Origin of the sequence: Deinococcus sp. KSM4-11 (genome assembly GCF_004801415.1) — a bacterium.
Taxonomy (GTDB): domain Bacteria; phylum Deinococcota; class Deinococci; order Deinococcales; family Deinococcaceae; genus Deinococcus.
The window spans coordinates 113113-227790 of sequence record NZ_SSNX01000007.1; the positions used below are offsets into that span (position 1 = coordinate 113113).

Here is a 114678-nt window from a genome sequence, read left to right on the forward strand (position 1 = left end):
TCTCGAACGCGAAGCGCGGGATCTTCGTGACCACGTAGTCGATGCTCGGCTCGAACGACGCCGGGGTAATGCGGGTGATGTCGTTCTTCAGTTCGTCCAGGTGGTACCCGACTGCCAGCAGCGCGGCGATCTTCGCGATCGGGAAGCCGGTGGCCTTGCTCGCCAGCGCAGAGGAGCGGCTCACGCGGGGGTTCATCTCGATCACGATCACGCGGCCGTCCCGCGGGTTCACGGCGAACTGGATGTTGCTGCCGCCCGTGTCCACCCCGATCTCCCGGATGATGGCCAGGGACTGGTCGCGCAGGCGCTGGTACTCCACGTCGCTCAGCGTCTGCGCGGGAGCCACGGTGATCGAGTCGCCGGTGTGCACGCCCATCGGGTCGAAGTTCTCGATGGAGGTGATGATCACGACCGTGTCGGCCGTGTCACGCATGACCTCCAGCTCGTACTCCTTCCACCCCAGGATGCTTTCTTCCAGCAGCACGCTGGTCACCGGGCTGTCGCGCAGGCCACCCTCTGTGATCGCCAGGAAGTCCTCGTAGGTGTGCGCGATGCCGCCGCCAGTGCCGCCCAGCGTGAAGCTCGGCCGGATCACGATGGGCAGGCCGATCTCCTTCTGGTACTCCACCGCCTCGTCCATGGAGTGCATCATCTTCCCGCGCGCCGTCTCCACGCCGATCTTCTTCATGGCCGCCTGGAACAGCTCGCGGTCCTCTCCCTTCTTGATCGCCTCGACGCCCGCGCCGATCAGTTCCACACCGTACTTCTCCAGCACACCCTGCTCGTGCAGATCCATCGCCAGGTTCAGGGCCGTCTGCCCGCCCAGCGTGGGCAGCAGCGCATCGGGCTTCTCCTTGGCAATTACGCGCTCCACGAACGCCGGCGTCAGCGGCTCCAGGTACGTCGCGTCCGCCAGGTCGGGATCGGTCATGATCGTCGCGGGGTTGGAGTTCACCAGCACCACGCGGTAGCCCTCCTTCTTGAGGGCCTTCAGGGCCTGCGTGCCCGAATAGTCGAACTCGGCCGCCTGCCCGATCTGGATGGGCCCGCTGCCGAGGATAAGGATCGTGTTCAGGTCAGTACGCTTGGGCATTCCAGAAAGGGAGTATGTCACGGATGACGGGCTGGGGCGTGAGCGGTGTATGCATGGTTATGCAATCCGTGCTTTCCCGCGTGTGGTGCTCCCGGCGCTGCGCCATGTGGCCGATGCCGGGCGGCGGTTCCTGGCTTACGCTGGGGGTGTCCTGTCCTCGGGACGTGATCGACCATGTCAATCCTGAACTGACCTCCACTCCTGCCGTCCGCAGCGTGCCCCGGTGGCGCGCCGGGGCCGTGTGCCTGCAGGGTGCGTGGAGGGAAGTCGTCCGGAACTGGTTCCCCTGCCGGGTGTGCCGTGAGTATGGGGCCCGCCCGCTGTCCCGAGGTCACGAATGATGCGTTCCCATCACCCGTTGCAGGTTTTTCTGGTCATGGAGGCCGGTCTGGCCTTCGCCTTCGCCCTGGCGTTCACCTTGCAGGGCGTGTATTTCGTGCAGACGGTGGGCCTGAACCCGCTGGAACTGCTCTTGATCGGCGCGGCGCTGGAGGGCTCGGCGTTCGTGCTGGAGGTTCCCACGGGCGTCCTGGCAGACGTCTACTCGCGGCGGCTGTCGATCGTGGTGGGGTGTGCGCTGCTGGGCGTGGGACTGCTGCTGGTGGGGGCGTTTCCGGTGTTCGGCGTGCTGCTGGCCGCGCAGGTCGTGAGTGCGGCCGGCTACACCTGCCTGAGCGGCGCGCAGGAGGCGTGGCTGGCCGACGAGCTGGGCGAGGAGCATCTGGGCAGCGCGCTGCTGCTGGGCGGCCAGTACGGGCGCGTGGCAGGCATGGTCGGTGTGCTGGGCGCGGCCGGGCTGGCGCGCTGGGGCGGCCCCGCCGCCGCGATCCTGGCGGGTGGCGGGGCCGCGCTGCTGGTGGGAGCCTACCTGGCTCTGCGGATGCCCGAACGCGGGTTCCAACCTGCTCCGCGTAAGGGGCGTCACACCTGGGCGTCGCTGCGGGCTCCGCTGGTGGCCGGGGTTCGGGTGGTGCGGGGCAGCGCCCTGCTGACGGCGTTGATCGTGGCCGCCGCGCTGTACGGCGCGAGTACCGAGGCCGTCGACCGCCTGCACGAGTTCCTGCTGATCCGCGGTACCGGTCTGCCCGGCGGCCTGAGTACCTCCGACTGGTTCGTGGCCCTGAGCCTGATGGGCGCGGTGCTGGGGTGGCTGCTGATCGAGCCCCTGCGGCGGCGGGTGAAGCTCGCGGACGCGCGGCAGGTGGCGCGCACCCTGCGGGCCGTGCTGGCGGGTTCGGTGGTGGCCCTGCTGGCGTTCGCATGGGCGCCGGGTTTCGGCTGGGCTGTCGGGGCGCTGCTGCTTCACGGCGTGCTGCGAGGCCTGTACTCGCCGCTGTACAGCGCGTGGCTGAACCAGGGCCTCCCGCCAGACTCGCGGGCCACAGTGAATTCCTTCGCGGCGCAGGCCGACGCGCTGGGCCAGGTGAGTTTCGGGCCGCTCTTCGGACTGGCCGGGAATGTGTGGGGCGTGCGCGCCGCGCTGGTTCTGGCCGCGCTGGTGCGGCTGCCCACGCTGGGCCTGCTCGCGCGGGCTGGGCGGGCAGAAGACCCCAGCGCCGAGTCCGGTCGCCCCGCCTAGACTGCGGCCGGATGAAGCGGCGCGACCAGGAGTCGGGAGTGCGGAGTCAGCTGGCCGGTGTGGCGCGGCCTTTCCTGACGCTCGGCCCGGCGCACCGGGATCACCTGCCGGCCGGCCGGATCGCGCTGGGCGTGGCCGTGCCGCTGGTGCTGCTGCTCGGGCTGGGCCACCTGAACCTGATCGTGTACGCGGCCTTTGCGGCCTTCACGGGCATCTACGCCCGGCACGAGCCGCTGGGCACGCGGCTGCGGCACCAAGTGGTCAGCGCGGCGCTGCTGCTGGCCTGCCTGAGCGCCGGGTGGGCGCTGGCGCAGGCGGGCACCGGGCCGTGGGGCGTGGCGCTGGCCGGCGCGCTGGCGGCGGGTGTGGGTGCGGTGCTGGCGGCGGCGCTGGGATTGCGTCCGGCCGGATCGCTGTTCTTCGTGTTCGCGGTGACCACGGCGGCGAGCACGCCACCGCCGCCGTTTGCGCTGGCGCTGGGCGTCGCGGCGGGCAGCGCGGCCCTGTCGGTGGGACTGGGTGTGGTGGGCGCGCTGTTCTCCGAGCGGGTGCGGCCGAACGAACTGGCGGCCCCGCCTCCCAACCGCCTGAGCGAGGAGGATCTGGCATGGCACGGCCTGCGGCACCTGATCGCGGCCGGTCTGGGCGGCGTAGCGGGCGTGCTGATCGGCCTGGGGCACACGCCGTGGGCGATGGTGGCGGCGGTCGCGCCGATCTCCGCGCAGGATCAGCGCGGGCGGGTGCAGCGCGCGCTGGAACGCATGGTGGGCACCCTGCTGGGCGTGCTGGTGGCGGCGCCACTGCTTGCGCTGGGCCTGCCTGTCTGGGCGAAGGTGGTCGCGGTGGTGCTGCTGCAATTCCTGGCTGAGCTGTTCGCGGCGCGCAACTACAGCCTGACGCTGCTGTTCGTCACGCCGCTGGCCCTGCTGCTGACCACGCTGGGGCATCCGGCTCCGGCCGGGCCGATCCTGCTGGCCCGCGCGGTCGAGACGGTGCTGGGGGCACTGATCGGCCTGGGCGTGGTGCTGCTGGTGCGCTCGGCGGCCGAGCAGCGCGCAGCCGCTTAACGGCCCAGCACCTCGCTCACCAGCAGCGTGACCCCGCCGGTGGCGAAATTCGGGATGTCCCCGGCCGCGGCCTGCCCCTCGGGGCCACCCATGCCGCTCTGCAACGCGGCCAGATCGTCGAAATACAGTTCCGTGAGCAGGTGGTAGGGGCTGGCGCTGCCGTCTGGAGTGCCGACCACCCGCGCGACCTCCGTGCGTTTCAGGCCGGGGATCTTGTCGACGAGCGGGATGTGCGTGCCGTGGTAGTACGTGTCGAAGGTAACGGCGTCGGTAGGGGTGCCGTACAGAACCGTGAGCTTGAACATGGGCGTTCCTCCAGGCGGGGGTGGCAGGGCTGGGTGGGCGTGTGGTGCCCACGCAGCGTACCTGCGGGTGGTTGGAGGACGGTTCAGGGCGCAGGTCGTCTGACCCGCCCTGGGTGACCGGGCGGGTTCGGGTTCACACTGCGGGGATGCCACAGCTACTGCCGCGCGCCCTTGCCTCACAGGAAAGTGTGTTCGCCCGCATGAGCCGCCTGGCCGCGCAGCACGGCGCGGTGAACCTCGGCCAGGGCTTCCCGGCCGACACGCCGCCTGCCTTCCTGCTGGACGCGGCCCGGCGCGCGGTGGGCACCGTGGATCAGTATTCGGCCCCGGCCGGGCTGCCCGCTCTGCGGGACGCCGTGGGCGCAGACCTGGGCGTGGACGGCGCCGACATCGTCATCACGACCGGCGCAACTGAGGCGCTGAATGTGCTGGCCCTGTCGCTGTACGGGCCGGGCGACGAAGTGCTGATGCTCGAACCCGTGTTCGACGTGTACATCCCGCAGGCGCGGCTGGCGGGCGCAGACGCGGTCACGGTGCCCATGACCCTCGATCCGGTGTCCGGGTGGTCGCTCGACCTGAAGGCGCTGGGAGCCGCCGTCACGCCGCGCACGCGGGCACTGCTGCTGAACAGCCCGTACAACCCGACCGGCACGGTCTTCGGCGCCGCGCAACTCGACCAGATCGTCGTCCTGGCCCGCGAGCACGACCTGTGGATCGTCAGCGACGAGGTGTACGACGAGCTGTACTTCGGCGAGCGGCCCGTGGGCCTGCGAACCCTCGCACCGGAACGGACGTTCACGGTCGGCAGCGCGGGCAAGCGGCTGGAAGCGACCGGCTGGCGGGTCGGCTGGATCGCGTGCCCGCCGGGGCTCTCTGGCATGGTCGCCGGCATCCGCCAGCAGGGCTCGTTCTGCTCGCCCACGCCACTTCAGGCGGCGGTGGCCGCCGCGCTGCCCCAGGCCCGCGCCGAGGACTTCTACGCGGGTCTGCGGGCCGAGTACGGGGCGCGCATGAACCTGCTCGCGGGCGGGCTGCGCGACCTGGGGGCCACGGTCTTCACGCCGCGCGGCACGTACTTCCTGACCGCCCTGCACCCGCAGTGGTCGGCCGAACTGCTGGTCGAGCGGGCGGGCGTGGCCGTGATACCCGGCGAGGCCTTCTACGCGCAGCACGCCGTTCCACCCGGACTGCTGCGCGTGGCCTTCTGCAAGTCCCGCGACGACATCGGGCGGGCGCTCGACCGGCTGGCGTCCAGCGCAGCACTTAGCATTCCTTGAAGTACAAAGGGGGCCAGGAACAAAAGGGTTATGCTCCACATTATGAGAAAGATGCTTATCCTGCTGGCCCTCGCGACCGCCGCCACGACCTCCACCGCTGCCGCTGACAAGTTCGGGGTACACGTCGGCACCAGCAACGGCCTGCAGTACGTGCAGGATCTTTCCAGCGCGTCCTCACTGCGCTACTCCGTGAACCTCGATCTCGTGAACCTGTTCTCCGGTGGCTCGCTGGCGGTTGGGGGCGACGTCGCCTACCTGAACGACTTCGGCGGCGACATGGGCGGCTTCACGCCCTACTACGGGGTGGGCCTGGGGGCCTACGTGTCCCTGGGGGCCTCGACCGGCGTGGCCGTCTACCCGCACGGCATCCTGGGCCTGAACTTCGCGATCAGCGATCCGTTCAGCATCTTCGTGGAAGGCAGCCTCGGCGCGCGCGTGGGTGTGGGCTCGGCCACGACCTTCGGCTTCGGCTACGGTACGCGCCTGGGCCTCAACTACCGCTTCCGCTAAGCCGCGCGTTCCTCTCCGCCCCAGGTTGTTTGGGGCGGTTTTTGATGTCGTGAGCGTTCAGCGGGCTTCAGCCGTACCGATCACACTGTGGGCTTCCGCGGATCAGCGTGAGGTCTGCGCCTGTATTTCTGCAGTCCGTCGAAGCCCTGTGTGTCACACAAGAGCTGATCCGGCGAGCCCCTGTCCGAACCGCTGGCTTGCATAGCTATGCGCTGAAGTGTATACACATACAGAGACGATGTTGACCTTCAACGCCCGACGCTGATCCACCGGCCCTTCCCGTGAGAAGGAGCCGCTCCGGTCGCGCCGGGCGTTGTGCTGCCATAAAGCCGCCTCACACACCATCTGGGAGAATACCGCCATGACGAACACCGAGCCGACCCCAACCGCCAAAGACAAGATCGTCCTCGCGTACAGCGGCGGCCTGGACACCAGCATCATCCTCAAGTGGCTGCAGACCGAGCGCAATTACGACGTGGTGTGCTTCACCGCCGACCTGGGCCAGGGCGACGAGGTCGAGGAGGCCCGCGTGAAGGCGCTGAACACCGGGGCCGTGGCCGCCTACGCGCTGGATCTGCGCGAGGAATTCGTGCGCGACTACGTGTTCCCCATGTTCCGCTCCTCGGCGCTGTACGAGGGCTACTACCTGCTCGGCACCTCCATCGCCCGGCCCCTGATCGCCAGGAAGATGGTCGAGATCGCCGAGAAGGAAGGTGCGGTGGCCGTGTCACACGGCGCGACCGGCAAGGGCAACGATCAGGTGCGTTTCGAGATGACCGCCTACGCCCTGAACCCCGACATCGTGACGGTGGCTCCCTGGCGCGACTGGGAGTTCCAGGGCCGCGCAGATCTGGAAGTCTTTGCCCGCGAGCACGGCATTCCCGTGCCCACCACCAAGAAAGACCCCTGGAGCACCGACGCGAACCTGCTGCACATCAGCTACGAGGGCGGCATTCTCGAAGATCCGTGGGCCGAGCCGCCCGCGCACATGTTCAAACTGACCGTCGATCCGACCGAGGCTCCCAGTGAGCCCGAGTACGTGGAGATCGAGTTCGAGGCCGGGAATCCCATCGCCATTAACGGTGAGAAGCTGAGCCCCGCCGCACTGCTCCAGAGGGCCAATGAGCTGGGCGGGAAGCACGGCGTGGGACGGCTGGATCTGGTCGAGAACCGCTTCGTGGGCATGAAATCCCGTGGTGTGTACGAGACGCCCGGCGGCAGCGTGCTGTACCACGCGCGCCGCGCCGTGGAAAGCCTGACGCTCGACCGCGAGGTGCTGCACCAGCGCGACGCCCTGGGGCCGAAGTACGCGGAACTCGTGTACAACGGCTTCTGGTTCGCTCCCGAACGCGAGGCGCTGCAGGTCTACTTCGACCATGTGGCGTCCAGCGTGACCGGCACGGCCCGCCTGAAGCTGTACCGGGGGAGCGTCACCGTCGTGGGCCGCAAGGCCCCCCAGAGTCTGTACGACAAGGATCTCGTGTCCTTCGAGGCGGGCGGCGACTACAACCAGCACGACGCGGGCGCGTTCATCAAACTCAACGCCCTACGGATGCGCGTCCAGGCCCGCGTGAAGGCCAAGGCCGACGCGCCGACCGACCAGCAACCCGCGAAGGTCTGAGCGTGCCGACGCTCGCCCAGATCATCGCGGATCAGCGTCCTTACCTGCAGGCCCTGACGGACGTCCAGGCGTCCAGCCGGCCCGGGCCCGAAGTCTGGAGCGCCAAGCAGATCCTGGGCCACCTGATCGACAGCGGCGTGAACAACCACCCGCGCTTCGTTCGCGTGGCAGCCGAGGACGGTCTGAGCCTGCCCGGTTACGACCAGAACGCCTGGGTGGCCGCCGGTGGGTATCAGGAGCGCCCGTGGGCGGATGTCCTGGGCCTGTGGGTCGCCTATCAGACGCAGATCGCCCACGTCATCGACGGCTTGCCCGCCGCCAGCCTCGACCATACGCTGAGCCTAGGCGGCGGTGATCCGGTCACCCTGCGCCACGTTGCGGACGACTACGTGCGCCACCAGCTGCATCACCTGGCCCAGATTCCGGCGCGGGTGACCCCGTGAACCGCGCCGACGTGGACGCCATTCACGCATGGCTGGCCGGACTGAGCGAGGCGCAGGTCAGCCGCCGCCCCGCGCCCGGCGTGTGGAGTCCCAAACAGGTGCTCGGCCACCTGATCGACAGCGCCTGCAACAACCACGCCCGCTGGGCACGCATCAGCGGCGAGGACGGCCTGACCTTCCCCACCTGGAACCAGAACGCCTGGATGGCCGCCGAGGACTGGCAGGGTCGGCCCTGGACGGAAGTGCTGTCCCTCTGGCACGCGTACAACCTGCACCTCGCATGGTTCGCCCAGCGGCTCCCGGAGGCCGCCATGACGCATACTGCCACGGTCGGCACGCTGAACGGCGGCCAGCCCATGACCCTGGCGCAGCTCCTCACGCACTACGACACGCACCTGCACAAGCACCTCGAGCAGATCCGCGAACGGGTGGGCCCATGACCCTTTCCGCCGGCTACACCCTGCGCCCCGCTGGCGTGCCGGACGCAGCCCTGATCCAGGCCCAGCGCACGGCGATGTTCACCGAGATGGGCAGTGACGTGGCCGGGCTCGCGCGCGTCCACGAGGCGGGCGTGGCGTGGCACCGCCGGATGCTGGCCAGCGGGGCGTACACCGGCTTCCTGATTGAGTCCGGGGGAGAGGTCGTGGCCGGAGCGGGCCTCCTGTGGAACGACTTCCCTCCGAACGCCGACACGGACTCGCTGGTGCGCGCTTACCTGCTGAACGTATATGTCGACCCCGAGCACCGGGGGCACGCGCTGGCCCGCCGGCTGGTGGAAGCCGCGCTGGACGAGTGCCGCGCGCGGGGCGTGAACATCGTCACCCTCACTGCCTCCGACGCCGGCCGGCCCACGTACGAACGCCTGGGCTTCGTGCCGCAGGCCGAGCTGAAACTCCTCATCCCGGAGGTGACCGCATGACCCTCACTGCGGCGCTGCGCCCCGTGAACCTGGGCGACATCCCCGCCTTCCACGCCGTGATGATGGCCGCCGGCATGGATCCCCGCAGCAGCTGGAGCCGCACCACACCGCTGGATCTGGAGCGTTCGCTGTTCAGTCCCGGCGCGGGCGGCTTCCTGGCGGTCGGCGGTGGTGAGGAGGCCTTCGGCTGCGTCGGCTACCGCCCGGACAGCCAGGACACCCTGACCCTGAACAAGCTCGCCACCCGCCCCGAAGCGCGAGGCACCGGCCTGGGCCGCGCCCTGGTCCGGCAGGTCGAGCACGTGGCCCGGGCAGGCGGCTACGGGCGCGTGCTCCTCGCCGTCTCGCTGTTCAACCTCGACGTGCTGCCCTTCTACGAGAAGCTCGGTTATGTCGTCACGGACGACACCTACGCCCACGCGAATCCGTCCAGCCCGCCGCCCGTGGTGCTGGTCAAACCCATCTCTGGTGCCCCAGTCAGGGCCGAGGGGTCGTCACCACGATCCGAGGACGCCACCCAATGACCAATCAAACGCAGGACAAGAAACTCTGGGGGGGCCGCTTTGCGGAGGCCACCGACGGCCTCGTGGAGCTGTTCAACGCGTCGGTGGGCTTCGATCAGCGGCTGGCCGAGCAGGACATCCGAGGCAGCCTGGCGCACGTGGCGATGCTGGGGCAGGTCGGCATTCTGGACGCGGCCGAGGTCGCGCAGATCACGGCCGGTCTGAAGACCGTGCTGGCGGACATCCGGGCCGGAACCTTCGAGTGGCGGCTGGATCGCGAGGACGTGCACATGAACGTCGAGGCGGCCCTCCGTGACCGGATCGGGCCGGTGGCGGGCAAGTTGCACACGGCCAGGAGCCGGAACGATCAGGTGGCGGTGGACTTCCGGCTGTTCACGAAGGAAGCGGCCCTCGATCTGGCCGACAAGACGCGGGTCCTGCGCGCCGTGATGCTCGCGGAGGCACAGAAGCACCTGGCGGACGAGGTGATCCTGCCGGGGTACACGCACCTTCAGGTGGCGCAGCCGATCCTGCTGAGCCACTGGTTCATGGCCTATGTCGCCATGTTGGAGCGCGACGAGGGCCGCTTCCGGGACGCGGCCGAGCGCATGGATGAATCGCCGCTGGGAAGTTCCGCGTTGGCGGGCACGCCCTGGCCGATCGACCGCCACGCGACGGCTTCGGCGCTGGGCTTCGCGCGCCCGACGGCGAACTCGCTGGACGGCGTGGGCAGCCGCGATTTCGCGCTGGAGTTCCTGAGTGCGTGCGCGATCCTGTCGGCGCACCTGTCGCGCCTGAGCGAGGAACTGATCCTGTACTCGACCTTCGAGTTCGGCTTCCTGACCCTGCCGGACAGCCACACCACGGGCAGCAGCATCATGCCGCAGAAGAAGAACCCGGACGTGTCCGAACTCGCGCGCGGCAAGGCGGGCCGCGTGTTCGGGAACCTGATGGGCCTGCTGACGGTCGTGAAGGGCACGCCCCTGGCCTACAACAAGGACTTGCAGGAGGACAAGGAGGGTGTGTTCGACAGTTACGACACCGTGTCCATCGTGCTGCGCCTGTATGCCGAGATGCTGCCCAAGACCGTGTGGCACGCCCAGGCCACGCAGGCGGCCGCCGCGCGCGGCTACAGCACCGCCACCGATGTCGCGGACTTCCTCGCCCGGCAGGGCGTGCCCTTCCGCGAGGCGCACGAGGTCGTGGGCGGGCTGGTCGGCGTGGCCTCGCGCTCCGGGCGGCAGTTGTGGGAACTCACGGACGAGGAGCTGCGGGCCGCCCACCCGCTGCTGAACGCCCAGGTCGCGCAGGCCCTGACCGTGCAGGCAAGCGTGAAGAACCGCGCCAGCTACGGCGGCACCTCGCCCCAGCGCGTGCGCGAGGCCATCGTGGCCGCGCAGGAGGCCCTGAAGCAATGACTGCCCCTCGCTGGCCCACCCCTGAGCGCGTTCCCTCCACCCGAGGTACTCCCATGACTGAACCCGCCGTCACCCTGACCGACATGCACGTCAAACTCCGCGAGGCGCTGCCCGGCGATTTCGACACCATCCGCGACCTGCTCACGCGCTGCGGACTGACCACCGGGAGCGTCACGCCGGACGGCTGCACGTACTGGATTGCCGACCTGGACGGCGTGCCCGGCGGGTGCATCGGCCTGGAGCACGGGCCGGGCGTGTCGCTGATCCGCTCGACGGCCGTGGTGCCGGAAGCCCGTTCGCAGGGGCTGGGCCGCGCGCTGGTCACGTCGGCGCTCACGCAGGCGTCGCTGCTGGGCAATCACACCGTGTACCTGTTCAGCGAGGAAGCTGGAGAATACTGGCGGCGCTTCGGCTTCGAGCCGACGGCGCCGGGCGAGATCATCGGGGCGTTGCCGGACGCGCCGCAGGTGCGCAGCGGCCTGACCAAGGGCTGGATTCATGCGGAGCAGGCGTGGAAATACGTCCTGCCGTCCGGCACGCTGGCATGAACGACCCCCTCCCCAGCGCGGCGCGGGCGGTGTATTCTGCGCGCACTTTCAAGACGCCTGCACCGGACGCCCCCAGGGACGTCCACCCTGGCGCCTTCCCCGGAGGAACCACCCATGACCGATCAACGCACCAGCACGCAGGAACACATCCGACTGGCACAGAGCAGCGACCGCGACACCGTCACCCGCGTCTTCCACGAGGCCGGACTGGACACCGACGCTACCCTGGCGGAGGGCACCACGTACTGGGTGATGGAGCGCGGCGAGCAGGCGGTCGGGGCGATCGGGCTGGAGCATGGCGACGGCGTGAGCCTGCTGCGCGGCGCGGCCATCATTCCCTCGGCGCGCGGCGGCGGGCTGGGGCGGCGGCTGATCATGAGCGCCATCGAGTACGCGCAGGGGCGCGGCGACCGGGCGATCTACATGTTCAGCAAGGGCGGCGACTGGGGCACCTTCGGCTTCACGCAGGTGCCGCTGGCCGTCGTCATGGGCGACATTCCGGATGCGCCGCAGGTGCAGGCGTACCGCGCGCGCGGCGAGCGGCCGGGCGGCACCACCTGGATGCGCGACCTGTCGGCCAGCTGAGTCGGGTTCACGCCGGGGGCAGGCCATGACGCTCCTCGGACTGGATTCCATTGCCGTGCCGGACGTCCACCCGGACGCGCCGCTCACGGGCCGCAAGGCGAAACTGTCGGACATCGAGGCGATCCACGAGCTGATCGGCTACTGGGCCGCGCGCGGGCAGATGCTGGTGCGCTCCCGCGCGCTGCTGGCCGAGACCATCCGGGATTTCCACCTGATCTTCGCGGAACCCCACGCGGGCAGGCCCGGCGGGCTGGCGGGCGTGTGCGGCCTGCACCTGCTCGCGCCGGATCTGGCGGAGGTGCGCGGGCTGGCCATCCACCCGAACCTCCAGGGGCGAGGCCTGGGCAAGCAGCTCGTGGCCGCCTGCGAGGTCGAGGCCCGCGCCATCGACCTCCCGGCGCTGTTCGCGTGGACGTACCAGCAGACGTTCTTCGAGCGCTGCGGCTTTACCCGCATCGACAAGACTAACCTGCACCCGAAAGTCTGGAGCGAGTGCCAGCGCTGCGCGTTCTTCGAGAACTGCAACGAGATCGCCATGCACAAAGACCTCACCGCCGGGTAAATCGGCCACGCGAAGGGGCAGGCACCGGGAGTCCGGGCCTGCCCCTTCGCGTGCGCTTACTTGCTGGGCGCCGTGGTCGTGATGGCCTCCGCCGCCTGCACCAGGGCGCGGGCGGCGCGGTCGTTTCCGGCGGCAGCCAGGGCTTTGGCATCCAGCAGATACGTGCGGGCCTTGGCGTTCGTGGTGGTGGCCAGCAGGGCGTCAATGCGGGCGCCGAGGGTCGGACGGGCCTGACCTCCAAGGGCCGTCACGCCGGGCTGGGCCGGAGCAGGACGCGCGGCGCCGGGCTGTGCGGGACCACGCTGGGCGGCGCCGGGCTGACCAGTCCCGGGTCGGGCCGGGCTGCAGCCGTCTTTGGCCCGGTCGGCATGCCGGTGGCCGTGCGGCCGGGCCGGGCCGGGTGCGCCGGGTGTTCCCGCCGGGGGCTGCGCCGGGCCGGGCTGGGCTGCCCTGTCGGTACCGGGGAGCGGTGGTGTGGGCGCTGCCGGCGGGGTGGGAGCGCCCGGCAGGGCCGTGGTGGGAGCCGGGGGTGGGGTGGTGCCGGCGGGAGCAGGTCTCATGGTGTCCGGCTGGGGAGCCGCGGGGTCGCCGGCGCGGGGCAGGTGATGGCCACCCGGCGCGCATACCGCGGGCGCGGCTGGGCGGGCACGCTCCGGCTGGGCGGGCGCGGCCGCCGGGGACGGAGGGGTGGGCGCGGTGGTGCCCCCGGCGGCCAGGGCAGGCGCGGCGCTCAGGGTCAGCAGGCTGGTCAACATCAGGGTGCGGAGGGTCATGTCAGGCTCCTGTGGAGTGGGTGCGGAGGGCGGCGGGCGGCCGTTCACGACAGGGCAGGTCGGGGCCAGGCCGGCTGACCTGGACGGACTTGGTGCGGGAACACGCGGAGTCTGGCCGGCGCACCTGAACGTGCGGGCGGCACGGGCTGAGCGAACGCTGAACGCCGCGCGCCGGGGCTATCCGGCGGGGTGCCGTGGGAGCGTGAACCCCACCTCCAGGGAGTCGCCGTGCTGGGCTGCGCTGGCGTCGCCGCCGTGGGCGCGGGCGGTCGCCTGCACGATCGCCAGCCCCAGGCCCACGCCGCCCGGCTGGGCGTCCGGGCCGCGCGCGAAGCGGTCGAACATCCGGGCGCGGAAGTCCTCGGGGAGGCGGGCGGGATTGCGGACTGAGATCCGGAGGTGGTCGCCCTGCGCCTCCAGTGCCACATCCACCGTGCCGCCGGCCGGGGTGGCGGTCATGGCGTTGCGCAGAAGGTTCCACACGGCCCCCTCCAGGCGGGTGCGGTCGGCGTTCACCAGGGCGCGGCGCAGCTCGGACGGCCCGGTGACCGCCAGGGTCAGGTGCGGCGCGAGGTGACGGGCGGCCTCCACCGTCTCCAGCAGCAGCGGCCAGGGTTCCAGCGGTTCCACGCGCAGGCCGGCGCCTGCGTCCAGGCGGGTCAGGGTCAGCAGATCCTCGACGAGGCGCGTGGCCCGGCGCGTCTCGCGGCGCAGCGTGGCGTGCAGGCGCTCACGCACGGCCGGATCGTCGCCAGCGCGCTCCAGCACCTCCAGACTGCCGGTGATGGCGGCCAGGGGCGTGCGCAGCTCGTGGCTGGCGTCAGCCGCGAAGGCGCGCGTGCGGGCCTCCTCTGTTCGCAGGCGGGCAATGGTGTCTTCCAGGCGTGAGAGCAGGCGGTTGAGGCTCTCGGCCAGTGAGCGCACCTCGTCGGGCGGGGCGGGCAGGGGCAGGCGGGCGCTCGGGTCGGCCGGGCCGCTGGCCGGGTGGAGTTCCTCGGCGCGGCGGGCCATGCTGCCCAGGGGGCGCAGGCCCAGGCGCAGCAGCGACCATGCGGCGGTGGCGGCCAGGGTGACGGTCACCGCCGCGACCCCCGCGAAGAGCAGGGCGGTGCGGCGCGTCAGGGCGTCCACCTCGTCGTGCGGCACGTTCAGCGTGAGCACCGTGCCGCCGGGCGTGGCGAGCAGGCGCAGGTCACCCTGGGCGGCCTGTCCGTCCTGCCGGGCGCGGGCCAGGATCGCCGTGTTCACGCTGGCGGGTAAGAGGGCGGTGGGTGCGGAGTCCGTGCGGTACGCGCGGCCGTCCGGTGTGACCAGCGCCCCGCTGGTTCGCAGGCCCAGCGCCTCCTGTGACAGGCGGCTGTACCACACGCCCAGCCGGGCGTCCTGGCCGTCCACGCCGCTGCCCGCGAGGCTCACGCCGGACAGCGATCGCGTGACCGCGCGCTGCGCCTGCGCCCACGCCGAGGCGCGCACGCCCAGCGTGACGGCCGTGCCCGCCAGGGCGAAGGCCACGAGCAGCACGCCGGTCAGCAGCGTCAGCAGCCGGACGCGCAGGGTCATGCCGGCTGGCCGGGCCACGACCGTGGGTCGCCGGTGCGCGGGAGGATCGCCGGCGTCCGCGTGGATCATGCGGCTTTCAGGCGCAGGGCGTAGCCCACGCCGCGCACCGTATGGATCAGGTCGGGGTCGCCCAGCGCGCGCCGAAGCTGCCGCACGTACACCTCGACGATGTTATCGTCGCCCAGGAACGCCGGCCCCCACACGGTATCGAGCAGCAGCGATTTCGACAGGGCGCGTTCCGGGTGGCGCAGCAGCGCCTCCAGCAGGCTCAGGGCGCGCGGACTCAGGTCGAGGGCCCGGCCCGCGCGGGTCGCCTCGCGCAGATCGGTGTCGAGCGTCACGTCCGCGTAGCTCAGCACCCGGCCCCGTTCCGGCTGGGCGCGGCGCAGCAGCGCGTGCACCCGCGCCACCAGCTCGCCGAAATGAAAGGGTTTCACGAGGTAATCGTCCGCGCCGCCCGTCAGGCCCGCGATCCGGTCGTCCACGCCGTCGCGCGCGGTCAGCATCAGCACCGGCACCTGGCTGCGTTCCCGCAGGGCGCGCAGCACCGCGAAGCCGTCCAGGCCCGGCAGCATGACGTCCAGCAGCACCACGTCCGGTTCCTCTCTCGCCGCCTCGGCCAGCGCTTCGGAACCCGTGGCCGCCGTCCGCACGCGGAAGCCCTCGTAGTGGAAGCCCAGGCTCAGGTAGTCCCGGATCCCCTGGTCGTCCTCCACGACCAGCAGCGACGGTGCGGCGGTGGGGGCGTCTGCAAGCGTCATGCGCTCAGGCTAGGACGGCAGCGGCAGAGGAACGTTAACGTCCAGCCCATGATCGGCGAGTTCGGGCGCTACCCTGTGCGGTATGTCTGAGCCCCTGATCACGCTGGAAATCGAGAAACTCGTCGCGGGAGGGCTGGGTCTCGCGCGGGACGACTCCGGCGTGGTGCTGGTGCGCGGCGCGCTGCCCGGCGAGCGCGTGTCGGTCACGCTGCGCACCGGCAAGGGCGTCCGGCAGGGCCGCGTCGTCGAGATCCTGCGCCGCAGCCCGGATCGGGTGGACGGCCCGGATCTGCCCACGGCGGACCTCGCGCACGCCACCTACGCCGCGCAACTCGCGTACAAGCGCAGTTTTGTCGAGGAGGCCCTGACCCGCATCGCCAAATTGCGTCACGACGTCGCCGAGACGGTGCCCAGCCCGGAGCAGTGGCATTACCGCAACACCGCGCAGTACCTGATTACACCGCAGGGCCTCGGGTACCGCGAGCGGCGTGGCAGCGGCGCGCAGGTCTTCACCGACGACCCGCTGGTCATGGCGCAGATCACGGCCATCGTGGACAAGCTCGATCCCCTGCACCTCGATCCGGCCACCGAGGTCGCCTTCCGTGCCAGCCATAAGACCGGCGAGGTGGTGGCCGCGCTGATCGGTGCGGGCGAGCCGAAGGTGTACCTGCGGGCCAGCGATCACCTGATGGACGCCGGTGTGGTCGGCGTGTCCCTGGCCGCACCGGCCGGGCGGCGCTTCAGCGCGGGCGTGCAGCTGATCGCCGGGGAAAGTGAGATCCAGGAGGACTTCGGGAACGTGCAGCTCAGTATCTCCGCCACAGGCTTCGCGCAGGTGAACCCGCCGGCGGCCACCCTGGCGTACCGCAGCGCCGCGGCCCTGGCGGGCAGCGGCGACCACGCGGTCGACCTGTACGGCGGCACGGGCGCTATCGGCCGGCATCTCGCCGCGCACTTCCGGCGGGTGACCGTGCTCGACACGGACGCCGAGGCGCTTGATCGTGGCCGCAAGGATCTGGCGACCGTACCCCTGAAGAACCTGAAATTCCGCCAGGGCGACGCGGCGCTGCTCGACGAGATCGGCGCGGACGTCGTGGTGGTCGACCCGCCCCGCGCGGGCCTGGATGACGCGGCGCGGGATCGACTGCACGACAGCACCGCGGACCGCATCGTGTACGTCTCGTGCGATCCGGCCACCTGGGCGCGTGATGTGGGCGACCTCGTCCGGCGCGGCTGGAAGCTCGGGCCTGTCACGCCGCACGATTTCTATCCGCAGACCAGCCACGTGGAGATCGTCACCGTCCTTGACCGCTGAACGCCGCGGCCCAGATGAGCGTGCATGTGAGGACGATGGTGGGGGCTCATCCTGCCCGGACGCTACTCTGCCCCGCGTGACTGCCCGCGCTCTGCTGTTCCTGACGCTGCTGCCGGCCCTGAGTGCGTGCCAGGACACGCAGGCCCGCGCGCAGAACGAGGCGCTGACCCGCCGGGTCGCGGCGCTCGAGGCCCAGGTGCGGGCCCTGAAGACCGCGCAGGCCCAGGACGCGCCGCCTGCCGGGTTCGAGGCGAAGGTCAGCGCGCAGAACTGCGCGAACGACCTGGCCCGCGTGCTGGAAACGTACCGTGAGAACTCCATCGACCGGCGCTATCCCCAGGCCGCGCAGCTGAGCCTGCCGGACACCTGCAACGGTCAGCGCGTGAACTGGGTGGCCCTCAGCGCGCACGCGTTCACCTTCACGGTCAACGACCCGGGCGGCCAGGAACTCGCGCGGCAGAGCGGTGGCGGCTGAATCAGCGACCGGCGAGCACGGTCGGAAGACCGGCCACCTGATCGGTGGAGGTGTCCTCCAGCAGGTTGATCGCGAAGGTGGTCACGCGCAGGCCCGTGAAGCCGATGATCAGGCCCCACACCTGCTTCGGGGCTCCCTCGAACACCGCGCTACGGAGGTAGAAGGCCTCCCCAGCGCGGGTGAAGGTGCGTTCCCCGACCAGCTGCGTTTCCTTGCCGTACTGCTGCACGCCGGTCTCCCGGAAGGCGCGGAACCCTTCCAGGCTGCCCCACTGCTGCTGGAGTTCTGGCGTGAACGCGTTCCACAGGCCGTCGACCTTCACGGCATAGAAGTCCAGCATCAGGGCCCGGCCCCGCGTCAGGGCGAACTGCTCGGCGGGCGTCTGCGGAGCCGGGGCCGCCGCAGGTGGCGCGGCGCTCGGCGTGGTCGTTGTGCCCTGCGCGTATGCTCCCGGCCCGAGCAGAAGCAGGGCCGCCGTCACCACCGTGCGTGTGCTGTTCATGGTTCAGCGTAGGCCGGTCCCCGCCCGGAACCTGTCATCCGGCTGACGATTCTTTCGTCTGCCCGTCGCACGACCGGACGTTGCGGCGCCAGCGGGGATCACAGCAGGTGCTCGAGGATGGCCGCCACGCCGTCCTCGTCGTTGCTGGTGGTGACGTCGTCGGCCGCATCACGGGCCTCGGGGTCGGCGTTCGCCATGGCCACGCCGCGCCCGGCCCACGCGAGCATCTCGGCGTCATTGGGCGCGTCCCCGAAGGCCAGCACCTCCGACCGGGCCACGCCCAGGTGGGCGCACAGGCGTTCCAGTCCCCAGGCCTTGCTCACGCCCTCGGCCAGCACTTCCAGAAAGGGAGCGCCCGAGTGCGTCACCGCGAAGCCCGGCAGGTTCAGGGCATGCAGGTGCGGAAACAGTTCGCGCGGGGTCAGGGTGGGATGGCGCACGATGAACTTCAGGCTGGGCTCGGCGAGCACGTCCTCCAGGGAATGCGCGCCCATATCTGCCGGTTCACGCTTGTGATCCTGGAAGTCCGCGATCTGGGCGTACCCGGCCTGCGCGACGAACACCTCGCCGCCCTGCCGCACGGAGACGAACAGCGTGCCCGGCACCCGCCCGGCCAGGGCCAGCGCTACGGCCCGCTGCACGTCGGCGGCCACGTGCGCCGCGAACAGGGTCTGCCCGGTGCCCAAATGAATGCCGTGCGCACCGTTTCCGCACAGTGCCCACTCCGTGAAGCCCGCCTGCTCCGCAATGAACCTCACGCCGCGCGGTTGCCTGGCGGTGACCGGAACGACGTGGATTCCGGCGGCGCGGGCCGCGTCCAGGGCGGCCCGCGTGCGCGCGCTGACGCTCAGGTCACTGCGGAGCAGGGTGCCGTCGAGGTCGGTGGCGATCAGGCGTGGCCGGGAACCGGCGGCCCGGACGCGCCGTGTGGATTCGGGGAGGGTGGAATCAGCCATGCCTGACCCTATCCCCGGCGTGTGCTGGCGGCGCCGATCCGTCTGGATGGCGGTCGGCCCATCCGGACGTCCGGGGTGTCCGGGGAAGCTGATCGGAAATCCTGCCGGATGAAGCCGCCCCTTCAGCGTCTTGCCAGCGGACCCTCACGCACGCTCATTAACCTGCGGAGCATCCCGGACGTTGAACCGGGTTCAATATTCTTCGAGTTTGTTCCTCCCGGACGCATCAGATCCGTGTCAGACCAGGAGTCCCCATGAGCCCCAGAACCACCACCGCCCTGACCCTCGCCACCCTCACGCTGGCCCTCGCAGCGTGCAGCAACAAGACCCAGTCGAGCGCCGCGACCTCCACGCTGGTCGTGCAGGAAAGCGCCGACATCCCCACCCTCGATCCCGGCACCACCTACGACACCGGCAGCGGTCAGGTCGTCGAGAACCTCTACGAGACCCTGGTGACCTACAAGGGCACCTCCATCCGCGACCTCGCGCCCCTGCTGGCCACCGAGTGGCAGGAAGCCCAGGGCGGCCGTGAATACCGCTTCACGCTGCGCCAGAACGTCAAGTTCCACACCGGCAACCCCTTCGCCTGCGCGGACGCCGAGTACACCTTCCGTCGCAACCTCGTGACCAACACCGCCGACAGCGGCAACTGGTTCCTCTCGGAAAGCCTGCTGGGCACCTCCAGCAACGCGAACGACGACGCCAGCATCACGTGGCAGCGCATCACGGACGCCGTGAAGTGCGACGGCCAGACGCTGGTGTTCACCCTGCCCAAAGCCGACCCGGCGTTCCTCGCCAAGCTCGCGTACACCGGCCAGGGCATCGTGGACAGTCAGCACGCCATCAAGATCGGCGAGTGGGACGGCACCGAGGCCACCTGGAAGGCCGCCGTCGGCAAGGATCTGACGGGCAGTCCCCTCGCGCAGCAGCCCAGCGGCACCGGCGCGTACAAACTCGTCGAGAAGACCGCGACCGCCCTGACCGCCACCGCCTTTGGCGACTACTGGGGCGACAAACCCGCCATCACGAACATTCTGATCCAGAAGGTGCCCGAGCAGGCCGCCCGCCTCCAGGCCTTCGAGAAAGGGGACGCCGACCTGATCGAGACGGGCGGCCGCCCGGTCATCGAGGCGCAGCTGCGCGGCAAGGACGGGATCTCCATCCTCGACAACCTCCCGGACACCAGCGCCTTCGGGATCAGCATGAACGAGGCCATCAAGGGCGCGGCGACCGGCAGCGGCCAGCTGGACGGGCAGGGCATCCCCGCGAACTTCTTCAGCGACGTGAACGTCCGGCGGGGCTTCGTGGCCGCGTTCGACGTGCCCACGTACATCAAGGAAGTGCAGGGCGGCCAGGGTGAGGCCCGTAACTTCCTGCTGCCCGACACCTTCCCCGGCTACGACGCCGAACTCGACGGCGCGAAATTCGACCTGGACGCCGCCCGAACCGCCTTCCAGCAGGCCTGGGGCGGCCAGGTGTGGGACAAGGGCTTCACGGTGAACGTCTCGTACCGCGCCGGGAGCGTGCCGGCCCAGACCGGCATGGAACTGCTCAAGAAGAACATCGAGGCGCTGAACCCCAAGTTCAAGGTGACCATCGTGCCGAAGGAATGGAGCGAGATCATCAAGGGCAGCAACCAGGGCACCGAGGCCATGGTCATGACCGGCTGGTCCCCTGACTACGCCGACCCCGACAACTTCGTGACCACCTTCTACGCGTCCACCGGCTACTACAACCCCCGGATCAACGTGAAAGACTCCCAGATCGACACGTGGATCAGCGAGGCCCGCAGCACCACCGACGCGGCCCGCCGCAGCGAGCTGTACGGGCAGGTCGCCGGGCGCGCCCTGGATCAGGCGTACTACCTGCTGATGCCCAGCAATCCCGGCATCATCGCCTACCGCAGCACGCTCAAGGGAATCGGCACCGATACCTTCAATCCCATGATCGCCTTCCGCACCGGCACGCTCTGGAAGACCCTCAGCAAGAGCTGATCTGGACTCTGAGGCCACCATCCCCAGGTTGTGGGATCACCCTGACAGAAGAGAAATGAATGGACATCCGGTGTGTTTCCGGATGTCCGTTCATGTAACAGAAGCGGTCGAATATGCCGGGCCGGTTTTCCGGCACGACCAGCGTTCAGATCAGCCCGGCTCCGGCGCGTCCTGAATGTCGGGTACCGGGATGCTGGCGACCACGAACTCCGCGAACAGGCTGTTGGCCCACGCGAACCACGGCCGCGTGAAGGTTGCGGGATCGTCCGGATGGAAGCTCTCGTGCATGTAGGCCGTGCCGGCGGTGGTGCGCTCCAGCATGTCCAGCAGCCGGTGGCGCTCGTCCGGATCGGTCGAGGTCAGGCCCTGCATGGCCAGCGCGATCGGCCAGATCAGTCCGCCCGGCGTGTGCGGACTGCCCACGCCCGCCGCGTGGAGACCCTGGAAGTAGTACGGATTGTCGCTGCTGAGCACGAAGCGCCGCGTGTTCAGGTAGGTGGGGTCGTCGGCCGGCCGGTAGCCCAGGTACGGAACCGAGAGCAGGCTGGGCACGTTCGCGTCGTCCATCAGCACGTGGTGGCCCAGGCCGTCGGTCTCGTAGGCGTACATGCGGCCGTGGGTGGGGTGCTCGACCACGCCGTAGGTCTGAATCCCACGTTCGATCTCGGCCTGCATCTTCTCGGCGCGTCCGGCCAGCGCCGGGTCGTTCAGCACGTCGCGCGCCAGTTCGGCCAGCTGCCCCAGCACGACCACCGCGAACATGTTGGCCGGAATCAGGTAGCCGTAGGTGCAGGCGTCGTCGCTGGGGCGGAAACCCGACCAGACCATGCCGGTATAGGCCACGGGGGCGCCTCGGCCGCCGTGGCTGAGCGTGTCGCTGGGCAGCCACGGATCGGGCCGCTCGAACCGGTAGGCGGAGGTCTCGTGGCGCTGCTCGGTGCCCATCACGTCCAGCACGGTGTGCAGCATCTGCACGACCTCCGGAGTGAACACGTCGCGGTCGTCCGTGGCCCGCCAGTAACGGAACAGCAGCGACACCGGGTAGCACAGTGAATCCAGCTCGAACTTGCGCTCCCACACCCACGGCCCCTGCGGCGGTTGGTCGGCCCCGTGGCCGCTGCCGTCGGGCTGGGCGTTGAAGGCGTTGGCATAGGGATCGATGGCCAGGTACATCGCCTGACGCCGGATCAGGCCCGAGATGAGCCGGCGCAGGTCCGGGTCGTGGCGGGCCAGCGGCAGGTAGTGGCTGACCTGCGCCGAGGAATCCCGCAGCCACATGGCGGGGATATCGCCGGTGAACACGAAGCTGGTGCCGTCGTCCAGCAGCTTGACGGTGGTGTCGAGGGTATTGGGAAAGCAGTTGGCGAAGGTCTGGGCCAGCTGCGGCCTGTCCTGTAACTCGCGCTGCATCTGGGCCATCAGGCGGTGAACGGCGGGGTAGGGCATGAAAGGGACTCCTGTGCAGGAACTGGGGGCGTCGGAACAGCGGAGGGCGTGGGGCGGGTGCTCGCCGTCCAGCATGAGCGCCCCGCCGGAGTTCAGGATGAGGGGAGCAAGTCCGGCATGAGCGGATGGTAGGGGAACTGTCGAGCTGGGCGAACGGAGGCACGTCCGGTACGTGCCGCGACACGAGCGCGCGGGCGACCGCTAGGCGCCAGAGACGGCCCGGCAGAGCAGGTGAACGGTGGCCAGGCCAGCCTCACCGTATCCTGTCGGCATGCTCGACAGCGAAACGGACTCGCCCCGCGCCATCAGCCTGCTGCTCGTGGACGACCACCCGGTCGTGCGCAAGGGCACCCGTGAATTGCTGGAGGGCGAGGCCGACCTGCACGTGGTCGGCGAGGCCGCCAGTGGCGAGGAGGCGATCGTGAAGGCCCGCGCCCTGAGCCCCGACGTGATCCTGATGGACGTGTCCATGCCCGGCATGAACGGCATCGAGGCGACCAAGGCCATCAAGAAGGAGCAGCCGGGCGTGGGCGTGCTGGTGCTCACCAGCTACGACGACGATGCCTACGTGTTCGCGCTGCTCGAAGCGGGCGCGGCCGGGTACCTGCTGAAGAACGCCAGCGAGGACGACCTGCTGGGGGCCGTGCGCGCCGTCGCCGCCGGCGAGAGTGCCCTGCACCCCAGCGTGGCGCGCAAGGTGCTGGAACGCTTCAGCGCGAACGCCACGCCCACCCCGCCCGAGGACGACCTGAGCCCCCGCGAACTGGAAGTCCTGCGCGTGGCCGCCACGGGGCGCACCAACAAGGAAATCGCCCGCGACCTGGACATCAGCCCGCGCACGGTGCAGGTGCACCTGGCCAACATCTTCTCCAAGCTGGGTGTCGGCAGCCGCACCGAGGCCGTCCTGTACGGCATCAAGCGCGGCTGGATCGACCCGAAGATGGTGTGAGGATGCCCCTCTGGGCCACTCCTGACCCGATGGCAAGGCCTGAGGCGGCCAGCGGCCGCGACTTCCCCGGACGACCTGACCTTCAGAAACAGGGTTTGCCGCTGGCATCGTGTGTCCAGCACCGGGCTCCGTCCCACACCTTGAGAACATTTCATGTGGCCGCTCTGGAGCGGCAAGGCGGCCTCACCAGTTCCTGTGACTGACTCTATGACCCTGCCACCCTTTCCCCTGGCCCTCACCAACGCCTCGACCGTGCCGCAGTTCGGTGCGGCGCTGGCCGAATTCGCTTGCCGGGTGGCGGGGGCGCACGGCGTGCAGGTCTGGGTGGTGCAGGACGCCCACCTGGAGGTGGTGGCCGAGGAGGGCCGGGGCCTGGGCCTGAGTGACGGCACGCTTGCCGGGCGGGCGCTGGCCGAGAGCGTACTGCTGGAGGAGGGCATGCTGGCGGCCCTGCCGTTCGGCTGCGGCGTGGTTGAGTTCGTGGGGGCGCGGCCGGAGGGCATCGAGGCGCTGCTGACGGTCTCGCCGCTGTTCACGCTGGCGCTGGAGGGCGTGCAGGCGCGAGAGGCGCGGCGCGGGCACGGGCGGATCGCGGAGACGGTGGAGGGCCTGGTACGGCGGCTGGGGGGCAGTCTGGATCTGCCCCAGGTGCTCACGGTAACGGCGCAGAGCGCGGCGCTGGCGCTGGGCTTCTCACGGGCCTTCGTGGGCCTGTTCGACCAGGTGGTGGAGGGCGTGGCGCGCACGGGTGAGGTGTTCACGTACGGCTTCGACGATGCCTTCACCGGGGGAATCGGGGTGGGGCCGGTGACGTTCGAGCGGCTCATGAACCGGGGCGAGGCGATCCGCTACGAGCGCGTGCGCGACGCCGGAACACCCTACGCAGCGAGCCTGGCGGAACTGGGCTCCGAGGCGGCGGTGCTGGCTCCCCTCAGTGCGCGGGGGCGGCCGCTGGGGCTGCTGTACGTGGATTCCCGCACGCCGGGCGCGGGCGCGACCGAGGACGATGCGCGGCTGGTGCTGGCGCTGGCCGAGCAGGCATCCCTGGCCATCGACAACGCGCGGCTGTACGCGCTAGAGACCCGCAAGCGCGAGGCCGCCGAGGCGCTGCGTGAGGCGGGAGCGGCCCTGGCGGGCAGTCTGCACCTCTCGGACACGCTGCCGCGCGTGCTGGAGCGGGCCATGGCGTTGTTCCGCGCCGATGCGGCGGCGGTGTACGAGCAGCAGCCGGACGGCCGGACGCTGAACATCCGCAGCGCGGTGGGGCTGCCCAGCGAATATGTGCTGCGCGTGCGCGCGAAGGTGGGGGCCGGGGTAACAGGCCGGGCGGCCGAGCAGCGCGAGGTGGTGGCGGCGCGCGACCTGACCACCGAACATTACGGCGGCGGCAGCCGGTACACGCGGCAACTGCTGGCCCAGGGCAAGTACCCGTACCGGGGCGTGGTGGGCCTGCCGCTGCTCACGCGCGCGGGGGTGTTCGGCGTCCTGACCCTGTACTGGGAGGCCACGCTCCCGCTCGACGAGGATGACCAGGCGCTGCTGGGCGTGTTCGCCGCGCAGGCCTCTCTGGCCATCGAGAATGCCCGGCTGTACGAGGAGGAACTGCGCCGCGAGCGCGAGTCGGCGGTGCTGCTGAACGTGGGCCGCCTGCTGGGCGAGGACCAGGGCGACGAGACGCTGGCAGAGGCGGCTCGGCTGGCGACCCTGGCCCTCAACGGTGGGCGCGGTCTGCTCGCCCTGACTGACGAGTACGGCGCGGTGACACGCTGCGCGACGTACAACCTGCATCCACCGCGTCCGGAGGAACTGGCGTCCCTGCTGTCGCAACTGGGGCGGGGGCCGCGCCCGCTGGCACGCCGGGCGTGCCTGCCGGTGGCGGGCAGCGGCCTGATCGTGCCCCTGCACGGCGGCGAGGGCGATGGCCGGGGCCTGCTGGGCTTCCTGTACGCGGACGATCCGGGCACCGATCCGCCCAGCGACCGGGTGCTGGCGCTGGCCCGCTCGGTGGCCGACCAGATGGCCCTGACCCTCACGCGCGAGCGGCTGCTGACTGCCCTGGAACGGGAGGAGGCCCGCTACCGGCAGCTCGCGGAGGGCGCGCACGACCTGATCCTCAGCGCGGACGTGCGGGGCATGGTGACGTACGCGAACCCGGCGGCCGGGCGGCTGCTCGAACCCCTGACCGGGCCGCTGGTGGGTTCCCAGGTGCTGGCGCTGCCCACTCCAGCCACGCAGGACGCTCTGCGGATCGCGTGGATGGCCGCCTCGACCAGCCTCGCGGGGGGCCGGGCGGAGATCCAGGTCGGCCCGTACCGCCTGGAGGTACGCCTGAGCGCCGTCGGGGCGGGGGAGGGCGTGCTGCTCGTCGCGCGGGATCTCTCGGAACTCCAGACGCTGGCCGAGGAGATCACGAGGCGCGGGCAGGCGCTTGAAGCCGCGACCAGCCGCCAGACGGAGCTGCGCACGTACCTGACGCTGTTCACGCAGGCACAGGAAGAGGAACGCCGCCGGATCTCGCGCGAACTGCACGACGACACCGCGCAGGTGCTGACCGCCACGACCCGCCGCGTGGCCCGGCTCGCCCGGGATCTGGACGGCGAGAAACGCGAGCGGGCCGACGACATCCTGAGCGACCTGGACGCGGCCATCGAGAGCGTCCGGCGGTTTGCCCGGAACCTGCGGCCCAGCGTGCTGGACGACTTGGGCCTGCTGCCCGCGCTGGAATGGCTGGCCGGTCAGGCCCACACGGAGACGCGTCTGGAAGTCAGCGGCCAGGAACGCCGCCTGGGGCCGGCGACGGAACTCACCGTCTTCCGCCTGTCGCAGGAGGCGCTGAACAACGTCGATAAGCACGCACAGGCCCACACCGCTGCCATCCGCGTTGCCTTCCGCGAGGATCACGTCCGGGTGGCGATCAGCGATGACGGCCGGGGGTTCACGCCCGAGCAGGCCGACGCGCAGGCGCAGGCCGGACACCTGGGACTGATCGGACTGCGCGAGCGGGTGGAACTGGCCGGCGGGGAACTGGAGGTCGTCAGCGCGCCCGGCCAGGGCACCACGCTGGTCTTCAACCTGCCCGGGTGAACGACGTCTGGACCGGTGGCAGCGAGGCCTCTGCGGGGCGTTCTCCGAGGTGCTAGCGTCCCAGGCGTGACCGCTCACCCGCCCCCACTTTCCCTTCGTCTGCTGGGGGCCGGCAGCGCCGCGTTCTTCACGCTGGGCGTGCTGCAACCCATGTACGGCCCGCTGTTCCCGTTCTTCCAGTCGCACTTCGGGGTGAGCACCGCCTCGGTCGGGGTGATTGCCAGCGCGCATTTCGTGGGGTCGGCCATCACGCCCCCGCTGGCGGGCCTGGTTCTCATGCGCCTCAGCACCCGGCGGGTCGTGGTGGGGTGCCTGCTGCTGCTGCTGCTGGCGGCGCTGCTGGTGGGCTTTGCCCCCAGCTGGCCATTGGCGGTCGGGGCGGCGGTGCTCGGCGGCGTCTCACAGGGCGGCCTGGCCAGCGCCATCAACGCCTACCTGGCCAGTGCGGGCACGCGGGCCATCAGTTTCGCGAACGCGGTGTTCGGGCTGGCCAGCATGCTCGCGCCGCTGGTGGCCGTGTGGCTCGCGCCGCAGGGACTGATGTGGCCGTTCGTGGTCGTGGCGGGCCTGGCAGCGCTGTCGCTGCTGGCCGCGCGGGTGTGGGGCGTGCCGGCCATGCCGCTCCCGGCCGCGCAGGCTCCCAGCTGGCGGGTGGGCCGTTCCCTGAGCCTGTTTGTGGTCATGCTGATTCTCTACGTGGGGCTGGAAGTGGGATTTGGGGCGTGGGGCAGCAAGCACATGACGGGCATCGGCTTTCCGCAGGCGGCCCTGATCGTCAGCCTGTACTGGGGTGGCTTCACGCTGGGCCGCGCGCTGGCGAGCGCCTTCGGAGCGCGCTTCCGGCCCGGTTCCCTGGTGCTGGGCTGCGCCGCCCTGGCGACCGGGTTCGCCGTGCTGGGCACCGTGCCCGTGCTCGCTCCCTTCACGTACCCGCTGGCCGGGCTGGCGCTCGGGCCAATCTTCGGCGTCTCGATGGTCTGGGCGGCCCAGCTGCTGCCGGTGCGCCTGATCCCGTTTCTGCTGGTGTCGGGCAGCGTGGGCGGCATCCTGATTCCATGGCTGATCGGGCTGTCCTTCGCGCGGAGTGGCCCGGTCGCGGTGCCGATGATCATGACCGTGCTGGGCGGGCTGCTGTGCGTGCTGGTCGCCGTCACGATGCGCGTGACGCGGCGGCGCGTCGCCGTGGACGTCCGCCCGGCCGCCTGAACGGGGGCGGGTGCGTTGCCAGCGGGGGGGGCGTGTGGCAGAATGCGCGCTGATTCTCACCAACCTACTCACACCCGTCCCTTCGGGGACACCCAAGCTGGTACGGAGGCCGAAGTGGCGCAAGCGAGCAGACAGGTGAAACTCACACGGGAAGGCTTCGAGCGCCTTCAGAAGACGCTGGAGCAGGAACAGGCCCGCCTGGCGGAAGCGACCCGCATCCTGCAGGAGCAGATGGAGACCAGTTCCGATACCGAGGACACGGGACTGGAGGATGCCAAGCGCGAGAAGATGAACATCGAGGCGCGCATCGACGAACTCGAGGACACCCTGGCCCGCGCGACCGTGATCGAGGATCACGAGAACGAGGGCCGCGTGGAACTCGGCGCGATCGTCATGCTGGCGAACGAGACCACCAAGAAGGACATGAAGGTGCAGGTCGTGTCGGCCCCCGAGGCGACTGTCACGGGCGGCAGCCTGCCCCGGGTGAGCGAGGACAGTCCGGTCGGCAAGGAACTGATGGGCCGCAAGAAGGGCGACGCCTTCGTGGTGAACCTCGACAACGGCAAGCAGATGAAGTACAAGGTCAAGAGCATCGAGTACTAGGTTCCAGGCGCGTCCATTCACACAGCGGGGCAGGTGTGCGTAAGCCATCTGCCTCCTGTCTTGTGGAGTCGGCGTCCGTATACTTCCCCCCATGACCGACGTTTCTTCTCCCGCGAGTGCCGGGCCGTCGCCCGCGCGACGTGAGGGTCTGCATGAGCAGACGGTGGCCCGCCTCAACAACCTCGACGCGCAGGTGGCGGCTGGGTTCGAGGCGCATCCCTATTCGTATGCCCGCACGCACCACGCGCGGGACGTGCTGGCGGCGCACCCGGCCGACCGCGAGGGCAAGCTGGACGCGGGGCAGGAGTGGCCGGACGAGGTGTACGCCCTGGCGGGCCGCGTGACGCTGCTGCGGCACATGGGCAAGGCGGCTTTCGCGGACCTGCGCGATGAATTCGGCACGCTGCAACTGTTCTTCAGCAAGCAGGACACGGCGGAGTTCGATCCGACGAAGAAGATCGACCTGGGCGACATTATCGGCGTGAGCGGGCATCCCTTCGTCACGAAGACCGGGCAGCTGACCCTGAAGGTCACGTCGTGGCAGCCGCTGGTCAAGAGCCTGCATCCGCTGCCCAGCAAGTTCCACGGTCTGCAGGACGAGGAACTCCGTGCCCGGCGGCGGTACCTGGACTTGATGGTCACAGAGGGTGCGCGGGAGAAGTTCCAGGCGCGCAGCCGCATGATCCGGTACATCCGTCAGGTGCTGGACGGCCGGGGCTTCATGGAGGTCGAGGGACCGACCCTCCAAGTCACGGCGGGCGGCGCCGAGGCGCGGCCGTTCATGACTCACCACAACGCGCTGTCGCACGACTTCAAGCTGCGGATCAGCCTGGAGCTGTACCTCAAGCGGCTGCTGGTGGGCGGCTTCGAGAAGGTCTACGAGATCGGCCGGGTGTACCGCAACGAGGGCATCGACCGCACGCACAACCCGGAATTCACCATGCTGGAGCTGTACTGGGCCTATGTGGACTACGCCGACATCGCGCGGCTGGTCGAGGAGCTGCTGAGCGGCATGGCCCTGGAGGTACACGGCTCGTACCAATTCGAGTACCAGGGCCGGACGCTGGATTTCACGCTGCCGTTCGCGCGCGTGGACTACGTGGGTGGGCTGCGCGAACACGTGCCGGAGCTGGATTTCGATCCGCTCGATCTGGAGCGGCTGCGCGCGTTCTGCGACGCCCGCTATCCGCAGTGGAAGGGCGTGCCGGCGTACAAGCTGCTGGACAAGCTGTTTGGCGAGTACGTGGAGCCGCTGCTGACCAACCCGACCTTCGTGATGGATCACCCGGCGGTGATTAGTCCGCTGGCCAAGACGCACCGCAGCCGCACGGACGCCGTGACCGAGCGCTTCGAGGTGTTCTGCTCGGGCTTCGAGCTGGCCAACGCCTTCAGTGAACTGAACGACGCCTTCGACCAGCGTGAGCGCTTCGAGGCGCAGAGTGCGCGGCAGGCGGCGGGCGACGACGAGGCCCATCCGCAGGACGAGGACTTCCTACTGGCGCTGGAATACGGCATGCCCCCGGCGGGGGGGTTGGGCATCGGCATCGACCGGCTGGCCATGCTGCTGACCGATTCGGACTCCATCCGGGACGTGCTGCTGTTCCCGCTGCTGCGCCCGGAAGGCGTCGAGGACGCAGCCGCCGAGACCTGAACTCGGGCATGGATGGAAGCTGGCCAGGGCAACCCGGCCAGCTTTCGCCATGGCCGTATCAACATCAACCGCAGGGGCTGGACACCCCTGTGCTGGCCAGCGGTGTATCGATTCAGTTGATTTGTCCATTTGACAAACAAAATTCGCCGGTGCAGCATGACCTCCGCACACCGTCCATCGTCCTCACACGGACTCCACATCTTTTGCTTCCGCCATGACCCGCCCCGGGTTCGCGGTCGCCCCTGTACGCGGGGCCAGGATCTCCTTGACACACTCCCCTCCCCACGACACGCTGGATCTGGCGGCCATCCGGGCACGCCACACCCTGCTGCTGCTGGGACTGCTGTGGGACGGCGACCGGGCCAGGGTGGACATCGCCCGCGATCTGGGCTTGTCGCGTAGCGCGATCAGCAGCATCGTGGCGGAACTCATGGAGGTCGGCCTGGTGCAGGAAGGCGGCACCCGGGACGGCACGGGCGTGGGCCGCCGCGCCACCCTGCTCCACCTGAACGCCCGCGCGGCCGCGCTGCTGGCCATCGACCTGGGGGCCAGTCACGCCCGCGTGGACGTGCTCGACCTGCGCTGCCGCAGCTTGGCCTCTCGCAGCGTGCCGCACGATATCCAGCTCGGCCCGCAGGCCACCTACGCCCTGCTGACCAGCCTGGCCACCCAGGTGCTCCAGGAAGCGGGCGTGCCGCTGACCCAGGTGGCCGTGGCGGGCGTCGGCGTCCCCGGCCCGGTCGACCACGAGTCCGGCCGGGTCGTGCAGCCCCCGAACATGCCCGGCTGGGACGGCGAGCACGTCGGCGAGCATCTGCGCGCGGCGCTGGGCGTGGACGTCCTAGTGGACAACGACGCCAACCTGGGCGCGCTGGCCGAGGCCCGCTTCGGCGCGCACCGGGGCGTCAGCGACCTGATCTACGTCAAGCTGGCCACGGGTATCGGCGCGGGCGTGCTGCTGGGGGGCCGTCTGCATCGGGGTGCCCGCGGCGGTGCGGGCGAGATCGGGCACATCAGCATCAACGAACAGGGTCCGGTCGGGCGCAGCGGAAACCCCGGCAGCCTGGAAAGCTACGCGGCGGCGCAGGTGCTGGTGCCACTCGCCACGCGCCTGCACGCCGAGGGAACGCCCACGACCATGAACGCCCCCCTGACCCTCGACGACCTGCTGCGCCATGCAAACTCCGATCCGCTGGCACAGGCCGTGTGGGAAACGGCCGGGCATCATCTGGGCGTGGCGATCAGCACCACCCTGAACCTCTTCAATCCGCAGGCGGTCGTGATCGGCGGTCGGCTCGCGCAGGCGGGCAACGTGCTGATCGACGCGATCCGGGCCAGTGCGGATCGGCGCACCATGCGCATCAACGCGGATCGCGCCCGCATCGACCTCGGCACGCTGGGCGAGCATGCCGGCGTCCTGGGAGCCGGAGCCATGATGCTCGGCGCCCTGTTCACGCCGCGCGGCCTGCCCCACCTGTACCGCGTGTCGCGGGCCGCGCAGGAGGCCGGCGTGGGCAGTCGCGCGCCACCCCGCGGAGGACTATCATCCGGAACGCCTGACAACCCTGCGTCACCCCCAGCCCGTCCGGGCCTCACGGCGCAGCCTTTTACCCTCGCCCCGCCCCTTCCCTTTCCGTTCGGAGGAACACCATGAAGAAAGCCCTGATGATCGCCACTGCCCTCGCCGTCACGTCCAGCGCCCTCGCCGCTGGCAAGCTGGAAATCTTCTCCTGGTGGTCCGGCGACGAAGCGCCCGCCCTGAACGCCCTGGTCAAGCTGTACCAGTCCAAGTACCCCGGCGTGAACGTCGACAACGCCACCGTCTCGGGCGGCGCCGGCACGAACGCCAAGGCCGTCCTCAAGACCCGCATGTTGGGCGGCACGCCCCCCGATTCCTTCCAGGCGCACGCTGGGCAGGAACTGATCGGCACCTGGGTCGTCGCCAACCGCATGCAGGACCTGACCCCGCTGTTCAAGAGCGAGGGCTGGAGCAAGGTGTTCCCCGCAGACCTGATCAAGCTGATCACGTACAAGGGCGGCATCTGGAGCGTGCCGGTAAACGTGCACCGCAGCAACGTCTTCTGGTACAACCCCGCCAAGCTCAAGGCGTGGGGCGTGACCGTGCCCAAGACCTGGCCCGAGTTCCTGACCACCTGCTCCACCCTGAAGGCCAAGGGCGTGGCCGCGCCGCTGGTCGTCGGCGAGAACTGGACGCAGCAGCAGCTGTGGGAAAACGTCGTGATCGGTACCATCGGCGCTCAGGGCTGGCAGGACCTGTGGAGCGGCAAGCTGAAGTTCACCGATCCCCGCGTCGTCGGAGCGTTCACCACCTTCGGCAAGGTCATGGACTGCGCCAACAAGGACGCCTCGGGCCTCAGCTGGCAGCAGGCCACGGACCGCGTGATCGACGGCACCAGCGCGTTTAACCTGATGGGCGACTGGGCGGCCGGGTACTTCACCACCACCAAGAAACTCGCTCCCGGCACCGGCTTCGGCTGGGCCGCCGCCCCCGGCACCACCAAGGTCTTCGTGATGCTCGCCGACTCCTTCGGGCTGCCCAAGGGCCTGAAGGATCCCACCGAGACCATGAACTGGCTCAAGGTGCTGGGCAGCAAGGAAGGTCAGGACACCTTCAACCCGCTGAAGGGCTCGATCGCGGCCCGCACGGACAGCGACCTGACCAAGTACAGCGCGTACTCCAAGAGCGCCGCGACCGACTGGAAGAGCAGCAAGATCGTGGGCAGCATGGTGCACGGCGCCGTGGCCCCCGAGAGCTTCACCAGCGCCTTCGGCGCCGTGATCGACCAGTTCATGGCCGGCAAGGACAGCGCCGCCGCCGCCGCCGCCTCGCAGCAGCTCGCCCTGCGCGCCGGCATCGGCAAGTAAGCTCCCCGACAGGAGCACGCAACACCCGGTGACGGGGTGTGGACTGTGGGGCCAGCGCGCCTCCGGTTCACACCCTGAGCCATTGAAGGGTGCCTTACCCGCAAGGAGGCCAGAACCATGAAAGGCCTGAGTAAAGACCGGTTGTGGTCGATCGCCGTCCTGACGCCCAGCATCATCCTGATCGCGGTGTTCGTGTACGGTTTTATCGCCCGCAGCGTGTACGTCAGCATGACCGACTGGGGCAACGATCCCGCACAGGCGCTGGCCGAGCATCCCATCATCCGCTGGGTGGGCCTCGCCAACTACGGCGAACTGTTCACGGGCTTCTTGCAGGGCCGGTTCCGGCAGGAACTCGTGAGCACCATCTTCTTCACCGTGCTGTTCATCGCCGGCTGCCTGATCCTGGGCCTGGGCCTCGCGCTGATCCTCGACCGCAACCCGAAAGGCGAGGGGCTGTGGCGCACCATCTTCCTGTTCCCCATGAGCCTGTCATTCATCGTGACCGGTACCATCTGGCGCTGGATGCTGCAACCGCAGGGCGGTGTGAACATGGCCCCCACGCTTGTCGGCGGCCAGCCCAGCACCTTCGGGTGGTTGAGCAGCACGGACGCGGTGCTCAAGTTCGATTGGAACAAACTGCCGCTGCTGACCGCCAGCGTGGTGGGGATCGTGCTGGTCGTGGTGGCGGTGCGCGCCGCGCAGGGCGGTGACCGTCGCCGCACCATCGTCGCCGCCGTGTGCGCTGCCATTCTGCTGCTGTGGGCGCTTTTCGTCGGGCCGAACATCAAGATGCTGCCCGCCCCCGAGTTCCACGGCTTCAACCTCGCCCTGATCGGCATCATCATCGCGGCCGTGTGGCAGATGAGCGGCTACACCATGGCGCTGTACCTCGCGGGCCTGCGCGGCATTCCCGAGGAACTGCGCGAGGCCGCGAAGGTCGACGGCGCGAACGACTACGGCATGTACCGCCACGTGATCTTCCCGCTGCTCTCCCCGATCACGCTCTCGGCCATGATCATCCTGGGGCACATCAGCCTCAAGATCTTCGACCTGGTGTACGCCATGGCCGGCCCGGACAACATCAACACCAGCGTTCCGGCCCTGAACATGTACCTGACCTCCTTCCGGCAGAACCAGTTCTCGCTGGGCGCCGCAATCGGCACGGTGCTGCTGATCCTGGTGGCGTTCATCATCGTGCCGTACCTGGCCTCGCAGTTCCGCACTGAGGAGGGCCACGCATGACCGCCACCCCGGCACAGAACACACCCACCACCCTGCCCCGCGCTGGCGTGAAACCCGGCCGCATCGGCATGTACGCGCTGCTGGTCATCGCCGCGCTGTTCTTCCTGGTGCCCATCTACTTGGTGTTCGCCACGGCCTTCAAGACCCCGGACGCCATCAACCTCGCCACGTCCTGGCACTGGCCCACGGCCCTGAACTGGGCGAGCTTCAGCGACGCGTGGGCGAAGATCGGCGGGAACCTCGGCAACAGCCTTTTCCTGGCCGTGACCGCCACGATCCTGAGCGCCCTGCTCGGCAGCGTGAACGGCTACGCCCTGAGCAAATGGAAGTTCCGGGGGGCCAACACGCTCTTCGCGTTGATGCTGTTCGGGATGTTCATTCCGTACCAGGCCGTGCTGATCCCACTCTTTCAGTTCATCAAGGCGCTGGGCCTGTACGGCTCGATCTGGGGCTTGATCCTGGCGCACGTCGTGTACGGCATTCCCATCACCACCCTGATCTTCCGGAACTTCTACGCCGACGTGCCCGACGCCCTGATCGAGGCGGCGACCATCGACGGCGCGGGCTTCTGGAGCATCTACCAGAAGGTCATCTTCCCGATCTCGATTCCGGGCTTCGTGGTCGTGATCATCTGGCAGTTCACGCAGGTGTGGAACGAGTTCCTGTTTGCCGCCACCCTCACCAACACGTCGTCGCAGCCGGTCACCTACGCCCTGTCGCAGCTTTCGGGCGGGCAGGCCGTATCGTGGAACCTGCCGATGGCCGGCGCCATCCTGGCCGCGCTGCCCACACTGCTGGTGTACATCCTGCTGGGCCGCTACTTCGTGCGGGGCCTGCTGGCCGGGAGCGTCAAGGGCTGACGCTGTCCTGCCCGCGCCCATGTTCCCCGAACGCCGCGGCCTGTGCTGCGGCGTTCGCGTTGAACCCTCACCGCCGCACAGGCCGCGCAATGCGTGGAACGCCACTCCACCGCACCTGCATGGGCGCGTGAATCCTGCCGCCCGCGCGGGGTAGACTGACGCCCTAGGCATGGCGAGCGCTGATTCCCCCACGGTATTCGTTGTCGCGGCCGACCCGGCCCGCGCAGCCACCCTCGTTCATGCCCTGCCCCAGGTGACCGTGATTCCCGTCACGGACGCCGAGACGCTGCTGCGCGAGGCGCACGTCACGCCGCCCGACGTGGTGCTGCTGTACACCGACACGCCCGGCGTGCCGCTGTGGCAGGTGCTGCCCATGCTGCGCCAGCGCGCGGAACTGGCCGGCACGCGCTGGCTGGCGGTGGGCACGCAGGGCCTGGGCGAGATGCTGAGCGCCGGGGCCGACGCCCTGATCAGCGACACCACGCCGACCGCCGCGCTGGTCTTGCAGGTGCGCACCATGCTGGGCCGCGCCACGCAGCACCACGACCTGCAGGGCCGGGTCGCCACACTGCAGCGCCGCATGGACACCTGGGAGCACGAGGAACGCGTGCGCGACCAGCTGGTGCACATGCTGGTGCACGACCTGAAGAACCCCATCGCAGCCGTCATGGGCCTGCTGGAGATCGTGTACGACGATCACCGTGTTCCCGAGGACAACCGCGAGCTGATCAAGGTCGCCCGCGACGAGACCCAGCACCTGCTGCACCTCGCCGTGAACATGCTGGACGTGCGCAAGATACAGGCGGGCAAGATGCACCTCAAGCGCGAGCTGGTGTTCAGCCCGATGTTTGAGGAGATCCTGGAGCAGGCGCGCGGGGACGTCGGCAGCGGCCTGCGGGACCGGCACGTCCGGGTGGACGTCGAGCAGGACCTCTCGCCTGCCAGCGCCGATCCGGAAATCCTGCGCCGCGTGATGGCGAATCTGGTCAGCAACGCCATGAAGCACACCACGACCGGTGGCGTGATCACGCTGCTGGTACGCGCCGTGCCCACCGGCGTGCAGGTGGCCGTGCGCGACGACGGCGAAGGCATTCCCGCCGAGGATATTCCCAACCTGTTCGCCGCCTTCGAGCAGTCCCGCCTGACCCTGCACGGCCGCTTCGACACCGGCATGGGCCTGGCCTTCTGCAAGCTGGCCATCGAGGAACACGGCGGCACCATCTGGGTTGAGTCCGAACGGGGCAAGGGCGCGGCCTTCTACTTCAACCTGCCGCTGGCCGTGGATGGCGACGACGACGATTTCATCGAGATCCTGAACTGACCGGCCTGCACCGGGCTTTCCCGGAGCGGGCCTACAGGTACGCCAGCGTCCAGTCCGCCGCGCCGTGATCGAGTCCCGCACGCAGCAGCGCCAGACCATCCGGCACCGGATCGTGTCGGTGGGGAAGCCCATCCAGCAGGGCCTGGAAGTCCTGAAGGGCGTACTTGGCCGGGGCGTGGCGGACGGCGGTGACCACACCGTCCTGCACGTCATACACCGCGCCGTACACGTTGCCCTTGCGGGCGTCCATCGACACGCCCTGGGGGCCGTCGCCGCTGACCAGGGCCTCCAGCGTGGACACGCCCAGCACCCGCGCTCCCCACACGGATGCCAGCCCCAGGGCGTAGCTGGCACCCACCCGCACGCCCGTGTAGGAACCCGGCCCCGTGCCGATAACGATGGTGTCCGCCAGCAGGGGAAGCACGGCTTCCCCGAACAGTTCCTGCACGCCCTCCGGCAGCTGTTCGGCATGGGCGCGGCCCACCTCGCGCGCCGCTGTCACCACGGTGGTACCCCAGCTCAGGGCCAGCGTCAGGAACGGCGTGGCCGTGTCCAGGGCCAGGGTGACGTGCGGGTGGGCGTCTGGGGCGGTCATCGCGGGGCATTGTAGGGGCCGCCGGGCGCGCTGTCACCTGTACAGGAACGTCGACAGGGCCGGGCGTGGGGGTGGCCGATGGTATCCTCAGGACAACATGACGACCATTGCCAAGGGCCTGGAAGGGGTTCTCTTCACCGAGAGCAAACTGACGTTCATCAACGGCTCAGAGGGCATCCTGACGCACCTGGGTATCCCCATTCAGGAATGGGCGGAGAACAGCACCTTCGAGGAGCTGAGTCTGGCGCTGCTTGACGGCAAGCTGCCCACGGCCGCCGAACTCTCCACCTTCGACGCGCACCTCAAGGCGAACCGCGCCATTCCCGAGAAGCTCAGCGCGGAAATTGCCAGTTTCCCGAAGAACGTGCATCCCATGCAGGCGCTGCGCACCGCCGTGTCGTACCTGGGCCTGTTCGATCCGCAGGCCGAGGAGACCGGCGAGGAGGCCCGCCGCGCCATCAGCATCCGCATGATCGCGCAGTTCGCCACCATCATCGCTGCCATCGCCCGTGCCCGCGAGGGCCAGCCGGTCATCGCGCCCCGCAGTGACCTGACGCACGCCGGAAACTTCCTGTACATGCTGACCGGCAAGGAACCCACGACCGAGCAGGCGAGGCTGTTCGACATCGCGCTGGTGCTGCACGCCGATCACGGCATGAACGCCAGCACCTTCACGGCCATCGCCACGAGCAGCACACTCAGCGACATGTACTCGTGCATCGTGTCGGCCATCGGTGCCCTGAAAGGCCCGCTGCACGGCGGCGCGAATGAAGCCGTGATGGACATGCTCGACGAGGTCGGCACACCCGACAAGGCCGCAGAGTACATCAACGCCAAGCTCGATAACAAAGAGAAGATCATGGGCGTCGGGCACCGCGTGTACAAGTACTTCGACCCCAGAAGCCGGGTGCTGCGCGACTACGCCGAGCATGTCGCCAGCAAGGAAGGCAAGAGCACGTACTACCAGATCCTGGAGACCATCGAGAAGGTCGTCGTCGACCGGATCGGCTCCAAGGGCATCTACCCGAACGTGGACTTCTACAGCGGCACGGTCTATTCCGACCTGGGCATCAAGAAGGAATATTTCACGCCGATCTTCGCGCTGGCCCGCATTTCCGGCTGGTGCGCCAGCGTCATCGAGTACTCCCGCGACAACCGCCTGCTGCGCCCCGACTCCGCGTATACCGGCGCGACCGACCAGCACTACGTGAAGCTGCAAGACCGGCAGTAATTGCCTCAGGCGGGAGGGCAGAGGGCCGGGAACCGGCGCGCTCTGCCCTCCCGGTCTGTGTTCTACGCGCTCAGGCCCTTGCTGCCGTGTAGGGTGCGTTCCACGGCCTCAGTGATCTCGGTCTCGAAGCGGCCCAGGTGCTCGCGCAGGCGATCCAGCTCGCCAGGCCCCAGATCCGGCAGCCACAGTACGCTGCGGCCCAGCACCGCGAAGGTCGTGGGCGCGTCCTCGTCTTCCTCATCCTCGTCGTCGTTCTCGACCGGGTCGAGGTTCAGAGCACCGTAGTCCAGGCCCTGGTTCAGCAGGTTCATGCCCATCAGGATGTCCGGCAGGCTGTCTTCCTCGACGTACAGGTCGAGGTCCAGGTGCAGGCGGACGATCACGCCGCCCTGGTGGTCGCGCTCTGCGAAGAGCGCCACGCGCGTCTCGCCGTGCTGGATCAGCGCGCCGTCCTCCACGGGCTCGACGGTCATGCCGCTGTTCTGCAACGCCGTGACGATGCGCTGCAATTCTGTCTGCGAGGCCGTCATGCCGGGGAGTATAGAGCCCTGCCCGCACGTGGATTGCAGGAAAAGGTGGTGGAAGCTGCACACGGTGGGGGGCGGGGGCGATCCCCACCGCCGGACTCAGGCGTGGTAGATCCAGACCTCCCGCGCTTCATCCCAGGTGCGGTACAGCTGCCCCAGCAGCCGCAGGTGCTCGGCGTGCGCCAGGGTTTCGGCCAGCGCGAAGCGGCGACCAGAGGTGTTCAGTTCCCTGTTGAACATTGCCAGTGACAGGTCGTAGGCGCTGCGCGGCTCACGGCCCGCCTCGGCGGCCACGAAGTCCAGCCGCTCGTGGTGATGCTCACGCAGTTCGCGGGCCCGGGCCTGCACGCCCTCCATGACCGGGCCGTGGTGCCCCACGACCGCCCGGCGGGGGTTCAGGGCCTCTAGCTTGCCGAGCGTCTGGAGGTAATCGCCCAGCGGATCGGGCCGGGTGTACGCGTACAGGCCCACGTTCGGGCTGATGCGCGGCAGGATCGCGTCCCCGGCGATGAGCACGCTCTCGTCCTCGTTCCACAGGCCCAGGTGCCCGTCGGCATGGCCGGGCAACCACAGCACTTCCCACTCGCGACCGGTCAGGGTCACGTGCTGGCCCTCACGCAGCGGGTGGACACGGCTGGCCGGATGCACCCGGTCGCGGCCCCGGCGGGTGTCCGCGCCCATCTCCGAGAGCGACTCGCGCGGCAGGCCGTGGTCGCGCATGTGCTTGAGGTGGCCGGGCAGCCACTCCTCCCACAGGTGCCAGTAGCGTTCCCCGCGCCCGATCTCCACGTCCAGCATGTGCACGGCCGCGCCGCTGCGCTCCTCGACCACGCCCGCCAGCCCGTAATGGTCCGGGTGGTGGTGCGTGATGATGACCTGCTCCACATCGCTCCAGTGCAGGCCCAGCGCGGCCAGGCCGTCCTCGATGGCCGCCTTCGCCTCGGGCGTGTCGAGCGCCGTATCGATCATGGTGACCGGGCCGTGGGCGGGCGCGTCGATCAGCACCGTCACGGTCTTCATCGGGTACGGAATCGGCACCTGGAGGGCGTGTAGCGAGCCCAGCACGGGGGTGAGCAGCGGGGCATCGGTCATGCCCGGAGGCTAGCACCCGCCTCCGTTCCCCTCCTGCTCCCGCGTGCGGAACAGGTCAGGGGTGCAGACGCAGAGGTTCGATGCGGAACGTGCCCTTGTCCACGTGCAGCCACGCGCAGGCGATGGGCAAGCTGAAGCGTCGCGGGCCGACCGACCCTGGATTCAGGTAGGTCACGCCCTCACGGATCTCGACGTGCGGCGTGTGCGTATGGCCGCTCACGACGACTTGGATACCGGCATCCACCGGGCGCAGGTCGAGGTCATGAAGGTCGTGCAGGACGTACACGAACACGGCTCCCAGTTCCAGCAGGAGGGTCGCGGGCAACCCATCCAGAGGGGGTGTGCGATCGACGTTCCCGCGCACGGCGTACACCGGGGCGGGCGTTATGGCCCGCAGATCCTCCAAGAGCTCCGGTCGCCCCACGTCTCCCGCGTGCAGGATCACGTCGGCGTCCGGCCCGAGTGCCAGTACCTCCGGGCGCAGCAGGCCGTGCGTGTCGGAGATCACCAGCACGCGCCGGACGGCCTGGAGGGGGTTCAGGGTGTCCGGCACCCGTAGACTCCGGCGTCCAGCGCGCAGCGGATGGTCGTGACCTGGGTGGCCGTGATCCTCACCAGCAGGTTCTGCGGTTTCAGCGCCCTGTCGAGCGGCAGAACATTCACGCCCACCGTGCCCGGCCGGAGGGCCACGCGCAGCGGTTTGCCCCTGCCCGGCACCTGTCCGGCCGAACTCCCGTCGATCAAGACCTGCGCGGGGATGTCCGACGCGACGCTCAGCGTGCCCGTGATCGGCACGAGCACCGCGCGCACCTCGGCCACGCCATTCTCCGGGACGTTCACCCGCTGAGACCGGCTGGACAGACCGGGGGCCGTGACCGTGACCGCCACACTGCCGACCGGCACGTCTGGAATGGTCAGGGGCGCGTAGCCCGCCAGGTGCCCCTCCACGCGCACCTCCGCGCCCGGCTCGGACGCCACGACCCGCAGCGTGCCGAAGCGGCCCACCGTGTACGTGGTCGTCGCGACCGTATACGCCCCGGCTGGAAGGTTCTGCGCCGCGACCTGCACGTCCCGTCCCGCCTCGTCCAGCGAACGGGCGCCCTGCGCGGTCGACACGTCCAGCGGTTGCAGGCTCGCGACCGTGTACACCTGTGTGAAACCAGAACTGGGAGGCAGGCGCACCGGCACCGCCGTTCCGGCCGCCACCGCCCCCACCGAGACCACCTGCACCGGCTGCCCGGACGTGAGCACCAGCGAGGACACATATGCCGGGCGGTCTGTCGTGACCAGCAGTGCTCCCGGCCCCGGGGGGCGGTACAGTGTCTCGCCGGTGACTGTGCTGATCGCCGTGTCGGACAGCTGCGCCTCAACCCGCAGCAGGGCGCCCGTCTGCGCGCGCAGCGGTGCGGGAACGCACGCCACGAGCGCGGCGGTCAAGGCCGCCACTCCCCAGATCCACCTGAACCGCGTCATCATTCCAGGGTAGGCGTTCGCGTCAGCCCGGCGGTTCAGGGAAGCTGACGGCACGTTTACTCATGTGCGGCCTGGCGGGCACCCCACAACAACAGCCCGGCCGGAACCGGGCTGTCGGTGGGAACGCTGGTTCAGGGAAGGCGCTTCATGTTCAGGGAAGGCGCTTCATGATGGACTGCAGGCTGGCGCTGTCGGCCCAGGCCATGCCCTTGTCCACGTACATGCGGGCCGTCTCGGTGTCGCCGCGCTGCAGGGCCAGATACGCGAGTTTCGCGGCGCTCAGGGAGGCCCACTGCTTCTCGGTATCGTTCAGATCCGTGAGCTTGCTCCAGGCGTTGTACGCGTTGATCCACCACTGGGTCTTGGTGTACAGCTGCGCCAGGTACGCGTTGTAGTCGCGGTTGCCCGCTTCCATGCTGGCGGCGTAGTACGCGTGATCTACCGAGGCCTTCCACAGCGTGCGGTCGTAGAAGGGCACGGGGTAGGCCACGTCGGCCTGCACGGCGAACTCCTGCGCCTTGGCGTAGTTGTCGCTGGCGCTCATGGTGGCGGGGCTGTCCATGGCGGGCGTGGCCGTGTCGGTCGTGGTGGTGGTCGTGGTGGTGTCCTGCGCGGCGGCGAGGCCTGCCAGTGCGAACGCGGTCAGCATGAGAATCTTCTTCATATCAGTTCGCATCTTAGGCCGTACCCTGGCAAGCGTCCATCTCACCCACCCAGCGCCGCCCCTACCGTAAAGGGACTGTAAAGGAGCTCACCTTCACATGAGGATTCCCCCCCGCGCCCTGCTCCTGCTCCTGCTGACCCCGGCCTTCTCGCCCGCCACGGCGGCCCAGGGCACCGCTCCGGCCGTCCCAGCCTCGCCGGTCTACACGGCTCCCAAGATCGACCTCTTCAAGGAATTGCGCGTCATCTCCGGCGTGAGCATCACGAACAGCGGCGACCTGTTCTTCATTGGTTCGGACGCCAGGGTGCACCGCACGGACGCCAGCGGCACCGAGAAGTGGTTCTACCCGCTCGGTGACCTGGGCCGGGCCTACCCGGTCATCACCCCCCAGGGCGGCGTGATCGCCGCCGCCTACGACGACACCGTGTACGCCCTGGACGCCGCCGGGAAGCTCCAGTGGAAGCTCAAGCTGGACGGCGACGTGTTCGCCACGCCCGCCCTGCGCACGGACGGCAGCGTGATCGTCGCCACGGCCGGTGGCAGCGTGACCGCCATCGGGCCTGACGGCAAGGCGCTGTGGACCTTCAAGGTGGGCGCGCCCGTGTTCAGTTCCCCGGCCATCGCGCAGGACGGCACCATCTATTTCGGCGCACAGAACAACCGCCTGTACGCCCTGACGCCAGACGGCAAGACGAAGTGGACGTACACGGCCGGGTCGCTGGTGTTCAGCTCCCCCGCCCTGGACGATGCGGGCAACATCTACTTCGGCTCCAGCGACCGCCGCATCCACTCGCTGGCGCCGGACGGCACCTCCCGCTGGAGCGTCCTGACCGGCCTGTTCGTGAACGCCAGCCCGATCGTGACCAGCAGCGGCCTGATCGTGGTCGGCAGTTACGACGGCAAGGTGTACGCCCTGAATGCCGAAGGCGAGACCGTCTGGACGTACATAGCCGGGCAGCCCGTCGCGGCGTCCGCCGTGGAACTCGTGGGCGGCACCGTGATCGTGCCGGATCTGGGCGGCACCGTCCACGCCATCGGCCCGCAGGGGCAGGCCCTGTGGACGATTCCCACCGGCAAGAAGATCGATCTGTCCCTCAGCGTCAGCGACCAGGGCAACCTGTACTTCGTCACGCAGGGGGGCGCGCTGAACGTGATCGGGCGGCAGCGGCCGCTGGCCGTCGGCCCGTGGACGACCTTCCACGCGCGCTCTGACGCCTGGGGCCGCGCCCTGACGGCCCAGGACACCCAGGCGCTGACCCTGGCGCGTCAGGCCGCCGCCACAGCCCCCCTGGCGCAGCTCAAGCCCTTCGCTCCACCGGTCGCCACCACCCCGAAACCCGGCAGCCCCACGGCCACGACGCCCCCGAAACCCGCTCCTCCGACCACCACGACGCCGGCGCCGCCCACGGCCACCACACCGCCTAAACCCACCACGCCGCCGGTCGCCGTCCAGCCACCCAAACCGGCCACGCCGCCCGCGCCGGTGCTCACGCCCGCACAACTAGCCGCGCGGGCCGTCACCCAGGCACAGGTGCAGGATCAACAGGTGTTCCTGCCGCTCGCGGACGCCGCCGGCGCGCTGCGTCTGCCCATCCGCACGCTCACGGTTCGTACGGCCACGCTGGATCTGAATGCTGAGCGGGTGCCTGTGAACATCCGACTGTTCGGCGGCCAGCCGTACGTGTCGCTGGCGGAACTCGCGGGCCTGCCGAACGTGGCCACCACCCTGGTCACCACGCCGACGCCGGCCATCACCCTGACCCGCGCCGGACAGGTCACGACCTTCGCGCTGAACGTGCCGAAGCTGGTGCCCCTGACGCACGGCAAGGAGTACCCGGACGTGCTGCCCCGCTGACCGATCCGGATCGGTTTCACGCGGGAAGCGAGTGGGCCGCCGACATCCGGCGTCCGGAACGCCGACGGTTCGCCCGGCCATAGCTAAGGTGTGGCCGGGCTGTCGTGCCGGGGCCACTGTGAAGAGTGGAGGCGGCACCGTGCACGAAGTCTGCATGGCACGTGGACGGAACCTGGGTGTGGCCCCGGCATCCTGTGTTCAGGACAGGCGGCGGCCACGAGGCCGCCCCGGACGCCAAGGAGACCCACCATGACCAAGTTCCTGATCACCGCCGTGACCGCCCTGACCCTCGCTGCCTCGACCGCCTTCGCCAGCAGCGCCCAGACCTACGCCATGGACGACACCGGCATGGAGTACACCGCGCTGCAGACCGAGAGCAGCTGGATGGCCGTGGAAGTGCCGCTCGCGGCCCTGGGCGGGAGTGTGCCGAGCAACCTGAACATCGCCGTAACCGGATTGCCGGCGGGGACGACGGTGGCGCTGAACAGTGTGGAGAGGTATGCGGACACGGCGCTGCTGTACGTGACGGTGAGTCGCTCGGACACGTCGACGGTGGTGAATGGCGTGGCGACCATCGCGGTCAAGTCGGGCAGTACGGTGCTGACCAGCGTCTCGATCCCCGTCTACGGCGCCGCGTACGGCCAGTAAGCCCCACGGCCTGACCCGGAACGTACCCATCCACCCCGCCTGACGTAGGCGGGGTTCTGCATATTCACGTCCCGGCGCCCGAGCTGCCTCTTCGATAGATGGCGACGGCCTTCACATCGGACTGGGAACACCGCAGCGGAAGTTGGCGGATCGGTTCGTCCGAGCTGGTGGCAGTCCACAGCCAGCCGCGCGTCCCGTTGAACTGAGGCCCCACCTGAGGATGCCGGGCCGCGAACCGTGCCACGATCGAGGAGATGTCCACTGCCCACCCGGTGCTGTCCACGTCACGTCACATCGTGGTGACGGGCGCGACCGGCTTCCTGGGGGGTGAGATCGTGCGGCAGTTGCTGGCCCGCGGTCACCGGGTCACCGCGAGCGGCCGTGATGCGGCGCGTGGCGCGGAACTCTTCGCCCAGGGCGCGCACTTCGTTCCAGGCGATCTGACCCGCGATCCTCTCCCTCTGGCCGGGGCCGACGTGCTGATCCACTCTGCGGCCCTGAGCACCCTGTGGGGAACAGAGCGTGCGTATCAGCGGCACAACGTGCAGGTCAGTGCCCAGCTGGCCCGTCAGGCCTGGGAGCAGAAACTCCACCTGGTGTTCATCTCCAGTTCCAGCGTCTACAACGGCACGCTGTGGCGACGCCGGAACCTGTTGAAGGCCCCGGTGCCCGAATCGCTGGTTCTTCAGGGCCCACATGACAGTGCCTACGCCCGCAGCAAGGCCCAGGCCGAGGCGGAGGTGCGGATTCACCACCCGCAGGCGATCATCCTGCGGCCGCGCGGGCTGTACGGACGGGGCGATCCCTCGATCCTGCCGCCGCTGATCCGTGCCCTCCGGCGTGGGCGCTTGCCGCACCTGTGGAGCGCTTCGGAAGTCTACACGGATCTCACCCACGTGAAGAACGCGGCCTACGCGGCGGTTCTGGCTGCGGAGGCCCCCATGCCAGAGGTCGGCGCGATCTATAACGTCACCGACACGCAGCCCACGGCCGTGTGGCAGACCATTCGCGCGCTGTGCGAGCGGCTGGGCGTTCCACTCCCGGCCCGCCGGATCGACCCCGCGCTGGTCGAGGCGATGGCGCGGCTCACGCGGCCCCTGGCGGCGCTGCGCGGTGAGGGCCTGCATCCGGCGGCCGTGCGGCTCCTGACCCGCCCGGTGCGGCTCGATACCACCTCGATCGAACGCGAGCTGGATTATCGTCCACTGTTGACCGCGCCCGAGGCCCTGGCCCTCACGCTGGCCCAGGTCGGGAGCGGGGCATGACCCACGTGATCCTCCACCAGCACGTCAGCGGCCACTGCCTGGGTATCGCCGCCACGACCGAACGCGGCGCCCCCTGGCGTGTCCGAACCTACCCGGCGGGCTGGACGTTGATCGAGCACCCCACGGCGGGTCGGCTGCTGTTCGACACCGGGTATGCGCCCCGGGTGCAGCGGGCCATGGCGCGGTGGCCCGGCGCGCTGTACGGCCTGGTGACCCCGGTGCGCCTCCGTCCAGGCCAGGACGCCGTGAATCAGCTCGCCCAGCGCGGTGTGCAGGCCGACGACATCGCCGAGGTGATCGTGTCGCACCTGCACGCGGATCACGTGGGCGGCCTGCTGGACTTCCCGCGTGCCCGGCTGCGCCTCGACCGCCGGGCGTGGCAGCGCACCCGCGCGTGGATTGGCGTGGCCGCCGTGCGCCGGGGTGTGCTGCGCGAGCTGCTGCCGGACGACCTGGAAGCGCGTGCCGGGTGGCTCGACTTCCGCGCGGCGCCCGAGGGACTGACCGACTTCGGGGAGGTGGCGGACGTCTGCGGCGACGGTTCGGTGTGGGCCGTTCCCGTTCCTGGCCACGCTCCGGGCATGATCGCCCTGATCTGCCGCACCGTTCCGGACGCCCCCCTGACCGGCAGCGGCGAGGGCCTGACGGTGCTTGGCGCCGACACCGCCTGGAGTGGGCGTGCCCTGCGGGCGGGCGAGTCTGCCCCGGCCGTGGGGCGCCTGGCCCACTGGAACGCCCGCGAGGAGGCGCGCAGTGCCCGGACGCTGCGCGGATGGCTAGGCCACCACCCACACGCGGCCCTGGTGTTGAGCCACGAGCGCTCCCCGCAGACGGCAGGGCCGGGCACACCATGACGCGCCAGTCCATCTCCTTCACCGGCCGGGTGCTGCGCGCCCACCGGGACGAGCGCCGCCGCATGGGCCGGCCGGGTCAGGGCCGCGCCGACCTGCTGGAGCGGCAGCACCACCTCGCGGCCACCCTGCTGCGGGCCATCTGGCGCCGCAGCCCCTGGACAGCCCGGCGATTCGCTGTGGCGGGGCTGGGGGTAGAGGACTGGGCGGAGCTTCCCGGGGTCGTCAAGGCCGAGGTGCTCGCGCACTTCGATAACCTGAACACCGAGGGGCTGACCCTGGCCGACGTGCTCGCCCACGCCCGGCGTGCCGAGACCGATCGCTCCTTCGCCGGCACCCTGAAGGGCCGCGGCGGCCCCGTGACCACCGGGCTGTCCAGCGGCACCAGCGGCCCGCAGGGCGTGTTCCTGGCCAGCGACCGCGAACGGGCCCTGTGGGCCGGCGTGGCACTCGCCCACACCCTGCCGCCCGGGCCGGGACTGCTGCGCCGGGCGCTGACCCACCGGCCCCTGCGGGTGGCCTTCGCGCTGCGCGCCGACAGCCCGCTCTACCGTTCCGCCCAGAGTGCGGCGGTGCAGTGGTGCTACCTCGACCTGCTGCGCCCGCTGGACGACCTCGCCTCGGCCCTCGGACACTTCGCGCCGGACGTGGTGATCGGCCCCCCCGGCGTCCTCACGGCCCTGAGCGAACGCTGCCCGCTGGCCGGCGTGCAGCGGGTGATCTCGGTGGCCGAGGTGCTGGAGGACGACCACCGCGCGAAGCTGGAGCACCGCTGGGGGCCGGTGGTGCAGGTCTACCAGGCCACCGAGGGCCTGCTGGGTCTGCCCTGCGACCAGGGCACCCTGCACCTCAACGAGGATCACGTGCACTTCCGGCTGCGGCACCCGGACACGGGCATTCCGGTCGGCCAGCCGGTGCCCGGCGACCGGGTCTGCGCCACCGTCACGGATCTGCGGCGACGCTGCCTGCCGGCCATCGCGTGGCAGATGGACGACGTGCTGGTCATCGGGGAACCCTGCGCGTGCGGGCACCCCAGCCTGACCCTGCACGCCATCGCCGGACGCGCCGACGACGCCCTCCTGTTGCACGGCGTGACCGTGTGGCCGGACTTCCTGCGCCGGGCACTGCTCGAACTGCCGGGCGTGCAGGATTTCCGGGTGCTGCAACGCGGCGCGACGCTGGAGGTCTCGCTGCTGGGGCCAGTACCCACGACGCCGGAACTCGCGGGCCACGTCGAGGTGGCCCTGGGAATCGCCCTGCGTCGCAGCGGCGTGCCCGGCCGCGTGCCCGTGGTTCTGCGCCCCTGGAAAGCCCCCCGCCCAGGGGAGAAACTGCGGCGGGTTCGCCGCCTGAGCCCCACTCCACAGGAGACTCCATGATGCTCGGCGTCCGCCTGCTCGCCACCGCCGAGGCGCTGGCCCACACCCGCGTTCCCACCGCCGAGGTCGCCGCGCGCTGCGGCCTGGAGCCCGCCGAGGCCATCCGCCGCAGCGGCGTGGAGGAGCGTCCCTGGATCGACCCGGCCCTCGGCGAGAGTGCGCTGACGCTGGGGGCCGAGGCCGCCCGGCGCTGCTGCGAAGCTGCAGGCGTGCCCTTAGGCGAGATCGACACGCTGATCAACGCCAGCGGCACCCCCATGCAGCCCATTCCCGACGGCAGCGCCCTGTTGGCCCGTGAACTGGGCCTGCGCGGCATCCGCACCCAGAGCGTGCACTCGACGTGCCTGTCGTTCCTGGCGGGCCTCGAACTGGGCGCGCTGCTGGTGCACACCGGCCGGGCCTGCCGGGTGCTGGTGATAGCCAGCGACCACGGTTCGGTCGGGCTGAACTTCGCCCAGCCCGAGAGCGCCCTGCTGATCGGCGACGGTGCGGCGGCCGCGCTGCTCGGCCCCGCCGACCACCCGCAGCAGGGCCTGCGGGCGCACGCGATGCTCACCTGGCCCGAGGGCGTGCACCACACTGAGATCCGCGCGGGCGGCAGCCTGCTCCACCCCTCCCGCGCCGACTGCGCGCCGGAGGACATGCTGTTCGACATGCAGGGCCTGGAGGTGCTCAAACTGGCCCTGCGCACCGTGCCCACCCTGCTGGAGCAGCTCGGCACGCAGCTCGGACATGATCCGCTGGAAGGCGTCGACCGCATCATCCCGCACCAGGCGTCGGCCGCCGCGCTGCACGCGATGAACCGCCTGGGCTGGCAGCCCCGCCTGGAAGTCACGCTGCCCCACACGGGCAACCTGATCGCCGCCTCGCTCCCCGTGGCCCTCCACCGCGCCATCGAGAGCGGCCGCCTGAGAGCGGGCCAGCGGGCCCTGCTGCTCGGCACGGGCGCCGGATTGATCACGGGAGGCGCGATCCTCGACCTGTGACGCCGCGCCCTGTCCTGCCCCTTGCGTGTCTGGCCTTCATCGCCGCGCGGCTGGCGGTGCTGGCGGTCAACGCCTGCACGTTTCCCCGGCTGCGCCCCGCGCCCCCAGGCGCGCCCCCCACCCCGGCCACACTGCTCATTCCCATGCGGAACGAGGCGGCGAACGTGCCGCGCTTTCTGCCAGGGGTGCTCGATCAGCTCGACGAGCACACCACGCTGCTGATCCTCGACGACCACAGCACCGATGGGACGGCCGGCCTCTGCCGGGCGCTGATCGCCTCTCATGGCCAGCACGACCGGGCTCAGGTGCTGGCCGGAGCGGATCTGCCGCCCGGGTGGGGGGGCAAGGCCTGGGCCTGTGCGCAACTCGCGGATCTCGCGCTCCAGCGGGACGCGCTGCTCGTCTTCACCGATGCCGACGTGCTGTGGGCGCCCGGCGCCCTCCGGGCCGTGCTGGCCGAACGTCGCCGCCAGCGGGTGGGCCTGCTGACCGTTCTGCCGCGCCCGCTGCCCCTGCCGCTCGGGGCGGAGGTGCTGACCCCGCTGGTCGACGAGGTGGTGCTGAGCTGGCTGCCCTTTCCGCTGCTGCGCACCCGCCCCTCCCTGCTCACCACCGCCAACGGCCAGCTGCTGCTGCTGACTCCGCACGCCTACCGCGCTGCCGGAGGGCACGCCGGGGTCCGGGCGGCCATGCTGGAAGACACCACGCTGGCCCGCCATGCCAAGGCCGCCGGCCTTCCCGTCGGTCAGGCCCTCGGTGGACACCTGATCGGCGTGCAGATGTACGCCTCGTACTGGGCGTCCGTGCGCGGGTTCGCGAAGAACGCCGTGGCCGTCCACCTGGGTTCGCGGGCGCTGATGCTGGCGCTGGGCGCCGCCTACACCCTGACGCACACCCTGAGTTTCCTGCTGCCGGGGCCGCTGTGGCGACTGGTGGCCGCGTGCTCCCTGCTCGAGCGTCCGCTGGTCGCCCTGCTCACCGGACGTGGCGGGAGGGCCGCCCTGCGGGGGCTCGCACTATCCCCCCTGACCGCGCCGCTCGCGTGGCCCGCGTATGCGCTGGCGCTGCGTGGCCGCGTGCCCTGGAAGGGTCGCCTGCACCCGGAGCAGACCTGAGATCAGAAAGGCCTGTCGATGACGGGCTTTCCGGCGGTCAGCGCGAGCAGGACGTGTTCCCCTGAAGCCATCCAGACGCTCCCGTCGGTTTGCTCTACTGATCATGTTTCGCTCCAACCCTTCACCTCTCACGCGCCTTGCTGGGGGCGGCTCGGCAAGCGGATCACCTGGGCACCCAGCACGCTCGGCGTCAGATTCACGGGCATCAGGCGCAGGAAGGGCAAGGCGACAACACCCGGCGCTCGGTATGATCCTCGATGGGTGTCTGGTCGGGCCAGGACGCGGCCGTCCGCAGAACCCTGTCCAATCGACCCTGATGAAATCCGTTCCGTGAACCTGGAGGAGGAGCAAGCAGGTGCCCCAGACCAAAGATCCCGGCCCGCGTCTGCGCATCGGCATTCTCGGCGCCGGCCCCATCGCCCAGTACGCCCACTTCGAGTCCTGTGCCAAGGCCCGCAACGCCGACCTGTACGCCATCTGCGACGTCGCCGAGGATCTTCTGGCACGTATGGCCGCCACGTGGCAGCCCGAGACGACGTATACCGACTACGCGGCCATGCTGGCCGATCCCAACGTCGACGCCGTCATCATCGCGACCTCCGACGCCTTCCATGTGCCGGCCTCCATCCAGGCCCTCGAGGCCGGCAAACACGTCCTGTGCGAGAAACCCCTGGGCGTGACCGTCGAGGAGGTCGAGCGCCTCGCCGAGGTGGTGCGGCGAACCGGGAAGGTCTTGCAGGTCGGCAACATGAAGCGTTTCGACCCCGGGCTGCAGGCCGCGCACGACTTCATCCGCGACGAGATGGGCGAACCCCTGGCGCTGAAGGCGTGGTACTGCGACAGCACCCACCGCTACACCGTCACCGATGCCGTGCAGCCCCTGCCGATCGTCAGCGCCGCCGCCCGCAAACCCGGCACCAATCCCAAGGCGGATCTGCGGCAGTACTGCATGCTCACGCACGGCTCGCACCTGGTAGATACGGTGCGCTTCATGTTCGGGGACATCACCGCCGTCCGCGCCCGGCTGCTGGAACGCTTCGGCGCGTACAGCTGGTTCGTGGACACCGACTTCGCCAGCGGCGCCCAGGGCCACATGGATCTGACAGTCGCCGTACGCATGGACTGGCACGAGGGGTTGCAGATCTACGGGCAGAACGGCAGCGTCCTGGCCAGAACCTACAACCCCTGGTACTACAGGTCCTCGGACGTCGAGATCTTCCGCGAAAGGGATGCCACCACGTATCGCCCGCTCGGCGCGGACGGGCACTTCTACCGCCGGCAGCTCGAGGCGTTCTCGGACACCATCCTGACCGGTGCCCCGCAGACTGGTGCGGACGTCGAGGACGGCCTGGCCGACACGCGCGCCATCGTGGCCATCGCCCGCTCGGTGCAGACCGGCGAGAAGGTCATGTTGGCGGACGTGACCGGAGGCGTGTGATGCAGCTCGGGATCTTCGCCAAGACCTTCCCCGAGGTCGGGGCTTTGCCGGTGCTGCGGGCCGTACGCGCTGCCGGCTACGACGTCACCCAGTTCAACCTGTCGTGCGTGGGTCTGCCCAGCCTGCCGGATGCGCTCGATTCCACCGTCGTGCAGGAGGTGGCGCAGGCGAGCGCCGAGACCGGCATCAGCATCGCCGCGCTGTCTGGCACGTACAACATGGCCCACCCGGATGCAGCCGTGCGCGATCAGGGCCTGCGGCGTCTGGAAGTGCTGATGCGGCACGCGCCCGCCCTGGGCACGCGCCTGATCACCCTGTGCAGCGGCACCCGCGACCCCGATGACCAGTGGGCCTACCACCCGGACAACGCCACCGCCGAGGCCTGGACGGTCATGAGCCGCGAGATGGCGCGGGCCGCCGAGCTGGCCCAGCGCTACGGGATCGACCTGGGCATCGAGCCGGAGATGACGAACGTGGTCTCCTCGGCCCGCAAGGCCAGAGAACTACTGGATACCCTGGGGTCGCCCCGGCTGAAGATCGTGCTCGACCCGGCCAACCTCTTCGAGTATGGTGACACGGCCCTCAGCCGCGAGCGCACCCGCGAGGCGGTCGACCTGCTGGGAAACGATCTGGCCATGGCACATGCCAAGGACCGCCGTGCCGATGGCAGGTTCACGTTCCCGGGGGACGGCGTGGTAGATTTCCCGGATTTCATCGCCCTGTTGCGCGGAGCGGGCTTCCAGGGGCCGCTCGTCACGCACGGCCTGAGCGCCGCCGAGGCGCCCGGCGTGGCCGAGTTCCTGCGCGGCCTCCTGACATGACCACCTTCCAGCTCGGAGATCTCGCGCTGCGCGGCGTCGATGTCGGAAGCGGCAGTCCTGTCGTCTTTCAGCACGGCCTGGGCGGCGGCGAGGCGCAGGTGGCCGAGAGTTTCCCGTCCACGCCCGGCCTGCGCCGTCTGACGCTGGAATGCCGGGGGCACGGCACCTCGGCGCTCGGCCCCGTGGCCGAACTTTCGGTCGCCCAGTTCGCGCAGGACGTGCTGGCCTTCGTGGACAGCCGGGGCGTGACCCGCTTCGCCGCCGGGGGCATCTCGATGGGCGCGGCCATCGCGCTGAGACTGGCCGCCCTGTACCCGGAGCGCGTCACGGCCCTGGCCCTGGTACGCCCGTCCTGGGTGGACACGCCCGCGCCGCCCAACCTGATGTCCTTTCAGGTCGTGGCGCCCTACCTGCGCATGGACGACCCGGCGCAGGGCTGGGCGGACTTCCAGACCACGGCAGCGGCCCGTGACCTGCGGGAGCGTGGCCCCGACAACCTCGCGTCCCTGGAGGGCTTCTTCCGCTCGCCACGGCGGCTGGACCTGGCCGACTTGGCCGAGCGCATCACGGCGAGTGGCCCGGAGGTGCCCAGGGAGCGGTTCCGGACGCTGACCATGCCCGTCCTGGTGATCGGCAACGGGCAGGACGCCGTGCATCCGCTGGCCACCGCCCAGGAACTCGCTCACCTGATTCCCGGAGCCCGGCTCGAGATCGTGCCGTCCAAGGCCTTGGATAAAGCCGCCTACCTGACGGCCCTGCACGCCGTCCTGGGCGACTTCTTCACGGCACACGCCGGGCCTCGGGGATGAGCCGGCCCCGGCGGTCAGCGCGGCGTGCCATGCTCGGGACACTGTGGAAGCAGCGGTGAGCATCATCGGCCTGGATCTGGGCGGCACGAAGCTCGCGGCGGGCGTGCTGGACGGCCAGCGGATCGCCGGCCGCGTGCAGTACGCCACGCCGGCCGAAAGTGGCGGGGTGGTGCCGTGTCTGGCGCAGGCTGCCCGGGACGCCGCGCAGGCCGCTGGCACGGCTGTGGGGGCGGTCGGGCTGGGCGTTCCCGGCCCCGTGAACTACGCCGCCGGCGAGGTGCGGTTCGCGGGCAACATTCGCGGCTGGATCGACTATCCGGTGCGCCGACTGCTCTCCGAGGCGCTGGACTGCCCCGTGTACCTGGAAAACGACGCCAACGCCGCCACGCTCGCCGAGCACCGCTCCGGGGCCGGGCAGGGCGCCGACAGCACGCTGTACGTCACGGTGTCCACCGGGATCGGCGGGGGCTTCGTGCAGGGCGACCGGGTGCTGCGCGGCCACTTCGGGCAGGGTGCGGAGATCGGTCACGTGACGGTGCTGGCCGGCGGCCCCATGTGTGCCTGCGGTCTGGACGGCTGCCTGGAGGCGGTCGCGTCCGGTTCCGCCCTGGCGAGTCTGGCGCGCGGCGCCTTCGGCCAGCCCATGAGCAACGCGGCCCTCTTCGACCTGGCCCGGCAGGGAGATGAGCGCGCCGCGCGCATCCTCACGCAGGGAGCCGAGTGGCTGGGCATCGGTCTCGCCTCGCTGGTTCGCTGCTACGACCCGGAGGTCATCGTGATCGGAGGCGGGGTCTACCTGAACGCCCCACCGCTCTATCACGACGCCGTCCAGCGGGCCTTCGAGCGCTACACCAGCTGGCACGCCCCGGAGATCCGCACGGCCCGGCTTGGCGGCGACGCCGGGCTGCTGGGAGCGGCGTACACGGCCCAGCTCGGGCTCCAGCAGGACGGGGAGGCGTCCATCCGGACTCACTGAAGCCGCCCGTCGTCCTGCCCTCCACCAGAGCCGATATGGGCCGAGCACCGGGCGGGCGCACGCCCGCTCCACGTCCACAGGAGAAGTACCGTGAGCACGCCCACGCCCGAATTCCCCTCTTCCAGCCCCGCTGAATGGACGGATACGCAGGTTCGAGCCGTTCTGCACGACATCTTCATGGCGGCGGTGCACAGCGCCGATCCGGCGCAGGCCGTCCGCCGGCACCTGCCGGAGCCGCCGCGTGGGCGCTGCGTGGTCGTCGGGGCCGGCAAGGCGTCCGCCGCGATGGCCGCCGCCCTGGACGCCGTGTGGCCGGACACGCCGCTGTCCGGCGTGGTCGTCACGCGCGATGGACACGCCGTTCCCGCCGGGCGCATCGAGGTGCTGGAGGCGTCACATCCGGTGCCGGACGGACGCAGCGAGGGGGCGGCCCACCGCATCCTGGCCGCCGTTCAGGGCCTCACGCCCGACGACCTGGTCATCGCCCTGATGTCCGGGGGCGGCTCCGCGCTGCTGGCGGCGCCGGGAACCGGCCTGTCCCTGGCGGACAAGCAGGACATCAACCGCGCCCTGCTCACTAGTGGGGCCACCATCCGCGAGATGAACGCGGTGCGCAAGCACCTGTCCGCCATCAAGGGTGGACGGCTCGCGCTGGCCGCGCGTCCGGCCCGCGTGGTGACCCTGGTGATCAGCGACGTGCCCGGTGACGATCCGGCCGACATCGCGTCCGGCCCCACCGTACCCGACCCCAGCACCCTGGACGACGTGCGGGAGATCGTGGCGCGGTACGGCCTGACCCTGCCCGCTGCCGCACAGGCCCTGCTGGACGCCGGGGAGGAGACCCCGAAGGCGGCCGACCTCCAGAGTGAGGTGCGGGTGATCGCGGCGCCCGCCCTTGCCCTAGAAGCGGCGGCGCAGGCCGCCCGCCGCGCCGGACTCACGCCGCTGATCCTGGGCGACGCCCTGGAGGGAGAAAGCCGGGAAGTGGGCACGGTGATGGCCGGCGTCGCGCGGTCGGTGCGGCAGCACGGCCAGCCGGTGCGCCCGCCGGCCGTGCTGCTCTCGGGGGGCGAGACGACCGTCACGCTCCGGGGGAGTGCGGCCGGGCGAGGCGGCCGGAACACCGAGTTCCTGCTCGCCCTGGCGGTGGCCCTGGCCGGAGCGAGCGGCATCTGGGCGGTGGCAGGTGACAGCGACGGCATCGACGGCACCGAAGAGGCTGCTGGGGCGGTGGTGACGCCCGATACGCTGCGGCGTGGACAGGCGGCCGGGCACTCGGCGCGCTCCGATCTCGTCGCCCACGACAGCCACACGTTCTTCGCGGCGGTCGGTGACCTGATCGTGACCGGCCCGACCCTGACGAACGTGAATGACATCCGGGCCGTGCTCATCACGGAGGGTGTGGAGCGTGATTGATAGCTGGGAATGAATCATCACTGGACGCGTCGAGAACCCTCCCTTGCCTGTACGCCGGTTGCAGGCCGCGACACCGGACTTCAGGTGTGGTCAGGGCGTGCAGGTTGACCTGAGGAAATCCGCCTGGAGTCACGGCAAGCCTCTCACTCCATCGACAGGGGAGACCCTCCCTCGCCCGATTCGCTGCGGTGGCCGCCTGGGGAGGACCAGACGCCTTTGCCCCAGTCTGCCTAAGAGCGGCGTACTGCGGGTCGCACTTGCAAAAGCTTCTGCATTGGAATACAGTCCTGCAAAACCCACTACAACCTCCCTCTCACAGCCCGGCGGTGATTCCTTGCGTTGCTCTCCGAACAAGCGGTGCTCCCTGACGCCTTTCCCGTACTTCTCACCGACGGCCGACCACGAGGGTTCGTATGCGGCTTGAGCGGGCCGAACTGCGCGTGGTCTCGCTGCCACTGTTGAAGCCCTTTCGAACCAGTTTCGGGGTGGTGGCTGACAAGACCTTCGTGCTTTTGCGCGTGTTCAGCGAGGGGCTGGAGGGCGTCGCCGAAGGCGTCATGGACGCCCGCCCGCAGTACCGGGAGGAGACCATCGCCGGAGCCCTTGCGCTGCTCCAGGACGCCGTGCTGCCCGAGGTGCTGGGCCTTGAGTGGGCCAACGCCGAATCGCTGATGCGCCACCTGGCGGGGCTGCGCGGCAACCGCATGGCGCTGGGGCTCATCGAGATGGCCTTCTGGGACCTGCACGCCCGCAGCCTGGGCGTGCCGCTCTCCACGCTGCTGGGCGGCGTGCGGAACGCGGTGGAGGTGGGCGTGTCGCTGGGCATCCAGGCCTCGGTCGAGGCCACGGTGGACACGGCCGTACGCCACGCCGAGCAGGGCTACCGGCGCATCAAGCTCAAGATCGAGCCCGGCTGGGACGTGAAGGTGGTGCGGGCGGTACGGGCGGCGCTGCCGGAGACGCCCGTCACGGTGGACGCCAACGCTGCGTACACGCTGGCGCACCTGAACGTTCTGCGCGAGCTGGACACGCTGGGTCTGGACTACATCGAGCAGCCGCTGGCGTGGAACGACCTGCGCGACCACGCCAAGCTTCAGGCGCTGATGCACACGCCGCTGTGCCTGGACGAGTGCATCACCACGGCGCAGGACGCCCGTACGGCGCTGGAGACGGCGGCCTGCCGCCTGGTGAACATCAAGGTCGGGCGGGTGGGCGGCCACCTCGAGGCGCGGCGGGTGCACGACGTCGCGGCCTCGTTCAATGCCCCAGTGTGGTGCGGCGGCATGCTCGAGAGCGGCGTAGGCCGGGCGCACAACATCCACCTCGCCACGCTGGAGAACTTCACCAAGCCCGGCGACACCAGCAGTTCCTCGCGCTACTGGGCGCGCGACATCGTGCACGAGCCGCTGGAGACCGTGAACGGGGTCATGCCCGTTCCACCGGGGCCAGGCACCGGCGTCACGCTGGATCTGCCCTTCCTGGACAGCGTGACGCGCTGGCGTACGGAGATCGCGGCGCCGGCGCGGAGTGCCGTCAGCTCCCCATGACGGAGGCCGCCGCACACCCCACCACCGCCCTGACGCTGCGGGAACTGAGCGGGCTGGACGAACTGGCGCGCACGCCGCCCCTGGCCCGCGCCATCTGGGGCGAGGACGATGCGCCGGAAGACCCGGCGCTGCTGCACGTCCTGCACCACGTAGGTGGTCTGGTCGCCGGAGCGCTGGACGCGGACGGGCAGCTGTGGGCCTACCTCGTGGGTCTCCCCACCCGCAACGCCACGGTTCAGCACTCGCACCGCCTGGGCGTGCACCCGCAGTGGCGGCGCCACGGTCTGGGCGAGGGGCTCAAGCGCTTCCAGCAGGAATGGTGCCTGGCACGCGGCATCACCCGCGTGGAGTGGACCTTCGATCCGCTGCTGCTCGCCAACGCGCACCTGAACGTGCACCGTCTGGGCGCCACCGTGGGCACCTACCTGCCGGACTACTACGGCGAGATGACCGGCATCAACGCCGGCGTGTCCTCCGACCGCTTCGAGGCGGTGTGGCTGCTGGACGGAGCACGGGCGAGGGAGGGCGTCCGCGAGGTCTGGCCGGTGGGCGAGGCGCTGCATCCGCTGCATGACGCGCTGCCAGCAGACCTTCCGAATGCCGTGACTGTGCGCATTCCTGCCGACCACTACCGCCTGCGGCGCGAGGATCTTGCCCTGGCACGGGCGTGGCGGGCGGCCAGCGGCCCGCTCTTCGCCCGGCTGTTCGCGCAGGGGTACCGGCTGGTGGACGTGGATCTGGCGGGGCAGCGCTACCTGCTGCGCCGGGAGGAGCCGTGCTGAGCTACGTGGCCCGGCGGCTGCTGGCCCTGCCGCTGATCCTGCTGGCGGTGACGTTCCTGATCGTGCTGGTGATGCAGCTCATTCCGCCCGAGCAGCGCGCCGCCGCGTACGCGGTGAACCTGGAGCAGCTCTCGCGGGTGCCCGAGATCATCCGCACCAACCACTTGGACGGCAGCGTCTTCGTGCAGTACGGGCTGTGGCTCAAGGAGGCGGTGAGTGGGAACCTGGGCTTCTCGCGCACCAGTGGGCTGCCGGTGCTGGAGACCCTGCGCACCTACTTTCCGGCCACGCTGGAACTGGCCCTGTTCACGCTGGTGCCGCTGGTGGCGCTGGGCGTGTGGCTGGGCGGCCAGGCAGCGGTTCACCGGAACCGCGCCCCGGACACGGTCATCCGGATCTTCGCGGTGCTGGGCTACAGCATTCCCAGCTTCGTGCTGGGGGTGTGGCTGCTGGTCATCTTCTACGGGGCGCTGGGCATCCTGCCCGGCAACGGCAACCAGAGCAACGACATCTCGCTGCAACTGGCCATCACGCCCATGCACCGCTACACGCACCTGCTCACCCTCGACGCCCTGCTGAACGGCCGGCTCAGCGTGTTCTGGGACGCCCTGCTGCACCTGGTGCTGCCGGTGGTGACCCTGCTGGTGGTCAGCAGCGCGGGCCTGGTCAAGGGCACCCGCGCCAGCATGATCGAGGCGCTGAACAGCGATTACATCCGCACGGCGCGGGCCAAGGGCGTCGCCGAGCGTCAGGTGGTCCGCAAGCACGCCCGCCGCAACGCCCTGCTCACGGTGATCACCCTGGTGGCGCTGAGCGTCTCGGGGCTACTCCAGGGCGCGGTGCTGGCCGAGACGCTGTTCGGCTACCCCGGCGTGGCCGGCTGGGCGGCGAAGGCGGCGGCCCAGGGCGACCTGCCGGGCGTGCTGGGCTTCGCGCTGCTGACCGCCACCGTCGTCGTGCTGGTGAACCTGCTGGCCGATCTGGCCTATACGCTGGTCGATCCGCGCGTGAGGTACACGTGAGCGCCGTTCAGCATGCCGCCGCGCCGGCCGCACGCGCACGCCCCCGACCCGCCCTGGGGCGGCTGGGCCGCAACGTGCCCGCACGTGTCGGGGCCGTCATCGTGGGACTGTACGTGCTGGTGGCGCTGCTGGCCCCGCTGCTGGCGCCACCCCAGGGCAACTGCCGGCGCGACCTGGCACTAGCAGCGGGGCAGACGTACCCCGGCCCGCTGGCCTACCTGCGCGAGGTCATCAGCCCGCCGGACAGCTGCCTGCAGATGCCCCGGGTGGGCTTCGCCGCGCAGCCCCGCGACCCGGCCCCGGACGCGCCGCTGGGCCGGGTGGGCGGGTACGACATCCGCTACGGCCTGGTGTGGGGCACCCGCACGGCCCTGTTCCTGGGCTTCACGGTGGTGTGCCTCAGCGTGCTGCTGGGCGGCGCCGTGGGCCTGATGGCGGGCTTTTTCGGCGGCATCGTGGACAACCTGCTGATGCGCGTGACCGACGTGACCTTCGCCTTTCCGGGGCTGGTGCTCGTGCTGGTGCTCGTGGCGGCGCTGGGGCCAGGGCTGGGCAACATCATCCTGGCGCTGAGCCTGGTGTCGTGGACGGCGCTGGCGCGGGTGGTCAGATCCGAGGTGCTGCGGGTGCGCGAGCAGGAGTACGTCGCAGCGGCGCAGAGCCTGGGCGCCAGCCCGCTGCGCGTCGCCCTGCGGCACGTGCTGCCCGGCTCGCTGGGGCCGCTGTCCAGCATCGTCGTGCTGGAGATGGGCGGCCTGCCCATCGTGGCCGGGGCCCTGAGCTTCCTGGGGCTGGGCACGCCAGCGGGTTTCGCCGACTGGGGCCAGCTCATCGCCCTGGCGCAACCCTGGATTCAGGGCCCGGCGGGGCAGCCGTTCGCGTACTGGTACGTCACCCTCTTTCCCGGCGTGTGCATCGCCGTGTACAGCCTCGGCTGGAACCTCGTCGGCGACGCCCTCAGTGAGGGCCTGGATCCCCGAAACCGCTAACCCCGTCTCCCTATTTTCTGGAGGTCATGCCATGAACCGACGCATTATTCCCCTCACCCTGGCCCTGTGCAGCCCCGCGGCCCTCGCCACTCCTAAGGACACGCTGGTGTACCAGATTCCCTCGGCCATCGCCGCCCTGGAACCCGCGCAGGCAGTCACCGGCTACGACGTGCTGGTGGTGCAGCAGATGTACGAGGCGCTGTACCGCAACGAGTTCGGCACGTACAAGCCCCAGCTCGCCACGGGCTACACCCAGAGCAAGGACGGCAAGACCACGACCTTCACCCTGCGCCGCGGCGTGAAGTTCCACGACGGCTCGGCCATGACCTGCATGGACGCCGAATACTCGCTGCGCCGCACGCTGCTGGTGGGCAATGAGACTTCGCAGGCGGCGCAGATCCGCGCGAGCGTGCTCGGGATCGGCAGCTTCACCCCCGACATCAAGAAGACCTTCACCTTCAACAAGCTCGCCAGCGCCGTGAAGTGCACCGCAGCCGGGCAGCTCGTGCTGACCCTCGACCGCAACGTGCCCAGCCTGATCGACTCGGTGACGCAGGCCTACGTCGTGCCGATGAGGGCGCTGGTGGCGGCAGGTGACTGGAGCGGCACCGCGAAGGACTTCGACGCCTGGGTCGGCAAGGACGTGTCGAACTCGGCGCTGGCGCAGAAACCCGACGGTACCGGGGCCTACACCCTGGTGTCGCGCGATCCCAGCCGCCTGATCTTCCGGGCCTTCGACGGCTACTGGGGCGGGGTGCCGGCCCTCAAGAACGTGATCCTCCAGAAGGTGGACAGCGACACCGCCCGCGTGCTGGCCGTTCAGAAGGGCGACGCCGACATCATCGCCGTACCGGACCGCGACACGCTGGCCAAGCTGCGCGGCGCGGCGGGCGTGAAGGTGTACGAGACCCTGCCGCAGCAGCTCCAGTCGCAGATCGTCACGATGGTGATGTTCAACCAGAACATCCAGGACGGCGGCCGTCTGCCGGCTGGACAGCTGGCCGAGAACAACGTGCCCGTCAACTTCTTCTCGGACATCCACGTCCGCAAGGCCTTCGCGGCGGCCTTCGACACCCAGACCTTCGTGCGCGACGCGCTCCAGGGCAAGGGCCTGGCGCTGAACTCCTCGCTGCCGTACAACAGCTGGGCCAACGACACGACCCTGCGGCCCGGCGCCTTCAACCTGAAGACTGCCGAGGCGGAATTCAAGCTGGCCTTCGGCGGCAAGCTGTGGACCACCGGCTTCACGCTGCCCGCCATCACCATCGCCGGCCAGGGCCTGAGCGAGGTGGTCTCTGGGATCATCAAGCAGAACATCGAGGCGCTCAACCCCAGGTTCCACGTGCAGGTCAGCAACGGCGAACTCAGCTCGCTGAACGCCTCGCTGCTGGGCGGCAAACTCACGGTCGTGCCGCTGACCTGGGGCGGCGCCGACCCGGACACCGTGCTGCGCGGCCTGTACGGCAGCGACGGCATCCTGTCCACCGCCCTGGGCATCAGGGACACCAAACTCCAGACCCTGCTCGACCAGGGCCGCGACACGGTGGGCCAGACCGCCCGCAAGCCGATCTACCGCACCATCCTGAGCTACGTCGGCCAGCAGGCCTACGGGTTCCCGCTCCAGGTCTCGCAGGGCTTTGGCGCCACCGCCGCCGACCTCAAGGGCTTCGAGGAGTTCAACAAGTCCAACCTCTTCAGCAAGCTGTCGAAGTAGGCCGGCCGCTACGTCACGCCCCGCCCGTTCCCGCCTCTCTCCAAGGAGCCCCGTCATGACTGCACCCACCGCGACCCCCTCCAGCGCTCAGCTTGCCGCCGCCTTCGAGGCCGAGGCGAGGCGCCTGCACCGCGAGTTCCGGACGCCCGGCGTGAGCCTGGCCCTGCTGCTCCCCGGCGGCGACTACTTCGTCAATCTGGGCGTGGCCAGTCTGGAGACGAACCAGCCCGTCACCGAGGACACCATCTTCCAGATCGGCAGCACCACCAAGACCCTGACCTCGCTCGTGTGCTCGACCCTGGTGGCCGAGGGCAAGCTCGACCTGGATGGACGCGTGCGCGAGTACCTGCCCGATTTCAAGCTCCGGGACGAGCACGCGGCCGAGCACGCCACGGTGCGTGATCTGCTGACCCACCAGGGCGGCTGGCTGGGCGACCTCTTCGAGGACACCGGCGACGGCGACGACGCGCTGGCGCGCGGGCTCGACAAGCTGGCCGACTCCCCGCAGATGGTGCCGCTGCGGGGGCACTGGAGCTACAACAACGCGGGCTTCTTCGTCGCCGGGCGGATCATCGAGGTGCTCACCGGACAGACGTGGGAGCAGACCGTGACCGAGCGCGTCTTCACGCCGCTGGGCATGGACCACAGCTTCTTCTTCGCCAACCAGATCATGACGTGGCGCTTCGCCGTCGGCTACAACAAGATCGGCGAGGAGTTCAAGCCGCAGCGCCCGTGGATGATGATGCGCTCGGCGGCCCCGGCGGGCAGCACGTGCTCCTCGACCGCCGTCGACATGGCGAAATACGCCCACTACATCATGGAGGGCACCATGAACCCGCGGCCCGCGCCGGACGTCAAGGCCGAGGGAGGTAAGGCGGATCAGGACGCCGCGCCGGCCGAGGCGGCGCCGCCCACAGCCCCCGCCGCGCCGATCCTGGCATCCGTGGATCGCCACAGCCTGTGGGCCACGCGCATCCCCATCGGCAACGCCTTCAACGGCTTTCCCGGCGAGCGAGGGCAGATGGGCCAGAGCTGGTTCGTGGACGACTACGGCCATACCACGATCCTGAGCCACGGAGGCACGACGGTAGGCCACCAGTCGGACTTCTGGGTGTCGCCGGACCGGCAGGTGGGCTTCATCTCGCTGACCAACGGCAGCAACGGCCACGCCCTGAACCGCCAGCTCAGCGAGTGGGTCAAGCGCGAGGTGCTGGGCCTCATGGCCCCCGAGCTCGGCTCGCACGAGCACGACGAGGCTGGCCTGGCCGACTTCACAGGCGTGTACGACGTGGTCGGCCAGACCTACACGCTGGAGGTCAGTGCGCAGAATGGAGCGCTGGTCGTCCGCATGCCGGATCCGGCCTCGGGCGGCACCCTCGACCTGGGCCTGACCTTCATCGAACCCGAGCGGGCCGTGATCGCGGACGGGAATTATGCCGGTCTGGGCGTCGAGTTCCTGCGGAATGGCAGCGGCGCCGTGGACTTCATGCGCTTCGGCGGGCGTATCTACCCACGTCAGGTGCAGGCGCAGGCCACACCCGACAGCGCCCAGCCCACCCCCGAGGTCGTGTCACAGGTATGAGACCCACTTCAGGTGAGTCGCAGACGAACCCGAGTGAAGCGAGAAGAAGTCACATGTTGGACTGGAGCGGTGGAAAGCCATCCCGATCTGTCCACGGGATGGCTTGGAATCGCGGAAGGCCAGCATGAACCGGGTGTGGATCACCGGGGGCACAGTGATCGACGGCAGCAGCGCTCCCGGTCGGCGGGCCGACGTGCTGATCGAGGGCGACCGGATCGCCCGCATCGCGGAATCCGGCGGCCCCGTGCCCGATGGGGCGGAGGTCGTGGACGCTGCCGGGATGGCCGTGGCCCCTGGCTTCATCGACGTGATGAGCCACTCGGTCTCGACCCTGCTGCACGATGGCCTGAGCGTGGGGAAGGTCACGCAGGGGGTGAGCACCGAGATCATGGGGGAGGGCTGGACGCCTGCCCCGGCGGTGCCCGGCCAGCCCCACGGCTTTCCCGTCCACGGCCTGCCCGGCGAGGACGAGGGATGGGCCCAGCGCTCGAAGGGCTGGACGCGCTTCGGCGACTGGCTGTCCGCCCAGGAGACCGTCGGCGCCGCGGTGAACTTCGGCTCGTTCATCGGTGGGGCGACGGTGCGCGAGTACGCGCGCGGCTACGCCGAGGGGGAGAGCAGCCCGGAGCAGCTGGCCGAGATGCGCCGGGTGGTGCGCGAGGCGATGGAGGACGGCGCCTACGGTCTGGCCACCGCGCTGATCTACCCGCCCGGCAGCTACGCGGACACGGATGAACTGGTGGCGCTGTGCGAGGAGGTCGCGGCGTACGGCGGCATCTACATCACGCACATGCGCTCGGAAGGGGAGGCGATCCTGGACGGGCTGGAGGAGGCGCTGGAGATCACCGCCCGATCCGGCGCCCGGCTGCACGTGTACCACCTCAAGGCCGCCGGACGCCCGGCGTGGCCGAAGATGCAGCAGGTGATCGACCGGGTGAACGCCGAACGGGCGGCGGGCCGTGACATCCACGCCGACCTGTACCTGTACACCGCCGGGGGCACCGGCCTGTCGTCGGTCACGCCGCCCTGGGCCAGCGAGGGCAACCGGCTGGTCGAGCGGCTGCGCGACCCTGGCGAGCGCGCGAAGATCCGGGCGGCCATCCTCGACCCGGACGGCACGTGGGAACCGCTCGGCAACCTGGCGGGGCCGCAGGGAGTGATGCCCGTCGGCCTGAGACGCCCGGAGAACCGCCCTTACAAGGGGCTCTCGCTGGCGCAGATCGCTGAGCAGCGCGGCCAGCACTGGATCGACGCGGCCCTTGATCTGCTGGAGACCGAGCAGAACCGGGTGGGCAGCCTGTACCACCTGATGTCCGAGGACAACATCGAGCTCCAGCTGCGCCAGCCGTGGGTGATGCTGGGATCGGACGCCGCCGGCTCCGATCCCACGCAGCTTTCCGAGGACGAGTTGGGCGGCCATCCCCGGTCGTTCGGGAACTTCACCCGCCTGCTGGCCGTGTATGTCCGCGAGCGCGGCGTGCTGAGCCTGGAGGAAGCGGTACACCGCATGACCGGCCTGCCCGCCGAGCATTTCCGCCTGGAGGGGCGCGGCCTGCTGAGGGAAGGCCACTTTGCCGACGTAGTGATCTTCGATCCCCAGACCGTGCGCGACCGGGCGACGTATGCCCACGCCGAACAGCTCTCGGAGGGCGTGCGCGACCTGTGGGTCAACGGCGTGCGCGTGCTCGTGGGCGGCACGCACACGCGGGCGCTGCCGGGCCGCCGCCTGTACGGGCCGGGCGCCGCGCCGCAGCCACAAGCCGCGACGCCGGCCGCTGGTGCCGCCCAGGTGGGTTAGGGTGGGCCGGTGACGTCCGCTCCGCCCGCCACCGCCGCCGACCTGCTGCGCGCCGGCCTGGACAGCTTTGGGCCGCGCGACCGGCAGATCGCCCGCCACTTCATCGACCACCTGGAGGAACTGCCCTTCCTGAGCGCCGGGGAGATCGCCGAGGCCCTGGGAGTGAGCGGCGCGGCGATCACGCGCTTCAGCCAGCGCGTGGGCTTCGAGGGCTACCCGCACCTGCAGCGTTCGGTTCGCCAGGAACTGCGCGCCACCCTGGGCCTCAAGCAGCCGGGACGGCAGGACGCGGTGGTCGCCCGCTACTGGGCCAGCGAACGCGCCAACCTCGACAGCATGGAGGCCATTCCGGAGGATCAGCTGCTGGCCATCGCCCACGCCATTGCCGCCGCGCGGCAGGTGTGGTTGCTGGGCGCGCGGTCGTCGCACGGCCTGGCCCTCACCGCCGAGTACATGCTGTCCTCGTTCCGGCCCCGCGTGCAGGCCTACAGCGCCGACCTGCTGTGCAGCCGCCCCGAGCACCTCTTGGAGATGACCGAGGAGGACGCCGTGCTCGTGTACACGGTGCGGCGCTACAGCCGCGCGACCACGCGGGTGACGACTGCCCTGCGGGAACGCGGCGTGCAGGTGCTGCTGATCACGGATCAGGGGGCCTCGCCCCTGGGCCGGCTCGCCCACCACAGCATCCGCCTGCCCACCCAGGGGTCGGAGGTGATCGCCTCGCTGGCGCCCTTCCTGAGCATCACGTCCCTGATCGCCTCGCTGGTCGCCCGCGCGATGGGCGGAGGCCAACTGGAAGCTGCCGAACGCCTGAAAGCAGAGTTCGGCGTGTACGAATACTGAAGCTGGCGGCCGGTGGCGAGGGCCGCGTTCGGCACCCGCAGGAAACAGGGGATGGTGCCGCCGGTTCGAAGCTTTCGCCTGCGTGTCCGTAAACCGGCACCCAGGACTGCCCCAATGAACAACCCCGCCGGTGAAGGCGGGTGTTCGGTGGTGGAGTCAAGCGGGAACGAACAGCGGAGGCGCGGCTCGGCTTCCCGGTCTTCTGCGGTCTTGCCTCGAGTTCCACGGGAGCGGCATCCCTGCTGTGGGTGCGCGTAAACACATCTGTCGAGCAGAGGCTCTTGGAGCTTCTGGCACCGCGTGAAGGGGCAACCTGCCCCCGGCATCCACGCCGCTCCCAGTCAGCGCCCGGTGTTCGCCTTGGTCTTGCGGAATTTGGGCCACGCGCTGGCGGCCAGGCCGCGCGACACGCTGTAGAAGGCGTACAGGCTGCTGTCGTCGGTGCCCAGGTACAGCGTGCCGTCGGAAGCGATGGCCGGGGAGCTAAAGATGTGCGGGCGGTTGGGGAAGGCGTGCTCCCACTTCACGCTGCCGTCGGCGTTCACGGCCAGCAGCTTGACCGCCTCGGTGGTGTAGTTGGCGTCGGTGGCCACGTACACCGTGCCCTCGGAGCCGATGGCGGCCGTGCTCTGGATCTCGCCGCCGGCCGCGCGGCTCCAGCGGGCACTGCCGTCCGGATTGGTGGCCGTCAGGGTGCCGTCGGTCGAGCCGAAGTACACCGCGCCGTCTGCGCCCAGCACGGGCGACCCACTGAAGCTGCCACTGGCGGGCCTGAGCGTCCAGCGGGTCGTGCCGTCCGGGTTCAGGGCCAGCAGCGTGCTGCCATGCGACACGGCATAGATTTCGCCGCCCTGACCGATGGCCGGTGAACTGTTGATCAGGCCCGCGAAGTTCGCCGACGCCCAGGTCTGGTGCCCGGCCGGATCGAAGGCATACACTTGGCCATCCGCCGCGCCGATGTAGACGGTGCCGTCGGCCGCGCTGGCCGGCGAACTGTTCTGGATGCCCGTGGGCACGGGCATGTCCCAGCGGCGGCTTCCATCCGCATTGACCGCGTGCAGCACGCCGTCCTGCGTGGCGATATAGACGGTGCCGTCGCCGGCCAGCGCGGCCGAATTCCGGCCGAACGCGCCCCCGTAGGTCTCTGTGGCCCACTTCTCGGTTCCGGCCGCGCTGATGGCATACAGCTTCCTGTTTCCGGCGCCCACGTACACGGTGCCGTCCGGGCCGAGGGCCGGCGAGCTGAGCACCGCCCCGCCGACGTTCAGCGCCCACTGCTGGCGGCCCCCTGGAGTCACGGCATAGACCGCGCCGCCGCTCGACCCGATGTAGACGGTGCCGTCCGGAGCCACGGCGGGCGCGCCCTGCAGGTACCCGCTGCCCTTGAAGGCCCACTTCTGTGCGCCGTCCGCATGCACCGTCAGGCGGCCGAGTTCGTGCGCGGTATCGGTGCAGTCGGTGCCCGACACCACCCACACCGAGGCGCTGGCAGCGCTGAAGGCCGTCATGGTCAGCGTGAGGTGTCCAGGGGCGGCGTCGGCCTGCAGGGTCAGCGCCGGATCGCTGGTGCAGCCGGTCACGCTGGCGGGCGCACTGGTCACGCTCAGGGCCAGCGTCCCGCTGCGAAGAATGACGGCGCTTCCGTCGCCCAGGACGTTGAAGCGCTCGGCGTGGCCGTCGCTGATGCCCAGGGCCGAGGACGGCGTGGGTGTGGGCGTCGGCATTGGGGTGGGTATGGGCGTTGGGGTTGGGGTGGGGGCTGGTGTGCCGCCCCCACCGCAGGCGACCAGCGCGGCGGTCAGCAGGAGCAGCAGGGCAGAGGGTGTGCGGGAACGTCGGGTCATGGCTATCACTCCTGGGTCGTCGAGGCGCGGCGGTCAGGGGCCCGTCCATGCGCTGGACGGGCCCCCTGGGGTTCCTACTGGCTGACGGTGACGCGCGTGGCGCGGATGGTCTGTCCGTCCCAGGCGTTCAGCACCTTGCCGTCCAGCGTACTGACCTGCCCGTGCGAGGTGCCCGCGAAGGTCGTGCCGTCGGAGCTGAGTGTCGCGGCGCCCATGATGGTCGCGTAGCCCACTTCCTTCTTCTGGGGGTCATGGGCGAGGCTGGTGAAGGTCACGGTCAGCTGGCCACCCTTGTCTGCCGTCCAGACGCCCAGGCTGACGGAGAGTGCCATCGTCTCGCTGTCCAGCTCGGTTTCGCTGAGGGTGCCGTCGGCGTGCAGCGAGATCATGACCGGGAAGGGGGCGGGGGCGTGGGGATCGGTGACCATCACCTTCCAGGTTCCTACCGCGCTGGGCGTGGCATTGCCCTGGGCGCGGGTCAGGCCCAGACCGGCGGCGGCGATCAGCGAGAGGCTCAGGGCGGCGGTGGTCAGGGTGCGTTTCGCGTTCATGTCGTCCTCCAGGGTTCAGGCGTCACGAACTCCCCCCGCGCCCGTCTTTGACGGCCAGCGCGGCATTTCCGGGTGTTCGTTCTGCCTTGGATCCACAGTACGGACGGACACGAAAACGCACATCGGTGAAATCACGCAGGCCCCCGCCGGGCCATCATGTAGTCGGTGGAGCGCTGCCCCACACGCCGTGTGGCCAGACGTTGTCCTGCGGCCTACACTGACGCCATGCCCGGTGAAATCCAGTGACTGGCACGGCGCTCGGCGCGGCCCGTGTGCCGGTTCCGCTGACGCCGCTGCAGGGACGACAGCACGAACTTCAGGCCCTGCGCGACCTGCTCTCGCGGGCCGACACGCGGCTGGTCAGCGTGATCGGCCCCGGCGGCATCGGCAAGACCCGGCTCGCCCAGGCCGTGGCGCTGGCACTGGGCGACGATTTTCAGGACGGGGTCGTGTGGGTGACCCTGGCCTCCCTGAACGATCCGGCGCTGGTCTGGGCCACGGTCGCCCTGGGGCTGGGCCTGGAGGCCAGCCAGGGGCAGGACGCGGGCACCCTGGGCACCGCCCTGCGCGGCATGGGGCTGCTGCTGGTGCTGGACAACTTCGAGCATCTGGACAGCGCGTCCAGCGGCCTGCCGGAGCTGCTGGGCGCGGCGCCGGGCGTGCGGGTGCTGGTCACCAGCCGCCATCCGCTGCGCCTGCGCGGTGAGCACGAGGTGCGGCTCGACGTGTTCGCCGTTCCGGCCGCCGACGCGGCGCCCGAGGCGCTGGCCCACAACGATGCCGCCCAGCTGTTCGTGACCCGCGCGCAGGACGTGCGGCCGGACTTCCGGCTGGAGGCCACGACCGCTCCCGTGATCCGGGACATCGTGAGGCTGCTGGACGGCTGGCCGCTGGCGCTGGAACTCGCGGCGGCCCGGCTGCGCCTGTTCAGCCCACAGGAGCTGCTGGGCCGGCTGGAACGGCCGCTGGAGGTGCTGCGTGGCGGGCCGCGCGACGCCCTGCCGCACCAGCGCACCCTGCACGACACCCTGCGCTGGAGCGAATCGCTGCTCGGCCCGGAGCTGCGTGGCGTGTTCGCGCGGCTGGCCGTACTCGAGGGCCGTTTTACCGTTGAGGCCGCGCAGGCGGTGGGCGGGGCAACGCTGGACGACCTGGGCGAGCTCGTGGATGAGAGCCTGCTGCGCCGCGTGCCGGACGTTCATCCGGCCGAATTCGTGCTGCTGATCCCGCTGCGCGAGTACGCCCTGGACGTCCTGCGCGGGCAGGGCCTGGAACTGCAGGCGCGGCAGGATCATGCCGAGCACTTCCTGATCCGGGCCGAGCAGACCCCCGCGCGCATGCAGGACGAGGAATCCGAATCCTGGCTGCTCGGCCTGGAACGTGATGTGCCCAATTTCCGCGCGGCCCTTCAGCACTTCTGGGAACGCGACCGCCCGGAACAGGTGGCCCAGCTCGCCTGGGGGCTGTGGAGGCTGTGGGAAAGCCGCGGACGGGTCGAGGAGGGGGCGCAGTGGGCAGAGCGTCTGCTGGATCGGGCCCTGCCCGCTCCGTGGCCCATGCGGCTGGCCGGACTGGCCGGCACGATGCGCTGGCGGCAGGGCCACCTGAGCGCGGCCCGGACGCACTACGGGCGCGCCCTGGAGCTGGCCTGCGAGTCCGGCGACCAGCGGGCCCTCACCGTCAGTCTGAACAACCTGGCGAACGTGGTCGGCGACCTCGGCGATCTCGGCGAATCGCAGCGGCTCTACCGGCAGGCCCTGGATCTCAAACGCCAGCTCGGGGTGGCGCCGAGCAGCCTGGCGATCACCCTCACAAACCTGGGCATCACCCAGCAGCTTGCCGAGGATGCCCGCTCGGCCTGGGAGACCCTTCAGCAGGCGCTGGAGCAGGCCCAGCTCTCGGGGAACGCCAGCCAGGAGGCCCGCGTGATGGGGGCGCTGGGCGCCTGCGCCGTCGATCTGGGCGAGCGCGAGGCGATCCGCGATCTGCGGGTGCGGGCGCTCACCCTGGCGGGCCAGACCGGCAACCGCCTGGCCGCCCTCGGGGTGATCCACGACCTCGGCCTGATGAGCCTGGCGCTCGGGGAACCCCGGCAGGCGCTGGAGTATTTCCAGCAGTCGCTGAGGACGGCCGTGGACGGCGGGTACCTGGAAGACGCCGTGAAGTCGCTGGAGGGCTGCGCGGCGGTCGTCTCTGCGGCCGGGGACGCCCTTCACACCCTGCGGTGGCTCAGCGTGGCCGGACGGCTGCGGGCCGAGCAGGGGCTGACCCTGCACCGGCGTGGGGCCCAGGAGCAGGGGGCCCGGGTGGCGGCGGCCCGCGCCGCGCTGGGGCCGCAGGCCGCCGATCTCGTCGAGCTGCAGGCCCGCTATCCTGGCATCGGTGACCTTCTGGCCGAGGTTCTGAACTGGTCGGCCGCTCCCACACCGGTCTCCGCTCCCGGGTCTCTCACCGGATTGACGTCCCGCGAGACGGACGTGCTGCGCCAACTGGCCAGCGGCCTGAGCGACAAACGCATCGCCTCGGAGCTCGGCATGAGCCCCCGCACGGTGAACTCGCACCTGACGCGCATCTTTTCCAAGCTGAACGTCGGCTCACGGACGGCCGCCGCCCGCTACGCGCTGGATCACGGCCTGGCCTGAGGCCACGCCCGGTTCAGGGGCTCACCCCCCACGCCGGGCTCAGGGCGTCCCGAACCAGGCGGTGCGGCCGGCTGCCGTCGCGGCCCACCAGCCAGATGCCGTCGATGGCCGTTTCGGTGCCGTACTCGAAGGCGATCTGCTGGCCGTCCGGCGACACGCTCAGGGCGTAGGCGAAGTTCTGCGTGAAGTGGGTGAGCTGACGGTCCCTCCCGCTGGCGAGGTCGTGTTCCCAGATGTTGCTGCTCACGGAGGTGAAGCCGTCGGGGCCGAGATCGTCGGTGACGTAGACAAACCCGCTGCCGTCCGGCAGCCACGCCAGCCCCATCAGCTTGGTGACTGTGAGGATGACCCGGCCCGTGGGGGCGCCTTCCCGGCCCAGCCGCACGGAGACGCCATTGGATTCCAGGGCGCTGTACAGGAACTGATCCTGCTTCGCGCGCGTCGTGGCGTATGCCACCATCGGCGGGATGCCGCCCTCGACCAGGGTGTCACCTGTGGCGCCCGCCGGGGGCCGGGCGGCAATCCGGTTCAGGCAGCAGTCCCCGAAGCCGAACAGCAGGGCGCTGCCGTCGGCCTTCCAGCTCAGGTCACGGGCCCCGAACTCGTGCAGGCCGGCGCCGGTCACGTCGATGAAACTCAGGTCGTTCACGCGACCCGGCACCAGCGGGGTTCCGGAACGGATCCAGCGGTGGGTGCCGCTCATGACCACGATGTACGGCGCGTGGCCGGGCACGACCGCCACGTGGTCGAAGCGCACCTTGCCGCTGGCCAGCACGGTCTTGCTGTCTGGCGCCCCCTCCACGTACACGAAAAAAGGGCCGGTGGGATTGGCGGGCTCGGCGGGGCCAGGTGGCGCAATCCGCACGTTCACCGTGACGCTGGCCTGTGGCCCACCCGCCGGGGAAGTCCAGGCGTTCGTGACGCGCCGCAGGTTCTTGCCGTCGCTCTGCACGGTAAACACGTCAGCCTGATACAGGCTGCGGGTCTGGGCGTGGTCACTGACAAAGGCCAGTTCGCGGCCGTCTGGTCTGAAGGCCAGCGTCGGCCAGCCACCCGGACTGGGCAGGGTCAGGATCACGTGGTCGCCGGTGCCGTCCGGGCGGATCACGTGAAGTTGCTTGAGGTGATTCGGCATTTCGGTGGCGTACGCGATCACCCCGCCGGACTCTGCAGGCGCGGCCAGCGCCCCATTCAACACCGCTCCCATGAGCCCCACCGCCGCCCACCGTGTTGCTCCTTTCATCGTCTGTCCTCCTGCCCTTCAGAGTAGACAGGGCGGGGCTCCGACGCATCTGTGAAATCACGGGGGTGCGGCCTGCGGGCCTGGAGCCAGAACACGGTGTCCAGCCGGCGTGCCGTGTTCGGTGCCTGCGCACTTCCCTCCCGTAGCGGAGGGGGATTCGCCTGCTCTATCTTCAGGGCATCCAGTCATGGGAGCAGCGCTCGTCGAGGAACTGAGTCTGAACCTGAGCCGTCTGTCCACGCGGCGGGGCAGTGTGGTGATGGGCCTGTGGGGCGGGGCCGGCGCCGGCAAGAGCTGGATCCTGCGGGAAGCGCGGCGACGTGCTCCCATCCGCAGCCTTGAACTTCCAGCCCACTGGACACCGGCGGCCGTGGTCGCCGCGCTGCCGCAGCCGGCGCGAATGCCCGCGTGGCTTCCCTCTGCGCTGGAACACGTCGCGCGGGGCGAGCTGGACGTGACCTCGACCGCCGACGCGCTGGCCGCCCTGCTGAGCGCCCTCGCGCCGTTCGCCCTGTTCGTCGAGGACCTGCACGAAGCCTCGGAGGACGCCCTGGCCCTCTGGGAAGCCCTCGCCCGGCGGGTCGGCCGCTCCGGGGGAGTAGGCCTCCTGCTGACCTCGCGACGGCCCCTGCCAGACGTGTTCCAGCCCCGGCCCGTTCCACCGCTGACCGAAGAGGACACCGTGGCGCTGCTCGAGGGCGAGCTGGGCACCCGCATGCCCCTGGCGGCCGCCACCTGGGTACACGCGCGCACCCATGGCCATCCGCTGTTCAGCCTGGAATACGTGCGCTTCCTGGTGCAGCAGGGCCACCTGTACAGCGACGGGCGGCGCTGGCACTGGCGCGCGCCGGGCACGGCCCGCCTGCCGTCCAGCGTGGAGGCGCTGATCGCCCACCAACTGGGCGCCGCCCGGCTGAGCGACGCCGCCCGCCGCGTGTGGGAAACGCTCGTCCTGTGTCCACCCGAGGTCTGCGCCGAGGCCGGGCCGACCCTCGCGGACATCCCCCCTGCGCAGTGGGACTGGGCACTGCGCGAGCTGCGGCACGCGGGACTGGTTCGGGAAGATGGGCCCGCCCATCCTCTGTACCGCGAGGTAGCGGCTGGCTTCCTCGGGCTAGCCGAGCGGCGGCGCTGGGCGGCGCGGGCCACGGACGCCCTGGAGGCGTGGGCACCGGTTCTGGCTGCCCAGTTCGTGCCGGACGCGGGCCTGCCGCCGGAGCGCGCCGTGACGCTGCTGCGGCGAGGCGCGTGCGCGGCCGTGCAGGCGGGGCAGCGGCGGGCGGCCGCCACGTTCCTGACCTCGGCCCAGGCTTTGGGGAGTGGCCTGGAGCGCGTGGCGCTGGCACTGGACGCGGCCCGCCTGTGGAGCGCCCTCGATCCGCGGGAGGCGGCCGCCCTCGCGCAGGACATCCTCCGCTCCGAGCCTGAGCATCTGGAGGCGACCTTCCTGCTGGCGGACGCCCTCGTCGCCCAGGGGGACGAGGAGCGGGCCGAGCGGCTGGTGGACGCGCTGGGTGAGGGCGGACGGGAGTGGTTCCTGTCCCGCCTGGCGCTTCACGCCGAGCAGCACCAGTCTCCGGCAGTGCTGGCGCTGTGGCAGGCGTGTCCGCAGTGGCACGACACCGCTCCACCGCACGTCGTGGCGGCGGTCGGTCGGGCCCTGGACTTCACGGGCCGTTCGCACGAGGCCTTGGAGCTGCTGGGCGCCGCACTGCCCGACCCGGGCAGCACAGACGCTGCCGTCCTGTTGATGGCCCGCTGCCGCGCCCACTACGGTGCCGGTCAGCTGCTCAGCGCGGAGGCCGACGCCACGGCCGTGATCGAGCTGGCCACGCCCGACGACTCGCCCATCCTGCTGGCCCGGGCCCTGTCGAGCCGCGCGACCATCCGGGACACGCTCGGCCACTATGCCCTGGCCCTGGCCGACGCCGAGCGCTCGCTGAACCTGTTCGCTGCGCTGGGTGTGGCGCGAGACCACGCGCAGCAGCAGACCCGGCTGGCGTGCCTGCTGCTGGAATACGGCGAGTATGCCCGCGCCGAGGCGCTGCTGCACGAGGGCCGCGAGGTGCTGCGCCGCGCTGAACCCACGCATTTCCTGGCGCTGAGCGAAATGAACCTCGCGTACCTGTACCTGGAACAGAATCCGCCGCACGCGGGCGCGCTGGCCCTGCAGTACGCCCACGCGGGCGTGCACAGTGCCCGCATGGCGGGCAGCCCCCTGATCGTCGCGCAGGCGCTGGGCACCGCCGCGCGCGCCGAGGCGATCCACGGCAGCGCCGCCCGCGCCCTGGCCCTCGCGCACGAGGCGCTGGGTCTGACCGCTCCCGATACACACGACGCCGCGTGGAGCGCCTTCGCCCTGGGCTTCGCCCTGGAGGCCAGCGGCGACGTATCCGGCGCGCTCGACACCTTCCGGGCCGCGGTGCGACACCTCGAGGAGCGGGGCCTGACCGTGTGGGCGGCCCGCTTCGCGCTGGAAGCCGACCGGCTCCGCGGCGACAGCGCGGCGGCGTGTGAGCGCCTCGCCATGTTTCAGGCCCACGACCTGCGCAACTGGGTGAACCTTACCCGGCGCTACTTTCCTGAGCTGGACGCTCCGGCGGCGCTCCCCCAGCCTGCCGCTGGCCTGACCCTCCGCGTGCTCGGCCCGTGGCAGGTGTGGCGTGGGGAACAGCACCTGCCCTTCCGCACGCCGCTGGGCCGCGCCCTGCTGACACAGCTGCTCGGGGCGCGTCTGGAGGGCCGACCGGGTGTCCGGCCGCTCGAATTGCAGCAGGCCCTGTATCCCCACCTGCCCGACGAGCAGGCCGCGCCGGCGCTGCACCAGCTCATCTACCGCACCCGTCAGACGCTCGGATCGGACGCGGTCGTGCTGACCGACGCCGGGTACGCGCTGGGCGATGTGCAGACGGATGCCGAGCTCTTCTTGCAGAGCGGAGACGTGGCGCTGTGGCGCGGGCCGCTCCTGGACAGCGAGGGGCTGGGCACGGCGGCCGACCGCCTCCATCTCCGCCTGCGGGCCAGCGCGCTGGAACGGGCCTCCGCCGGCGACAGCGCAGAGCTGGCACGGATCGGACCCCTGCTGGTGCGCGAGGATCCCTTCGATCTCGCCGTTCTGGAGCTGACCTTGACGGCCCTGGCGGCCAGTGGACAGGGGCGCGCTGCCCACGCGTTGCAGCGCGACGTGAGGGCACGCTTCGCCGAGGTCGGGGAGCCCGTTCCTGCTGCTCTGGACGCCATCCCCTCTGTCCCCCGCAAGTCGTGAGTCTGGTGTGAGCGACCCGCACCGACGATGGGGGAGGAGGTCAGCCCTGCCGCACACCGCTGGTTATGTCCTGTGCCCCCACTGCTGGCGGGCCGTCCCTGCCCGGCTGGACGAGCGCTACTGCGTGAACGACGGCACGCGCCTGCTCAGCGCCTGCGCGACCTGCGGCCGGGCGATCGCCTCGCCGTACGCCCGGTACTGTCCGGGCTGCGGACAACCCTACGGCGCGCTTCATCCGGACGCCTCCCTGTCACCCCAGTCCACCCTCCGGAGACAGCCATGACCCGCGACATGGCCGTCATTGACCCCCACCTGGAGTGGGCACCTCCCGCCCCATCACCGTCTCACGTTCATCACAAGGACCTGCCATGCCACGAACCCTGATTCTCCTGACCGTCCTCCTGTCGTCGGCCGCGCTGGCCGCCGGGCCGAAGTCCACCCTGGTGGACGCCACCTTCATCGACGGGGCGCAGGTGCTGACCGGCTCGGCGGATGTCAAGGATTTCGCGGGGTCAATCGGCAAGGTCGCGCAGGCGGCGGGCGGCCCCTGTGCAAAGAGTGAGTACGTGGCCTGGAACACCGTCGCGGGCTTGGAGGCCACCTTCAAGAAGGTGCTGGGCCAGCTCGGCTACACCTACACCCTGCTGAACAAATCGACCGACAGCGGGTACGCGGCCGCGTTCAAACTGAACCAGGGCAAGACCATCGTGGCCGGGATCTGGGCAGAGGCCCAGGGCACCACCGTGCTGGGCTGGTGCACCGTGAAGGTGACGCAGGCGGCACCCCCACCCGTCAAATCCCCCGCCGTCCTGACCCCCACGGCCGCCGCCAGACCGGCGGCCTCCGCACCGGCTCCACAGGCCACCAGGCCGGCCCCCCCCGCGAAGACACCGGCTGCGAAACGCGGGTATGTCAGCGGAATTGTGCTGGATACGCTGGGTCGCCCGCTGCCCGGCGCGGAGGTGTACGTCTACGGCACCACCTTCGCGCAGGGTCAGCGCACGGACTTCCATGTGCAGACCCGAACCGACGGCACGTACTCGATCCGGGTTCCGGACGGCCGCTACCGTGCCGACGCGAAACTTACGAAGGACTTTGCCGGCGCGACCTTCGAGCTGCCCCTGCATCCCGAGAGCGGCTCGGACAGGACGGAGGTGGATTCCAGCGAGGGCGGAACCCTGAACTTCCGCTGGCGGCTGACCGGCAGCAAACCGGGTGGCGGAAGCGACTGGATGTACTTCTACGGCGCGAGTGTGAACCTGAGTTACTGCGGTCTGCCTGCCGGAGCGTACTGCGACGCGCGCTACACGGACATCCCGCCCGGTGTCGCCCCGGAAGGCAGCACGGTGACGCTGACCTTCACGCCGCAGGGCACGCTGGTAGACGGCACCGCAGGGAAGGCGGTGGTCATGACCTTCAAAGCGTCGCCCCTGCGCCTGGATTATCCCAGCGGGCAGGGCGGCGGTCGGCTGACATTGGGGAAAGACTGGCCTTACCAGAGCCAGAACTTCAATGACCTGCCGCTGGGCGTCTACACCATGAGCGCCAGCGCCCAGACGCCCGACGGCCGCAAGGTGCCCCTGAAACTGGGACTGGAGCAGAACGACGTCGAGCACGGCAGCGTGACCCTGAAGTGGTCGGCGTACGACATCACCAAGGGGTTCAAACAGCTCCGGGTGTACATTCGCGACTGAATTGACTGCACGGAGTGCCCCGCGCAGGATCCGCAGGAGTGGAGGAATTCGGCGGCCACCATCCCACCGTTCGTCACATGCCAGGAGGAATCATGCCCGGGAAACTCACAGGAAAGGTCGCGCTCGTGACCGGAGCCAGCGCCGGCATCGGACAAGCCGTCGCCCGCAGCCTCGCCGCGGAAGGGGCCAGCCTGGTGCTGACCGCCCGACGCCAGGAGCGACTTGACGCGCTGGCCTCCGAGCTCCAGAGCCTGGGCACTGGAACGCAGGTGTGGGTCGTCCCCGGTGACGTCCGCGAAGAGGAGACGGCGCAGCGCGCTGTCGAGACGGCCACCCGGTCGGGCGGCCGGCTGGACATCCTCATCAACAACGCCGGAACCGGGAACTACAAGAACCTGGTCGACACGAGCGCTGCGGACTACGACGACATGATGGACACCAACATGCGCTCCACCTTCGTGTTCACGCGCCACGCCGTCCCGGTGATGCAGGCCCAAGGCGCGGGCACGTTGCTGATGATTTCCTCGATGGCCGGCCTGTACGGCTTTGCTGGGGAAGCGGTCTACTGTGCCACCAAGTTCGCACAGGTGGGGTTCGCTCAGGCGCTCGACCGGGAGTTACGGCCGCAGGGCATCAAGGTGGGGGTGATCTGCCCGGGTGGGGTGAAGACCGAGTTTGCGCTTGGGCGTGGACGAACCGAGGAGGGTGTGGCCGCGTCGGGGATGCTTGAGCCGGAGGACGTCGCGGGGGCGGTGCTGCTGGCCTGCACACAGTCGGCGGGCTCGCGGATCATTGAGATCCAGATGCGGACGATGGCCGAAGCGTTGTAGCAAAAGATCCATCCACTGCGCTCCTCGAACCGCCGCATACCGGTTGGTGGTCGAGATCCGAGCGGTGGTGGCCTCCTGGCCGGATCCCGTGGCCCTCGACCATGGATCTGAGTTCGGCTGGCTCAGGGTCTTTGATGGACAGGTGGACGCCGCCGCGCGAGAACTGACGCCGGCGTGTCCAGGCGAACGTGCTGGGGGAGGGCCGCATGCTGGGCTGGGCGGCGATTGCTTGGCCCTGCGACAGGGCGCGTCGGCACCTGGTAGGCGCGGTCGCTGCGTCTGGCAGGATCGGCCACCTCCCAGGAACTACCGGTGGGCGCCGCCTTGACAACTGGCTGAACGCTTCTGATAATGCGCATAATCAAATTGTTCCCCGGAGGATGTCGTGAACCGTACCGGTCTGCTGATCAGCCTGTCTGCCTTTCTGTTGTCGTCCGCCGCCACCGCGCAGACCACCCTGCGCTTCTCCACCTGGGCTGGTGGAGACGGTCTGGCCCTGCTCCAGCAACTCGCCCAGGAATACGGCGCCCAGAACCCGACCGTGAAGGTCAGCGTGGAGGTCACGCCCTTCGCGGACTATGCGCGCAAGGTCGCGGTTCAGCTCGCGTCCGGCGATGGTCCGGATGTCGGCTGGCTGGCCGAGGCGAGCGTGCCCACCTTCCTCGCCAACCGTTCCCTGCTCGACCTCGCCACCTTCAAGACCGATTCGGCCTTCAACGTCGCGGACTTCCCGACGAGTGCGCTGTCCCTGTGGACGCAGGGCAAATCGCTCTACGGCGTGCCCTTCTCGAACTCCCCGTCGGTGCTCTTCTACAACAAAGACCTCTTCAAGCAGGCGGGCGTGGCCGATCCCATGACGCAGTACGCCAAGGGCACGTGGACGTACACATCATTCCGGACGGCGGCCAAGGCCATCAAGGACAAGACCGGTTCCTACGGCGCGCGCATCATGCGTCTGGACATCAAGGCCTGGAACAGCGGCACCCTGCCCGTGCTGTGGTCGAACGGTGGGAACGCCTTCGACGCAAAGCTGAAATGCGCGCTGAACACGCCTGCGAGCGTGCAGGCCTTCCAGCTCATGCACGACATGACCTTCAAGGATCAGTCCGTGCCCCGGCCTGGTGACCAGACGACCTTCCAGGGCGGCAAGCTCGGCATGTACGTCGACAACGTCAGCTTCAGCGCCCAGCTCAAGGACGCGCCCTTCAAGTGGGGCGTGGCGCCCATGCCCAAGGGCAGCGCGGGCCGGATCACCCAGCTCGGCCAGGCCGGATACGTGGTTTTCGCGAAATCGGCACACGCGGCCGAGGGGCAGGCCTTCCTGAAGTTCCTGGCGTCGCCGGCCGTGATGGCCCGTACCGCGAAGTTCTTCCCACCGCCGCGCAAGAGCGTGCTGAACAGTCCTGCCTATCTGGGCAGCAATCCGGCCATTCCGGCCGCCGACGTGAAGACGGCGCTCGTCAGCCAGCTCGCCAGCGCCCGCGTGTTCAAGACCGGCGACAACTACCTGCGGGCCAACGACGTCATCTCCAGCGGCCTCGAGAGCCTGTGCCAGCCGGGCGCCAACGTGGGCAACGTTCTGAATGACATCTGCCGGCAGGTGGACGGCCTGTGACGCGGGCGGCGCGCCTGGGCCGCCCGGCCCTGCGGCGCGCCCAGCGGGAGGCCCTGATGGGTGTGCTGTTCGCCGCGCCGTTCGCCCTGGGCATGCTGCTCGTCGTCATCCTGCCGCTGCTAGGCGTGATGGGCATTTCCCTGACGCAGTGGTCGCTGCTCGACGCGCCCCGCTGGGTGGGCCTGCACAACTACACCCGCCTGGCGGCCGATCCGGCCTTCGTGCGCAGCGCCGGCGTCACGGGCGCCTTCACAGCGGGCATCCTCGTCCTGAACATCAGTGCCGCGCTGGCCCTGGCGACGCTGCTGAACGCCAGGCTGCGCGGCATCGGGCTGTTCCGCACCATCGTCTTCTCGCCGGTCGTGATGCCCGTCGTCGCGTGGGCGCTCGTGTGGAAGTTCCTGCTGCAGCCCGACGGCGCGCTGAACACCTGGCTCTCCCGGCTGGGCACGGGCGAGGTCAACCTGCTGTTCACGCCCAGCACGGCCCTGTGGACGGTCGTCGTGATCGAGGTCATCAAGTCCGTGGGCCTGAACGCCGTGATCTTCCTCAGCGCCTTACAGGGCGTTCCCCCCGAACTGCACGAGGCGGCCCGGCTCGACGGCGCGGGCGCGTGGCAGGTCTTCCGCCGCATCACGCTCCCGCTGATCTCCCCGACCTTCTTCCTGGTGTTCATCGTCACGCTGATCGGCGCCCTGAAGCTGTTCACGCCGGTGTATGTCCTCACCGGCGGCGGCCCGGCCGACGCGACGACCACCCTGATCGTGTACATGTTCAAGCAGGGGTTCCAGTTCTTCGAGTTCGGCTATGCGAGCGCGGTCGCAACCGTGCTGTTCGTGATCGTGTTGGCCCTGACGGTGGCCCAGTGGTCGCTGCGCCGCCGGCTGGTGTTCTATGAGGGCTGAGCGCCCTCCCCGCTGGTCGTGGGCGCTGTACGGGCTGCTCATTCTCGTCAGCCTCCCGTTCCTGCTGCCGCTGCTGTGGCTGCTGCTGTCCGCCTTCAAGACCAGCGCGGCGATCTTCTCCTCCCCATTCGACCTCAGGCCCGCGCACCTGAGCGCCGTGAACTTCCGGCAGGTGTTCCACGACTACCCGTTCGCACGGCAGTACTTCAACAGCGTGTACATCGCCGCCCTGGTCGTGCCGCTCACCATGGGACTCTCCGCCCTGGCCGGGTATGCCTTCGTGCGCCTGCGTTTCCCTGGCCGGGACGCGGTATTCATCCTCACGCTCGTGGCCATGATGGTGCCCAGCGAGCTCACGGCCGTTCCACAGTTCGTGGCGTTCAGCCGCCTCGGTATCACGAATTCACACCTGCCGGTGATCATCACGCAGATCTTCAGCGCGACCGGCGCACTGGCCGTGTTCCTGATGCGCCAGCACTTCATCACCCTTCCTCCGGAACTCGACGACGCCGGCCGGGTGGACGGGCTGGGCACGCTGGGCGTATTCCGGTACATCATGCTGCCCCTGTCGCGGCCTGCGCTGGCCACCGTCGCGATCTTCGCCGTCCTGAACTCCTGGAACGACTACTTCAACCCGCTGATCTACCTCAGCCGCGAGAACCTGCTGACCCTTCCCCTGGCGCTGCAGCGCTTCACGGATCCGCTCGGCGGCGTGTACTGGAACCTCACGCTCGCGGCCGGCGTGCTCGTCGCGCTGCCGGTGCTCCTCACCTTCCTCCTCGCGCAGCGGCAGTTCATCGAGAGCCTCGCTGCCAGCGGCACCAAAGGCTGACCCCATGCCACACACCCACACGGACATCCTGATCATCGGCGGGGGCACGGGCGGCGTCGCCTCCGCCCTCGCCGCCCTGCGCCTCGGCCGACGCGTCCTCATGACCGAGGAGACCGACTGGATCGGCGGGCAACTCACCTCCCAGGCCGTGCCGCCCGACGAGGGCATCTGGATCGAGCAGGTCGGCTGCACCGCGAGCTACCGCGCGTTCCGTAACGGCGTGCGCGCGTACTACCGCCAGAACTACCTCCTGCGTCCCGAGTCGCGGTCAGAGGTGGAACTCAATCCCGGAGCGGGCACCGTGAGCCGCCTGTGCCATGAACCCCGCGTGGCCCTGGCCGTGCTGGAGGCCATGCTCGCCCCGTACCGCGCCAACCGCCAGCTGGACGTGTGGCTGGACACCCGGCCCGTGGCGGTCGAGATGGACGGCGACCGCGTGGCCGCCGTCACGGTCGAGCATGTCCTCAGCGGCGAGCGCTCGGTTCTGACCGCGCCCTACGTGTTGGACGCCACCGAAACGGGTGAGCTGCTCGACCTCGGGAACATCGAAAGTGTGATCGGGGCCGAGGGGCAGGCCCAGACCGGGGAGCCGCACGCGCTGGCCGAGGCTGATCCCCTGAACCAGCAGGCGATCAGCTGGTGCTTTGCCATGGATCACCTCGAGGGCGAGGATCACACCATCGACAAACCGGCCGGGTACGACTTCTGGCGCAGGTATCAGGCGCCGTTCTGGCCGGACAAGCAGCTGAGCTGGACGCTGTGCCAGCCGATCACGCACCGCGCCGTGTACCGCGACCTGTTCGGCAACCCGGACGAGACCCCGCACGGCGGCGACCTGTGGCACTTCCGGCGCATCTTCGCGAAGCGTCACTACTCCGAGGGCCGCTATGCCAGCGACATCACGCTGGTGAACTGGCCGCAGATCGACTACTGGCTCGGGCCGGTGCTCGGCGTCAGCGAGGAGGAGAAGGCGAAGCACGTGGCCGGTGCCCGCGACCTGAGTCTGAGCCTGATGTACTGGATGCAGACCGAGGCGCCCCGCCACGACGGCCCCGGGCACGGCTACCCGGGCCTGCGCCTGCGTGGCGATGTGACCGGCACGCGCGACGGGCTGGCCAAGGCCATCTATGTGCGTGAATCCCGCCGCATCCAGGCAGAGTTCACCGTGCTCGAGCAGATGGTCGGTGTGGACGCCCGCGCTGGCCTGCAGGGCGCCGAGCAGTTCCCCGATACCGTCGGCATCGGGCAGTACCGCATCGACCTGCATCCCTCGACGCGCGGCCGCAACTACGTGGATGTGGCCTCCTGGCCCTTCCAGATTCCGCTCGGCGCCCTCATTCCGGTGCGCGTGGAGAACCTCCTGCCCGCGGCGAAAAACCTCGGGGTCACGCACATCACCAACGGCTGCTACCGCCTACATCCGGTCGAGTGGAACATCGGCGAGGCGGCCGGCGCGCTCGCCGCACATGCGCTGAACGCCGGCCTCACCCCGGCGCAGGTATACCGCACGCCGGCGCTGCTGTCGGACTTCCAGACCCTGCTGGAACGCGACCTCGGCTTCGAGCTGCACTGGCCCGACGCGCAGCGTCTCACTCCGTCGCCCGGGTTCTAGGATACGAACTGTGGTTCCCCCAGCCCGCAAAGGCCCCACCCAGCGTGAGGTCGCCCGACTCGCCGGCGTGTCGCAGGCCGCCGTGTCTCAGGTGCTCAACGGCGGTGTGGACGGCATCCGCATTCCGGACGCGACCCGTCAGCGCATCCTGCAGGCCATGCAGGAGGTCGGCTACGTCCCGAACGTCGCCGCGCGCCGCCTCGCGGGGGGCCGCAACCGCATCCTGGGCGTGTTCACGTACGAGCCCGTGTTCCCGACCAGCACGCGGGACTTTTTCACGCCGTTCCTCGAGGGGATCGAGGAGGCCGCCGCCGACCTCGACTATGACCTGCTGCTGCACACCCGGCCCGCTCCACAGGGGGGCCGGCGGGCGGTGTATCACGACGGGGCCAGCCGCCTGCGCCTCGCCGACGGCACCGTCATGCTCGGGCAGTTGGACGACGAGCGGCGCAGCGACCTGGCTCAGCTCGTCGGCGGCGGGCACCCAACCGTGTTCATCGGCCGCCGCGAACTCCCTGGGCAGGCATTGCCGTACGTCACGGCGGACTACCCGGCCGCTACCGCGCAGGCGTGCAGGGCCCTGCTGGAGCGGGGCCATGAGCACACCCTGTACCTCGGGACGTCGACCCACCACGAATCCGCCGTCGACCGTGAACTCGGGTACCGGACGGCCATGGGTGGTGGGGGTCACGGCCGGGTGGAGCGCGTCGAGACGGTCACCGCCGATCTGGTGTCCCGCATGACGCGCGCCGGGGTGACCGCGGTGCTGTGCGAGAACGAGCGCCTCACCGCCGAGTGGATTGCGGCCGCCGGGACGCTGGGTCTGAGCTGGCCGCAGGACTACGGGTTCGCCGTGCTCGGCGACCCGATCTACCACGGCGACCTCCCGGCCGGGTGGGCGCACGTGACCATTCCCCGCGTGGGGATGGGCCAGGAAGCGGTGAGGCTACTGGCGGGTCTCCTCGCGGGCCTGCCTGCGGAGCCCCGCAGCCTGCCGTGCCAGTGGGTGCCCGGCGCCTCGCTCGGGGGCCGACGCCAAACGGCGCCAGCGACCCCATGAGGGCCCACCCGTCGGGCGTCCCAGATGGTGAGCCCCTCCTGATGCTGGGCAGTCGGGCGATCCTTGCAGTCGGCACGGTGCAAAACCATCACTTGCTGTGGGTAAATCAAGCGAATAGACTGTTCCGATCTTGAAGGCGCAAAACTGGTATCTACCTTGGATTCAGTCCAAGGCGAGGAGGATCTGATGAAATCGCACCTGGGAATCCTAATCATGAGCGTCGCGTTGATGGGCACGGCAGCGGCCCAGCAGGTTGAGCGCGGCGGCACCCTGCAACTGGCCGTGGATCAGTCCCCCGTGGGGCTGGATCCCCATGTCGCAACCGCCTTTTCCACCTTCGTGGTCACCGGTCAGATCTACGAGGGCCTGCTCGATGTTGACGCCAACCTCAAGATCCGGCCCCTGCTGGCCAGCAAGTACACGCGCAGCGACGACGGTCTGACCTACACGTTCACCCTCCGTCCCGGCATCAAATTCCACAATGGTGATCCCCTGACCGCTGGCGACGTGGTCTACTCCATGAACCGCGTCAAGGATCCCAAGATTGCCTCTCCGCTGGCCAGCCGGCTGAGCGCCGTCACCAGCGTGAAGGCCAGCGGACCGCTGCAGGTGACCTTCGTCCTGAGCAAGCCCTTCGCGCCCTTTCTCAGTGAGGTCGCCACCATTGCCATCGTGGATCAGAAGTACGTGGAGGGCGGCGGAAACCTGCAGCGCGCCGCGATCGGCACGGGACCGTTCGTGTTCAAGCAGTGGATTCCCGACACGGCACTGGTGCTGGCCAAGAACCCCTCCTACTGGGCCAAAGGCCAGCCCTATCTCGATGGCCTGAAGTTCAACATCGTGCCGGATGCCTCGACCCGCCAGATCGGCCTGCAGGGCGGCACCTACCAGTTTCTGCCCAACATCGACGCCAGCGTGGCGGCCACCCTCAAAACCGCGCCGGGCGTGCAGCTGTTGCGCTCGCAGGATCTGGCCTACAGCCTGCTCGGCATGAACGTCAGTCGCAAACCCTTTGACGATCCCCGGGTGCGTGAGGCGCTCAACTACGCCATCAACCGTCCCGAGATCGTGCAGGGCGTGTATTTCGGCGACGCCGTGCCCGGCGGCCCGATTCCCCCGGCCCTCAAGGCCTACGCCACCCCGGTGAACAACTTCCCGTGCTACTCCTACAACCCGGCCAAGGCGAAAGACCTGCTCAGGCAGGCCGGCTATCCGAACGGCGTCGACTTCTCGATCCTGACCTTCTCCACCATCAAGACCGTGTCCGACGCCGCCCAGGTGCTGCAGGCCGAACTCGCCCCGGCCGGCTTCCGCGCGAAGATCGACATCCAGGAATTCGGCAACTTCGTGCAGAATTGGCGCAACTCCAACTTCGATGCCTTCGTGTCCCTGAATGGCGGTTCTGTCGATCCTGACGGCCAGCTCTACCGCACCGTGGTCTCCGGCGGGTCCACCAATGTCTTCAAGTACAAGGATCCGGCGGTCGACGCGCTGCTCGAACAGGGCCGCTCCACCACCTCGAATGGCAGCCGCGTGCGCACCTACGCGCAGCTCGAGAGAACCCTGGCCTGCCGTGGGCCCGCTGCCTTCCTGGCCTACGGGGCGCTGTACTCCGCGGCGCGTACCGAAGTCCGGGGTTTCACGCCCAACCCGACCCGTTCCCTGGCGGCCCTGAAGACCACCTGGATCAACCGGTAATGTCCAGTGGTGCGGTCGGCACCCCCGTGCCTGCATGCTGACCTACGCGGCCCGCCGGCTGATCGATCTACTGGTGATCCTGTTCGGCGTGTCGGTGCTGGTCTTCCTGATGATCCGCCTGATTCCAGGCGACGCCGTGCAGATCCTGCTCGGCGCGAACACCGAGGTCACGCCCGCACAGATCGCCCAGCTGCGTCATACGCTGGGACTCGATCAGCCGGTGTTCGTGCAGTACGGGATGTGGCTGTCCGGGATCCTGCGCGGCAACCTGGGCCAGAGCGTCTGGACCGGGGCGTCCATCGGCCAGGAGATCATGGCGAGGCTTCCGGTCACGCTGGAACTCACCGTGGTTCCCCTGCTGCTCGCCAGCGCCCTGGCCATTCCGCTGGGCATCCTGACAGCGTCCTGGCACAATTCCAGCGTGGAACGGATACTCCGCTTCCTGACCATCGCGGGCATCACCACGCCCGCCTTCTGGCTGGGCACGCTGTTCATCTACGTGGCCTTCCTGATCGCGCCGCGCTGGGCCACCATCGGCTACGTGCCGTTCAGCGCCGATCCGCTCGGGCACGTCTCCCGCATGGTGCTGCCGGTCATCGCGCTGGCCCTGCCGCTGCTCGCGGGCCTGATCCGCATCCTGCGTTCCTCGCTGCTGGAAGTGCTCGGCCAGGACTTCATCCGCACCGCCCGCTCCAAGGGCCTGAGCGAACGCCGGGTGCTCTACGGGCACGCCCTGCGCAACGCCCTGGTGCCGCTGTTGACGGTGCTGGGCATTCAGGCGGGCTACCTCTTCGGCGGGGCCATCGTCGTCGAGCAGGTCTTCGCGATCCCCGGCTTCGGGCGCCTGATCGTGGGCGCGATCAACGAGCGTAACTATGCCCTGGTGCAGGGCTCCATTCTGGTCGTCACCGCCGGCTTCGTGCTGATCAATTTCCTCGTGGATCTGCTGTATGCCGCTGTCGATCCCCGTGTGGAGTACGGGTGAGCGGCGCTACTATGCCGGCCGCTCCCCGAACCGGACGGCCTGCAAAGAGCCTGCTGGCCCGGCTGCTTCACGACCCCCTGGGCCGGCTCGGCTTCGTTCTGACGGCCCTGGTGGTGGGGCTGGCCGTGTTCGCCGGGCCTCTGGCCCCAGTCGATCCGTTCCGACAGGACATCCTTGGCCGGCTCGGGGGACCGTCGGCGCGGCACCTGCTGGGCACGGATCAGTTTGGCCGGGACACCCTGGCACGCCTGCTGTACGGGTACCGCGCGTCCCTCGGCGTGGCCGTCGGGGCCGTGACCCTCGCCCTGCTGATCGGCGGCACGCTGGGCATCCTGGCCGCCTACCTGGGCGGCTGGTTCGATCGCATCGTGATGCGGGTGATGGACGTGCTGCTCGCGTTTCCGGTGATCCTGCTGGCCATCGGGATCGTGGCGGTGCTTGGGCCTGGCCCGGCGAACTCCGCGCTGGCCATCGGCGTGGTGTACATCCCGACGTTCGCGCGCTTGCTGCGGGCGCCCGCCCTGGTGCTCAAGGCCAGCGAGTACGTCAGTGCCGCCCAGGCCCTCGGGGCCAGCGATGGCCGCGTCATCTTCCGGCACATCCTGCCCAACATCGTGGCAGTGCTGTTGGTGCAGACCTCCCTGGCCCTGTCGACCGCGATCCTGGTGGAAGCGTCGCTGTCCTTTCTCGGCCTGGGCACCCGCCCGCCCGTTCCCAGCCTCGGCCTGATGCTCTCCGAGGCGCGCTCGTTCCTGACGCTTCAGCCCTGGCCAGCGGTGTTCAGTGGCTTGGCCATCCTGATCGCCTCGCTCGGCTTCAACCTGCTGGGCGACAGCCTCAGGGACGTCCTCGACCCCCGCCTGCGGGGACAGGAGTGAGGCGGACGCCCGCCGGCGCCGGCGGAGCGGGCGCGCACCACGTCCTGTGGCCCAGCGCCGCGGATTCAGGGGCCCGCAGCGGTGGCAGCTCCTGCTGTGGCGCGGGCCCTGACGGCCCGTCGGGCGGGTGAACGACCCCATCCAGGTGTCAGATCCCCCGCCCTCTCCCGCCTTCCACCGCGACTGGCCGGTCATGCTGGGCTACGCCGGCTTCGGCCTGTACAGCTTCTGCGTGGCGCTGCTGGGCCCGGCGGTGCCCTTCCTGCGGGCTGAACTGCACCTGACCTACGCCGCTGCTGGCCTGCACGCGACCATGCTCGCGATCGGCGCCGTCGTGGTCGGGGCGGCCGGTGAACGCCTGACCCGACGGCTCAGCCGCAACGCGACGTTCCGCGTGGGCGCCGCCGGTACTGGTCTCGCCGTCGCTCTGCTCGCGCTGGGACGGGCTCCCACCATGACGCTCGCGGCCGCCCTGCTCCTCGGCCTGGGCGCGTCCATCCTGCTCACCACTGCCCAGGCCCTGCTCAGCGAGCGCGCCGGCCAGCACCAGCGGATAGCCCTGCTGGAGGCGGGAGTGGTGGCCAGCCTCAGCGGCAGTCTGGCTGGGCTGTTGATCGGCGCGGCGCAGCAGAGTGGGCCAGGCTGGCGCGCCGCGCTGATCCTCCCGGTGCTGGGGGCCCTGGCCCTCACCTTCTGGCGCTCACGGCCCCCGGCCACGGCACAGGCCCTATCCGCCCCGCCAGGGGGACGGCTGCCCAGGGCATTCTGGCGGGCATGGAGCGTGGTGCTGGCCGTCGTGACCGTGGAATGGTGCCTGTCCTTCTGGGCGGCCACGTACCTGACGAGCCGTGGCCAGACCCCGAGCGGGGCGGCCAGCCTGTTCAGCCTGTACCTGCTGGCCCTGCTGGCAGGCCGCCTGATCGGTGGGGTCGCCATCCGCCGGTTGCGTCACTCGACCCGTGATCTCGTGGTGGCCGCCCTGCTCCTGACGGGTGCCGGGTTCAGTGTGTTCTGGCTGTCGCACGATCCAGGCCTTCAGCTGGGCGGCCTGCTGCTTACCGGCCTGGGTGTCGCCAACCTCTATCCGTTGACCCTTTCCCTCGCGCTGGCCACAGCCCTAGAGGCGGCAGATCTGGCCAGCGCGAGGGTGTCCCTCGCAGTTGGGCTGGCGATCCTCGTGGCCCCCCTGAGCCTGGGAGCCCTGGCCGACCGGATCGATCTGCAGGTGGCGTACGGGCTGGTGCCCTGCATGCTGCTGACGGCCCTGATGCTCCTGATCCGCAGGTCGGGCTGAAGATGAACCTGGGTCACTCTTCAGGGGAGTGGGCTGGCGCGTGATGTATCGGATGTTTTCGACGTTAGGAAGGCCATCTGTCCCGCGCCCCCTGCGGGCAGGGCGACTTAGCGCTGGAATGCTTCCCCGTCGTCCAGGCGTGCATCAGCTGATTCCTGACCGGGTGGGGAGACGTGGACGCCGAGGAGTAGAAATCGGGGAAGGCGGCGGATTGAACGAACTTCAACAGCGGCGTAGGGGTTCAGGCCCCGCGCCGCCGTTCTGTATGAATTGGGATATGTCATCGCACCTTGGAAACCGTTGGGCTATTGCCCCGAACCCTTTTAGGGCCATGCACAGCCAAATTGAAAAGCCCGCTCTGAGCGGGCTTTTGTGTGGTGGAGCCAAGCGGGATCGAACCGCTGACCTCGTCATTGCGAACGACGCGCTCTCCCAGCTGAGCTATGGCCCCACGTGCCCTGAACTCATGGGCGAAAGGGAATTTACCACGCCTCCCGTAGGGGTGCAAGGGTGGCCCATCATGTGCAGGGTCGTCGGCTGCGCTCTGCGTCCCTGCTCCATCTGTCCAGGCTGGACACGGTCACCGTTCCGGTGGGGCCGAGGGCTTACACTCGCACGCATGAGTGCGCCTGCCACCCCGGCCCCGACCCAGATCCCGGACAGCCAGGATCGGTACTCGTACAAGTTCGGCCAGGAGGGCATCACCTTCGACGATGTGCTGCTTCAGCCCCGGCACTCGCAGGTGCTGCCCCACCAGGTGAATATCGAGGCGCAGCTGACCCGCCGGGTGCGCCTGAACATTCCCTTCGTGTCGGCCGCCATGGACACGGTGACCGAAACCGGTATGGCCGTCGCCATGGCCCGCGAGGGCGGGATCGGCGTGATCCACAAGAACATGAGCGTGGAAGCGCAGGCCGAAATGGTGCGCAAGGTCAAGCGCAGCGAGAGCGGCATGATCGTCGATCCGATCACACTGCCCCCCCACGCCAGCGTGGCCGATGCCGACCGCCTGATGGGCGAGTACAAGATCAGCGGCGTGCCCATCACCGACCCGCAGGGCCGCCTGCTGGGCATCATTACCAACCGTGACATGCGTTTCATCGACGACATGAGCGTGCCCATCGAGGACGTCATGACGCGTGACGACCTGATCACCGTGCCGGTCGGCACGACCCTGGAGGACGCGCAGGAGATCTTCAAGATGCACCGCATCGAGAAGCTGCTCGTCACCGACGACGACAACATGCTGCGCGGGCTGATTACCATCAAGGATCTCACCAAGCGCGTGAAGTACCCGAACGCCGCCAAGGACAGCATGGGCCGCCTGCGCGTGGCCGCCGCCATCGGCGTCAGTGCCGACCTGATGGATCGGGCGGGCGCCCTGGTGCAGTCCGGCGTGGACGTGCTGGTGCTCGACAGCGCGCACGGGCACTCGCAGGGCATCCTCCAGGCCCTGGCACGCGTGAAGGAACACTACGATGTGGACGTGATCGCCGGAAACGTGGCCACCCGCAGCGGGGCACGCGACCTGATCCTGGCGGGCGCGGACGCCGTGAAGGTCGGCATCGGCCCGGGAAGTATCTGCACCACGCGCGTCGTGACCGGCGTGGGCGTGCCGCAGATCACCGCGATCTTCGAGGCCAGCTCGGCTGCCATGGAGGCCGGTATTCCCGTGATTGCCGACGGCGGCATCAAGCAGACCGGGGACGTGCCCAAGGCCATCGCGGCCGGCGCAGGCGTGGTCATGATGGGCAGCATGCTTGCGGGCACCGACGAGGCCCCCGGCGAGACCATCCTGCGTGATGGACGGCGGTACAAGAGTTACCGCGGCATGGGTTCCCTGGGCGCCATGGATCAGGGCAGCGCCGACCGCTACTTCCAGAGCGGCAGCCGCAAGTTCGTCCCCGAGGGCATCGAGGGCATCGTGGCGTACAAGGGCACGGCGGGCGAGGTCATCTACCAGTTCGTCGGCGGCCTGAAAAGCAGCATGGGCTACTGCGGCGCGCCCGATCTGGCGACCCTGCGCGACACCGCGCAGTTCGTGCGCATCACCGGGGCCAGCCTGATCGAGAGCCACCCGCACGGCGTGACCATCACCAAGGAAGCGCCCAACTACGGCGGCCGCTGAACGCTCTATTCGGTTCATCCGCCACGGCCCAGCCATCGATGTGTACAGCTGGGCCGTGGCGTTGTCACCCCACGGTGTTCCCGTGGTTGCAAGATCAGGAGGGCGCGCGGTGGTTCGCGCCTGGATGTCCCCTCGCCCTAGCCGCCGAAGAACTTCAGCTTGCCCTGCGGCGGGCCGGGAAAGTCCGAGACGGCCGGGCCACCGCTGACGCCCAGCACTTCCCGCGCGGCACGGACACCCTGGTCGATGGCGCTGTGCGCGTACGCGTACGCCCCGGAGTCCGAGTTGGCAATGGCAACCTTGCCCCAACCCTTGCGGGCCGCCTGGATCGGGAGGGGGCCGCCCGGCCAGAAGCGGTCGGCGGGGCGCATGTACTCGTAGGCGTAGCCGTGCGCCCAGCGGTTTATCGTGATGGCGGCGATGTCGCGGGCCGCGTCGAAGCCGCCGCCGCCCAGCGCGCCGTTCAGGAGGCGGCGGGCCTGCCGTTCGTAGTCGGCGAACCTTAATCCCAGCAGTTCGGCGCGGCCGGTGTTGAACTGCTCGCGCACGTCCTGCTCCGGGGGGCCGCCGGGAATGCGGCGCAGGTGCAGCACGACCGGGTCGTCCGGCGTCCGCGCGAAGTGGTAGCTGCCCATGCTGACTGGAAAATCGAGGTCGGCGCCCAGCCAGAAGTGTCCCGGCGCCGTGACCGCCGAGAGCCCCAGGTTCTTGAAGGCGTGCCAGTTGCGGATGACCACGTTCGTGTACACCAGCGGCACCTTGACCTGATCGCGTAGCGCGGTGACCTGGGCCTCGGGCAGCTCCCTGGTGAGGTACGGAATCACGCGGTGCCAGCAGGCCAGCACGACGTGCCCGGCCACCACCGAATGCAGGTTCCCACCCCGCGCGTACGTGACCTCGACCTGCCGCGCGGTGCTGGGGTCGCCCAGGTGCCGCACGCGGACAGCGCTGCTCTCCAGCCGGATGCGGACGGGATGGCCGGGTTGATCCAGCTGCGCGTACTTCAGGCGGCTGACCGCCAGGGTGGGCATGTCGCCGCGTGCGAGTGCCTGCGGGATCAGCGAGCGCACCAGTGCCCGCGCCACCGAGGCGTTCCCGTCGGGGAAGTGGTAGATGTAGTCGTCGGGATCGGTCATCAGCAGGCGGCCGCTGGGGCTGTTGCGGCGGTCCGGCTGGTCGCCCAGCTCCATGCCGTCCAGGCCGGGGTTGCCGTTCGCCCAGGCGTCCAGGGTGCCCACCTTGTCGATGCCGCTGCCGTAGTACTCGCGGGTGCTGTCCTGAAAGTACGTGACCAGTTGCGGGTCGGCGCGGGCGATGTTCAGCAGGAAGTCCCGGTACGTCGTGTCGGCCAGGAGGTCGCGTTTCTGGGCGGCGGTCTTGCCGGGCAGGTAGTCGCGCGGCGCGTCGGTCAGCTCGATCAGGTCTGCGCGGGCGTTGGCGTTCAGCGGCGTGTCCTTCACCCACTCTGCGGCTTTGTCGGTCTCGACCACGGTCGCCGCGCGACCCCACACGGCCGGGTCGAAGTACACGCCCCCGCTCAGGCCGCGTTTGTCGTACCACTCGCCGTCGTAGTAGCCCTCAAATTTCTGCGGCTCTATCCCCACACTGCCCAGCAGGGCATTCACCGCCGGACTGAAGTAGCTGGGGGTCTGCAAGGACTGCGAGCCGCCGTAGCCGATCATGGTCTTCCCACCCACCCGGAACTCGTTGCGTTTGGCATGCCCGCCGACATCGGCCAGCGGATCGAGGATCAGCACCCGCGCGCGCGGGTGCAGGCGGCGGAACTCATGTGCCGCCGCGAGGCCCGAGATGCCCGCCCCGACCACCACCAGATCGAAGGTTTCACCCGTGCTGGCGCCCGCTCCCGGCGTGAGCATCCCGTCACGGATGGCGTGCATCACGGCGTTGGCCTGCGGGGTCTGCCCGACCACCGCGTTCGCCTGGGCGGGTGGGTACTCGCCCGTCGGGGACCCCCCCGCTCCACCGGCGTGTGCGCGGCCCCACGGCAGCATGCCCTGCGCCGCAACGGCCGCCGCCGTGTACGCCAGGCCGTTCAGGAAGTCGCGCCGCGCGACCTTGCGGGTCATGCCCAGCGCGCGGTCTTCGGAGGTGGAGGTGGTCGGAACGTCATGCGGTTCGCTGTCCATGGGAACCTCGGTGCTGGGGCAGGGGAGGGCTCGACTGGCGGTGTGGTCAAGGGCAGTGTAGACGTCCGCCCTGCCCCCTTCACTGGAGCTCCGCGCCGTCCCGGTCGTCCCCACCTCTGGAGGCCGTGCACGTAGGCCGACGTGAACTCCGTCCCAGTTGACAGACTGTCATCAGGCGGGGGGAGTACGCTACCTGCATGATCCGCCGCCTGCCTGCCCCCCGCGAACCCGTGAACGCCCTGACGCACTGGGCCGGGGTGCTGGCGGCCCTGCTGATCCTGGGGCCCCTGCTGTGGTGGGCCCACGCGCACGCCCTGGCCCTGTGGCCCTTCATCGTGTTCGTCCTGAGCATGACCCTGCTGTACGCGGCCAGTGCCAGCTACCACTCGTTCTTCCCCAGCGAACGTGGACTGCTGTGGCTGCGCAAACTCGATCACGCCGGAATCTTCCTGCTGATCGCCGGAAGTTACACCCCCGTCGCGTACTTCGGCCTGCACGGCGTGTGGCAGGGCGTGGTGCTGTGGGTCATCTGGGGCATCGCCCTGACCGGCATCACCCTGAAACTCGTCACCATGCGCCTGCCCCGCTGGATCAGCACGCTGCTGTACGTCGGCATGGGCTGGCTGGCGCTGGCCTTCATTCCGCAGCTCGCACACAACCTGCCTCCCAGCGCGATCTTCTGGCTCGCGGCCGGCGGCGTGCTGTACTCGCTGGGCGCCGTCGTGTACGGCACCAAACGCTGGGATCCGCGCCCTGGCGTATTCGGCTTCCACGAGATCTGGCACCTGTTCGTGCTCGGCGGCACGGGCGCACACGTCGCCATGATGTTCAACCTGCGCTGAGCCGGGAAAGAAGATGGGGCGGAGGCTGTGCGTAGCCTCCGCCCCGTTCCTGTGCCCATCTACGCGCCGACGAAGCCTTGCACCCAGCCCTGCACGACGTTGATCAGGCCGCTGATCTGCCGGCCGAACAGGTAGATGAAGGCCATCACGATCAGGAACGAGTACGGCAACATCTCGAACTGCGCCAGGCTGCGTCCTAGCGACGGCACCAGCGCGCCCAGGATGCGGCTGCCGTCGAGCAGCGGAATGGGAATCAGATTGAACACCGCCAGCACCACGTTGATGCTCAGGATGGTCGTCAGAACGACATACACGATGTCCATGTGCGATCCGAACTTCAGCAGCAGGGCGCACACCAGCGCGATCAGCAGGTTGCTCAGCGGCCCGGCCGCCGACACCCACAGCGTGCCCCAGCGGCCCAGGTTGTTCGGATTGATCGGCACGGGCTTGGCGAAGCCGAAGCCGACCAGCAGCATCAGCAGCGTGCCGAAAGGATCGAGGTGCTTGAGGGGATTGAGGGTCACGCGCCCGTAGCGGCGCGGCGTGGGATCGCCCAGGCGATCCGCCGTCCACGCGTGCGCGAACTCGTGGAAGGTCAGTGACAGCACGAGTGCCGCCGCGATGATCACGAACGCCAGCGGGTTCGAGGTCAGCAGATTGATCAGGCCCATAGTCCCGGCATTCTACGGGCCGCCCCTACGGGCATTTGCCTGACGGGTATGAGTCCAGATACGAGCGCAGCGCCTCGCGTTCGTCGTCTGCGCTGTGCAGCGCGCCATCCTGCCGCAGGCGGGCCAGATGGGCCAGGGCCTCCCCGACCTGCGGGCCGGGCGGAATTCCCAGGGCGACCACGTCCCGCCCGGTCAGAGGGACGTACGCCTCCGGGCGCAGCAGTGCACGGAGCTGGCGTTCCGGCGTGCCCTCCGGGAAGAAGGTGTCCGAGAGGGCGCGGGCGAGCAGCGCGGCGGGCCGGTCGCCGAGTTCCAGCCGCGCTGCCAGGAACGCCGGGTCGGACGATGCGTGCAGGAGGGCCGCCGCGTAGGGCTGGAACGTGACGTCCATGTCCTGTGCCCGGAGGGCATCAAGCGCCTCCAGGCCGGGGGCCTCGGGCAGCAGCGATCCCGCGCCCCAGGCCCGGAGGGTTCGTAGCACGGCACCCGGCCTGGGTTCGGACAACATCAACTTCAGTTCCGCCCACAACCGGGGCGTGCGGTCGGCCAGGGCCAGCGCGTCCGGCACCTGGGCAAGCAGATCAGGATGGGCGCTCAGTTCCAGGCGGGCCGCCAGCCTGGCCCCGCGCACCAGGCGGCTGGCGTCCTCGTGCAGCGACTTCTCGTGCAGGGGTCGCAGCGTTCGCGCGTGCAGGTCGTCCAGGCCGCCCACCACGTCCAGCACCTCGCCGGGGCCGGTGGGCCAGGCGGTCAGGGCCAGGGCGTTCACGCTGAAATCCCGCCGCCTCAGGTCGTCCTCCAGCGTGCCGGGGGCGGGCACCGGGTTCTGTCCGGCCACCGGGTAGCTTTCCCGCCTGGCTCGCACCAGATCGGCAGATCTCCCGTCCGGCAGGGTCACGGTGGCGTTCCGGAAGGCCGGGTGGAAGGTCAGGGGCAGGCCTGTCGCGCGGGCGAGGGCCTCCACGTCCGTGCCCTCCACGACCACATCCAGATCCAGGGGATGCTGGCCCAGGAGGGCGTCCCGTACCGCGCCTCCCACCAGGGCCACGCGCGCCGCCGGCCCGGCGTGCCCGGCCAGTGAACGCAGCCACGTCCGGTCGTCCGGGCGCAGGTGCTCCCAGAGGGCAGCGGGCAAGTCCGTGGTCACGGAACGCCGGTACTCATTTGAAGGAGGTGGCGTCCAGGGTGACCTTCACGTCCCGCGTCTTGCCCGCCCGCCAGACCTTCAGGGTCACGGTGTCGCCCTGTTTCTTGTCGATCAGCGCGGCCTGTAGATCCTCCACGCCGTCCACGGGCGAGCCGTCGACGGCGGTAATCACGTCGCCACCCAGAGCGATCTGCCCTCCACGGAACTGCTGTGTGGTCGTCCCGCCCTTGAGTCCGGCCCTCGCGGCGGGTGAGCCGGGCGTCACGTCCCCGATCACCAGACCGCTCTCAGGCAGCTTCAACTGCGCCTTGCCCTGTGGACTCAGCGCGCTCAGGCCCACCGGGATGGTCTGCCCCTGGCCCTGCACGAGCAGTCCCGCGCCCAGCCCGATCCGCGGCGCGGTGATCATCCCCCCCTTCGCCGCCTGCAGGCGCGGCAGCAGGTTCTTCGCGGCGTTGATCGGAATGGCGAAGCCCACCCCGGCGCTCTGCCCGACCCCGCCCGACTGCACGCCGGGGCTGATGATCTGCGTGTTGATCCCGATCACGCGCCCGCCACTGTCGAGCAGCGGGCCGCCCGAGTTGCCGGGATTGATGGCCGCGTCGGTCTGGATGGCCTTCTGCGTGATGCCCTGCCCGTTCGCGCCGCCGAAGCCGATCGGGATCTGCCGGGCGGTGCTGCTCACGATGCCCTCGGTGACGCTGAAATCCAGGCCGAAGGGCGCGCCCATGGCGATGGCCTTCTGCCCGACCTTCAACGTGTCGCTGTTGCCCAGCGGAATCGGCTTGATCAGCGCCTTGTTCAGGCCCTCGGGGCGGATCAGGGCCAGGTCGTACTGTGGCGCGAGGCCGATCACCTTCGCCGGGACGCTCTTCTGCTGCCCCATGACGCGCACGCTGATCTTCTGCGCGGCCTCCGTGCCGGACTCGCCCGCCACCACGTGGTAATTCGTCAGGATGTCCCCCGCCGCGTTCACGAAGAAGCCGCTGCCGACGCCCCGCTGCACCTGCGTCTGGCTGCCGTCCCCGCCGAACATCATCCCGAAGGGATCCTGACTCACGACCTGCGTCTCGGTGCTGATGTACACCAGCCCCGGCTCGTAGCGCGCGACCACCGCAATGGTGTTCTGCTCGTTCTGCAACTTCGCGCCCGGCTCGGCTGCCAGCGCGTTCGCCATGACATCCTGCGGTGGGGTAGGAGTGGCAGGCGTCTGGGCCGTGCCCAGCGGCACCTGATCCCGCATGAACGTGGCTCCCAGGCCCAGCCCGACGAGAACGAGAATGACCGCCACCCCTGTGCCCTTCATGCCGGCATTATCCCCGCCGCTCCCGCCCGCGTTCTTGAGGGAAGGTTGCGGCTTCCCGTGCCTGCGCCACATGGCCGATGTACCGCCGCGCCCGGTGTGCTGTGCTGGACGCATGCCGCAGTTGGATGGTGCCGACGCTGACCTGAGGCGAGGCCTGGGGGACTTCCTGGCGCGAGACCGCACGGACGGCGTGTTCCACACGGAGGTGGGCGGGCCGGGCAGCGTCCCCGCCCTGGCTGGCCTGGACGCGCCCGAACTGCACGCCGAGCTGCTCCCGGAGGTGCCCACGGACACGCAGCGCGCAGCCCTGGTTCACCTGGGGTACGTCCCGGAAACGGACGCGCGGTGGTGGCATCCCGGTGGCTGGCGGCTGGTGCTGCCAGATCACGGCAGCGGCTGGCGCAGCCGGCAGCACGCCCTGCGCGCCCTCCTGATCGCCGATCCGCGCGCCGCGCTGGAGTACCGCCGCGTGTACGGCCGCCGTGGCCGGGACGCCGCCGACCGGGCGCTGGAGGCGGCCGCCCTGGAACACCATGTCCGCACCGTCGGCTGGCGGCCGATGCAGTTCGCTGCCCGTGCCCTTGCCCATCTGGACGCCCCGTGGATGGTCGCCGGCGGCCTGGCGCTCGACCTGCACGCGGGCCGCGTGACCCGCCCGCACGACGACATCGACATCGTCCTTCCCAGCACCGCGCAGGAGCAGCTGCCGAACCTATTGCGGGGCTGGCGGCTGGACGCCTCGGTGAACGGCTCCTACCAGACCTTCACGCCCCCACTGGAACTCCCCGCCTACCAGATCCACGGGCGGCACCCCGATCTGCCAGACGTGCTCATGCTCGACGTGATGCTCACGGATCTGAGCGGCGGCGTGTGGCACTACCGGCGTGATCCCACCATTACGCGGCCGCTGCAGGGGGCGCGCCGCGTCGGAGACCTGGGAATCCCGTACCTCGCGCCTGAGATCGTCCTGCTGTTCAAAGCTGGATCCAGTAACGGCCAGGGGCCGCGCGGCAAGGACGCCCACGACTTCGAGCGGGCCCTCCCCACCCTGGATGCTCCCGCCCGGACGTGGCTCCACGGGGCGCTGCACCACACCCGGCCCGGCCACCCGTGGCTGGAGCGGTTGACCACTTGAGGCTCAGGCGCGGGCGTGCGCGTCCGTCGCGTCCAGCGCCGCGATCTCGTCCGGACTGATCTGGTACTTCTCGCCGCACCAGTGGCACACGATCTCCTGCCCGCCGTCCGCCATCATCTCCTGGCGCTCGGCCGCACTGAAGAACTTCAGCGAGTCACTGGCCTTCTCCCGCGAGCAGCGGCACTGGAAGCCCACCTCCTGCGCCTCCGCCGCCAGGGTCAGGCCCAGCCCCTCGGCCGCCCGTTCCATCACGCTCAGCAGCCCACCCTGCCGCAGCGCCGTGGTGATCTGCCCGATCGAGCGGATGTTCGCCTCCAGCTGCGCCAGCGTTTCGTCCGTCACTCCCGGCATGGCCTGCACCAGCAGCCCCCCTGCGTACGTCACCCGCTCGCCCTCCTCGTACACGCCCAGCAGCACGGCATTCGGAATCTGCTCCGACACGCCCAGGTAAGCACTCACATCCTCGGCAATCTCCCCACTCACCAGCCGGATACTGCCCGTATACGGCTCACCATTGTCGAGCAGCCGCGTCACCGCGAGTTCCCCATCCGTCCCCACGATCCCGCTCACATCCAGCTTTCCATCGGACTCGCGCAGCGGCAGATCCGCGTGCGGCTGGCGCACGTACCCACGCACCCGCCCATCCGCGCTGCCCTCCGCCACGATCCAGCCCACTGGGCCATCGCCCTCCACGCGCACCGTCACACGGCTGTCGGCGCGCTTGCCCAGCACAATGCTCAGCAGCGCCGATGCCGTCAGCGTGCGCCCCAGCGCGGCCGTGGCCGTCTTGCTCAGGTCATGGCGCACACGGGCGTCCTCGACCACGCGGGCCGAGTCCATGCCGATGAGTCGCAACGTATTCCCAGCCGCCGTGCCGCGCAGCAGGTAGGAGGAAGAGGAGGCCGGATCAGACATGAGCATGACCTTAGCGGGTTCATGTGGTGGTCGGTGTGGGAGGCCTCTCACTTCGGGATATTGTCGTGCTGGTCGGCTGTTCTGTGGGTGGGCAGGTGGTCGCTGTTGTCGTCCGGCTGGCCCTTCACGGCGGTCACGTTGGCATGGGGCGGCGTGCCTGCCGTTTGCGGTTGCGTCGTCAGCGCCCGCGCGCTTCGCGCACGATGGCATCCAGTGGGCTGGCAGGGTGGGTCGCTTCGGTTTTTGCTCCCTCTCCTCAGGAGAAGGTTGGGGTGAGGGGCTCTTACCGCTCTTCCAGCACCACCACCGCCGAGGCATGTTCCTTGGTGTGGGTCAGGGTCAGGTGGGTGATCCAGCCACGCTCCTGCATCTCGGCGGCAATGGCGGGCGCGTAGCCCAGGATCGGCGGGGCGAAGGGAAAGGGGCCGCCTGGGGTGCGTTCGCGTTCTACCCACACGTCGCGCCAGCCGTGGGGGCGGGGCCAGACCTTCTGGAAGGCTTCCTTCGCGGCGAAGCGGGCGGCGAGGCTGGGAGCGGGGTCGCTCAGGCGGGCGCAGTACGCCAGTTCGGTGGGCGCGAACAGTTTTTCGGCGCGGCGTCCCTCGCGCTCCAGCATGCCGCGGATGCGCTCGATCTCGATCAGGTCATGGCCGATGGCGACAATCACGCGGTCAGCATATGCGAGGGCACCCTATGCTCTGGCGGTGATCCCGCCGCCCGCTGCCGACGCCCTGTTCCCCGATCCGCGCCTGAATACGGTCGCGGCGCTGCTGCGGGCCGGTCGAGCGCGCTGGGAGGCGCTGGGCGTGTCGCGCGTGCGGGTGTTCGGCTCGGTCGCGCGGGGTGAGGCGCGGGCCGAGTCGGATATCGACCTGCTGGTGGATTTCGGGCCGGGTCGGGCGGCGGGCCTGCTGGACCTGATGCGGGTACGGGCGGTGTTCGAGGAACTGCTGGCCCGGCGGGTTGACGTGGTCACGGAGGCGGCCCTGACGCCGCCCATGCGTGCCGAGATCCTGGCCGACGCGGTGGATGTGCTGGCCGTGCCCACCCCGCTGCCGCTGGCGCACCGGGCGAAACGCTGGCGCTGGCGGGTGGTCGATCTGATCGCGGTGCTCGACCGGCTGGCCGCCCACCTGGCGGGCCTGACCCTGACCACCTTCCGCCGCGATGAGCGCACGCAGGACGCTGCGCTGCACCTGCTCCTGCGGCTGGGCGAGACGACCAAGTACCTTCCTCAGTCGGTGCAGGACACCCGCCCGGAAGTTCCCTGGGCGCTGCTGCGCGACGTGCGGAACCTCGTGGCGCACGATTACTTCGGGGTCGACCCGGCGCTGGTGTGGCACACCGCGACCGTGGAGCTGCCCGCCCTGCGGCCCGCGCTCCAGGCGTTGGCCGACGCTCCGGACGTGCCCGCTACCCGATGAGGGCGCCGAGGCTGTGCAGGGCGGCCCCGCTGCCCTCGGCCACGCGCGGCGTGACGTAAAAGAAGGCCAGGGCCAGCGCCACGTACACGGCGATCAGCAGGACGCCCTCGAACCACGTGGTTTCGCCGTCCTTGGTCACGGACGTGACGATCAGGGCCACGGCGATGATCGCGATCAGTTCCAGGGGACTGCTGAATACCAGGTTCATGGGATGGCCGATGAAGTACCCGATGATGACCAGCAGCGGCGCGGTCAGCAGGGCGACCTGCACGGTCGCGCCCAGGCCGATGTTCACGGCGAGGTCCATCTGCCCGCGCCGGGCGAAATACACGGCGGCGATGTACTCGGCGAAGTTGCCCACGATGGCCAGCACGATGATCCCCAGGAAGAACGGACTCAGGCCCAGGGTCGTGCTGGTGGCCTCCAGCGCGCCGGACAGCAGTTCGGATTCCAGCGCGATCAGGGCGGTGCCGCCCAGCAGCACGCCCAGGGCGACCGGCAGCGACCACGGCTTCTCCGGGCCGTGGCCGCTGCCGGTCGCGTCATCGACCGCGAACACGTCCTTGTGCGTGACCAGCGTGTACACCAGGTTCAGCAGGTACACGACGATCAGGATGATCGCCACGCCCAGGCTGAGCTTCTCGTCCAGGTTTTCGCGATCCGGGGTGGAGGCGACGAAGCCGGGCAGCTGCTCGGTGTAGTCGAAGATGGCGGGCAGGGTCAGCGTGATGACCGTCAGGAACAGCATGGCCGAGAGCTGCCCGGCGTTCGCGGCATTGAACTTCTGCCGCTCGCCCCGGTTGGCGAAGCCGGCGAACACGATGGCCAGCCCCAGCCCCAGCAGCGCGTTCCCGATGATTGACCCGGTGATCTGCGCCTTCACGACCTGCGTGTTCCCGCCGATCAGAATGAAAATGGCGATGATCAGTTCGGCCATATTGCCGAAGGTCACGTTCAGCAGCCCGCCGATGGTCGGCCCGGCATGCACGGCCACGTGCTCGGTTCCCTTGCGCAGCCAGTCGGCCAGCGGCACGATGGCCAGCACCGCCGTGAAGAACACCCACAGGGGCGGCGCGTGGAAGGCGTACTCCAGTAGCAGGCTGATCGGAATGAAGGCCAGCAGGGCGTTCATGAGCATGCTGGCAGTGTAGGGTCTGATCCCGCGTTCACGCGTACTCGTAGCCGCTCGCGCGCCGGGGCACGTCCAGGTCGGCCAGGGCGTGGGCGCGCAGGGTCAGGTGCAGGCCCTCGCGCACGGCGTCCCCGCTCACGATCAGGGCGCGGGCGTCGCGCACCAGCTGCCGGTGCGCTTCCCATAGCTCAGGCGAGATGACCACCTGCGCGCGGTGCGGGCCGTCCTCGATCACGAAGAAGGCGTACCCGCGCGCCGTGGGGGGCTTCTGGCGCGACACGATCAGTCCTGCCGTGAGCGCCCGTCCTCCGGAACGCACGCGTCCCAGCGGCGTGACGCCCAGGTCGTTCAGCGTGCCGCGCAGCAGCGTCATGGGGTGCAGGCCATCCTCGGACAGGCCCTTGCGGCGCAGATCCCAGTCGAGGCGCTCGGCGTCCGTCAGGGGCGGCAGCGGTGGGGGCTCGCTCACGGGGGGCAGGAGCGGCGCGGGGGCGGCCCGTGGCCGGGTGCCCAGCACGCCTGCGCGGTACAGCGCCTCGCGGCGCGGGTGCAGGGCGTCGAAACACCCGGCCTGGGCCAGCGCGTCCAGTGCGCCGCGCGTCAGTTCCACGCGGGCGTGGAGATCGGGCAGGTCGTGGTACGGGCCGTTCAGGTGGCGCTCCAGCACGATTCGCTGCGCCTCCGCATCAGCCACGCCCTGCACGCCGCCCAGGCCCAGGCGCACGTGGCGGGTGTCCTCGGCGCGCAGGCGCACGTGCGAGGCGTTCACGCACGCGGGGCGCAGGCGCACTCCCCAGCGCCCGGCCTCCTGCGCCAGGGTGGCGGCGGGCCACATGCCGGGGGCCTCGCCGAGCAGTCCGGCCAGGTACGGAGCGGGCCAGTGCTCGCGTACCCACGCGCTGGCGTAGGTGTGGAAGGCGAAGGCGTGCGCGTGGCTCTCCGCGAACCCGAACCCCTGGAAGGCCGCGCACCACTCGAACACCTCCTCGGACTCGAAGGGAAAGGCCCCCACCGTCTGCGCCGCGCCCAGCACGAACTCGCGGCGCAGGGCGTCGCGCTGCGGGCCGGCGCCCACCTTGCCCAGCGTGCGGCGCAGGCGCTCCGCGTCCAGCCACGTGTATCCCGCGAAGCCGTGCGCGATCCGCAGGATCTGTTCCTGAAACAGGATCACGCCGTGCGTCTCGCGCAGGATGGTCGCCAGCGGTTCCATCAGCGCCGGCACCGCCTCCTGGCCGCGCGCCCGGCGCAGGTAGGGGTGGACGGTGTCGGACTGGATCGGGCCGGGGCGGAACAGCGCGATCTGGTGCGCGAGTTCCTGGCGGGTGCGGGCGCGCAGCTGCGTGCTCAGGCGCGTCTGCCCCGGACTCTCGACCTGGAAGAGCCCCAGCGTGTCTCCGCGCGCGATGCGCTGCCACACGCGGGGATCGTCGGGCAGCGCGCCGAAGTCCGGGTAGGGGCCGCCCAGCCGCACGATCTCCTCGCGCGCGCGCTCCAGCGCCGAGAGCATCCGCAGTCCCAGCAGGTCGAGCTTGATCAGTCCGGCGTCCTCGGCATCATACTTGTCGAGCGTTAACATGCGGATGCCGCCGGAACTCGTCGTGAGGGGCGAGTAGTGCGTCAGGGGCGCGGCACTCAGCACCACACCGCCCGAATGCGGCGCGAGGTGCCGCACGAATCCCGGCTCCATCAGGGCCAGCAGGTTCAGCAGCGTGGCCCCCACCGGGGCACTGCCGAGCACCTCGTCGAAGGCGGGCGCGGCCCGCTGCGCGAGGTGCGGCGGCAGGTGCCGGAAATCACGGCCCAGGGCACGGGTCAGGCGGTCACGCCCCTCGGGCGGCAGGCCCAGCGCGCGGCCCAGATCCTGTACCGCGGCCGGCAGGCGGTAGGTGATGCGGTTGGCGACCATCGCCTCACCGCTCCCCGACCCCCCGAAGCGCTCCTCCACCCAGCTCAGAACCTCGCGCCGTCGGTGCGAGGCGATGTCGATATCCACGTCGGGCATCAGGGTCTGCCCGGTGTGCAGGAAGCGCTCGAACAGCAGGTCGTGCTTCAGCGGATCGCTGGTCGTGATGCCCAGCAGGTAACACAGCACGCTGGCCGCCGCGCTGCCCCGCCCGGCCGCCAGGATGCCCTGCCCCCGGCAGTAATCCGTGATCTCGGCCGCCACCAGGAAGAAGCCGGCCAGGCCGTGCTGGGCCACCACGCCCAGCTCATGCTCCAGGCGGGTGGCGGCCGCTGCGCGCTCCCCAGGCACCGGGTAGCGTGGTGTCAGGGCGCGCAGGCAGCGCTCCCGCAGGTGGGTATGCGCGTCCAGGCCCGGTGGCAGGTGGGGTGGCGGCACGGAAAAGCCTCCGTCCAGCAGCTCCACACGGCACTCGGCGGCGAGTTGCGCGGCGTTCGCCAGGGCGTCCGGGAAGGGCAGGGCCCGGCCCCACGCGCGTGGGGTCCGCAGCGCAGCGCGGTCGTTGCGGGGCCGCGCGGCATGCGGGGTGTCCAGGTCGATACCCAGGCGGGCGCAGCACAGCGCGTCCAGCAGCGGGAACTGCGCGGGGCGTGCCAGCTGCACCAGCGGAGCGGCCACCGCCGGCAGCCGGGCCTCGCGCGCCAGCAGCCACAGCAGGCGGGCGCGCCGGCCGTCGCCCGGATACGCGCCGTGGAAGAGCTGCACGAACAGCCGTCCGGGAAAGACCTCGCGCAGGGCATGCAGCCGGGCCAGCACCTCGCCTGTGCGCCGCTGCGCGAGCAGGGCGGCCGGGAACGAGTCGCGCCCGCCGGTCAGCAACACGAGGTCGTCGGCCTGCGCGCAGAGTTCGGCCGCGGTGACGTGCCGCTCCGGGCGGGAGAGCGCCACGGTCAGCAGGTCGTTCAGGTGGCCATACCCGGCGCGGTTGGCGGCCAGCAGCCGCAGCGGAAAGGTGCCCTCGGGAAAGCGCACGTCCACGGTGGCGCCCACCACGCCCTGCACGCCGGTGTCGCGGGCCGCGCGGCAGAGTTCCACCGCGCCCGCCGTGCTGGTCAGGTCGGTCAGGCCCAGACCGCGAAAGCCGCGCCGGGTCGCGCCGCGCATCAGGGTCGTCGGACTGCACACCCCGCCGCCCGGCGTGAAGTACGAGCGCACGTCGAGCAGCGCGTCGAGCCGCAGATCCGGGGAAGCGGTCATGGGCGGGGGGTGCCGCGCTCAGTCGGCCAGCCGGGAGAGCACCCAGGCGTCGCCCACCGCGCTGCGGACGTGGTACACCTCGACGGTCAGGGGGCCGGCCCGCAGCAGCCAGTAGTCGCGGGGAGCTTCGCGCCGCCACCAGCGGCCCGCCGCGCGCCATTCGTCCAGCACGCCGCTCACCCGGTAGCGCCGGGTGCCCCACAGCAGTGTCTGTGGGGTGCCGCCGCGCAGCTGCACGTGAATCGCCTCGCCTACCGCGCGCACGGCGTCCCTACGTCCGGAACTCTGGCTGGAGGGCCGCCGGAGAGGGCGCCAGCACCGGAGTCCTGGCCGGGGGCGGCGTCCCGGGCTGCCCGTCGGCCATCCGTACCCACTCGTAGCGGTTCCCCGGCGCCAGGCTGAAGACGTCGAGCCAGCGCACCCGGCGCATGCTGCCGGGAAAGCGGCCCTCCGCCCGGCTGGCCGCGTCCCGCGCCTGGGCACGTCCCCACAGGTCGCCCTGCACGGCCACGCGCTCCAGGCCGCCCAGCGTGACCTCCAGGCCCTCGATGCCGTAACGGGCGGCGTCGGTGTCGTGCAGGGCGCTGAGGAGCGCGCGGCGCAGTGGTGGTGGGGTGCGCAGGTCTTCCTTGGGTTCGCGCGTGGCGCTGAGGGTCAGGCCCGCCACGCGCGCGGCCACAGTCACGCGGGCGGGGCGGCGCGTGCCGAGGGCGGTTAGCAGCGTGTGCGCCAGTTCGGCCAGGGCGCCCTCCAGGTCGTGCGGTTCGAACAGCGGCCCGTCGAAGGTCAGCGAGGCCGTCACGGTCGCGTCCGGGCGGGCGCTGCCCACCCCGCCGGAGTTCGCGCCGTGCAGATAGGGGCGCAGCGCCGCGTATTCCGGCCCCAGGAACGCCGCCTGCTGGGCACGGCTCCAGCGCAGCAGGTCGCCCACCCAGCGCAGGCCCAGCCAGCCCAGGCGTTCTTGCAGCGGAGCGCTCAGGCCCACGCCGCCCAGCGTGCCCAGGGGCAGGGCGGCGCGGAACACGGCGTCCTCGCCGGAAGGCACGGTCACGGCCTGCCCCGTGGGGGCCGACAGGGCGGCGAGCAGCGCCAGTTCACGGGTCGGGGCCAGGCCCACCCGTCCGCCCAGGGCGGTGGCCAGTTGTGCGCCCGCCGGGGCTGTCAGGGTCAGCAGCGCGTGGCCCGCTGCGAGCACCTCCAGGTGGGGGCTGAACGCGGGGAGCGCCTGCATGGCCTCGCTCCAGGCGGCCGCGTTCGCCGGGCCGCTGTGGGGAACGGCGTGCAGCGTGGGCAGCCGCGACAGCGCCCCGGAGACGCGCATGCCTGGCTGCACCCCGGCCTGCTGCGCGCGGGCGTCGGCATGGCGCACCCGGCCGCCCTCGGTGACGACCACCGCCGCGTCCGGCGGCGCGTGGCGGGCAGCGGCCCACAGCGCCAGCGGTTCCAGCAGCAGCGCGCCGATCAGGGGAGTCTGGGCGGTCATGGGCGCTGCCGACGGGCCTCTACGCTGCCGACGTGGCCGACGAGCAGCCCCTGCACCTGTACGTCGGCCAGTCCGTAGCGCATGGGTTCGAAGTCCGGGTTCTCGCTCAGGAGCGTCACGGCCCGGCCCCGGCGCTGCCAGCGTTTCAGGGTGGCGCTGTCCTCGCCGGGAATCAGCACCAGTGCCAGATCGCCGTTCTGCGCGACCTCGGCGGGGCGGATCACGACCAGATCGCCGGGGAAGATGCCCAGGCCGGTCATGCTCTCGCCCCGCACGCGCAGCAGGAAGTCGCCTTCGTGCATGGTCAGCACCTCGTCCAGGCGCGTGACCAGGCTCTCGACCCGCTGCTCGGCCAGCGTGGGCGGTCCGGCGGCGACCTCGCCCAGCAGCGGGAAGCCGTGGGGGCCAGCCTGGGCGCGCAGGGCGCGGGCGCGGGGGGTCAGGATCAGCATGGCGGGCTGCCGGGGCCGGGCGTGGTATTCCAGCCAGCCGGCCGCCGCCAGCGCGAGCAGGTGCTCGCGCAGGTTTTGCCGTGCCAGCCCCAGCGTCTCGGCCAGAACGGACGCGCTGAGCACCTCGTCGGCCTGGCAGCGCAGCGCGGTGCGCAGCACGTCCCATTGCCGGGGCGTCAGGCCGGGAGGCGGTCTGGAGGGGATCATGTCACGTGACATGCTGCACTGTAATCCGATCCCCAAAGCCCTGACAAGCTCCCTCTTCGCTGCGGGCCTTCAGCGTCCGGCGGCGCAGTCCTCAGGTCCAGGGCAACGCGGATCGTTCCCGCCAGTACGCCTCGGGTGGGATGGCCAGTGAGCGGAAGGCAGAGGCGTCCACCCTCACCCGCCGCGCCGCGAGGTTGTCGGCAAGCTGGGCCCGCGTGGTCGCCCCGCTGAGCACGACGTCCGCCCACGGCTGCGCCAGCACGGCGGCCAGCGCCACGGCGTCGGGCGTCACGTCCTGTTCGCGCGCCACGGCCGCCAGGGCGGGCGGCACGTCGCCCCCGCCGCTCAGCCCGCGCGGGGTCAGGCGACCGTTCGCCACGCCCTCCTTCACCACGACCGTCCAGCCCGCCGCCCTCGCGTCTGCCAGGGCCGGGCCCGCCGAGGGTTCCAGCACGTTCCAGGTGGCCTGCACCACGCTGAAGGGACTGACGCCATTCACGCGCACGTCCAGCGCCCGGCGGATGGCGCTCCCCTGCTGCGGCCCGCTGGTGGAGAGGCCCACCCGCACGCCATGGTCGGCCAGTTCCGCCAGCCGTGCCAGCACCGCCGGATTCTCCAGCACCCCCGACTCCAGGGTCGCGGAGTGGATCGAGTACACGTCCGGCACGCGGTCGAAGGCGGCCAGCGTCTCGGGCCACTGCCGCTCCAGCGTGCCCAGATCGTGGGATTTGACCTCGTGCGTGTCGGTATCGGTCCGCCAGCCCGCCACGTAGGTGTAGCCCCACTTTGAGCCGATGACGGCTCCACCACCGGCCGCTCCGTACCCACGCTCGCGCAGCCAGCTTCCCAGGAACTCCTCGGCCAGCCCGTAGCTGCGCGCGGCGTCGAAATACCGCACGCCCGCTGCCCACGCGGCATCCAGCACGCTCCAGGCCTGCCCGCGCATGGCGTCCATGGAGGTGTCCGGCAGGTCGTGGGCGTGTCCCAGGTTGATGTAACCGGGGCGACCCAGCGCGGCCAGCCCCAGGCCCACGCGGAGCGCGTCGGGCGGAAGGAGGGGAGGAAAGGTCATGCCCGCATTGTCGCGCTCCGCCGACCTGATGAATTTCTGATTGAGGAACGGTGACGCCCTTATCATCCCAGCACGTGAAATCGGGCAGGGCACGTTTACCGTCCTGACATCTGGCCGGGCGCAACAGGGCCGTACTCTACGGGCATCACGCAAAAGCAGACGTCGGTTCACGTGGACGTCCCACACGCCGCGCTCTGCCCTGGAGGTTGACGATGACCCGTTACCGTGACGACCGCTACCAGAACGACCGAGCCCAGTCCGACCGCACCCGCTACACGCCGCAGGATCGCGAGTGGGCACAGCGCGACTGGAACCCCCAGGACAACCGCTCCCCGGATCGCTACGGCGATGACCGTGCGCGCGACATGGCCGGTGACTACGGCCGCACGTCCCAGGGGATGACCTCCCCGATGGAACGCTGGGACACCCGTCAGGGCGGGCGCGACTACAGCCGGGATGACGGTCGCCAGGGCTATGGCCGCCCGGATCTCTCGCAGGGCTACGGCGTGTCCGGGTACGGCCCGCAGAGTGACCGCGGCTATGGCTCCATGGACGACCGCAGTTTCGGCCGGACGGATGACCGGTACGGAGGCGAAGACCTGCGCTGGCGCAATCTGCGCTGGGATGCCGATCAGCAGGCCTGGCGTGGCCAGGGCGACTTCGGCGCGCGGCAGGACTCCCGCTTCGGCCAGGGAGCCTCCGGCGCCTGGAGCCGACAGGACAGCGGCGCGGGCTACCGCAGTTTCGGTGACTCCGACCGCCCGCAGGACAGCCAGTCGACGTGGGGAGGCCGCTCCGAAACCTTCCGCGGCCGGGGCCCCAAGGGCTACCAGCGCAGCGACGACCGCATCAAGGAAATGGTCAGTGACGCGCTCGAAGACGATGACCGTCTGGATGCCAGCAACATCGAGGTGCAGGTGCAGGGCGGCGAGGTCACCCTGACCGGCACCGTGAGCGACCGCGCCCAGAAACGCCGGGCCGAGGACTGCGTGGACACCCTGCGCGGCGTGAAGGACGTCCACAACCAGTTGCGAGTCCAGCAGGGTATGGCCGGAACCAGCAGCAATGCCGCCGGGAATGGCATGACGGGCACCACGAACCGCAACGACACCACGCCCACCGTCAGCAGCACCGCAAAAAGCTGAACCGCAAGGGCTGATCCTGACTCCTGAAGTCAACCGCTGAGGACATGCCGCCTCCCGCTCAATCCCTGGGGAGGCGGCGTTGCGGATTACCGTCAGCGCCCGGTCGCGCTGCGCAGATCTGTTGCCAGTCCCTCATCGACCTTCACCTGTAAGGCCGGCGCGAGTTCCAGCGTCCACGACACCGCATTCGCGTAGGCCACGTCCAGGTTGTCCAGCGTGGCCGTGATGCTCGCGTAGCGTTCCAGGCTCGCGGCGTCCAGTTCCTGGTCGGCACGGCGGCTGGCGTTCCCCCAGTGCCCGGTGTGTCCGGCATGCAGCCGGGCCAGTCGCAGCAGGCCGCCCTGCACCCACCACAGCACCTCCAGGGCACGGATGCGCTCGCCGCGTGCCAGGACGTTCAGGCCGAACGTCAGCCAGTTCAGCGTCCGGTCGAGGATGCCCTGCGTTTCCCCGGCCGGATCGGGAGCACGTGAGGCCAACACTGCCAGATGCCGGGCCAGCCGTCCGTCGGTGTCCTTCACGAGCATTCGTGCCGGGTTGACGTGTTCCGGCGTCCAGCCCTCTATCTCGGGGAGGCGCTCCTGCGAGACCACGTGCAGTTCCACCCGGCGCAGGCCGGGCAGGATCGCGGTGGAGGTGCCGAACTCGTTGACCACGAAATGCACGACCGGCACGAGGGCTTCAAGCCAGCGCCGCGCGTCCAGGCCGGTGCCCGGTGCCAGAAAGGCCCAGTATTCGAGGTCGCTGTACTCGTCTGCGGTGCCCTGCGGGACGCTGCCGTACGCGGCGGCGTGCGTGATCCGCTCGTCGCCTTGCAGGGCGGCGCGCAGCCGGGCGTCCAGGGTGGGCAGATCGCTGACGTCCACGGCCTCAGCGTCGGCGCCGGTTCAGGCCGGTCAACACGGCCTCCAGCGCCACGCCGAGGCCCACCCCCAGCGCGACGTTGTGCAGCGCCGCGCCGACGGCGACTCCCAGGGCGATTCCGACGGCCATGCCCAGTCCACCGTTCCTATTCATGCGTTCCAGTACGTGATCCCGCCCGGCCGCGTTCCGCCTTACTCCCCGATGATCGCCTCGGCCTCGATCTCCACGAGGTGCAGCGGGTCGATCAGCGCGGCGACCTGCACCATGGTCGTGGCGGGGCGGATCTCGCCGAACACCTCGCCATGCGCGTGCCCGACTTCTTCCCAGCGGGAGATGTCCGTCACGTAGATGCGCGTGCGAACCACGTCCTCCAGGCTCGCTCCGGCGGTTTCCAGGGCGCGGCGGATGATGCCCAGCGCCGCGCGGGTCTGTTCGGCCGGATCGCCCTCGCCGACGACCTCGCCGTTCACGGTGGCGGTCGTCCCGCTGACCTGCACCACGTTCCCGACCCGGACGGCGCGCGAGTACCCGACCGCCGCTTCCCAGGGACTGCCGCTGCTGATCTTCTGCCTCATGCGTCCAGCGTATGGGGGAGGACAGCAGGGTGCGCCTGTACTGACCGCGTGACACCTGCGGCGTTCAGTTGGTGGTCACCTCCCCTGTGCGGGGCGTGAGCGTCCACTTCGTGACGGTCCAGCCCTGGTCGCCGCGGGTCAGGTCGATGGTGACCGTGTAGCGCGGCCCGAAGATGTACTCGCTGTCCGTCTTCGCGTCCGCGTAGCCCACCTCGGCGGTCGCCATGATCTGCGCGTGGTCGGCCGCGTCCGTGGGCATCTCGATGGCGCCCACGCTGAAGTCGCCCAGGTGCGGCAGATCCAGCGTGGCGTCGGTGAGGGCCGCCCACGGCCGGGCGCGCGTCAGGGCGGCGTCGATGCGCTGCTGCACCTGGGCCTTCTGGGCGGCGGTGCGCGGCGGGGTGGGCCGGGCGTAGCTGGACGCGACCTGCCGCGCCACGTTGCTCAGGTCGCCCAGCAGCGTCGCGGCGACCGCCAGCGGATCGTCGGTGAGGGCGCTCAGGGCCGTGCCCGACACGCGGTGGGTGGTGTAGCGGACGCTGCCACTGCGCGCGTCCCGCACGATCACGTCGTCCCGGCCTCCCTGGCGGCGCACGGCGAAGGCCGGCCACCACGCCGAGTCCACGTACCCGCTCGGGTCGGACAGCATGGGAACCGTCTGGAGGGCAGGCCCGGCCGTGACCGCTCCTCCCTGTGCCCGGTACAGCTTCAGGGTGCCGGTGCTGGCGTGCCCGCCCTGCATGGCCGTGTCCGGCGCGGCGGGCCCGGTCGCCTGCCCGACCAGCGCGAGGTATTCCCGCGTGCCGGGCGCGCTGAACGAGCCGCCCAGGCCGCTGCGGGGGGCGTCGGGGTTCACGCCCGCCCGCGCGGGCCAGTCGTACATGCCGACATCGCCCAGCGACGCCCGGATGTCCGGGCCGTAATTCAGGAGCCAGTCGCGGTACGGGGCCTTCAGGCCCTGAACGTACATGTCGGCGGTGGTGGGCGCGGCGATCACGCGGGCGGCGAATTCCGCGAGGATGCCGCCGCCGAAGGCCTCGCCGCTGTTCATGCCCTGCACGTACCCCCTCAGGAAACCGGGAAAGGCGCGGGTGTTCTCCACGTACACGGGTGGGCCGCCCGCCACCGGCAGGTACGAGTACACGACCGGCAGCGGGGCGCTCTCCGCAAAGCTCAGGCCGTACGCGTACGCGAAGCGCCAGTCCGCGCCCACCAGTTCATAGGGGCCCTTGCCGTCCAGTTGCCGCACGTCCAGCGTGTCGGTGTGCGCGCTGAAGGCCGTGAGCAGCCGCTGGGGCGGGCTGGTCAGCGAGTAGAGCGTGTGCGTGAAGCAGCAGTGTGCCCCACCGGAGAAGCCCGCCAGCAGCACCTCGGGCACGCCGTCGCCGGTCACGTCCCGGCAGAAATCGACGCTGACCATGGTGTCCTCCACGGTTCCGTAGGTCACGGCGCCGCGCATGACGGTCACCCGGTCGAGCGGATCACCGAAGCCGTTCTGTTCGAGCTTGAGGGTGTACGCGCCGCAGGTCTGCGAGGTCACCCGGGTGGGTTCGGGCTTGTCGTTCTGGGCGTGGGCGGGAGCAGGGAGGCCCAGCAGGGCCAGCAGGGTCAGGACAGTGCGGATACGCAACATGAAGCCTCCAGCGGGAAGGGAGCGGGATCGACGTCCTCAGCATGCGACAAGTTCAGGCCTCCAGTGAAGGAATCCAGGCGGCTTCCCATGCTGACCTAACGGGCGTTAGGTATACTGGAGCCACTGATCCTGGAGGTGCCCCATGACCCAGCCCGACACGCTCCACCCCGGTATGACCACAGGCGAGACGCCCGAACAGCATGCCCACTTCGAGGCCCGCATCGCGCGCGGCGAGAAGATCGAGAGCGGCGACTGGATGCCCGCCGAGTACCGCCGACAGCTCATCCGCATGATCTCCCAGCACGCCCACAGCGAGGTCGTCGGCATGCTGCCCGAGGGCGAGTGGATCAGCAGGGCCCCCTCCCTGAAGCGCAAGACCATCCTGATGGCCAAGGTGCAGGACGAGGCCGGGCACGGCCAGTACCTCTACCACGCCGCCGAGACCCTGGGCGCCACCCGCGAGGACATGCTCTCGGCACTGCTCTCCGGCAAAGCCAAGTACAGCAGCATCTTCAACTACCCCACGCAGACCTGGGCGGACGTCGGCATGATCGGCTGGCTGGTCGACGGCGCCGCCATCAAGAACCAGACCATGCTGGCCGGGTGCAGTTACGGCCCGTACAGCCGCGCCATGGTTCGCATCTGCTCCGAGGAGACCTTCCACCACAAGCAGGGCAAGGAGATGATCGTCCAGTACGCCCAGGGCACGCCCGAGCAGCGCGCCCTGGCGCAGGACGCCCTGAACCGCTGGTGGTGGCCCGCCGTGATGATGCTCGGCCCGCACGACTCCGAGAGCCCCAACACCGGAGTCCTGAGCCGCTGGGGCATCAAACTCAAGAGCAACGACGAGGTTCGCCAGGAATTCATCAACGAACACGTCCCTGAACTCATGGAAGCGGGCCTCACCATTCCCGACCCGGACATGCACCAGGACGCCAGCGGTAACTGGATTCACGGCAAGATCGACTGGGACGAGTTCTGGGCGATCATCCGGGGCGAGCGCGGCCTGAACAGGGAACGCCTCGCCACCCGCCAGGCCGCGCACGACGACGGCGCGTGGGTTCGTGACGCCCTCCAGGCGTACACCGATCGGCAGCGGGCGGTGGCCGCCGACTGAATCCAGCTCTGAGCCGTGCCACGCAGGGCTCAGGCCCGAACACCTGTTGAGGACTCGCCTCAACGTTCACCGCCCGCATCAAGGAACTCCCATGACCCACTCCCACCCCGATACCCAGTGGCCGCGCTGGGAGGTGTTCAAGCAGGACGCGCCGGGCCGCCCTCACCAGGCGGTGGGCAGCGTACATGCCGGTGACCCGCAGCACGCCCTGCTCACGGCACGGAACGTGTTCGTGCGGCGTCCGGCCGCCGTGAGCCTGTGGGCGGTGCGCGAATCGGACATCCTGACCGCCACACCGGAGGAACTGATCCTGAATCCCGCCGTGCTGGAGACGCCCGGAGACGTCGGCACTTACCACGTGGGCGTGAAGCGCACCAACAAGCGCAGCATGACCTTCGTGGATCTCAGCGGCACCGTGCAGGCGGACAGTCCCGGCGACGCGCTCCGGCAGGCGCAGGTCATGCACCCCGAGGTGCTGGCGTGGATGGTCTTTCCGGAAGCTGCCGTGGCCCGCACTGCCGAGGACGACGGCACCGTCGACAGCTGGTTCGCCCCGGCGAAGGACAAGACCTACAAGCAGCAGTCGTCCTACGGCGTGATCGGCCGGCACGTGGGGGAACTCAAGCGCTCCGGCCTGATGCCGCGGCAGGTGAACGAGGAACCCCATGTGGGCGACCAGAAGGTGTACGACCACCCGCACGCTGCCGGCCGCGACACCGACGACAAGGACAAGCCATGACCTCCGCTATACCTCTGACCGAGGCCCAGCGCACCGCCCTGCTTCTGAAACTCACTGTCCTGGCCGACGACGAGATCATCCTCGCGCACCGGGGTGGCGAATGGACGGGGCACGCGCCCATCCTCGAAGAGGACATCGCCCTGGCGAACATCGCGCAGGACGAACTCGGCCATGCGGGCCTGTACCTGACCCTGTCGCAGCACCTGGGCGGCAGCGACCCCGATCAGGTGGCGTACTGGCGCGGCCCGGACGACTACCTGAACACCCGGCTGGTGGAACTCCCCAGGGGCGACTGGGCGTTCACGATGCTCCGGCAGTTCCTGTACGACACCTTCGAGGCCCTGTGGCTGGAAGCGGCCACCCGCAGTACCTTTGCTCCCCTGTCCGAGATCGCCGCGAAGGCGGTGCGTGAGGAGAAATTCCACCTGCAACACACGGCCCTGTGGGTGGAACGCCTGGCGCTGGGCACCGAGGAAAGCGCCCGCCGCACCCAGGCGGCCCTGAACGAACTGTGGCCGTACGCAGCGCAGCTCTTCCAGCCCGTCGAGGGTGAGGAGGACCTGACTGCGGCGGGCATTCTCCCCGACCTGAGTGCCGTCCAGGCCCGCTGGCACGACCTCGTGGCCCGTCACCTGCAAGACAAATGCGGCCTGCCCCTGCCCGCCACCACCGGAGCTGGTGCCGGCCGCGATACGCATACCGAACACCTCGCCCCGCTGCTGGAGGAAATGCAGAGCGTGGCCCGGGCCTACCCGGACGCGGAGAGCTGGTGAGGCCGCCACAGGTTCCAGCGGTCGAGCCTGCCAGCCACACGCTTCAGCCCCCGGCCATCTGGGCCGCCCTGGCCCGGATTCCCGATCCGGAAATTCCCGTGGTGTCCATCACGGACATGGGCATGGTGCGGCACGTGAGCGTGGACGGCGGGCGGGTGAGCGTGACGTTCACGCCGACCTTCAGCGGGTGTCCGGCGCTGTACGTCATCCGGGAGAGCATCGAGCAGGCCG

The 114678-nt window shown here is 70.0% G+C and carries 103 protein-coding genes and 1 tRNA gene (2 of these 104 cut by a window edge); 70 read left to right on the top strand and 34 right to left on the bottom strand.

Annotated elements, in window-relative coordinates; all coding sequences use genetic code 11:
- On the bottom strand, positions 1–1093 hold the start of the coding sequence (carB, locus tag E7T09_RS17350) for a carbamoyl-phosphate synthase large subunit (RefSeq protein WP_136390448.1). The gene continues 1982 nt to the left of window position 1, outside the view; only the first 1093 of its 3075 coding nucleotides appear in the window; its start codon is at positions 1091–1093; its stop codon lies off the left edge, out of view.
- Positions 1094–1430: 337 nt separating this feature from the next.
- On the opposite strand from carB, the gene E7T09_RS17355 reads away from it, so the two are divergent.
- Together E7T09_RS17355 and E7T09_RS17360 are read left to right on the top strand one after the other, a co-directional pair.
- Positions 1431–2672 (top strand): MFS transporter, encoded by a 1242-nt coding sequence (locus E7T09_RS17355; RefSeq protein ID WP_136390449.1) that lies wholly within the window; start codon positions 1431–1433, stop codon positions 2670–2672.
- Between the two features lie 11 nt (positions 2673–2683).
- A complete protein-coding gene (locus E7T09_RS17360) occupies positions 2684–3739 on the top strand; it encodes an FUSC family protein (RefSeq protein WP_136390450.1) in 1056 nt (351 codons plus the stop codon).
- On the opposite strand, the gene E7T09_RS17365 is transcribed toward E7T09_RS17360, so the two are convergent.
- On the bottom strand, positions 3736–4044 hold the full coding sequence (locus E7T09_RS17365) for an EthD family reductase (protein ID WP_136390451.1): 309 nt from the start codon (positions 4042–4044) through the stop codon (positions 3736–3738). The two genes, E7T09_RS17360 and E7T09_RS17365, sit on opposite strands and share 4 nt — an antisense overlap.
- Positions 4045–4190: 146 nt before the next feature.
- Between E7T09_RS17365 and E7T09_RS17370 the strand changes: the two genes are divergently transcribed.
- The 11 genes from E7T09_RS17370 (at position 4191) to E7T09_RS17420 (ending at position 12430) form a co-directional block, all read left to right on the top strand.
- Entirely contained in the window at positions 4191–5321 is a 1131-nt protein-coding gene (locus tag E7T09_RS17370; RefSeq protein WP_136390452.1) for a pyridoxal phosphate-dependent aminotransferase, read from the top strand.
- A gap of 42 nt (positions 5322–5363) precedes the next feature.
- Positions 5364–5831, top strand: a complete 468-nt coding sequence (locus E7T09_RS17375) for a hypothetical protein (RefSeq protein ID WP_136390453.1) — start codon at positions 5364–5366, stop codon at positions 5829–5831.
- 361 nt (positions 5832–6192) lie between these two features.
- Positions 6193–7452 (top strand): argininosuccinate synthase, encoded by a 1260-nt coding sequence (locus tag E7T09_RS17380; protein ID WP_136390454.1) that lies wholly within the window; start codon positions 6193–6195, stop codon positions 7450–7452.
- 2 nt (positions 7453–7454) lie between these two features.
- Positions 7455–7895 carry a DinB family protein gene (locus E7T09_RS17385; protein ID WP_136390455.1) on the top strand — a complete coding sequence of 147 codons (441 nt, stop codon included), beginning with the start codon at positions 7455–7457 and terminating at the stop codon, positions 7893–7895.
- Entirely contained in the window at positions 7892–8335 is a 444-nt protein-coding gene (locus E7T09_RS17390) for a DinB family protein (RefSeq protein WP_136390456.1), read from the top strand. Before E7T09_RS17385 ends, E7T09_RS17390 begins: the two co-directional genes overlap by 4 nt.
- Positions 8332–8814 carry a GNAT family N-acetyltransferase gene (locus E7T09_RS17395; RefSeq protein WP_240741862.1) on the top strand — a complete coding sequence of 161 codons (483 nt, stop codon included), beginning with the start codon at positions 8332–8334 and terminating at the stop codon, positions 8812–8814. Before E7T09_RS17390 ends, E7T09_RS17395 begins: the two co-directional genes overlap by 4 nt.
- On the top strand, positions 8811–9338 hold the full coding sequence (locus tag E7T09_RS17400; RefSeq protein WP_136390457.1) for a GNAT family N-acetyltransferase: 528 nt from the start codon (positions 8811–8813) through the stop codon (positions 9336–9338). Before E7T09_RS17395 ends, E7T09_RS17400 begins: the two co-directional genes overlap by 4 nt.
- On the top strand, positions 9335–10735 hold the full coding sequence (argH, locus tag E7T09_RS17405; RefSeq protein WP_136390458.1) for an argininosuccinate lyase: 1401 nt from the start codon (positions 9335–9337) through the stop codon (positions 10733–10735). The genes E7T09_RS17400 and argH overlap by 4 nt, the downstream gene beginning before the upstream one ends.
- Before the next feature lie 53 nt (positions 10736–10788).
- Positions 10789–11283, top strand: a complete 495-nt coding sequence (locus E7T09_RS17410; RefSeq protein WP_136390459.1) for a GNAT family N-acetyltransferase — start codon at positions 10789–10791, stop codon at positions 11281–11283.
- Between the two features lie 114 nt (positions 11284–11397).
- Positions 11398–11868 carry a GNAT family N-acetyltransferase gene (locus E7T09_RS17415; protein ID WP_136390460.1) on the top strand — a complete coding sequence of 157 codons (471 nt, stop codon included), beginning with the start codon at positions 11398–11400 and terminating at the stop codon, positions 11866–11868.
- A gap of 25 nt (positions 11869–11893) precedes the next feature.
- Positions 11894–12430, top strand: a complete 537-nt coding sequence (locus E7T09_RS17420) for an N-acetyltransferase (RefSeq protein ID WP_136390461.1) — start codon at positions 11894–11896, stop codon at positions 12428–12430.
- A 56-nt stretch (positions 12431–12486) separates the two neighbouring features.
- Here E7T09_RS17420 and E7T09_RS17425 read toward each other — a convergent pair whose 3' ends face one another.
- The 3 genes from E7T09_RS17425 to E7T09_RS17435 all read right to left on the bottom strand — a co-directional run bounded on the left by E7T09_RS17425 (position 12487) and on the right by E7T09_RS17435 (position 15524).
- Positions 12487–13203: a hypothetical protein gene (locus E7T09_RS17425; RefSeq protein ID WP_136390462.1), complete on the bottom strand. Its 717-nt coding sequence runs from the start codon at positions 13201–13203 to the stop codon at positions 12487–12489.
- A gap of 177 nt (positions 13204–13380) precedes the next feature.
- Positions 13381–14832 (bottom strand): cell wall metabolism sensor histidine kinase WalK, encoded by a 1452-nt coding sequence (locus tag E7T09_RS17430; protein ID WP_136390463.1) that lies wholly within the window; start codon positions 14830–14832, stop codon positions 13381–13383.
- Positions 14829–15524 carry a response regulator transcription factor gene (locus E7T09_RS17435; RefSeq protein WP_168734914.1) on the bottom strand — a complete coding sequence of 232 codons (696 nt, stop codon included), beginning with the start codon at positions 15522–15524 and terminating at the stop codon, positions 14829–14831. The genes E7T09_RS17430 and E7T09_RS17435 overlap by 4 nt, the downstream gene beginning before the upstream one ends.
- Positions 15525–15606: 82 nt before the next feature.
- Here E7T09_RS17435 and E7T09_RS17440 point away from each other — a divergent pair, with 82 nt between their 5' ends.
- Together E7T09_RS17440 and E7T09_RS17445 are read left to right on the top strand one after the other, a co-directional pair.
- The gene (locus E7T09_RS17440) at positions 15607–16839 is read left to right on the top strand and encodes a class I SAM-dependent RNA methyltransferase (RefSeq protein ID WP_136390464.1); all 1233 of its coding nucleotides are present in this window, start codon (positions 15607–15609) and stop codon (positions 16837–16839) included.
- A gap of 76 nt (positions 16840–16915) precedes the next feature.
- Positions 16916–17314: a hypothetical protein gene (locus E7T09_RS17445; protein ID WP_240741863.1), complete on the top strand. Its 399-nt coding sequence runs from the start codon at positions 16916–16918 to the stop codon at positions 17312–17314.
- A gap of 1 nt (position 17315) precedes the next feature.
- On the opposite strand, the gene E7T09_RS17450 is transcribed toward E7T09_RS17445, so the two are convergent.
- Positions 17316–17816 carry a hypothetical protein gene (locus E7T09_RS17450; protein ID WP_136390465.1) on the bottom strand — a complete coding sequence of 167 codons (501 nt, stop codon included), beginning with the start codon at positions 17814–17816 and terminating at the stop codon, positions 17316–17318.
- 98 nt (positions 17817–17914) lie between these two features.
- Positions 17915–18772 (bottom strand): Cof-type HAD-IIB family hydrolase, encoded by an 858-nt coding sequence (locus tag E7T09_RS17455; protein WP_136390466.1) that lies wholly within the window; start codon positions 18770–18772, stop codon positions 17915–17917.
- 254 nt (positions 18773–19026) lie between these two features.
- On the opposite strand from E7T09_RS17455, the gene E7T09_RS17460 reads away from it, so the two are divergent.
- Positions 19027–20766, top strand: a complete 1740-nt coding sequence (locus E7T09_RS17460; protein ID WP_136390467.1) for an ABC transporter substrate-binding protein — start codon at positions 19027–19029, stop codon at positions 20764–20766.
- A 150-nt stretch (positions 20767–20916) separates the two neighbouring features.
- On the opposite strand, the gene E7T09_RS17465 is transcribed toward E7T09_RS17460, so the two are convergent.
- Positions 20917–22212: a glycoside hydrolase family 125 protein gene (locus E7T09_RS17465; protein WP_136390468.1), complete on the bottom strand. Its 1296-nt coding sequence runs from the start codon at positions 22210–22212 to the stop codon at positions 20917–20919.
- A gap of 271 nt (positions 22213–22483) precedes the next feature.
- On the opposite strand from E7T09_RS17465, the gene E7T09_RS17470 reads away from it, so the two are divergent.
- From E7T09_RS17470 to E7T09_RS17515, 10 genes are all read left to right on the top strand, one after another.
- Positions 22484–23161 carry a response regulator transcription factor gene (locus E7T09_RS17470; RefSeq protein ID WP_136390469.1) on the top strand — a complete coding sequence of 226 codons (678 nt, stop codon included), beginning with the start codon at positions 22484–22486 and terminating at the stop codon, positions 23159–23161.
- Between the two features lie 207 nt (positions 23162–23368).
- Positions 23369–26245 (top strand): GAF domain-containing protein, encoded by a 2877-nt coding sequence (locus tag E7T09_RS17475; protein ID WP_136390470.1) that lies wholly within the window; start codon positions 23369–23371, stop codon positions 26243–26245.
- A gap of 66 nt (positions 26246–26311) precedes the next feature.
- The gene (locus E7T09_RS22540; RefSeq protein ID WP_136390471.1) at positions 26312–27451 is read left to right on the top strand and encodes a sugar MFS transporter; all 1140 of its coding nucleotides are present in this window, start codon (positions 26312–26314) and stop codon (positions 27449–27451) included.
- A 114-nt stretch (positions 27452–27565) separates the two neighbouring features.
- Complete coding sequence (locus E7T09_RS17485; protein ID WP_240741864.1) at positions 27566–28054, top strand: GreA/GreB family elongation factor; 489 nt, start codon at positions 27566–27568, stop codon at positions 28052–28054.
- Positions 28055–28145: 91 nt separating this feature from the next.
- A complete protein-coding gene (lysS, locus tag E7T09_RS17490; RefSeq protein ID WP_136390473.1) occupies positions 28146–29705 on the top strand; it encodes a lysine--tRNA ligase in 1560 nt (519 codons plus the stop codon).
- Positions 29706–29970: 265 nt separating this feature from the next.
- Complete coding sequence (locus E7T09_RS17495) at positions 29971–31359, top strand: ROK family transcriptional regulator (protein WP_240741865.1); 1389 nt, start codon at positions 29971–29973, stop codon at positions 31357–31359.
- Positions 31356–32591 carry an ABC transporter substrate-binding protein gene (locus E7T09_RS17500; protein WP_136390475.1) on the top strand — a complete coding sequence of 412 codons (1236 nt, stop codon included), beginning with the start codon at positions 31356–31358 and terminating at the stop codon, positions 32589–32591. The genes E7T09_RS17495 and E7T09_RS17500 overlap by 4 nt, the downstream gene beginning before the upstream one ends.
- A gap of 117 nt (positions 32592–32708) precedes the next feature.
- Complete coding sequence (locus E7T09_RS17505) at positions 32709–33833, top strand: carbohydrate ABC transporter permease (protein ID WP_136390476.1); 1125 nt, start codon at positions 32709–32711, stop codon at positions 33831–33833.
- A gap of 68 nt (positions 33834–33901) precedes the next feature.
- Complete coding sequence (locus tag E7T09_RS17510; protein ID WP_136390560.1) at positions 33902–34693, top strand: carbohydrate ABC transporter permease; 792 nt, start codon at positions 33902–33904, stop codon at positions 34691–34693.
- Positions 34694–34862: 169 nt separating this feature from the next.
- The gene (locus tag E7T09_RS17515; RefSeq protein WP_136390477.1) at positions 34863–36014 is read left to right on the top strand and encodes an ATP-binding protein; all 1152 of its coding nucleotides are present in this window, start codon (positions 34863–34865) and stop codon (positions 36012–36014) included.
- 31 nt (positions 36015–36045) lie between these two features.
- On the opposite strand, the gene tsaB is transcribed toward E7T09_RS17515, so the two are convergent.
- On the bottom strand, positions 36046–36609 hold the full coding sequence (gene tsaB / locus E7T09_RS17520; protein WP_136390478.1) for a tRNA (adenosine(37)-N6)-threonylcarbamoyltransferase complex dimerization subunit type 1 TsaB: 564 nt from the start codon (positions 36607–36609) through the stop codon (positions 36046–36048).
- Positions 36610–36706: 97 nt separating this feature from the next.
- Here tsaB and E7T09_RS17525 point away from each other — a divergent pair, with 97 nt between their 5' ends.
- Entirely contained in the window at positions 36707–37840 is a 1134-nt protein-coding gene (locus E7T09_RS17525) for a citrate/2-methylcitrate synthase (RefSeq protein ID WP_136390479.1), read from the top strand.
- Positions 37841–37902: 62 nt separating this feature from the next.
- Here the strand turns inward: E7T09_RS17525 and E7T09_RS17530 are convergent, their stop codons facing one another.
- The 5 genes from E7T09_RS17530 to E7T09_RS17550 all read right to left on the bottom strand — a co-directional run bounded on the left by E7T09_RS17530 (position 37903) and on the right by E7T09_RS17550 (position 41596).
- A complete protein-coding gene (locus E7T09_RS17530) occupies positions 37903–38370 on the bottom strand; it encodes a hypothetical protein (RefSeq protein WP_136390480.1) in 468 nt (155 codons plus the stop codon).
- 96 nt (positions 38371–38466) lie between these two features.
- Positions 38467–39459 (bottom strand): MBL fold metallo-hydrolase, encoded by a 993-nt coding sequence (locus E7T09_RS17535; RefSeq protein ID WP_136390481.1) that lies wholly within the window; start codon positions 39457–39459, stop codon positions 38467–38469.
- Positions 39460–39514: 55 nt separating this feature from the next.
- Positions 39515–40012 carry a metallophosphoesterase family protein gene (locus E7T09_RS17540; protein WP_240741866.1) on the bottom strand — a complete coding sequence of 166 codons (498 nt, stop codon included), beginning with the start codon at positions 40010–40012 and terminating at the stop codon, positions 39515–39517.
- Positions 39997–40932 (bottom strand): PEGA domain-containing protein, encoded by a 936-nt coding sequence (locus E7T09_RS17545; RefSeq protein WP_168734916.1) that lies wholly within the window; start codon positions 40930–40932, stop codon positions 39997–39999. Before E7T09_RS17545 ends, E7T09_RS17540 begins: the two co-directional genes overlap by 16 nt.
- Before the next feature lie 151 nt (positions 40933–41083).
- Positions 41084–41596 (bottom strand): hypothetical protein, encoded by a 513-nt coding sequence (locus E7T09_RS17550; protein WP_240741867.1) that lies wholly within the window; start codon positions 41594–41596, stop codon positions 41084–41086.
- 97 nt (positions 41597–41693) lie between these two features.
- On the opposite strand from E7T09_RS17550, the gene E7T09_RS17555 reads away from it, so the two are divergent.
- The 20 genes from E7T09_RS17555 to E7T09_RS17650 all read left to right on the top strand — a co-directional run bounded on the left by E7T09_RS17555 (position 41694) and on the right by E7T09_RS17650 (position 65432).
- Entirely contained in the window at positions 41694–43451 is a 1758-nt protein-coding gene (locus tag E7T09_RS17555) for a PQQ-binding-like beta-propeller repeat protein (RefSeq protein ID WP_136390483.1), read from the top strand.
- Positions 43452–43700: 249 nt separating this feature from the next.
- A complete protein-coding gene (locus tag E7T09_RS17560) occupies positions 43701–44099 on the top strand; it encodes a hypothetical protein (RefSeq protein WP_136390484.1) in 399 nt (132 codons plus the stop codon).
- Between the two features lie 254 nt (positions 44100–44353).
- Positions 44354–45364 carry an NAD(P)-dependent oxidoreductase gene (locus E7T09_RS17565; RefSeq protein ID WP_136390485.1) on the top strand — a complete coding sequence of 337 codons (1011 nt, stop codon included), beginning with the start codon at positions 44354–44356 and terminating at the stop codon, positions 45362–45364.
- A complete protein-coding gene (locus E7T09_RS17570) occupies positions 45361–46218 on the top strand; it encodes an MBL fold metallo-hydrolase (RefSeq protein ID WP_136390486.1) in 858 nt (285 codons plus the stop codon). Before E7T09_RS17565 ends, E7T09_RS17570 begins: the two co-directional genes overlap by 4 nt.
- A complete protein-coding gene (locus E7T09_RS17575; RefSeq protein ID WP_136390487.1) occupies positions 46215–47594 on the top strand; it encodes a phenylacetate--CoA ligase family protein in 1380 nt (459 codons plus the stop codon). Before E7T09_RS17570 ends, E7T09_RS17575 begins: the two co-directional genes overlap by 4 nt.
- On the top strand, positions 47591–48580 hold the full coding sequence (locus tag E7T09_RS17580; protein WP_136390488.1) for a 3-oxoacyl-[acyl-carrier-protein] synthase III C-terminal domain-containing protein: 990 nt from the start codon (positions 47591–47593) through the stop codon (positions 48578–48580). The genes E7T09_RS17575 and E7T09_RS17580 overlap by 4 nt, the downstream gene beginning before the upstream one ends.
- A complete protein-coding gene (locus E7T09_RS17585; protein ID WP_136390489.1) occupies positions 48577–49695 on the top strand; it encodes a glycosyltransferase in 1119 nt (372 codons plus the stop codon). Before E7T09_RS17580 ends, E7T09_RS17585 begins: the two co-directional genes overlap by 4 nt.
- Positions 49696–50050: 355 nt before the next feature.
- Positions 50051–51133 carry a Gfo/Idh/MocA family protein gene (locus tag E7T09_RS17590; protein WP_136390490.1) on the top strand — a complete coding sequence of 361 codons (1083 nt, stop codon included), beginning with the start codon at positions 50051–50053 and terminating at the stop codon, positions 51131–51133.
- Positions 51133–51954 carry a sugar phosphate isomerase/epimerase gene (locus E7T09_RS17595; RefSeq protein WP_136390491.1) on the top strand — a complete coding sequence of 274 codons (822 nt, stop codon included), beginning with the start codon at positions 51133–51135 and terminating at the stop codon, positions 51952–51954. The genes E7T09_RS17590 and E7T09_RS17595 overlap by 1 nt, the downstream gene beginning before the upstream one ends.
- Positions 51951–52763: an alpha/beta fold hydrolase gene (locus E7T09_RS17600; protein ID WP_136390492.1), complete on the top strand. Its 813-nt coding sequence runs from the start codon at positions 51951–51953 to the stop codon at positions 52761–52763. Before E7T09_RS17595 ends, E7T09_RS17600 begins: the two co-directional genes overlap by 4 nt.
- A 55-nt stretch (positions 52764–52818) precedes the next feature.
- Positions 52819–53739 (top strand): ROK family protein, encoded by a 921-nt coding sequence (locus tag E7T09_RS17605; RefSeq protein ID WP_136390493.1) that lies wholly within the window; start codon positions 52819–52821, stop codon positions 53737–53739.
- A 90-nt stretch (positions 53740–53829) separates the two neighbouring features.
- Positions 53830–55155: a glycerate kinase gene (locus tag E7T09_RS17610; RefSeq protein WP_240741868.1), complete on the top strand. Its 1326-nt coding sequence runs from the start codon at positions 53830–53832 to the stop codon at positions 55153–55155.
- Between the two features lie 413 nt (positions 55156–55568).
- On the top strand, positions 55569–56702 hold the full coding sequence (gene menC / locus E7T09_RS17615) for an o-succinylbenzoate synthase (RefSeq protein ID WP_136390494.1): 1134 nt from the start codon (positions 55569–55571) through the stop codon (positions 56700–56702).
- Entirely contained in the window at positions 56699–57484 is a 786-nt protein-coding gene (locus E7T09_RS17620) for a GNAT family N-acetyltransferase (protein ID WP_136390495.1), read from the top strand. Before menC ends, E7T09_RS17620 begins: the two co-directional genes overlap by 4 nt.
- Positions 57478–58506, top strand: a complete 1029-nt coding sequence (locus E7T09_RS17625; protein WP_136390496.1) for an ABC transporter permease — start codon at positions 57478–57480, stop codon at positions 58504–58506. Before E7T09_RS17620 ends, E7T09_RS17625 begins: the two co-directional genes overlap by 7 nt.
- Entirely contained in the window at positions 58503–59495 is a 993-nt protein-coding gene (locus E7T09_RS17630; protein WP_240741869.1) for an ABC transporter permease, read from the top strand. The genes E7T09_RS17625 and E7T09_RS17630 overlap by 4 nt, the downstream gene beginning before the upstream one ends.
- A gap of 31 nt (positions 59496–59526) precedes the next feature.
- The gene (locus tag E7T09_RS17635; protein ID WP_136390497.1) at positions 59527–61209 is read left to right on the top strand and encodes an ABC transporter substrate-binding protein; all 1683 of its coding nucleotides are present in this window, start codon (positions 59527–59529) and stop codon (positions 61207–61209) included.
- A gap of 55 nt (positions 61210–61264) precedes the next feature.
- Positions 61265–62791, top strand: coding sequence for a serine hydrolase (locus E7T09_RS17640; RefSeq protein WP_136390498.1), 1527 nt, complete (start codon positions 61265–61267; stop codon positions 62789–62791).
- A gap of 124 nt (positions 62792–62915) precedes the next feature.
- Positions 62916–64589 (top strand): amidohydrolase family protein, encoded by a 1674-nt coding sequence (locus E7T09_RS17645; protein ID WP_136390499.1) that lies wholly within the window; start codon positions 62916–62918, stop codon positions 64587–64589.
- A 9-nt stretch (positions 64590–64598) separates the two neighbouring features.
- Positions 64599–65432 carry a MurR/RpiR family transcriptional regulator gene (locus E7T09_RS17650; RefSeq protein WP_136390500.1) on the top strand — a complete coding sequence of 278 codons (834 nt, stop codon included), beginning with the start codon at positions 64599–64601 and terminating at the stop codon, positions 65430–65432.
- A 341-nt stretch (positions 65433–65773) separates the two neighbouring features.
- Here the strand turns inward: E7T09_RS17650 and E7T09_RS17655 are convergent, their stop codons facing one another.
- The gene (locus E7T09_RS17655) at positions 65774–67276 is read right to left on the bottom strand and encodes a PQQ-binding-like beta-propeller repeat protein (RefSeq protein ID WP_136390501.1); all 1503 of its coding nucleotides are present in this window, start codon (positions 67274–67276) and stop codon (positions 65774–65776) included.
- A 74-nt stretch (positions 67277–67350) separates the two neighbouring features.
- On the bottom strand, positions 67351–67827 hold the full coding sequence (locus E7T09_RS17660; RefSeq protein WP_136390502.1) for a hypothetical protein: 477 nt from the start codon (positions 67825–67827) through the stop codon (positions 67351–67353).
- A 242-nt stretch (positions 67828–68069) separates the two neighbouring features.
- Between E7T09_RS17660 and E7T09_RS17665 the strand changes: the two genes are divergently transcribed.
- Positions 68070–70469 (top strand): LuxR C-terminal-related transcriptional regulator, encoded by a 2400-nt coding sequence (locus E7T09_RS17665; RefSeq protein ID WP_136390503.1) that lies wholly within the window; start codon positions 68070–68072, stop codon positions 70467–70469.
- A 13-nt stretch (positions 70470–70482) separates the two neighbouring features.
- Here E7T09_RS17665 and E7T09_RS17670 read toward each other — a convergent pair whose 3' ends face one another.
- Positions 70483–71712, bottom strand: coding sequence for a PD40 domain-containing protein (locus E7T09_RS17670; RefSeq protein ID WP_136390504.1), 1230 nt, complete (start codon positions 71710–71712; stop codon positions 70483–70485).
- A gap of 187 nt (positions 71713–71899) precedes the next feature.
- Here E7T09_RS17670 and E7T09_RS17675 point away from each other — a divergent pair, with 187 nt between their 5' ends.
- The 13 genes from E7T09_RS17675 (at position 71900) to E7T09_RS17735 (ending at position 88380) form a co-directional block, all read left to right on the top strand.
- Positions 71900–74977 carry a tetratricopeptide repeat protein gene (locus tag E7T09_RS17675; RefSeq protein WP_240741870.1) on the top strand — a complete coding sequence of 1026 codons (3078 nt, stop codon included), beginning with the start codon at positions 71900–71902 and terminating at the stop codon, positions 74975–74977.
- A 7-nt stretch (positions 74978–74984) separates the two neighbouring features.
- On the top strand, positions 74985–75260 hold the full coding sequence (locus E7T09_RS22595; protein WP_168734918.1) for a zinc ribbon domain-containing protein: 276 nt from the start codon (positions 74985–74987) through the stop codon (positions 75258–75260).
- 85 nt (positions 75261–75345) lie between these two features.
- Positions 75346–76671, top strand: a complete 1326-nt coding sequence (locus tag E7T09_RS17685) for a carboxypeptidase-like regulatory domain-containing protein (RefSeq protein ID WP_136390505.1) — start codon at positions 75346–75348, stop codon at positions 76669–76671.
- A 92-nt stretch (positions 76672–76763) separates the two neighbouring features.
- The gene (locus tag E7T09_RS17690) at positions 76764–77501 is read left to right on the top strand and encodes an SDR family oxidoreductase (protein WP_136390506.1); all 738 of its coding nucleotides are present in this window, start codon (positions 76764–76766) and stop codon (positions 77499–77501) included.
- A 385-nt stretch (positions 77502–77886) separates the two neighbouring features.
- Positions 77887–79116, top strand: coding sequence for a sugar ABC transporter substrate-binding protein (locus tag E7T09_RS17695; protein ID WP_205747045.1), 1230 nt, complete (start codon positions 77887–77889; stop codon positions 79114–79116).
- Positions 79113–80021 (top strand): carbohydrate ABC transporter permease, encoded by a 909-nt coding sequence (locus tag E7T09_RS17700; RefSeq protein ID WP_240741871.1) that lies wholly within the window; start codon positions 79113–79115, stop codon positions 80019–80021. The genes E7T09_RS17695 and E7T09_RS17700 overlap by 4 nt, the downstream gene beginning before the upstream one ends.
- Positions 80011–80853, top strand: a complete 843-nt coding sequence (locus E7T09_RS17705) for a carbohydrate ABC transporter permease (RefSeq protein ID WP_136390507.1) — start codon at positions 80011–80013, stop codon at positions 80851–80853. Before E7T09_RS17700 ends, E7T09_RS17705 begins: the two co-directional genes overlap by 11 nt.
- A 4-nt stretch (positions 80854–80857) precedes the next feature.
- Positions 80858–82465, top strand: coding sequence for an FAD-dependent oxidoreductase (locus E7T09_RS17710; RefSeq protein WP_136390508.1), 1608 nt, complete (start codon positions 80858–80860; stop codon positions 82463–82465).
- 10 nt (positions 82466–82475) lie between these two features.
- Complete coding sequence (locus E7T09_RS17715; RefSeq protein ID WP_136390509.1) at positions 82476–83525, top strand: LacI family DNA-binding transcriptional regulator; 1050 nt, start codon at positions 82476–82478, stop codon at positions 83523–83525.
- A 186-nt stretch (positions 83526–83711) separates the two neighbouring features.
- Positions 83712–85223 (top strand): ABC transporter substrate-binding protein, encoded by a 1512-nt coding sequence (locus E7T09_RS17720; protein ID WP_136390510.1) that lies wholly within the window; start codon positions 83712–83714, stop codon positions 85221–85223.
- A 34-nt stretch (positions 85224–85257) separates the two neighbouring features.
- On the top strand, positions 85258–86208 hold the full coding sequence (locus E7T09_RS17725) for an ABC transporter permease (protein WP_136390511.1): 951 nt from the start codon (positions 85258–85260) through the stop codon (positions 86206–86208).
- On the top strand, positions 86205–87086 hold the full coding sequence (locus E7T09_RS17730; RefSeq protein ID WP_240741872.1) for an ABC transporter permease: 882 nt from the start codon (positions 86205–86207) through the stop codon (positions 87084–87086). Before E7T09_RS17725 ends, E7T09_RS17730 begins: the two co-directional genes overlap by 4 nt.
- Before the next feature lie 127 nt (positions 87087–87213).
- Complete coding sequence (locus E7T09_RS17735; RefSeq protein WP_136390512.1) at positions 87214–88380, top strand: sugar MFS transporter; 1167 nt, start codon at positions 87214–87216, stop codon at positions 88378–88380.
- 375 nt (positions 88381–88755) lie between these two features.
- Here E7T09_RS17735 and E7T09_RS17740 read toward each other — a convergent pair.
- Positions 88756–88831: transfer RNA gene (locus E7T09_RS17740), tRNA-Ala, on the bottom strand.
- A gap of 168 nt (positions 88832–88999) precedes the next feature.
- Here E7T09_RS17740 and guaB point away from each other — a divergent pair.
- On the top strand, positions 89000–90508 hold the full coding sequence (gene guaB / locus E7T09_RS17745) for an IMP dehydrogenase (protein ID WP_136390513.1): 1509 nt from the start codon (positions 89000–89002) through the stop codon (positions 90506–90508).
- A 137-nt stretch (positions 90509–90645) separates the two neighbouring features.
- Here the strand turns inward: guaB and E7T09_RS17750 are convergent, their stop codons facing one another.
- Entirely contained in the window at positions 90646–92655 is a 2010-nt protein-coding gene (locus tag E7T09_RS17750) for an FAD/NAD(P)-binding protein (protein ID WP_136390514.1), read from the bottom strand.
- A 197-nt stretch (positions 92656–92852) separates the two neighbouring features.
- On the opposite strand from E7T09_RS17750, the gene E7T09_RS17755 reads away from it, so the two are divergent.
- Positions 92853–93497, top strand: coding sequence for a hemolysin III family protein (locus tag E7T09_RS17755; protein WP_136390515.1), 645 nt, complete (start codon positions 92853–92855; stop codon positions 93495–93497).
- Between the two features lie 59 nt (positions 93498–93556).
- Here E7T09_RS17755 and E7T09_RS17760 read toward each other — a convergent pair whose 3' ends face one another.
- Genes E7T09_RS17760 through E7T09_RS17770 form a run of 3 tightly spaced genes read right to left on the bottom strand, consistent with a single transcriptional unit; the run spans position 93557 to position 96621 of the window.
- Positions 93557–94168: a site-2 protease family protein gene (locus E7T09_RS17760; RefSeq protein ID WP_136390516.1), complete on the bottom strand. Its 612-nt coding sequence runs from the start codon at positions 94166–94168 to the stop codon at positions 93557–93559.
- A 25-nt stretch (positions 94169–94193) separates the two neighbouring features.
- Positions 94194–95315, bottom strand: a complete 1122-nt coding sequence (locus E7T09_RS17765; RefSeq protein WP_240741873.1) for a CCA tRNA nucleotidyltransferase — start codon at positions 95313–95315, stop codon at positions 94194–94196.
- 13 nt (positions 95316–95328) lie between these two features.
- Positions 95329–96621, bottom strand: a complete 1293-nt coding sequence (locus E7T09_RS17770; protein ID WP_136390517.1) for a S1C family serine protease — start codon at positions 96619–96621, stop codon at positions 95329–95331.
- A 112-nt stretch (positions 96622–96733) separates the two neighbouring features.
- On the opposite strand from E7T09_RS17770, the gene E7T09_RS17775 reads away from it, so the two are divergent.
- Positions 96734–97756, top strand: coding sequence for a nucleotidyltransferase domain-containing protein (locus E7T09_RS17775; protein WP_136390518.1), 1023 nt, complete (start codon positions 96734–96736; stop codon positions 97754–97756).
- 3 nt (positions 97757–97759) lie between these two features.
- On the opposite strand, the gene hslO is transcribed toward E7T09_RS17775, so the two are convergent.
- Both hslO and E7T09_RS17785 read right to left on the bottom strand, forming a co-directional pair.
- Positions 97760–98671 (bottom strand): Hsp33 family molecular chaperone HslO, encoded by a 912-nt coding sequence (gene hslO / locus E7T09_RS17780; RefSeq protein WP_168734919.1) that lies wholly within the window; start codon positions 98669–98671, stop codon positions 97760–97762.
- Positions 98672–98954: 283 nt separating this feature from the next.
- The gene (locus E7T09_RS17785; RefSeq protein WP_136390520.1) at positions 98955–99338 is read right to left on the bottom strand and encodes a 4'-phosphopantetheinyl transferase superfamily protein; all 384 of its coding nucleotides are present in this window, start codon (positions 99336–99338) and stop codon (positions 98955–98957) included.
- A gap of 37 nt (positions 99339–99375) precedes the next feature.
- Here E7T09_RS17785 and E7T09_RS17790 point away from each other — a divergent pair, with 37 nt between their 5' ends.
- Positions 99376–100095, top strand: a complete 720-nt coding sequence (locus E7T09_RS17790; protein ID WP_240741874.1) for a HepT-like ribonuclease domain-containing protein — start codon at positions 99376–99378, stop codon at positions 100093–100095.
- Here the strand turns inward: E7T09_RS17790 and cax are convergent.
- From cax to E7T09_RS17820, 6 genes are all read right to left on the bottom strand, one after another.
- Positions 100085–101233, bottom strand: coding sequence for a calcium/proton exchanger (cax, locus tag E7T09_RS17795; RefSeq protein ID WP_136390522.1), 1149 nt, complete (start codon positions 101231–101233; stop codon positions 100085–100087). The two genes, E7T09_RS17790 and cax, sit on opposite strands and share 11 nt — an antisense overlap.
- A 28-nt stretch (positions 101234–101261) precedes the next feature.
- The gene (gene dnaE / locus E7T09_RS17800; RefSeq protein WP_136390523.1) at positions 101262–104387 is read right to left on the bottom strand and encodes a DNA polymerase III subunit alpha; all 3126 of its coding nucleotides are present in this window, start codon (positions 104385–104387) and stop codon (positions 101262–101264) included.
- Between the two features lie 18 nt (positions 104388–104405).
- Positions 104406–104651 (bottom strand): DUF6504 family protein, encoded by a 246-nt coding sequence (locus tag E7T09_RS17805; protein WP_136390524.1) that lies wholly within the window; start codon positions 104649–104651, stop codon positions 104406–104408.
- A gap of 7 nt (positions 104652–104658) precedes the next feature.
- On the bottom strand, positions 104659–105870 hold the full coding sequence (locus E7T09_RS17810) for a hypothetical protein (RefSeq protein ID WP_136390525.1): 1212 nt from the start codon (positions 105868–105870) through the stop codon (positions 104659–104661).
- Entirely contained in the window at positions 105867–106541 is a 675-nt protein-coding gene (locus E7T09_RS17815) for a LexA family transcriptional regulator (protein ID WP_136390526.1), read from the bottom strand. The genes E7T09_RS17810 and E7T09_RS17815 overlap by 4 nt, the downstream gene beginning before the upstream one ends.
- A 79-nt stretch (positions 106542–106620) precedes the next feature.
- Positions 106621–107601, bottom strand: coding sequence for an aldo/keto reductase (locus tag E7T09_RS17820; protein WP_136390527.1), 981 nt, complete (start codon positions 107599–107601; stop codon positions 106621–106623).
- A 212-nt stretch (positions 107602–107813) separates the two neighbouring features.
- On the opposite strand from E7T09_RS17820, the gene E7T09_RS17825 reads away from it, so the two are divergent.
- On the top strand, positions 107814–108746 hold the full coding sequence (locus E7T09_RS17825; RefSeq protein WP_240741875.1) for a BON domain-containing protein: 933 nt from the start codon (positions 107814–107816) through the stop codon (positions 108744–108746).
- Between the two features lie 92 nt (positions 108747–108838).
- Here the strand turns inward: E7T09_RS17825 and E7T09_RS17830 are convergent, their stop codons facing one another.
- The 4 genes from E7T09_RS17830 to E7T09_RS17840 form a co-directional block, all read right to left on the bottom strand.
- A complete protein-coding gene (locus E7T09_RS17830; RefSeq protein WP_136390528.1) occupies positions 108839–109612 on the bottom strand; it encodes a hypothetical protein in 774 nt (257 codons plus the stop codon).
- Positions 109613–109616: 4 nt separating this feature from the next.
- Entirely contained in the window at positions 109617–109739 is a 123-nt protein-coding gene (locus E7T09_RS22490; RefSeq protein WP_255578451.1) for a hypothetical protein, read from the bottom strand.
- Positions 109740–109801: 62 nt separating this feature from the next.
- Positions 109802–110185, bottom strand: a complete 384-nt coding sequence (locus E7T09_RS17835) for a RidA family protein (protein WP_136390529.1) — start codon at positions 110183–110185, stop codon at positions 109802–109804.
- 64 nt (positions 110186–110249) lie between these two features.
- Positions 110250–111818, bottom strand: a complete 1569-nt coding sequence (locus tag E7T09_RS17840; RefSeq protein ID WP_136390530.1) for a hypothetical protein — start codon at positions 111816–111818, stop codon at positions 110250–110252.
- A gap of 142 nt (positions 111819–111960) precedes the next feature.
- Between E7T09_RS17840 and paaA the strand changes: the two genes are divergently transcribed.
- The 4 genes from paaA to paaD form a co-directional block, all read left to right on the top strand.
- Complete coding sequence (paaA, locus tag E7T09_RS17845) at positions 111961–112935, top strand: 1,2-phenylacetyl-CoA epoxidase subunit PaaA (RefSeq protein ID WP_136390531.1); 975 nt, start codon at positions 111961–111963, stop codon at positions 112933–112935.
- 91 nt (positions 112936–113026) lie between these two features.
- Positions 113027–113674 (top strand): phenylacetic acid degradation protein, encoded by a 648-nt coding sequence (locus E7T09_RS17850; RefSeq protein WP_136390532.1) that lies wholly within the window; start codon positions 113027–113029, stop codon positions 113672–113674.
- Entirely contained in the window at positions 113671–114447 is a 777-nt protein-coding gene (gene paaC, locus E7T09_RS17855) for a 1,2-phenylacetyl-CoA epoxidase subunit PaaC (RefSeq protein WP_136390533.1), read from the top strand. The genes E7T09_RS17850 and paaC overlap by 4 nt, the downstream gene beginning before the upstream one ends.
- A protein-coding gene (paaD, locus tag E7T09_RS17860; RefSeq protein WP_136390534.1) for a 1,2-phenylacetyl-CoA epoxidase subunit PaaD crosses the window boundary here: on the top strand, positions 114444–114678 show its 5' portion. It continues 287 nt past the right edge of the window; the window shows 235 of its 522 coding nt (coding positions 1–235); the start codon lies at positions 114444–114446; its stop codon lies off the right edge, out of view. Before paaC ends, paaD begins: the two co-directional genes overlap by 4 nt.

Coding starts and splice junctions, on each gene's coding strand:
- E7T09_RS17355 (WP_136390449.1), top strand. CDS start 1,431: ATGATGCGTTCCCATCACCCGTTGCAGGTTTTTCTGGTCATGGAGGCC.
- E7T09_RS17360 (WP_136390450.1), top strand. CDS start 2,684: ATGAAGCGGCGCGACCAGGAGTCGGGAGTGCGGAGTCAGCTGGCCGGT.
- E7T09_RS17365 (WP_136390451.1), bottom strand. CDS start 4,044: ATGTTCAAGCTCACGGTTCTGTACGGCACCCCTACCGACGCCGTTACC.
- E7T09_RS17370 (WP_136390452.1), top strand. CDS start 4,191: ATGCCACAGCTACTGCCGCGCGCCCTTGCCTCACAGGAAAGTGTGTTC.
- E7T09_RS17375 (WP_136390453.1), top strand. CDS start 5,364: ATGAGAAAGATGCTTATCCTGCTGGCCCTCGCGACCGCCGCCACGACC.
- E7T09_RS17380 (WP_136390454.1), top strand. CDS start 6,193: ATGACGAACACCGAGCCGACCCCAACCGCCAAAGACAAGATCGTCCTC.
- E7T09_RS17395 (WP_240741862.1), top strand. CDS start 8,332: ATGACCCTTTCCGCCGGCTACACCCTGCGCCCCGCTGGCGTGCCGGAC.
- E7T09_RS17400 (WP_136390457.1), top strand. CDS start 8,811: ATGACCCTCACTGCGGCGCTGCGCCCCGTGAACCTGGGCGACATCCCC.
- argH (WP_136390458.1), top strand. CDS start 9,335: ATGACCAATCAAACGCAGGACAAGAAACTCTGGGGGGGCCGCTTTGCG.
- E7T09_RS17410 (WP_136390459.1), top strand. CDS start 10,789: ATGACTGAACCCGCCGTCACCCTGACCGACATGCACGTCAAACTCCGC.
- E7T09_RS17415 (WP_136390460.1), top strand. CDS start 11,398: ATGACCGATCAACGCACCAGCACGCAGGAACACATCCGACTGGCACAG.
- E7T09_RS17420 (WP_136390461.1), top strand. CDS start 11,894: ATGACGCTCCTCGGACTGGATTCCATTGCCGTGCCGGACGTCCACCCG.
- E7T09_RS17425 (WP_136390462.1), bottom strand. CDS start 13,203: ATGACCCTCCGCACCCTGATGTTGACCAGCCTGCTGACCCTGAGCGCC.
- E7T09_RS17430 (WP_136390463.1), bottom strand. CDS start 14,832: ATGATCCACGCGGACGCCGGCGATCCTCCCGCGCACCGGCGACCCACG.
- E7T09_RS17435 (WP_168734914.1), bottom strand. CDS start 15,524: ATGACGCTTGCAGACGCCCCCACCGCCGCACCGTCGCTGCTGGTCGTG.
- E7T09_RS17440 (WP_136390464.1), top strand. CDS start 15,607: ATGTCTGAGCCCCTGATCACGCTGGAAATCGAGAAACTCGTCGCGGGA.
- E7T09_RS17450 (WP_136390465.1), bottom strand. CDS start 17,816: ATGAACAGCACACGCACGGTGGTGACGGCGGCCCTGCTTCTGCTCGGG.
- E7T09_RS17455 (WP_136390466.1), bottom strand. CDS start 18,772: ATGGCTGATTCCACCCTCCCCGAATCCACACGGCGCGTCCGGGCCGCC.
- E7T09_RS17460 (WP_136390467.1), top strand. CDS start 19,027: ATGAGCCCCAGAACCACCACCGCCCTGACCCTCGCCACCCTCACGCTG.
- E7T09_RS17465 (WP_136390468.1), bottom strand. CDS start 22,212: ATGCCCTACCCCGCCGTTCACCGCCTGATGGCCCAGATGCAGCGCGAG.
- E7T09_RS17470 (WP_136390469.1), top strand. CDS start 22,484: ATGCTCGACAGCGAAACGGACTCGCCCCGCGCCATCAGCCTGCTGCTC.
- E7T09_RS17475 (WP_136390470.1), top strand. CDS start 23,369: ATGACCCTGCCACCCTTTCCCCTGGCCCTCACCAACGCCTCGACCGTG.
- lysS (WP_136390473.1), top strand. CDS start 28,146: ATGACCGACGTTTCTTCTCCCGCGAGTGCCGGGCCGTCGCCCGCGCGA.
- E7T09_RS17500 (WP_136390475.1), top strand. CDS start 31,356: ATGAAGAAAGCCCTGATGATCGCCACTGCCCTCGCCGTCACGTCCAGC.
- E7T09_RS17505 (WP_136390476.1), top strand. CDS start 32,709: ATGAAAGGCCTGAGTAAAGACCGGTTGTGGTCGATCGCCGTCCTGACG.
- E7T09_RS17510 (WP_136390560.1), top strand. CDS start 33,902: ATGTACGCGCTGCTGGTCATCGCCGCGCTGTTCTTCCTGGTGCCCATC.
- E7T09_RS17515 (WP_136390477.1), top strand. CDS start 34,863: ATGGCGAGCGCTGATTCCCCCACGGTATTCGTTGTCGCGGCCGACCCG.
- tsaB (WP_136390478.1), bottom strand. CDS start 36,609: ATGACCGCCCCAGACGCCCACCCGCACGTCACCCTGGCCCTGGACACG.
- E7T09_RS17525 (WP_136390479.1), top strand. CDS start 36,707: ATGACGACCATTGCCAAGGGCCTGGAAGGGGTTCTCTTCACCGAGAGC.
- E7T09_RS17530 (WP_136390480.1), bottom strand. CDS start 38,370: ATGACGGCCTCGCAGACAGAATTGCAGCGCATCGTCACGGCGTTGCAG.
- E7T09_RS17535 (WP_136390481.1), bottom strand. CDS start 39,459: ATGACCGATGCCCCGCTGCTCACCCCCGTGCTGGGCTCGCTACACGCC.
- E7T09_RS17545 (WP_168734916.1), bottom strand. CDS start 40,932: ATGACGCGGTTCAGGTGGATCTGGGGAGTGGCGGCCTTGACCGCCGCG.
- E7T09_RS17550 (WP_240741867.1), bottom strand. CDS start 41,596: ATGAAGAAGATTCTCATGCTGACCGCGTTCGCACTGGCAGGCCTCGCC.
- E7T09_RS17555 (WP_136390483.1), top strand. CDS start 41,694: ATGAGGATTCCCCCCCGCGCCCTGCTCCTGCTCCTGCTGACCCCGGCC.
- E7T09_RS17560 (WP_136390484.1), top strand. CDS start 43,701: ATGACCAAGTTCCTGATCACCGCCGTGACCGCCCTGACCCTCGCTGCC.
- E7T09_RS17565 (WP_136390485.1), top strand. CDS start 44,354: ATGTCCACTGCCCACCCGGTGCTGTCCACGTCACGTCACATCGTGGTG.
- E7T09_RS17570 (WP_136390486.1), top strand. CDS start 45,361: ATGACCCACGTGATCCTCCACCAGCACGTCAGCGGCCACTGCCTGGGT.
- E7T09_RS17575 (WP_136390487.1), top strand. CDS start 46,215: ATGACGCGCCAGTCCATCTCCTTCACCGGCCGGGTGCTGCGCGCCCAC.
- E7T09_RS17580 (WP_136390488.1), top strand. CDS start 47,591: ATGATGCTCGGCGTCCGCCTGCTCGCCACCGCCGAGGCGCTGGCCCAC.
- E7T09_RS17595 (WP_136390491.1), top strand. CDS start 51,133: ATGCAGCTCGGGATCTTCGCCAAGACCTTCCCCGAGGTCGGGGCTTTG.
- E7T09_RS17600 (WP_136390492.1), top strand. CDS start 51,951: ATGACCACCTTCCAGCTCGGAGATCTCGCGCTGCGCGGCGTCGATGTC.
- menC (WP_136390494.1), top strand. CDS start 55,569: ATGCGGCTTGAGCGGGCCGAACTGCGCGTGGTCTCGCTGCCACTGTTG.
- E7T09_RS17620 (WP_136390495.1), top strand. CDS start 56,699: ATGACGGAGGCCGCCGCACACCCCACCACCGCCCTGACGCTGCGGGAA.
- E7T09_RS17635 (WP_136390497.1), top strand. CDS start 59,527: ATGAACCGACGCATTATTCCCCTCACCCTGGCCCTGTGCAGCCCCGCG.
- E7T09_RS17640 (WP_136390498.1), top strand. CDS start 61,265: ATGACTGCACCCACCGCGACCCCCTCCAGCGCTCAGCTTGCCGCCGCC.
- E7T09_RS17645 (WP_136390499.1), top strand. CDS start 62,916: ATGAACCGGGTGTGGATCACCGGGGGCACAGTGATCGACGGCAGCAGC.
- E7T09_RS17655 (WP_136390501.1), bottom strand. CDS start 67,276: ATGACCCGACGTTCCCGCACACCCTCTGCCCTGCTGCTCCTGCTGACC.
- E7T09_RS17660 (WP_136390502.1), bottom strand. CDS start 67,827: ATGAACGCGAAACGCACCCTGACCACCGCCGCCCTGAGCCTCTCGCTG.
- E7T09_RS17670 (WP_136390504.1), bottom strand. CDS start 71,712: ATGAAAGGAGCAACACGGTGGGCGGCGGTGGGGCTCATGGGAGCGGTG.
- E7T09_RS17675 (WP_240741870.1), top strand. CDS start 71,900: ATGGGAGCAGCGCTCGTCGAGGAACTGAGTCTGAACCTGAGCCGTCTG.
- E7T09_RS17685 (WP_136390505.1), top strand. CDS start 75,346: ATGCCACGAACCCTGATTCTCCTGACCGTCCTCCTGTCGTCGGCCGCG.
- E7T09_RS17690 (WP_136390506.1), top strand. CDS start 76,764: ATGCCCGGGAAACTCACAGGAAAGGTCGCGCTCGTGACCGGAGCCAGC.
- E7T09_RS17705 (WP_136390507.1), top strand. CDS start 80,011: ATGAGGGCTGAGCGCCCTCCCCGCTGGTCGTGGGCGCTGTACGGGCTG.
- E7T09_RS17710 (WP_136390508.1), top strand. CDS start 80,858: ATGCCACACACCCACACGGACATCCTGATCATCGGCGGGGGCACGGGC.
- E7T09_RS17720 (WP_136390510.1), top strand. CDS start 83,712: ATGAAATCGCACCTGGGAATCCTAATCATGAGCGTCGCGTTGATGGGC.
- E7T09_RS17725 (WP_136390511.1), top strand. CDS start 85,258: ATGCTGACCTACGCGGCCCGCCGGCTGATCGATCTACTGGTGATCCTG.
- guaB (WP_136390513.1), top strand. CDS start 89,000: ATGAGTGCGCCTGCCACCCCGGCCCCGACCCAGATCCCGGACAGCCAG.
- E7T09_RS17750 (WP_136390514.1), bottom strand. CDS start 92,655: ATGGACAGCGAACCGCATGACGTTCCGACCACCTCCACCTCCGAAGAC.
- E7T09_RS17755 (WP_136390515.1), top strand. CDS start 92,853: ATGATCCGCCGCCTGCCTGCCCCCCGCGAACCCGTGAACGCCCTGACG.
- E7T09_RS17760 (WP_136390516.1), bottom strand. CDS start 94,168: ATGGGCCTGATCAATCTGCTGACCTCGAACCCGCTGGCGTTCGTGATC.
- E7T09_RS17770 (WP_136390517.1), bottom strand. CDS start 96,621: ATGAAGGGCACAGGGGTGGCGGTCATTCTCGTTCTCGTCGGGCTGGGC.
- E7T09_RS17775 (WP_136390518.1), top strand. CDS start 96,734: ATGCCGCAGTTGGATGGTGCCGACGCTGACCTGAGGCGAGGCCTGGGG.
- hslO (WP_168734919.1), bottom strand. CDS start 98,671: ATGTCTGATCCGGCCTCCTCTTCCTCCTACCTGCTGCGCGGCACGGCG.
- cax (WP_136390522.1), bottom strand. CDS start 101,233: ATGCTCATGAACGCCCTGCTGGCCTTCATTCCGATCAGCCTGCTACTG.
- dnaE (WP_136390523.1), bottom strand. CDS start 104,387: ATGACCGCTTCCCCGGATCTGCGGCTCGACGCGCTGCTCGACGTGCGC.
- E7T09_RS17810 (WP_136390525.1), bottom strand. CDS start 105,870: ATGACCGCCCAGACTCCCCTGATCGGCGCGCTGCTGCTGGAACCGCTG.
- E7T09_RS17815 (WP_136390526.1), bottom strand. CDS start 106,541: ATGTCACGTGACATGATCCCCTCCAGACCGCCTCCCGGCCTGACGCCC.
- E7T09_RS17820 (WP_136390527.1), bottom strand. CDS start 107,601: ATGACCTTTCCTCCCCTCCTTCCGCCCGACGCGCTCCGCGTGGGCCTG.
- E7T09_RS17825 (WP_240741875.1), top strand. CDS start 107,814: ATGACCCGTTACCGTGACGACCGCTACCAGAACGACCGAGCCCAGTCC.
- E7T09_RS22490 (WP_255578451.1), bottom strand. CDS start 109,739: ATGGCCGTCGGAATCGCCCTGGGAGTCGCCGTCGGCGCGGCGCTGCAC.
- E7T09_RS17835 (WP_136390529.1), bottom strand. CDS start 110,185: ATGAGGCAGAAGATCAGCAGCGGCAGTCCCTGGGAAGCGGCGGTCGGG.
- E7T09_RS17840 (WP_136390530.1), bottom strand. CDS start 111,818: ATGTTGCGTATCCGCACTGTCCTGACCCTGCTGGCCCTGCTGGGCCTC.
- paaA (WP_136390531.1), top strand. CDS start 111,961: ATGACCCAGCCCGACACGCTCCACCCCGGTATGACCACAGGCGAGACG.
- E7T09_RS17850 (WP_136390532.1), top strand. CDS start 113,027: ATGACCCACTCCCACCCCGATACCCAGTGGCCGCGCTGGGAGGTGTTC.
- paaC (WP_136390533.1), top strand. CDS start 113,671: ATGACCTCCGCTATACCTCTGACCGAGGCCCAGCGCACCGCCCTGCTT.